The organism is Allobosea caraganae (assembly GCF_003351345.1).
Lineage (GTDB): Bacteria > Pseudomonadota > Alphaproteobacteria > Rhizobiales > Beijerinckiaceae > Allobosea > Allobosea caraganae.
In genome coordinates, this window is record NZ_QQTO01000001.1 from 336787 (window position 1) to 429739 (window position 92953).

Below are 92953 nucleotides of genomic sequence, written 5' to 3' on the forward strand. Positions count from 1 at the left end.
CGCGCCGGCGCGGCCGGCCGCGGCTTCGCCGTCGTTGCGGGAGAGGTCAAGAACCTCGCCGAGCAGACCCAGAGGGCGACCCGCGACATCGGCGAGACGCTGCAGGATATCCGCGTCGCCGCCGCCAAGGCCTCCGACGCCATCGCCCATATCGAGGGCACGATGGGCGTGATCGAGCAGACCTCCGGCGCCATTGCCGAGGTCGTCAGCCGCCAGGCCGAGATCGCCTCCGGCATCGCGTCCGACGCCCAGCTCGTCGCTGGCAGCACCAATGCCGTCAGCGCCAGCGTCGGCAGCGTCGGCACTGAGGCGCGCGGCACCGGCGAGACCGCCGTGCGCGTCGTCGCGGCGGCCCGGCAGGTCAGCGACCAGACCGTCGCGCTCGACCGCTATGTCGGAGACTTCGTCCGCAGCGTCCGCGGCCGGCTCTGAAGCCTTCAAGTCCGGCGCAAAAGCAGGCAGGCAAATTTCGCTGGACCGTCATGTCGCCTGATTGACAGACGCGCCTTGTAGAGCGGCCTAGCGCTGCCTTATGGTCCGCCGCCTCCAGGAAACGCTCACAAAAAGAACAATCGCATGTCCGACAAGAAGCCGATCAAGCACGCTCGCCCGACTTTCACCGATCAGGAAGCCCTGCTGTTCCATTCGGACGGCCGGCCCGGCAAGCTCGAGATCGTGCCGACCGTGCCGATGGCGACCCAGCGCGACCTCTCGCTCGCCTATTCGCCCGGCGTCGCCGTGCCGGTCCTGGCCATCGCCGAAGACCCGACGAAGGCCTATGACTACACCGCCCGCGCCAACCTCGTGGCGGTCATCTCGAACGGCACCGCCATCCTCGGCCTGGGCAATCTCGGCGCGCTCGCCTCCAAGCCGGTGATGGAGGGCAAGGCGATCCTGTTCAAGCGCTTCGCCGACGTCGACTCGATCGACCTCGAACTCGACACCGAGGACCCGGACAAGTTCATCGACGCCGTGCGCTATCTCGGCCCCTCCTTCGGCGGCATCAACCTCGAGGACATCAAGGCCCCCGAGTGCTTCATCATCGAGCAGCGCCTGCGCGAGCTGATGGACATCCCGGTCTTCCACGACGACCAGCACGGCACCGCGATCATCGCCGCCGCCGGCCTGATCAACGCGCTCGACCTGACCGATCGCGACGTCAAGTCGACCCGCCTCGTCATCAACGGCGCCGGAGCGGCCTCGATCGCCTGCACCGAGCTGCTCAAGGCGATGGGCTTCAAGCCCGACAACGTCATCCTCTGCGACACCAAGGGCGTGATCTACCAGGGCCGCACCGAGGGCATGAACCAGTGGAAGTCGGCCCATGCCGCCATCACCGACCGGCGCACGCTGGCCCAGGCGATGGAGGGCGCCGACGCGTTCTTCGGCCTCAGCCAAAAGGGCGCGGTGACCGCTGACATGGTCCGCTCGATGGCGCCGAACCCGATCATCTTCGCCATGGCCAATCCCGATCCCGAGATCACGCCGGAGGAGGTCGCGGCCGTCCGCGACGACGCCATCATGGCGACGGGCCGCTCGGACTATCCCAACCAGGTCAACAACGTCCTCGGCTTCCCCTTCATCTTCCGTGGCGCGCTCGACGTCCGCGCCACCACGATCAACATGGAGATGAAGATCGCCGCCGCCGAGGCGCTGGCCTCGCTGGCGCGCGAGGACGTGCCGGACGAGGTCGCCGCCGCCTATCAGGGCTCGCGCCCGCGCTACGGCCGGGACTACATCATCCCGGTGCCGTTCGATCCGCGGCTGATCCACGTCGTGCCGATCGCGGTCGCCAAGGCGGCGATGGAGACCGGCGTAGCCGGCAAACCGATCGTCGACATCGCCGCCTACAAGGCGCAGCTCTCGGCCCGTCGCGACCCCGTCGCCGGCACGCTGAACCGCATCTTCGAGCGCGTCCGGCGCTATCCCAAGCGCGTCGTCTTCGCCGAGGGCGAGGAGGAGCAGGTCATCCGCGCCGCCATGTCCTTCGTCAACCAGGGGCTGGGCAAGGCGATCCTGGTCGGTCGCGAGGAGCCGATCCTGGCGACAGCGGCCTCGCTCGGCGTCGATCTCGCGGCGCGCGGCATCGAAATCCACAATGCCCGGCTGTCGCACCGCAACAGCGCCTATGCGCAGTACCTCTACGAGCGGCTGCAGCGGCAGGGCTATCTCTTCCGCGACTGCCAGCGCCTGATCAACCAGGACCGCAACCATTTCGCCGCCGCCATGGTCGCGCTCGGCGATGCCGATGCGATGGTCACCGGCGTCACCCGCAACTACTCGATCGCGCTGGAGGAGGTCCGCCGCGTCATCGACGAGAAGCCGGGCCACCGCGTCATCGGCGTCTCCGTCGTGATCTCGCGCGACCGCACCGTGCTCGTCGCCGACACCGCCATCGCCGAGATGCCGACGGCGCAGGAACTGTCGGAGATCGCGATCGAGGCCGCCGGTGTCGCAAGGCGCCTCGGCTACGAGCCGCGCGTGGCGATGCTCGCCTTCTCGACCTTCGGCCACCCGGCCGGCGAGCGCTCCGAGAAGGTGCAGCAGGCGGTCGACATCCTCAACCATCAGCGCGTCGATTTCGAATACGACGGCGAGATGGCGGCCGATGTCGCGCTCAACCGCGATCTGATGGCGCAGTATCCGTTCTGCCGCCTCAAGGGGCCGGCGAACGTGCTGGTCATGCCGGCCTTCCACTCGGCCTCGATCTCGACCAAGCTGCTGCAGGAGATCGGCGGCGCGACCGTGATCGGCCCGCTGATCGTCGGCCTCGACAAGCCGGTCCAGATCGTGCCGCTCGGCGCCAAGGACAGCGACATCGTCAACATGGCCGCGCTGGCGGCGTTCAACATCGGCGGCTGAGGCGAAGCGCTTCGGAACCCGGAGCTGCAGGCAGAACAAGACGAAGCGCGGGAGCCCTCTCCTTACAGGAGAGGGCTCCCGTGCCTTCCGGTTCGGGGGCAATCGTCAGCAGTCCGGCGCGCCTACTCGCCCATGTACCGCCGCTTCAGGTGCGCCTTGAACACGCCGGCATCGAGCGGCCGACCGGTGGCACGCGTCAGCAGCTCGTCGGTCTCGTAGAGCGAGCCCAATCCGTGGATGTTCGCCCTGAGCCAGCCAACCAGCGGCTTGAAGTCGCCGCGTCCGATCCCCGGCAGGATCTCCGGCTCGGCCCGGCAGGCGGCGTCGAAGATCTGCGCCGCCGTCATCGCTCCCAGCGTGTAGGTCGGGAAATAGCCCCAGCCGCCGCTCGGCCAGTGGATGTCCTGCAGGCAGCCGAGCCGGTCGTCCGGCGGGGTCACGCCGAGCAGTTCGCGCATCTGCGCGTTCCAGACGCCGGGCAGTTCCGAGAGGGGCATCTCGTCGGCGATCAGCGCCTTCTCGATGCGGTAGCGCAGGATGACATGGGCCGGGTAGGTCACCTCGTCGGCATCGACGCGGATCAGCCCGCGCTGAACTTGCGTGTAGCGGCGCCAGAGCACGTCGGCCTGCCAGGCCGGGCCCGAGCCGCCGAAGGCCTCCAGCATCTTCGGCGCGGCGAAGCCGATGAACTCGCGGCTGCGGCAAGCCTGCATCTCGACCAGCAGGGATTGGCTCTCATGCAGGCTCATGCCGCGGGCATGGCCGACGGGCTGGCTCAGCCAGGCCTGCGGCCGGCCCTGCTCGTAGAGCGCATGGCCGGTCTCGTGCAGCACGCCCATCAGTGCCCGCGAGAAGTCGGTCTCGTCATAGCGGGTGGTGATGCGCACATCGCTGTCGGCGCCGCCGCAGAACGGGTGGGTCGAGATGTCGAGCCGGCCGCGCTCGAAATCGTAGCCGAGCGCCGCCATCATCTGCAGGCCGAGCGCGCGCTGCGCCTCGACCGGGAAGGGGCCCTCCGGCGCAGGCGAGGCCGGCCGGCGCGCCTGCACCGCCAGGACCTCCTCGATGAACCCCGGCAGGAAGTCGGCGAGATCGTCGAACAGCGCGTCGATCTTGGCGGAGCGCCCGCCCGGCTCGTAGTCGTTCAGCAGCGCGTCATAGGCGGAGAGGCCGAGCTTCTCGCCCTTGGCCCGGCCGATCTCGCGCTGGAGCTTCAGCACCTCGGCGAGATAGGGCAGCAGCGCCTTGAAGTCGGCATCGGCCCGCGCCTGGCGCCACGCCATCTCGGAGGCCGAGATCGCCTTGCTGGAGGCCTCGACCAGATCGGCCGGCAGCGCGGTCTCGACCGTCCAGCTGCGCCGGATCTCGCGCAGGTTGGCGCGCTCCCAATCGCCGAGTCCGGTATCGCCGTCTGCTGTGTCGAGCCAGTCGCCGATGCGCGGATCGGTCACCATGCCGTGGCGCAGCACGTGCAGCAGCGCCATGCTCTCGGCCCGCGTCTCGGCCGCGCCCTTCGGCATCATCACGTCGCTGTCCCATTGCAGGATGCCGACCGCGTTGGAGAGCGCGGCAACCTTCCCGAAATGCGCAGCGAGCTGCGAATAGGCGGCAGTCATGGATATCCCTCCGTCCCGAAGCGGGTTGGAGTCTTCTTAGCCCGCTTGCAGCGCGGCGTCGAAGCTGTCCTGCAGCATGCGCCGGCAAGCCTCCGCCTGCTCGCGGATGCCGGTATGGAAGATATAGGGGATGATGTCGTCGAGATCGCGGATCGCGACATCGACCGCGGTCATGAGGTCGACCTGAAGCGGCTCGGACTCCGGCTCGGCGGGCTGCCGCTCCGGTACGCGAAACTGAAGAACCAGGCCCATGGCCACCCCACGCTGACGAATCACTAGCGCTATCCAACAGCGTCGGGCGTGTGAGGCTGGTTAACGCCGCGGCACCCGAATGGTTAACCGAGCAGATTGCGCAGCGTGCGCATGAAGATGCGGGCGCCCGGCGCGATGATGTCGTCCGGGAAGTCATAGTCGGGATTGTGCAGGTGCGGGCAGTCTTCGCCCGAGCCGAGCAGGAACATCGCCGCCTTCGCCTGCCGCCCGAACAGGCCGAAATCCTCCGAGCCGCGCATCGGCTCGGTTGGCCCATGCGCCAGCTTCTCGTCGTCGAGCGCCCGGCGCAGCAGCGCCACCGCCTCGGGGTGGTTCTCGCAATGGTGGAAGACGTCGTGGTAGCTGAGCTCGACGCCGAGCCCCGTCTCCTGCCCCGCATCTTGGACCAGTGCCTCGGCGCGCTCGCAAAGCGAGCCCATCTGCGCGTCGGTCAACGTTCGCAGCGTCGCCCAGATCTCGGCCCGGCCAGGCGCGATGCCGAAGGCCGGCTCGCCCATCGACGCATGCGTGACGGTGACGAGCGCGTATTCCTCGTCCAGCGCGCCGCCGGGGCCAAGCGCCGTCAGCGTCGGCATCAGCCAGGCCACCGCCGCCATCGGCGAAAGGCCGTGCTCCGGCGTCGAGGCATGCGAGGTATGGCCGGTCAGCACGATCCGCAGGCCGCGCGAGGCGCAGTTGGCGTAGCCCTCCGACAGCGCGACATGGCCGAGCGGCAGGCCGGGCTTGTTGTGCAGCGAGAAGGCGTAGTCGGGCGCGATCTCCCTGAATTTCGGATCGGCGATCACGGCGGCTGCGCCCGCGCCGGTCTCCTCCGCCGGCTGGAACAGCAGGATGGCGCGACCGCGCTGCGGGCGCTGGCGGCCAAGCCCGCGCGACAGCGCCGCGACCATGGTCATGTGCCCGTCATGGCCGCAGAGATGGCCCTTGCCCGGCACCTGCGAGCGATGCTCGCTGTCGGAGAGCTCCTCGATCGGCAGCGCGTCGAGCTCGCAGCGCACCAGGACCGTCGGCCCCGGCTCGGCGCCCTCGTAGATCGCGGCCACGCCATGGCCGCCGAGTCCGGTGATGATCCGCTCGGGTTTGCTGGGCATCAGGAACCTGACCACGGCTTGCGCCGTTTCCTGTTCCGCGCCCGAAATCTCGGGCGCGCGGTGCAGCTGGCGCCGGAACGCGACGAGTTCGACGAGATCGGAATTGCTGAGGAACATCCTGCGATCCTTCGTGACGGGCGAGCGCGTGGCCATGCCGGCCGCAGCTTCACCAACCGGCCGCCGCCGGCAAGGGCCACCCTTGCACGGGAAGACAGCGCTTTCTCCGGGTTGCCGAAGCAGCCGCGATCGGCCAGCTTCCCCGAACTCATTCTGTCCAGGTTGCAGATTCGCCGCCATGGCGGGGCTGCAAGAAAACGAAATCGTACGGAGGAATCGAGAGATGAGACATGCCGTTCACATCGCCGGCGTCGTTGCGCTCGCCGCCCTGGCCGCGGGCTGCGCCGGCTCCTCGCGCGTCGGGGTTCCCACCCAGGCGCCGACGGCGGCCGCGAGCAAGTACATCGCCAGTGACGGGGCCGGCGGCCTCCTCCTGCCCGACGGGACGCGCGTCGCGGTCGACAGCACCGGCGGCTTCACGCTGCCGAACGGCGCCTATGTGAACCGGGATCGCGCGGGCGCGCTCAACCTGCCCAACGGCTCCCGCTGCGTGCCGGATGGCAGAGGCGGCTACAACTGCCCCTGAGAGACCGCTTGTGAATTCTACTGGCGAGGCCGTCTGACGCGGCTGTCTGCGCTTCCGGTGCTCACGGACCAAAAGTCCGCTCCGCTCCGGTTCTCGACAGCCACGCCAGCCGGACTCACGCCAGCGAATTCCCAAACGGTCTCTCGGCGCGAGGCTCTACCCCTTGGCCGCGGCAAAGGCTGTGTTGATGATCTCCTGCGCCTCGGCCTGGATCCGGCGCAGATGCGCCTCGTCGCGGAAGCTCTCGGCGTAGATCTTGTAGACCTCCTCGGTGCCGGAGGGGCGGGCGCAAAACCAGCCATCGTCGGTCACGACCTTCACGCCGCCGATCGCGGCGCCGTTGCCGGGCGCCTCGTTCAGGATCGCCGTGATCGGCTGGCCGGCAAGCTGGTCCGTCTTGATCTGTTGCCGCGACAGGGTCTTCAGCACGGCCTTCTGCTCGCGCGTCGCGGGGGCGTCGACGCGGGCGTAGAGCGGCTCGCCCAGCTCCGCCGTCAGCTTACCGTAGAGCACGCCCGGGTCCGCGCCGGTGCTGGCGGTGATCTCGGCTGCGAGCAGGCCGAGGATGAGCCCGTCCTTGTCGGTGGTCCAGCTGGTGCCGTCATGGCGCAGGAAGGAGGCGCCGGCGCTTTCCTCACCGCCGAAGCCGAAGCTGCCGTCGGAGAGGCCATCGACGAACCATTTGAAGCCGACGGGAACCTCGACGAGCCGGCGCCCGAGCTTGCCGGCGACGCGGTCGATGATGGCGCTGCTGACGGCCGTCTTGCCGATCGCGGCATCGCTGCGCCAGCCTGGCCGGTTGGTGAAGAGATAGGCGATGGCAGCCGCGAGGTAGTGGTTCGGGTTCATCAGCCCGCTGCTGCGGGTGACGATGCCGTGGCGGTCGGCGTCGGTGTCGTTGGCGAAGGCGACGTCGAAGCGCTCGCGCATGCCGATCAGGCCGGTCATCGCGTAGGGCGACGAGCAATCCATCCGGATTTTGCCGTCCCAGTCGGCGCTCATGAAGCCGAAGGTCGGATCGAGGTTCTTCTCGACCACGGTCGCGTTGAGGCCGTAGCGCGCGATGATCGGGTCGTAATAGTCGAGCCCGGCGCCGCCGAGCGGGTCGATGCCGATGCTGACGCCGGAATTGCGGATCTTCTCCATGTCGACCACGGCGGCGAGGTCGTCGACATAGGCCTTGGTATAGCCGTAGCGCCGGACGAGGTCCGAGCTCAGCGCCCGCTCATAGGGCATCCGCCTGATGCCGGCGAGCTTGTCCGCGATCAGCGCGTTGGCGGCTTTCTCGATCCAGCCGGTCGCGTCGGTATCGGCCGGGCCGCCATGGGGCATGTTGTATTTGAAGCCGCCATCCGCCGGCGGGTTATGCGAGGGCGAGATCACCACGCCATCGGCGAGGCCTGAGCTGCGGCCGCGGTTATGCCCGATGATGGCGTGGGAGATCACCGGGGTCGGCGTGAAGCGCAGGTGCTCGTCGACCATGGCGACGACGCCGTTCGCCGCGAACACCTCCAGCGCCGTCTCAAAAGCGGGGCGGGAGAGGGCGTGCGTGTCGATGCCGAGGAAGAGCGGCCCGTCGATGCCCTGCTGCTTGCGGTAGAGGCAGATCGCCTGGGCGATCGCCAGGATATGCGCCTCGTTGAACGAGAGCAGGAGGGACGAGCCGCGATGGCCGGAGGTGCCGAAGGCGACGCGCTGGCTGGCCTCGGCCGGGTCGGGACGGTCGAAATAGGCCTGAAGCAGCTTGGCGACATCGACCAGTTGGCTGGGATCGAGCGGCTTCCCGGCGAGCGGGCTAACGGTGGATGTCATCAAATATCCTCGGCAGGGAATTGTCGCCTTGCAAGGCCGTCAGCCTACTCCGCGGAACCGCCCGGAGGAAACCTCATGGCGGCCGGAAGACTCAGCCCTCGCCGATCAGCTTCAGGCAGCCTTAATTGGTTGCTGCCAGAGCGAGGATCGCCTGCTCGTCGCGCTCCAGATGGATGATCGGCAGTGCGACGGCGGCGTCCCCGGCCAGCCCGAGCGACTGGGCGATCGTGTCGCGCCAGGCCGCAGCCTCTTGCGGGTCGCTGACGATCCAGACGGTGCGGCGCGGCTCGAAGCTGTCGATCCCGACGATCGTGAGCTGGTGGCGGACGATCTCGCGCAGCGCCGCCTGGTCGTCGGCCCGCTTGGTGACGGCCGCCTCGACATAGGGCTTGGTGTCGAAGGCCGGCAGCGGCGGCTCGACCAGCAGCGCATCGACGTCGTCGACGATCAGGAGCTCGACATCGCGCCAAGGCCAGAGGACGCGCCCGTCCTGCTCCTCCAGCTCGGGAAGGGGCTTCTCGGAGGCGGCCTTCGGCAGGCAGTCCGCGACCGACTCGAACAGCTTGGTGAGCGTGGTATAGCGCGCGATCCCCAGCCTGAAGGCGTATTCGGTGCCGATGCCGCAGGCGAGGCAGGTCTTCCCGGAGCCGACGGCGCCGGTCACCACGACATGACGAATGCCGGGGAGCGACTTGCTGACGGACGCCGGTGTCGACAGCGCGACGACCGTCTCGCGGTGGCCGGCATCGGCGTCGCGGAACTTCGAGCACAGGTTGGTCAGGCGGAACAGGAAGGGCAGCCCGACCTGCTGGAAGGTCATCTTGCGGCGCACCCACCAGATCACCAGCCCCGCGGCGGGCACCAGCAGGATGAGCAGGGCGATGATCGCATGCCAGCCGCTCCAGCCCGCGGCTCCGGCGACGATGGCGCCGGCCCCGATGTAGAACAGCGCGGTCGCGACGTTCCACCAGAGCTCGCGGCTGTTGAGCGGGAAGAGCGGCCCCTGCCGCTTGCGCTCGCGCACGATGTCGAGCACCTCCTTCACGATCCATAGCGCGAGGTTGAGCACCGCCGCGATGACCGCCGTCTTCCAGCTCGGCATCGCCGGAAATATCCACGCCAGAAGCCACCCGACGAGATAGGTGATCTGGAAGCCCAGGCCGAAATGCCCGAATTGATCGGCCGTCCAGACGTAGCTGACGGTCGGCGTCTGCTGGACGTCCTTGCCGAACCAGTCATAGCGAAGCTGCTTCACGACGTCCTTCAGGGACGGCGGCCTAAGCTTGCCTGTCATCGGCTCGCACCTCGCCTCTTGACCGTCGAATGCCTGACGTAGCAGCGCTGCTGGTGTGGAGGCGCCGATTCTTCTTCAGTCGACGCTATTCAGGCGTGTTTTGCAAGTGTTTCCCAAATGATATGCTGCATAAAATCGTTCAGGCAGAGGTCTAATCTGAGTTTGAACTGCTTGTTGCCGGCTTGGCCTTGCCGGCTCAGGCCTCGTCGAGGCGGCAGTCGAGATCGCCGCCAGCCAGCAGGGTCTCGATCTTCGCCTCGTAGGGCGCGGGGTCGAGGCCTTTCGAGGCGACCCATTCCGGCTCGTAATAGGTCTTGAGGTAACGCTCGCCGGAATCGCAGATCAGCGTGACCAGCGAGCCTTGCGTGCCGGCCGCCTTCATCTCGTTGGCGAGCCAGCACAGCGCGAAGAAATTCGTGCCCGTCGAGCCGCCGACGCGGCGGCCGAGCCGGCGCGACAGCACGTTCATCGCCGCGATCGAGGCGGCGTCGGGGATCTTGACCATGCGGTCGACGACGCCGGGGATGAAGGAGGGCTCGACGCGCGGGCGCCCGACGCCCTCGATCAGCGAGGGACGCTCGCAAAGGCAGGTGGCGTCGCGCGTGCGATAGCCGTCGAAGAAGGCGGAATGCTCGACATCGGCGACGCAGAGCCTCGCGGCATGGCGCTTGTAGCGCAGGTAGCGTCCCAGCGTCGCCGAGGTGCCGCCGGTTCCGGCGCTCATCACCACCCAGGTCGGAACCGGGTGGCGCTCGCGCTGCATCTGCTGGAAGATCGATTCGGCGATGTTGTTGTTGCCGCGCCAGTCCGTCGCCCGTTCGGCGAAGGTGAACTGGTCCATGTAGTGGCCGCCGAGCCTGGCTGCGAGCGCCGCCGCCTCCTGGTAGAGCGTCCTGCCATCGTCGATGAAATGGCAGGTGCCGCCGTAATGCTCGATCGCGGCGACCTTCTCGCATGAGGTCGAGCGCGGCATCACCGCGTAGAACGGCACGCCGATCATCTCGGCGAAATAGGCCTCCGAGACCGCCGTCGAGCCCGAGGACGCCTCGACCACCGGCGTGTTCTCGCGGACATGCCCGTTGCAGAGCGCGTAGAGGAACAGCGAGCGCGCCAGCCGGTGCTTCAGGCTGCCGGTCGGATGGGTCGATTCGTCCTTCAGGTAGATGTCGATGCCACTCAGCCCGGCGCAGGCGAGCTTGAAGAGATGGGTGTCGGCCGAGCGGTGCTGGTCCGCTTCAAGCACCGCGATGGCGTCGCCGACCCAGCCGCGCGAGCCGCGATCCGAACTGCGGGAGGGTGTGGTGGCGTGCATGCTGGCGAAGTCCCGTGAATCTCTGCCTGTTACCATGCGCATCGCGCCTGGAGAAATGCGCGCCATGGCGATCGTTGTCGAAGCGGGGCCAACGCCCAGTTGACGCCCGCCGCAATTCCGCCCTACTTCTGAACGCGACGGTTCCCTCACGGGATCAAAAGGGAACGCAGTGAAAGGTGATCGCTCACCCCATGCTGCGGCTGCCCCCGCAACTGTAAGCGGCGAGCCTTTCGCCATACGCCACTGGGACCTCGGCCCTGGGAAGGCGGCGTGAAGGCAGCGACCCGCGAGCCAGGAGACCTGCCGTCAGCCGTGGTCACACGCGAGCACATTGGCCGGGGTGCGCTGATGGGTGGTTGAACCAGGCGCGCCCGTTCTTCGGGAGTGGGTGGGGACATCTCGTTCGCGGTGACGTGCCACTGACGTTACCGCCGAGGTTCCATTGTGATCCGCTTCCCCAAGGCCGCAAGACGCGGCCGCCTGTCGTTCGTCCTGTCCTCCCTCGCCATCTCCGCCGCGCTTTCGCCAAGTGCGAGGGCGCAATCCTCCAGCCAGCCGATGGCACTCGACGAGGTCGTCGTCAGCGCGACCGGCCTGCCGACGCCGGCAAAGGAGATCGCCAGCTCCGTCACCGTCGTCACCGCGCAGGAGATCGAGCAGCAGCAGCGCCGCACGCTGCCGCAGGCGCTCGCCTCGGTGCCCGGCCTCAACATCGTGCAGATCGGCGGGCCGGGCGGGCAGACCTCGGTCTTCATGCGCGGCACCAACTCCAACCACGTCAAGGTGCTGATCGATGGCATCGAGGTGAACGACCCCTCGACGCCGAACCGCTCCTTCGATTTCGGCCAGATGCTGACCGGCGACATCGAGCGCATCGAGGTGCTGCGCGGCCCGCAAAGCGGCCTCTACGGCGCCAATGCGCTGGGCGGCGTCATCTCGATCACGACCAAGCGCGGCGAGGGCCCGCCCAAGGTGACGGGCTCGGTCGAGGCCGGCTCCTACGGCACCTTCAACCAGACGCTCAGTGTGAGCGGCGGCGCCGACCGCTTCGACTATGCCTTCGGCATTGCCCATTTCAAGGCCGATTCGACCCCGGTGACGCCGCCGAACCTCGTCCCGCCCGGAAGGCGCATCAACCCGAATTCCTACGACAATTGGAGCTATTCGGCCCGGCTCGGCTTCAAGCTCACGGACACGATCAGCCTCAACTGGGTCGGCCGCTACAGCGACGGCTACCTGCTCTCGACCGGCGATTCCGGCTTCCCGAGCCTGCCCAACGCCTATCGCTCGGCTCAGGACTACAAGCAGGCCTTCACCCGCGGCGAGATACTCTGGGACCCGCTCGACGGCCGCTTCGTCAACCGGCTCAGTGTCTCCTACACCAACCAGGATCGCTCGAACCGCGCGCCCAACGCGATCGGCATCCTCGGCCTGCCCACAAACAATCTCGGCGAGCGCACCAAGTTCGACTGGCGCGGCGACCTCAAGCTGACCCAGGGTCAGACCCTGGTCATGGGCCTGCAATACGAGAACGAGCGGCTGGAAACGGCGAGCCTGACCGCCTCGAACGGCAATACCGGCGCCTTCGTCGAATTGCAGTCGAACTGGAGCGACCGCTTCTTCACCGCCGCGAATATCCGCTACGACGATGACGAGAGCTTCGGTGGCCACACCACCTATCGTTTCGCGCCGGTCTACATCGTGCCGGGCAGCGAGACCAAGCTGAAGGCGAGCTACGGCACCGGCTTCAAGGCGCCGACGCTGAGCGAGCGCTTCAGCGATTCCCGTCCGGCCTTCAACTTCTACGGCAACCCCGACCTCAAGCCGGAGGAGAGCCGCGGCTGGGATGCCGGCTTCGAGCAGCCTTTGTTGAACGGCCGTGTGAATTTCGGCGCGACCTATTTTCACAACGACATCGACAACCTGATCCTGACCAACGCCGCGCGCACCTCCTACACCAATATCGGCCGGGCCAAGACCAGCGGCGTCGAGAGCTTCGCCGCGCTGGAGCTGACCCCGCAGTTCAAGGTCAGGGCCGACTACACCTTCACGCTCGCCAAGGACGAAACGGCCCATCAGGAGTTGCTGCGCCGGCCGCGTCACAAGGCCAGCGTCACCGCGACCTGGATGCCGATCGACAAGCTCACCCTCTCGGCGACGCTGATCTATCTCGGCGAGCGCATGGACGGGAACCGCGACTTCTCGATCTCGCGCCTGCGGGCGCCGGGCGCGGCCATCGTCAACCTCGCCGCCGACTACAAGCTCAGCGACAAGCTCACCCTGTTCGGCCGGGTCGATAATCTGTTCGACAAGCGCTACGAGAACCCGGTCGGCTATCTCGTACCCGGCCTGAGCGCGTTCGGCGGCCTGCGGTTCGCCCTGTGATGAAGCGGGCCGCCCTTTTGCTCGGCTTGAGCCTGGCCGCGATCGGCGGCCCGGCCCGATCCCTCGACGCGCCGGTCAAACCGGCGCGCATCGTCTCGCTCAACATGTGCACGGACGAGCTGGTGCTGCGGCTGGCGGAACCCGGAGCGATCGCCTCCGTGACCTGGCTATCGCAGGACCCGCGCAACGCCAACATGGCGAAGCTCGCCCGCACCATCCCGGCCAATCACGGGCTGGTCGAGGAGGTTCTGGCGCTGAAGCCCGATCTCGTCGTCGCCGGCGCCTACACCACCCGCAGCACCGTCGCGCTGCTGAAGCGTGTCGGCGTGCCGGTGCGGGAGTTCGGCGTGCCGCGCAACCTTGCCGAGATGCGCGCCCAAATAGCCGAGATGGCCGCGTTGCTCGGCCAGCCCGGGCGCGGGCAGGCGCTGATCGCCGAGATCGACGGACGCCTCGCGGCGCTGGCGGCGCGGCGCGGTCCCGATCATCCCAAGGCGATCGTGCTGCGCCCGAACGGCTTCACCACCGGGCGCGGCTCGCTGGTCGACGAGATCCTCACGGCGGCCGGCTTCAGCAACCTCGCCGCCGAGCTCGGCATCGACAATTACGGCCAGATCGCGCTGGAGACGGTCGCGTTGGGCGGCGCCGACATCCTGATCCTCAACACCACGCCGGGCGGGCCGCCCTCGCTCGCCCATGAGATCCTGAACCATCCCGTCCTCGCCCGGCTGAGCGACAGGCTGAAGCTTGTGGCGCTGCCCTCGAAGCTCTGGACCTGCGCCGGCCCGGCCGTGGTCGATGCCATCGAATTGCTGATCGACGCGACCAGCGCGGATCGGAGAGGTTCATGAGCGCCGCCCTCGATACCCCGGCGGCGCTGGCCCCGATCGCCTATTGGCGGCTGGTTCTGTTGCTCGCGCTCGCCACCTTGGCCATGGCGGCGGTCTCGCTCGCGATCGGCTATGCCCGCCTCGACCTTTGGGCGGCGCTCGCCGATTGGCTGGCCGGCCGACAGACGCTGCCCGCTCTCGTCCTGGCCGAGCTCCGGCTGCCGCGCGCGGTGCTTGGCGCGCTGGTCGGCTTCAGCCTCGGCATGGCCGGGGCGGCGATGCAGGGCCTGCTGCGCAACCCGCTGGCCGAGCCCGGCATCCTCGGCATTTCCAGCGCAGCCGCTTTCGGCGCGGTCGTGGTGTTCTATTCCGGCTTCGCCGGCGCCTTCGCGCTCGCCCTGCCGCTTGGCGGCATCGCCGGGGCGATGCTTGCGGTGTTGCTGCTCTACGGCTTCATCGGGCGCGGCGCCGGCACGATGACGCTGATCCTTGCCGGCGTCGCGATCAACAGCTTTGCCGGCGCGATGACCTCGCTGGCGCTGAATCTCGCGCCCAATCCCTATGCCGCGCTCGAGATCGTCTTCTGGCTGATGGGCTCGCTCGCCGATCGCAGCCTCGTGCATGTTTGGCTGGTGCTGCCTTTGATGCTGCTGGGCTGGGCCCTGCTGCTCTCCTGCGCACCGGCGCTCGATGGCCTCACGCTCGGCGAGGACACCGCCCGCAGCCTCGGCTTCGACCTGACCTGGCTGCGCGCCCGGCTGATCGGCGGTGCGGCGCTCAGCGTCGGCAGCGCGGTCGCGGTCACTGGCGCGATCGGCTTCGTCGGCCTCGTCGTGCCGCACCTGCTGCGCCCGCTCATTGGCCATCGGCCGGGCCGGCTGCTGCTGGTCAGCGGCTTCGGCGGCGCCATCCTGACGCTCGCGGCCGACACTGCGCTCCGCCTGCTGCCGATCCGCCCGGAGCTGAAGCTCGGCGTCGTCACCGCCCTGATCGGCGCCCCCTTCCTGTTCAGCCTGATCCATCGCCTCAGGCAGGAGGCGTGATGCTGATCGAGGCCAAGGACATCGCCGTCGCGCTCGGCGGCAAGCCGGTCCTGCGCGGCATCGACCTCACGCTCCGCACCGGTGAACTCGTCGGGCTGATCGGCCCCAACGGCGCCGGCAAGACCACCTTGCTGCGCGTCATCGCCAACCTGCTGCCGCATGCGGGCGCCGTGCTCTATGACCGCGAGCCGGCCAAGGCCATTGGCCACAAAGCCCTGGCCCGTCGCATCGCCTTCCTGGCGCAGGGCGGCGCCGTGCACTGGCAGATGCGGGCCGAGGCCGTCGTCGCGCTCGGCCGCCTGCCGCATCGCCGGCCCCTCGGCGAAATGACGGCGGCGGACCAGGATGCGATCGCCCGGGCCATGTTGGCTACTGACGCGGCCTCCTTCCGCGACCGCACGCTCGACAGCCTCTCCGGTGGCGAGCGCATGCGCGTCCTGCTCGCCCGCGCGCTCGCGGTGGAAGCCGAGATGCTGCTGGCCGACGAGCCGCTGGCCGGGCTCGACCCGCGCCATCAGCTCGAGGCGATGACGCTGCTCCGGCGCGTCGCGGCCTCCGGAGCCGGCGTCGTCGTCGTGCTGCACGATCTCACCTTGGCCGGCCGCTTCTGCGACCGGCTCGTCCTGCTCGACCAGGGCCGCATCCTCGCCGACGGGCCGCCCGATGCGGTGCTCGGCGACGACCACCTCAGTCAGGCCTTCGGCATCAGCGTCGCGCGCGGCAGACGCGATGGCGAAGACTTCGTGCTGCCCTGGCACTCTCTCAACGACAAGGAAACCGCCCGATGACGACGCCGGACATCGCCAGCCTGATCTGCGATCAGCTTCGCACCGACAGCACGCAATGGAATCTCGGCACCTTCGGCGCCATCGCCGAGTTCATGCGCGATCCGGGCGAGACCGTGGCCATCACGGACGAAGCCGGGCGGTTGGCCGCGGTGACGAGACGCGGCGGCATCGGCTTCGGCGATCTCTCGCAGGTCAGGCTCTTCGCCTCGGAGACGGCGGTCGGGCAGGGCTGGAGCCATCGCGTCGCGCTCTGCCTGCCCGTCGACGCTTGCGCAATGAGCCGGCGAACCCTCCTGACCGAGCTTGGCCACGATGCCGAAGCGCTACGCCCCGAGGATCGCACCGGCATCCTCTTCGACATGGGGCTTGGCACCTTGCAGGTCGAGATCTGCATCCGCAGCGCCGATCCCGCGCTGATCGCGACCTTGCGCTCGGTGGCAGGCCGCTCGCTGTTCGAGCCCGGCAACCCGGCCATGGGCGCCATCCTGACAGCCGGCCCGCACCGCGTCTTCCTTGCGCGGGCCGGGCGCTGCGAGGTCTACCAGCCCATCCCGCCGGCCGACGGCAAGAGTCCGGAGGGGCCGCACACCCATGTCTTGCCAAAACTGCTCGCCGCCGGCCGCACCCATGCTGCGACCGAGCCGGTGCCCGAGGGCTTCGTGCCCTTCGCCCATCTCGTGCCGGCGCACCCGCTCAAGGATGCGATGGGGCGGCCGAAGCCATGGGACGGCGCGGCTCACGCGCATTTCCAGGAACTGTTGGTAGCGTTCGGAGATGCGTCGCTCGTGGCGGTGAAGCAGCGCCTGGCGGCAGCGATCGACGCGCGGGAGAGCCCGGACGGCTTCCTGGAGCCCGCCGGTCGGTTCGAGCGCCATTCGTTACGCGTGGCGCTTCGGCAGCTGGCGGCAGCGCCGGCAAGGCCCGCAAACCTCGCCGCCTGGCTCGCGGTCTTCGACAAAGCCGAAACGCCGGCCGAGGCGAATGACGCCGCCGACGCCTACGGCCACGGCTGATCGTCAGATCGCGCCGGGCAGTTCGACCGAGCCGAAATGGTGCTTGGCGTGGTCGTAGAACACTGCGGGGGCGAAATGCAGGTTGACGCCGGCCCGCACCATCAGGCCGAAGCGGTTGGTCGGCAGGCCCTGGTCCTCCAGCGGCCGGAACAGCAGCGTCCCACTCTTGATCTCGTTTTGCACGCCGATCGGCGTCATCACCGAGGCGTAGCCGCCTATCAGCGCGAGCTCGACCAGCAGGCGGATCGAGTCGACTTCGACCAGAGGCGGCAGGATCAGCGCCGATTGCTGCAGGAAGGGCTCGATCACCTCGCGGATCGAGATCTCCGGCTTCGCCACCGCCATCGGATGGGCGATGCAGGCCGCGAGCGTCAGGTGCGGCACCGCGGCGAGTGGGTGGTCGGGCCGCATCACCACGCCGATGCGGACGTCGCGGCGCACCGCGACCTCGACCAGCGATGACGGCTTGGCGACGAAGCCGAAGCCGACATCGGCGCGCTCGTCGGCCAGCCGGGCGATCACGTCGGAGGAGGCGACGACGGAAACGTCGAGATGCAGGCGCGGATAGCGCCGGCCGAAATCGGCGATGAGCTGCGGCAGGACGGAGAGCCCGACGCTCTCGACCGTGGCGATGCGCACCGAACCGGTCTTCAGCCCGCGCAGCATGTCGAGCTCGGAGACCGCCGCCTCCAGCGGCAGGGTCAGGCGGCGGGCATGGCGATAGAGGATCTCGCCGGCCGGCGCGAGCGTGAGCCGCCGCCCGTCGCGCTGGAACAGCGCCATGCCGAGGGCGTCCTCGAGCTGGGCGATCTGCCGCGTCACCGCCGAGGAGGCGATGTTGAGCCGCCGCCCCGCTTCGCGGACGGAGAGGCACTCGGCGACCGCGTTGAAATAGATCAGCGACGGCTGATGGAAGACACGTGCCAGCAACGCTGGTGAAAGGGCGTGGTCGCGCGGACGAATTTGAGTATTCGGCTTGTTCGTTGACGTAACGTCATCGTCGGAATGGGTCTTTGCCATGAAGCGTCGCCCGGCCGGCAGTCGTGCTGCCGAATTGGCAGCGTAGCGCTCTGCAATTGGAAATATCAAGAACTGAAACCATCCCTACAATCAGCTTAGCCGTCACGAGATCAAATCCCGGCTTCAGACCGGAACGGGGCGGTGTCCAAGGATCAGGCACGGGTTTCAAGGCTTCGCCGGCACGTCCGGCGATGGTGGCGAAGCTGTGCCTGCTCGAAGCCAAAGCCGGCCGAACTGCTGAAAAGGGGTCATCCATGCCGCTCATCCGCAACAGCTATGGCAAGGGCCGGGTGCGCATCATGCGCGTCAAGCGCGAGACCGACCGGCACGAGGTGCGCGAGCTGACCGTCAAGGCGCTGCTCACAGGCGATTTCGCGGCGAACTACACCTCCGACGACAATTCGACGGCGATCGCGACCGACACGGTCAAGAACATCGTCAACATCGTCGCCCGCGACAATGTCGGCGCCGAGAACGAGCCCTACGCCGCGGCTTTGGCCAAGTATTTCCTCGATCACTATCTGCAGGTCAGCCAGGTCGACGTCACCGCGAGCGAGACCAAGTGGGCGCGCCTCCTCGTCGACGGCGCGCCGCACCAGCACAGCTTCCTGCTCGACAGCAACGGCAAGCCTTTCGTCAAGCTCAGCGCCACGCGCGCGGGTTCGACTGTGACCTCGGGCATCGAGAACTTCACGTTCATGAAGACCACGGAATCCGGCTGGGTCGGCTATGTCATGGACGAGGTCACCACGATCAAGGAGACCGCCGACCGGATGTGCGCCACCGCGATGGACGCCTCCTGGCGCTGGTCCAAGGCTCCGTCCTCCTATCCCGAAGCGAATGCGAAGGTGCTGGCGACGGCGCTCAAGGTCTTCGCCACGACCTACAGCCCGAGCGTGCAGAACACGATGTACCTGATGGGCGAGGCCGTGCTCGCCGCCGTGCCGGAGATCGCCGAGATCTCGATGGCCTGCCCCAACAAGCACTACCTGCCGATCGACCTCAGCCTCTTCGGCCGCAACGGCGACAAGCAGGTCTTCACCCCGACGGACGAGCCGCACGGGCAGATCGAATGCACGGTCGGGCGGGCCTGAGGCGCTGAGAAGCGGGGGCGGAGAGCATGGATCTCAACACGATCAACGCCATCGCCCGCCCCCGGAGCCGCGGCGAGCTGGCGGATTTCGGCAGGGGCGATGCCTGGCTCGCCGGCGGCACCTGGCTGTTCTCCGAGCCGCAGCCGCACCTGACGCGGCTGATCGACCTGTCGCAGGCCGGCTGGGCGCCTCTGCTGGTCAGCGAAGCCGGGCTCTCGATCGCCGCGACCTGCACCGTCGCGACGCTCGACGCCCTCAAAGCGCCGGCGGACTGGATCGCGGCGCCGCTGATCGGCCTGTGCTGCCGCTCCTTCCTCGCCTCCTTCAAGATCTGGAACATGGCGACGGTCGGCGGCAATCTTTGCATGGCGCTGCCGGCCGGGCCGATGATCTCGCTCTGCGCGGCGCTGGACGGTGTCTGCACCATCTGGATGCCGGAAGGTGGCGAGCGCCGCGTCCCGGTCGCCGATTTCGTCGAGGGCCCGCTGCAGCCGGCGCTTCGCCCGGGCGAGGTGCTGAGGAGCATCGCGCTGCCGCGCGAGGCTCTCTCTCGCCGTTTCGCCTTCCGGCGCGCCTCGCTCTCGCAGCTCGGTCGCTCCGGCGTGCTCCTGATTGGAACTTTGCCGGCTACGGGAGACTTCGTCCTGACCGTGACGGCCTCCACCCGCCGGCCCGTCCAGCTCGCCTTCGCCGATATGCCAGGCCCCAACGAGCTGGCGGCGCGGCTTGCCGAGGCGATTCCCGACGCACTCTATTATGACGACGTCCATGGCCGGCCGGACTGGCGCCGGCACATGACCTTCGAATTCGCCGAGGAGATCAGGCGCGAGCTGGCGGAGCCGCGTCGATGAGCTTCGTCGTCAACGGCATGCAGCACGATGCGACGCCGCAACCCGGCCAGTGCCTGCGCACCTTCCTGCGCGAGCTCGGCTGGTTCGGCGTCAAGAAGGGCTGCGACGCCGGCGATTGCGGCGCCTGCACCGTCCATCTCGACGGCAAGCCGGTGCATAGCTGCCTCGTCCCCGCCTTCCGGGCCGAGGGCCTGGAGGTGACGACGATCGAGGGGCTCGGCGTCGACGGGCTGCATCCGATGCAGCAGGCCTTCCTCGACGCGCAGGGCTTCCAATGCGGCTTCTGCACCGCCGGCATGGTGATGACCGCAGCCTGCCTCGATCAGGCGCAGCGCCAGGACCTGCCAGCCGCGCTCAAGGGCAATCTCTGCCGCTGCACCGGCTACCGCGCCATCGCCGACGCCATTGCAGGCCACAAGCACGCGGACGGCGCCGGCTCCTCCGGCGGCCGCAACGTGCCGGCGCCAGCCGGGCCGGCCGTAGTCTCCGGCAAGGCGCGCTACACCATGGACGTCGCGCCGGACGGCCCGCTTCAGGGCCTGCTCCACATGAAGATCCTGCGCTCGCCGCACGCCTCGGCCCGCATCGTCGCGATCGACGCCAGCGCCGCGCTGGCGCTGCCCGGCGTGATCGCGGTGCTCACCCACGAGGACGCGCCGCAGAAGCATTTCTCCACCGCACGGCACGAGCACGTCACCGACGATGTCGACGACACGCTGGTGCTCGATCCGATCATCCGCTTCGCCGGCCAGCGCGTCGCCGCCATCGTCGCGGTCAGCGAGGCCGTGGCCGAGGCGGCGCGCGATCTCGTCGAGGTCAGCTACGAGCTGCTGCCGGCGGTGTTCGACCCGGAAGAGGCGATGCGGCCGGGCGCGCCCGTCATCCATGACAAGCCGGTCTCCTCGCGCATCGCCAACGCCTCGCGCAACATCGTCGCCGAGCTGCATGGCGAGACCGGCGATGTCGAGGCCGGCTTTGCCGAGGCCGACCTCGTCCATGAGGCCACCTACCAGTCGCAGCGCGTCCAGCACGCGCATCTGGAGACGCATGGCGCCATCGGCTGGCTCGGCGGCGATGGCCGGCTGCATGTCCGCACCAGCTCGCAGACGCCGTTCCTGACGCGCGACGCGCTCTGCACCCTGTTCAACATGCCCAAGGACAAGGTGCGGGTGTTCAGCGAGCGCGTCGGCGGCGGCTTCGGCGGCAAGCAGGAGATGATCACCGAGGACATCGTCGCGCTCGCGGTGCTCACGACCGGCCGGCCGGTGAAGCTCGAATTCACCCGCAGCGAGCAGTTCTCCGCCTCGACCAGCCGCCACCCGATGCGCGTGACGGTGAAGCTCGGCGTGCGCCGCGACGGCACGCTGACCGCGCTCTCCATGCGCATGGTCTCGAATACCGGCGCCTACGGCAATCACGGGCCGGGCGTGCTGTTCCATGCCGCGGGCGAGGCGATCGCGCTCTATCGCTGCGCGAACAAGAAGGTCGATGGCTACGCCGTCTACACCAACACGCTGCCGAGCGGCGCCTTCCGCGGCTACGGCCTGAGCCAGACGATCTTCGCGGTCGAATCCGCCATGGACGAGGCCGCGCACAAGCTCGGCATCGACCCCTTCGCCTTCCGCCGCCTCAATGTCGTCAGGGCCGAGGACCCGATCGTCGCCGCCGACCATGTGGCGCATGACCTTTCCTTCGGCAGCTACGGGCTTGACCAGTGCCTCGACCTGGTCGAGCGCGACCTCAACGGCGCGCCGAAGCCGAAACTTTCCGGCGACTGGCTGACTGGCCGCGGCATGGCCGTCGCCATGATCGCGACGATCCCGCCGCGCGGGCACCGCGCCGAGAGCCGGATACGGCTGACGACCGAGGGCACCTACGAACTGGCCGTCGGCACGGCCGAATTCGGCAACGGCACGACGACGGTGCATGCCCAGATCGCGGCGACCATGCTTGGCGCAACGCCAGCGCAGATCCGCATCCGCCAGTCCGATACCGACCATATCGCGCATGACACCGGCGCCTATGGCAGCACCGGCACGGTCGTCGCGGGAGCGGCGACTGGCCGGGCAGCCGAGGCGCTGGCCGAAGCGATCTGTACCTTCGCCGCCGCCCATTCGGGCGTGGATCGCGCGACTTGCCGGCTCGTGGACGGCGACGTCATGGCCGGCGAGCGCCGGATCAGCCTTGTCGAACTCGCGGAAGCCGCCATGGCAAAGGGCGTCGCGCTGTCTGGCATCGGCCATTCCGACGGCTCGTCGCGCTCGATCGCCTTCAACGTCCAGGGCTTCGAGGTCGCCGTGCACCGCCGCCAGGGCGAGATCCGCATCCTCCGCAGCATCCACGCCGCCGATGCCGGCTTCGTCATCAACCCGATGCAGTGCCGCGGGCAGGTCGAGGGCGGCGTCGCCCAGGCGCTGGGCGCGGCGCTCTACGAGCAGATGCTGATCGATGCCGAAGGCAAGGTCGCGAACCCGACCTTCCGCGGCTACCACATCCCGAGCTTCGCCGACACGCCGGTGACCACCGTCCATTTCGCCGCGACCTCCGACAGCATCGGCCCTCTCGGCGCCAAGTCGATGAGCGAGAGCCCCTACAACCCCGTCGCCGCGGCGCTGGCCAACGCGATCTGCGCTGCGACCGGCGTGCGCCTACGCGAGACGCCTTTCACCGCCGACCGGCTCTACCGGCTGGTGCTCGACGAGGACGGCCGCAACGCCCTCCGGCGCAGCGAAGCCCGCGACGCGGTCGAGCCGCCCTTCCAAGCGCAGGAGCATGCCGTCGCCGTCCCGGGCGAGTAGCGCCCGCAAGGCGGCGCCAGCCCGGTTCCAACCCTTTGAGACCAACACCCAAACGAAGCCCACCGGACCCACGACCTGAAGGAGACATGTCGATGACGATCTTGGCAGATGCGAACCCGGCACTCGGCTACGTGCCGCCGGCCCGGGCCGGGAAGGTCCACCCGGTGGACGAGGTGCTGCCGATCGGGCAGCTCGCCGCCTACGGCTTCCAGCACGTCCTGGCCTTCTACGCCGGCGCCGTGCTCGTGCCGATCATCATCGCCGGTGCCTTGAACCTCGATCAGCAGCAGCTGATCCACCTGATCAACGCCGATCTCTTCACTTGCGGCATCGCCTCGCTGCTTCAGGCCGTCGGCGTCTGGAAGATCGGCGTCAGGCTGCCGCTCCTGCAGGGCGTGACCTTCACGGCGGTCAGCCCGATGATCGCGATCGGCCTCACCGCGGGCGGCGGCACGCCCGGCCTTCTCGCCATCTACGGCTCGGTCCTCGTCGCCGGCGTCTTCACGTTCCTGGTCGCCGGCCATTTCGCCAAGCTGGTGCGCTTCTTCCCGCCGGTCGTCACCGGTTCGGTCATCCTGATCATCGGCATCGCGCTGCTTCCCGTCGCGGCCAATGACATCGTGATGGGCAAGGGCCCGAACGCGATCCAGAACCCGGTCATGCTGAAGAACATCGCCTACGCGCTGGGCACCCTGGCCCTGATCGTGGCGATCCAGCGGATCTCGACCGGCTTCATGGCCACAGTGGCGGTGCTCGCCGGCCTCGTCATCGGCACGCTCGTCGCGTGGATACTCGGCGACGCCCATTTCGGCGAGGTCGCGAAGGCCGATTGGGTCGGCTACACCATGCCGTTCTATTTCGGCATGCCGACCTTCAGCATCACCGCCATCCTGTCGATGATCATCGTCATGATCATCACGATGGTCGAGACGACCGGCGACGTCTACGCCACCGGCGAGATCGTCAAGAAGCGCATCCGCCAGGACGATATCGGCCGCGCCATCCGCGCCGACGGCCTGGCCACCTTCATCGGCGGCGTGTTCAACTCGTTTCCCTATACCTGCTTCGCCGAGAATGTCGGCCTCGTCCGCCTGACCCAGATCAAGAGCCGCTGGGTCGTCGCCGCCGCCGCCGTCATCATGATCATCCTCGGCTCGCTGCCGAAGGCGGCGGCGATCGTCGCCGGCATTCCGCACCCGGTGCTGGGCGGCGCGGCGCTTGCCATGTTCGCCGCCGTGGCGGTCGTCGGCATCCAGACGCTGAGCAAGGTCGACTTCAACAACCACGCCAACATCGTCATCGTCAGCACCAGCGTCGGCCTGGGCATGCTGGTCACGGCGCAGCCCTTCGTCGCCGACGCCTTCCCGCCCTGGGCGCAGATCATGTTCGGCAGCGGCATCACGCTCGGCGCCGTGGCGGCGATAGGGCTCAACATCGTCTTCAACCATCTCGGCGCCGGTCACGCGACGGTCGTCGCCGGTAGGCCCGGCGATCACGCGGTCACGCTGGCCGACGTCAACGCCATGAGCAGCGCCGCGTTCAGCAAGACCTTCGGCGGGCTCGTCGAGAACACGCCCTGGGTCCTGGAGCGCGCCTACGCGATGAAGCCCTTCGCCGACACGATCGCGCTGCGGACGGCGTTCCACGACGCGCTGCTGACCGGCTCGGCCGAGGAGCAGCTGCAGCTGATGAACTCCTTTGCCGATCTCGGCAGCGAGGGCGACGCCGACAACGCCTACAGGCTCGACCACGTCAACGCCGGCATCGACGGGCTCGATGCGGAAGATCAGGGCCATGTGCTGGAGCTCGCCCGCGCCTATCGCAAGCACTTCGCCTTCCCGCTGATCGTCTGCGCCCGCGAAGTCGAGCGCTATGAGCGGGTGCTGGCCAATGGCTGGTCGCGCATGGCCAATTCGCCGGGCGTGGAGCGGGCGGCCGGGCTGATCGAGATCGCCAAGATCGCCAACTACCGGTTCGACGACCTGGTGGCGAACGCGAACCCGATCGCGGCAGCCCATATCGAGCGCTTCGTCCAGCACCCTGCGTGAGCACAGGGCGACGGCGAGCCCCGATGCTCGCCGTCGCCCGACCACTTGAACCTGACCGGAGGAGATGGAGCGGTGACGACGACCAAGGCGCTGCGTGGCCGCGCCATCTCCTTCCGCGGCAATCCGTTCGAGCAGCCGGCCGAGACCTGCCTCGTCCACCACGACGATGCACTCGTGATCATCGAGGGCGGCGTCATCGAGGCCTGCGGCCCCTATGCCGAGCTGCGCCACACGCTGCCGGACGGCGTCGTCCCCATCGAATATCCCGACGCGATCATCTGCGCGGGCTTCATCGACGCCCATGTGCACTACCCGCAGCTCCAGATGATCGGCGCCTATGGCTCGCAGCTGCTGGAATGGCTGGAGACCTACACCTTCGTCGCCGAGCAGCAATTCGCCGATGCCGCCCATGCCGGGCGGGTCGCGGGGCTGTTCATGCGCGAGCTGCTGCGCGCCGGCACGACCACGGCGATGGTCTACTGCACCGTGCATCCGCAATCGGTCGATGCCTTCTTTGCCGAGGCCGAGCGCTTCAATGCAAGGATGATCGCCGGCAAGGTCCTGATGGACCGCAATGCGCCCGATGCCCTGCTCGACAGCGCCCAGCGCGGCTATGACGAGAGCAAGGCGCTGATCGCGCGCTGGCACGGCAGGGGCCGCCAGCATTATTGCGTCACCCCGCGCTTCGCCCCGACCAGCACGGAAGCCCAGCTCGATGCCGCCGGCGCGCTGCTCAAGGAGCATGACGGGCTCTTCCTGCAGACGCATCTCTGCGAGAATCCGAGCGAGATCGCATGGGTGCGCGAGCTCTTTCCGGCGCGCGCGAGCTATCTCGACGTCTACGCCCATGCCGGGCTCGTCGGGCGGCGCTCGATGTTCGGCCATGCCGTGCACATGCACGAGCAGGATTTCTGCACCTGCCACCAGGCCGGCGCGGCCTTGGCGCATTGCCCGACCTCGAACCTCTTCCTCGGCAGCGGCCTCTTCCGCCTGTTCGACGCGGTCGATCCGAAGCGGCCGGTCAAGGTCGCTCTCGGCACCGATGTCGGCGCCGGCACCAGCCTGTCGCAATTGCAGAGCCTGAACGAGGCCTACAAGGTCGCGGCGCTGACGGACCGGAAGCTCAACGCCACGCAAGCCTTCTACCTCGCCACGCTCGGCGGCGCCGAGGCACTCTACCTGGACGACAGGCTCGGCAAGCTCGAGCCCGGCTACGATGCCGATCTCTGCATCCTCGACACCCGCGCGACGCCGCTGCTCGGCTTCCGCAGCGCTTATTGTGACAGCATCGAGGACCTCCTCTTCGTGCTGATGACGCTCGGCGACGACCGCGCGGTGCGCGCGACCTATGTCGCCGGCGAGTGCGTCTACGACCGCGACCGGGCCGGCGAGGCCTTCCGCTATCCGGCCGCGACATCCCCCCATCGAGAGGACCTGCCGTGCCCGATCGCCTGACCCTCGCCGCCCTGAACGACGCCGACCGCACGAGCTTCGTCGCGGCGCTGGACGGCATCTTCGAGCACGCCCCCTGGGTCGCCGAGGCCAGCTTCGCGGCGCGCCCCTTCGCGACGGTGGCGGCGCTGCACGAAGCGATGATGCAGGCGGTGCTGAGCCGGCCGATCGAGGAGCGGCTCGCCTTCGTGCGGCTCCACCCCGACCTCGCCGGCAAGGCGGCGCGGGCCGGCGAGATGGCCGCGGAATCGGTCAGCGAGCAGGCCGGGCTCGGGCTCGACCGGCTCTCCGACGCCGAATACGCCCGCTTCGAGCGGCTCAACGCCGAGTATGACGGGCGCTTCGGCATTCCTTTCGTGATCTGCGTGCGCCGGCAGACGCGCGATGCCGTGCTCGCCGCCTTCGAGAGGAGGTTGGGCCATGCCCCCGGTGCGGAGCTCGCCGCGGCGCTGGCCGAGATCGGCCATATCACCCGGCTCAGGCTGGTCGAGCGCGTCGACGGGCCCGGCGCGCCAGCGGTCGCCGGGCGCCTCACGACGCATGTGCTCGATACCCAGAGCGGCTGCCCGGCCGAGGGCGTCCGCGTCCAGCTCTACGAGATCGGGCACTCCGCCCGGGCGCTGCTGCTGGAAACCCGTACCAACGCCGACGGCCGCACCGACCAGCCCTTGCTCGGGGGCGGCCCGCTGCGCATCGGCACCTACGAGCTGGTCTTCCATGTCGGCCCCTATTTCGCGGCGAAGAGCCCTGCGCTGCCGGAGCGGCCCTTCCTCGACGAGGTGCCGCTGCGCTTCGGCATCGCCGAGCCGGAGGGCCATTATCACGTGCCGCTGATCGCGACGCCGTGGAGCTATGCAACCTACCGTGGCAGCTGAGCGCCCGGACGTGTCGACATCTCCAGTCAAACTGCAATTTTATTGTGCAATCGCCTCAGCAGGCGCCAATTCCTCGCCAAATCGGCCCGATGGCTCGCAGCGCAAGCCCCGCCATCGCTTTGGCATGGCGCTTGTAAGGCATCCGCCTCAACCAGGAGGTGGGCGTGCGCGGTTCTGATCTCGAGCTCGTTCAGGTCACCAAGCGCTACGGCGTGACGGTCGCCGTCAACGCGATCAACCTGCGCGTCAAGGCGGGCACCTATTGCTGCCTGCTTGGACCTTCCGGCTGCGGCAAATCCTCGACGCTGCGGATGATCGCCGGCCATGAGGCGGTCAGCGAAGGCGACATCATCCTGGGGCCGAGCAATGTGACCGACCTCGCCCCGGCTCAGCGCGGCACCGCCATGATGTTCCAGAGCTACGCGCTGTTCCCGCATCTCTCCTGCGTCGACAACGTCGCCTTCTCCCTGAAGATGCGCGGCGTCGCCAAGGCCGAGCGGCGCAAGGAGGCGATGCGCCTGCTCGAACTCGTCGCCATGAGCAGCTACGCCGAGCGCCTGCCGGCGCAGCTCTCGGGCGGGCAGCAGCAGCGCGTCGCATTGGCCCGCGCGCTGATCACCAAGCCGCAGATCCTGCTGCTCGACGAGCCGCTCTCGGCGCTCGACCCGTTCCTGCGCATCAAGATGCGCGCCGAGTTGAAAAAGCTGCAGAAGGAGCTCGGCATCACCTTCATCCACGTTACCCATGGCGAGGACGAGGCGATGGCGCTGGCCGACCTGATGGTGGTGATGAACCAGGGCCTGATCGAGCAGGCCGGCACGCCGCGCGAGATCTTCAACGCACCGGCGACCGCCTTCATCGCCCGCTTCATCGGCGGCCACAACATCGTCTCGGATGCCGCGGGCGCAATCGCGGTGCGCACCGACAAGCTGCGCCTGACCAAGGCCGTCAACGGCGCCGCCCGCACCGCGGTGGTCAGCGATGTCGAATACCAGGGCAGCTACGTCCAGGTCGGGCTCGCCGCGGATTTCGCCCCCGAACTCACCGCCAACCTGAGCGAGGCCGTCTTCGACGCCGAGCCCTTCAACCCCGGCGACACCGTCGCCGTGAGCTGGAACGAGGCCGACATCCACCGGCTGGGAACTGCCGCCTGACGACGAGCAAGATCAACGAGCGAGATCAATGAGGAGGGATCGAACGATGACCAAAAGGACGAAGGACACGACAGGCCTCTCGCGCCGCGCGGTGCTGAAGGGCGCCGGCGCCGCAGCCGGCCTCGCCGCGGGCTCGGGCGCGATCACCGGCTTTCCCGCGGTCTGGTCGCAGGAGCCGAAGGTGCTGCGCTATCTCGGCACGGCGGTGAACCAGTCCGACGACATCACCAAGAAGGTCAAGGCCGATACCGGCATCACCATCGAGTACATCTCGGCCACGACCGACGACGTGACCAAGCGCGTCATCACCCAGCCGAACTCCTTCGACGTGCTCGACACCGAGTATTTCAGCCTGAAGAAGCTGGTGCCATCGGGCAACATCCTCGCCATGGACGCCACCAAGATCAAGCAGTTCGACAACATCACGCCGGTCTTCACCAAGGGCCAGCTGCCCAACGGCAAGGTCATTGGCGACCAGGGCACCGCGCCCAAGAAGGTGATGTTCGTCGAGGGCGCGAACTCGACCAAGTTCGCTTCGGGCGTGACGCAATGGGTGACGCTGATCCCGACCGTCTACAACGCCGACACGCTCGGCATCCGCCCCGACCTGATCAAGCGCCCGATCGAGAGTTGGAAGGAGCTGCTCAACCCCGAGTTCAAGGGCAAGGCCTCGATCCTCAACATCCCCTCGATCGGCATCATGGACGCCGCCATGGTGGTCGAGGCCTCCGGCCTCTACAAATATCCCGACAAGGGCAACATGACCCGCGCCGAGATCGACATGACCATGAAGGTCCTGACCGAGGCGAAGAAGAGCGGCCAGTTCCGCGCCTTCTGGAAGGACTTCAACGAGAGCGTCAACCTGATGTCCTCGGGCGAGACGGTGATCCAGTCGATGTGGTCGCCGGCCGTCACCGCCGTGCGCACCAAGGGCATCGCCTGCACCTTCCAGCCGCTGAAGGAGGGCTACCGCTCCTGGGCCTCGGGATTCTGCCTGTCCAAGTCCGTCACCGGCCGCAAGGCCGAGCTCGCCTACGAGTTCGTCAACTGGTTCCTCTCCGGCTGGGCCGGCGCCTATCTCAACCGCCAGGGCTACTACTCGGCGGTGCTCCCCACCGCCAAGGCCAACATGGAGCCCTATGAATGGGCCTACTGGATGGAGGGCAAGCCGGCCGAGAAGGACATCAAGGCGCCCGATGGTTCCCTGCTGGAGAAGGCCGGCGCCAGCCGCGACGGCGGCTCCTACGACGACCGCATGGGCAACGTCGCCTGCTGGAACGCGGTGATGGACGAGAACGACTACATGGTCCGCAAGTGGAACGAGTTCATCGCGGCGTGAACCGCGTTTGACAGAACTCGACGTCATCCCGGCCGCAGCGCAGCGGAGCGCCGGGATCCATCGTAAGGCTCAGAACTCTACGATGGATCCCGGGACTGCGCGGCTTCGCCGCTTGCCCGGGATGACGATGCGGGTGTGACGAAGCGATCCGCTTTCCGACCGAGACGAGAACCAAACCGAGATGCCCGCGACGAAAACCGCCTACGCGCCGCCGGCCTGGCTGCAGGCCTTGCCCTTCGCCGGGGTCTTCGCGCTGTTCTTCGTCGTGCCGCTGCTCTTCGTCGTGATGGTCTCGTTCTGGGACTATAACGACTATTCGATCATCCCCAGCTTCACGACGCGCAGCTACGTCGAGACTTTCGAGGGCTGCTACGACCAGCTGCCCGAGCTCTGCACCATCCTGAGGACCTATCTCTCGACGGTGAAGTTCTGCCTGATCGTCTGGGCGCTGACGCTCGTGATCGGCTTCACCATCGCCTATTTCCTGGCCTTCCACGTCCGCACCGTCACCATGCAGATGACGCTGGCGCTGGTCTGCACCATCCCGTTCTGGACCTCGAACGTCATCCGGATGATCTCCTGGGTGCCGCTGCTCGGCCGCAACGGCCTCGTCAACAGCGCACTCATCAATGTCGGCCTGATCAACGAGCCGATCGAATGGCTGCTCTTCTCGCAATTCTCGGTGGTGCTCGCCTTCGTGCACCTGTTCACCTTCTTCATGGTGATCCCGATCTTCAATTCGATGGCGCGCATCGACAAGCGCCTGCTCGAGGCGGCCTATGACGCTGGCGCCAGCGGCTGGCAGACCCTCTGGAACGTCGTCATCCCGCTGGCCAAGCCCGGCATCGTCATCGGCTCGATCTTCGTCGTCACCATCGTGATGGGCGATTTCATCACGGTCGGGGTCATGGGCGGCCAGCAGATCGCCTCGGCCGGCAAGATCATCGAAACCCGGCTGAACGCGCTGCAATTCCCGCCGGCCGCGGCCAATGCGGTGATCCTGCTGGCGATCACGCTGCTGATCATCACGGCGCTCAACCGTTTCGTCGATATTCGGAAGGAGCTTTGAGCATGATGCCCAAAAGTGGGAGCCGGTTTTCGGACGACATCATGCTCCAGAGGGGGCCTTAGCCATGCGCGAGGGCCGTCCCGCCTCGTTCTACTGGCTCGCCGCCTTCTTCTGCCTGTTCCTGCTCTTCCTGTACGGGCCGATGATCGCGATCTTCGCGCTCTCCTTCCAGGGGCCGACCGGCGGCATGACCTTCCCGATGAACGGGATTTCCTTGCACTGGTTCGGCCGGCTCTGGAGCGGCGGCGGCATCGTCGACATCAAGTCGGCCTTCTGGCGCTCGCTCCAACTCGGCCTCACCGTGATGGTCATCACCATGGTCTTCTCGGTGCTGGCCGGCCTCGCCTTCCGCAAGCGCTTCATCGGCCAGAACCTGCTGTTCTATGTGACCATCGCCAGCCTGATCGTGCCCTCGATCGTGACCTCGCTCGGCATCGCCCTGCAGTTCCGGCTCTTCGACGAGGTGGTGAAGGCCTATGCGCCGGGCTTCATCGCCGACACCTACTCGACCGCGATGGGCATCTTCACCTCGGGCCTGGGCGCGCACCTGACCTGGGCGCTGCCCTTCGGCCTGCTGATCATGTTCGCGATCTTCAACCGCTTCGACGGCAGGCTGGAGGAAGCCGCGCGCGACCAGGGCGCCACGCCCTGGCAGACCTTCTTCCACGTCATCCTGCCGGTGATCCTGCCCTCGCTGATCGGCGTCGGGCTCTTCGGCTTCACCCTGTCCTGGGACGAGATCGCCCGCTCCTCGCAAGCGATCGGCGAGAAGAACACGCTGCCGCTCGAATTGCAGGCCCTGACCTCGACCGTGACGACGCCAGAAATCTACGCGCTCGGCACCGTGACGACCGGCGTCTCGTTCCTGGTGATCGGCCTGGCGCTGGCGGGGATCCTGTTCCTGCGCGCCCGGCAGGCGCGCCATGGCTCCGATGCCGGCAAGGGGCTGAGTTAGCCTCCGATCATGCCCGCTTGATACCGGGACCATGTCTGCGCGGCACTATCGCATCGACTGCGGCTTCCTATAGTCGTCGCGATCGGGCGGGAGAGAGCACAGGCATGCGCGTTGCAATCGTTGGGGCAGGGGCGGTCGGCGGGGTCGTCGCCTGGCACATGGCCCAGGCCGGGCAGAAGCCCGTCATCATCGCCCGGCCGCAGACAGCGGCGCTGCTTTCGGCCGAGGGCCTGACCCTGCAGGCGCCGTCCGTGGCCGCGCAGACGCTGGCCGTGCAGGCGACGGCCGATGCGGCCTCCGCCGGCATCCAGGACCTCGTCATCGTCGGCTTCAAGGCGCAGGACTGGGAAGGCGGGCTCGACCTCGTCAGGCCGCTCGTCGGGCCGTCCACCATCGTGCTGCCGATGCTGAACGGCATCCCCTGGTGGTATCTCGACGGGCTCGGTCCCCAGTTCGGCGACCGGACGCTTCAGGCGGTCGATGCGAACGGCGCGATCGACGCTGCCATCTCCGCCGGGCAGATCCTGGGCTGCGTCGTCTATATCGGCGCCAACCGGCCCGCGCCGAACGTCGTCACCTGGAACGGCAGGAAGCGCCTGATCATCGGCGAGCCTCTGGCGGCGCAGGGCGGCAGGCTCGCGGAGGTCGTGGCCTTCCTGAAGGCGGGCGGCATCGATGCCGAGCAGAGCGACGATATCCGCCTGGAGGTCTGGCTGAAGCTGCTCGGGAACGCGGCCTATAACCCGATCTCGGCGGTGACCGGGGCGGCGATCGACAAGATCGCCGACGACCCCGCGACCAGGGCGGTGGCCAAGGCGATCATGGCGGAGTGCGTCGCTGTCGCCGGTGCGCTCGGTGTCGCCGGCCTGCCGGACCTGGAAGTCCGCCTGCAGGTGCCCCCGACCCTGATCGGCGTGAAGACCTCGATGCTGCAGGACATGGAGGCGGGCCGGCCGCTCGAGCTCGGCGCGATCGTCGCGGCGGTGGCGGAGCTCGGTCGCCGGACCGGCGTGCCGACCCCGACGATCGAATGCGTCGGCGCGCTGGCCGCAAGCGCCTGGCGGCAGCGCTGGGGCGGGTGACGCGCTGCCGCTGCCGCAGCGTCGCTCCATCCGTGCCCAAGCGCTCGGCGAGGAGATTCGTGCCCGGATCGTAGGAATCGCAAAGAATCCTTCCCTTCTACGTTGTTCTTTAAAAAGAACATTCTATTTGACATAGAGAACGATACGGGAGGAAGATTTCGGCTCGCATTGGGCGACGCAGCCGAGGCTCCGACATGCCATTCCTCCATTCCGGACAGTTCAACAGGGCGCGCCGCAACGCGATGGGTTTGCTGGCGGCGACGCTTGCGCAGCTGTCCTTGCTCGGCCTGTCCGCTGGGCCAGGCCTTGCGCAGCCTGCCCTTCCGACCCAGGTCCCGAAGGGGACCAAGCTGGTCGCCGCCGATCAGAACGAGGCCTTGCAGACCTTGATGCGGGCCTCCGGCGCACAGGACAAGCTGTCCAGCACCGTCACCTATGCCAATTTCCTTGGCGGGCCCGCGATCCTCGAGGCTTTCCGCGCCGGCGCGCTCGATCTCGCCTCCGTCGGCAATACGCCGCCGATCCAGGCTCATGCCGCCGGCGAGCGCGTCCTCATCGTCGCCGCGCGCGTCTCCTCGGAGACGGATTACTTCTTCGCCGCCCGTCCCGGCCTCAAGCTCGCGACGCTGGAGGATTTGCGCGGCAAGAGCATCACTTATGGCGAGGGCACCGGGCGCCAGCCCTTCGTCCTGAATGCGCTGAAACTCGCGGGCCTGACCAAGAAGGACGTCAAGCTCGTTCCGCTTCGCGCCGGCGACTTTCCCGATGCCGTCCGCACCGGGCAGGTCGATGTTGCCGCGCTGAACGAGCCCCATTTCTCGCGCTACCTCGCCGATTTCGCCGATCGCGGCGCCAGCGCCCTGCCCAGCGAGCAGAACCGGCGCCTGCCGAAGAGCTTGAGCTATCTCTATGCCAGCCAGAAGGCGCTCGACGACCCGGCGAAGGCGGCCGCGATCCGCGAGTTCGTGGCGAACTGGATCGACGCCAACCGCTGGTCGCGCAGCAACGCCGATGCCTGGATCGACTCCTATTACGTCAAGCGCCAGAACCTGAAGCCGGCGGATGCGCGCAAGATCGTGGAATCCGAGGGCGACTTCTCCTTCCCCCTGCTGTCGAGCCTGATCCCGAAGCAGCAATCGCTGATCGATGTGATCTTCGAGGCCGGCGACCTGCCCAAGCGCCTGGACGCGCGTGAGGAATTCGATCTGCGCTTCGACGACGTCATCGGCAGCAAGACCAACTGAGCTGCAGCCATGACCGACACAGCCGGCAGCAACGTCTACTCGCCCTATCTTCCGCAGCGGGGTCATGAGAGTGAGCCGAGGCCCGGCGCGCCGGCTGGAGCGCTGGCGCGCAAGCCCTCGCGGCTCGCGTTCGGGCGGCTGCCGCGCGGCGGCATCCTGTTCGGGCCGGTGCTGCTGATCCTGGTCTGGGAATTCGCCTCGGCCATCGGCTGGCTCTCGCCAAAATTCCTCGCGGCGCCGTCGACGGCGCTCGTGACCGGCTACGACCTTCTGGTCTCCGGCACGCTTGCCGAACATTTCCTCGCCTCGGCCAAGCGGGCCTATCTCGGCCTCGGCATCGGCGTCGCCATCGGACTCGCGCTGGCGCTCGCAGCGGGGCTCAGCCGCATCGGCGAGGCCTCCATCGACGGGCTCGTCCAGATCAAGCGCGCGGTGCCGACGCTGGCCCTGATCCCCCTCGCGATCCTTTGGCTCGGCATCGGCGAGGTCATGAAGATCGCGCTGATCGCGTCGAGCGTGATGGTGCCGATCTACATCAACACCCACGCCGCCCTGCGCGGCATCGACCTGCGCCATGTCGAGCTTGCCCGCAGCGTCGGCATCACAAGGTCCGAGTTCCTGCGCGAGGTGGCGTCGCCGGGCGCCTTGCCGGGCTTCTTCACCGGCTTGCGGCTGGCCGTCACCACCTGCTGGACCGCGCTCGTCGTGCTGGAGCAGATCAACACCAGCGAAGGCATCGGCTACCTGATGAACCGGGCGCGCGACTACGGCCAGACCGACATCATCGTGGTGGGCCTCGCGATCTATGCCGCGCTCGGTCTCGGCTCCGATCTCGCCGTCCGCTTCTGGGAGCGCAGGGCGCTGGGCTACCGCAAGGCGCTCAACTCGTGAACGCGCTCGCACAGCCCCTGAACCTGCCGCCGGAGCGCGCCGGCACCGAAGTCCGCCTGCGCGGCGTGACGCGCAGCTTCTCCGGCCGCACGGTCCTGCGCGACGTCACGCTCGACTTCGCGCCGGGCGAGTTCGTGGCGCTGATCGGCAAGAGCGGCTCGGGCAAGAGCACGCTGCTGCGCGCGATCGCCGGCCTCGACGACGGCGTCGATGGCTCCGGCACGATCGCGGTTCCCGACGACCGCTCCGTGCTGTTCCAGGATTCGCGCCTGCTGCCGTGGAAGACCGTGCTGCGCAACGTCGTCTTCGGTTTCCGCGCCCCCGATGCCGAGGCGCGCGGCCGGCGGGCGATTGCCGATGTCGGCCTTGCCGGGCGCGAGGATGCCTGGCCCAACGCACTTTCGGGCGGCGAGCAGCAGCGCGTCGCGCTGGCGCGCTCGCTCGTGCGCCAGCCCCGCCTGCTCCTCGCCGACGAACCGTTCGGCGCGCTCGATGCGTTGACGCGGATCAGGATGCACGGGCTGCTGTTCGATCTCATCCGCCAGCGCAGGCCGACCGTCCTGCTCGTCACCCATGATGTCGACGAGGCGATCAAGCTCGCCGACCGCGTGCTGGTCATGGATGACGGCCGCATCGTGCTCGACCGCCATGTCGGCCTGCCGCATCCGCGCCCGAAATCGGACGCCCGCTTCGAGGCGCTGCGGACCAGCCTCCTCGCCGCTCTCGGCGTCTCCGACGACGTCTGAAACCAGATCCGACCCCGCAGCCGAAGGCTCGTGCCATGACCCGCGAACTGCATCTCAACCTGTTCATCTCCGGCCGCGGCCACCACGAGACCGCCTGGCGGCATGACGGCTCGGCCCGCCGCGCGCTGACCGACATCGCCCACTACCGCGATCTCGCGCTGGCGGCTGAGGCGGCGAAGTTCGACTCGGTCTTCTTCGCCGACCAGCTGGCGCTGGGAGACGAGGTCGAGCATGCGGCGAGGGGCGATCTGGAGCCGATCACGCTGCTTGCGGCGCTCGCCACGCTCACCGAGCGGATCGGGCTGATCGCGACGGCCTCGACGACCTATAGCGAGCCCTACAATCTGGCGCGCCAGTTCGCCTCGCTCGACCATATCAGCGGCGGCCGCATCGGCTGGAACATCGTCACCTCCTGGGTGCCGGCGGCCGCGGCCAATTTCAGCCTGGAGCGGCAGCACGAGCATGCGGAGCGCTATGCCCGCGCCTTCGAGTTCGTCGATGTCGTCTCGAAGCTCTGGGACAGCTGGGCGGCGGACGCCATCGCCGACGACCGCGAGAGCGGGCGCTATGCCGACGCCGGCCGCGTCCGCAAGATCGGCCATCGCGGCGAGCATTTTCAGGTCGCGGGCGCGCTCAACGTGCCGCGCTCGCCGCAGGGCAGGCCCGTCTTCGTCCAGGCCGGGTCCTCGACGACGGGGCGCGGCTTTGCGGCGCGCTATGCCGAGGCGGTCTTCACCGCCCATCTCCAGAAGGAATCGGCGATCGAGTTCTACTCCGACCTGAAGACCCAGACGCGTGCGCTGGGCCGGCGCGCCGACCAGATCGTCGTCCTGCCGGGGATCAGCGCCGCGATCGGCTCGACCGAGGCCGAGGCGGCCCGGGTATGGGAGGAGCTGAACGAACTCTCCCATCCCAGCGTCGGCCTCGCCCGCCTGAAAAGCCGCTTCGGCGGCCACGACTTCTCGCATCTCAAGCTCGATCAGGTGCTGTCGGTCGACGATTTTCCGGATCCGTCGCTGGTCCAGGCCTCGCAGAGCCGGGCGCAGGCCATCACTGCGCTGGTGGCGCGCGAGCGCCCGACATTGCGCGCCTTGCTTCACGGCCTGGCCGGCGCGCGCGGGCACTTCACGGCAACCGGAACGCCCGAGCAGATCGCGGCCACGATCGAGGACTGGTTCGTCTCCGGCGCCGCCGACGGCTTCAACGTGATGCCGCCGATCCTGCCGACGCAATTCGCGATCTTCGCCGAGCATGTCGTGCCGATCCTGCGCAAGCGCGGCCTGTTCAGGAGCGAGTATGCCGACCAGACCCTGCGCGAGCGCTACGGGCTGGATCCGGTCGCCAGCGCGTTCTTCGATGCGGACGAAACCTACCGCCAGCGTTCCGCCTGACGGGTGGGGGGCCCCTTGCGGGAGGCCAGTGCCTATCGGCGGACGATCCGGCGGCTGCGTCGCATCTCCTGAAATCCTTGGCCGGCCAGTGTCCTGCGACCTGGCCGGATCGCCTGAGCGGCTGTCGGCACGCCAGGGCGACAGCCAGCTCGGATGTCGCCCAAATCCCTCGTTGCCCAAGCGCCGGCAATCAGCTATCCAGCGTGCACGGATTGCGCCCGTAGCTCAGCTGGATAGAGCGTTGCCCTCCGAAGGCAAAGGTCACACGTTCGAATCGTGTCGGGCGCGCCAAATCCGCCGGGGATACTACGCCAGATTATGCTGGAACCGCCTCATTCCACCCTCGACCGCCGGAGCTACGCCGGTCGAAAAGGGTCGGGAATCCGGCGTAGGAGATGCGACGGCATCGGGCGGTGAAAACGTTCGAATCGTTTCAGGCGGATTCGGCCGCTTCATGCCCATCAGGGTCATTCGCGTGCCATGATTGACCTCCCGAAAGCGGACAACTCCTAAACGTCCTCGACTGGCGGAGGTCGGCTGGCAGCCCGGTCTACGCTGCTGCCTTGCCGAGGTCGTCGCAGCGCCCGCTCAGGCTCTAACGCAACGTGTCGAAGCTTGGACGCGTCCGTGCTACTTAACTTTTCATGGAAACTAGAGCCCCGATTCCGCTGGCTGTCCTCGTCGGCATCCAGACGCCGGATATCCTTGATGTTGCACACGAAGCCAGCCTCGAGGAGTTGGGGCGCCTGGTGAAAACCCTGGGCTATGAAGTGGTCGGCAGGGTATCGCAGAAGCGCGAGAGCACCGGCGCCGCGTTGCTGCTGGGCAGCGGGAAGCTTGCGGAACTGGCGGCGCTGACCGGCGGCACCGGTGTGGTCGGCTCGATGGCGCCGCCTCCGAAATCCAAGGCCCGGCAACGGTTTGAAGGCGCCAGCGAGACTGTCGACACGGTTCGGCCCGATCCGGATGCCACCCGCAAGCCTGAATTCGTCATCGTCGACCATGAGCTCTCGCCCAGCCAGATCCGCAACCTGGAACGCGCCACCGGCGCCGAGGTGCTGGACCGCACTGGCGTCATCGTCGAGATCTTCCACCGCCATGCCAACACCCGCGAGGCGAGGCTGCAGGTGGAGATGGCGCGTCTGAAATACGTGGCCCCCCGCATGCGGGAGTCTTCGGCAGGCGGCGGGCGTCAGCAGGGCCCGGGTGCCGGCGAAAGCACCCTGGACCTCGATCGCCGTAAGATCCGCGACCGGATCTCGGAGCTGAAGGACCAGCTGGAAGCGGTGCAGCGCGACGGCGACCAGCGTCGATCCGCCCGCCGCGACCAGTTGCGAGTGGCGCTGGTCGGCTACACCAATGCGGGCAAATCCTCGTTGATGCGCGTCCTCACCGGCAGCCAGGTGCTGGTAGAGGACAAGCTGTTCGCCACTCTCGACACCACTGTCCGCATTTTGCAGCCGGAGACCCGGCCCCGCGTGCTCGTCTCCGACACGGTCGGCTTCATCAAGCAACTGCCACATGACCTCGTCGCTTCGTTCCGCTCCACCCTGGCGGAGGCACTGGAAGCTTCGCTGCTGCTGTTTGTGGTCGACGCGTCGGACCCGACCTATGAAGCGCAGCTGGAGGTCAGCCGTAGTGTGCTGCGTGAGATCGGGGCGGATGTGGTGCCGTCCCGCCTTGTGCTCAACAAGCTGGATCTGGTGGACGCTGCCGGGCGCGCGGCTCTGATGGACAAGCATCCGGACGCGATCTTGCTGTCCGCCCACGCGCCTGAGGATGTGAGCGCGTTGCGGGACACCATCGTCGCCTTCTTCGAGGCGGCGATGGTGGAAGACGTGCTGGTGCTGCCTTATGCGAAACAAGGGCTGATCGGCGAGGTGTACGAAAGCGCGCGGGTCCTGTCCGAGGAACACAACGAGACTGGCCGCGTGCTGAAGGTGCGCGGCTTGCCAGGCGCCATCACACGGCTGCGGCGGACCCTTGCCGCACGCTGAGCCTCCGATGTCGGGGGGCACATAGCGGGCATTGTGGAATGAATGAAGGCCTGCAGGAACGACCCGTGAGCGAGGCCGACGATCCGCAGATGCTGGCCCATATCGAAGCGAACGTCCGGCTTCCGAGCTTCAAGGAGTACGATGGTTCGCCAGTGGATAGAGCTGTGCAGTTGAAAAGGGCCTTGGACACGCTGCGCCTGAAACGGACGTTGCATCATCGTCCAACAGTGGCCATCGGCTTTGCGGCCAAGGCCTTGGCGTGAGCACGGCTAACGGAGCTTGGCGATCCCGATGCCATCGAGTTTGGCGCGGTCTTTGATGGATTCTTCGCTGCGGGTCATCGCTTTCGAAATCGCCTTCAGTGCCATGCCCTTCTTGGCGAGCAACTTTAGCTTCTCCAGTTCCTCATGCGTCCAGGGTTGGCGATGCCGTTCAAATCGCTCGGTCACAATCTGCTCCTGCTCCCTGCCGGGACACCTCCGGCGTTCGCACCATCTATAGCAGTGATGGCGACGAATTTGGCCGCAGTATGGATGCGTGCTGAGCCCATCCGCTCGCTCGGCGCCATAAGCGGAACTTAGGCCGCCGTCAGAAAGCGGACTTTGAAAATCATTGCGTCTGCAATCGTGAAATCCGGAACGGATGTTAGATGCGTCCATCCGGGCCGCGCCCGGCAAGATGAGTCCCGAAGACCAGCCGCATCACATCGATCGTCAGATTTGCGCTGATTGTGGTACCCAGTCAGCGGACCGGCGCGGCCACTTGGCTGGTCGTGCGTGGCGATATGCGAGGTTCTGTGAGTTCATTCGAAACGATGCCCAGCGGGCTCTCGCCCCTGGCATCGCCGCCGACCCGATACCAGCTTCGGCTAGCGGCGAGCCTGTCCGCGCTGCTGGTCCTGGCGCTGCTCGTGACCGCGCCTTACGCTCGCCAGCCGGCCGCCAGCACCGAGGCCCTGCTGCCGGCCTACGCCGCAGCCGTGCTCGTCGTCGAGTTGCTCACCGCGGCGCTGCTCATGGCTCTGTTCTACGTGCAGCGTTCCCGGGCGATGCTGCTGCTCGCGGTGGGCTATCTGCTATCGGGCGTGATGGCGGTGCCGTGGGCGTTGACCTTTCCCGGCGTGTTCGATGCGCTCATGCTCGACGGCGCCTTGCAGGGTACCGCTTCGATTGCGGCGATCAGGCGTCTGAGCTTTCCGCTTTTCGTAATCGCCTATGCTGTCCTGTCCGATCGCGAGTTCCCGTCGGGCTCCGCGCCAAGGATCATCCTTGGCAGCATCGCCAGCGTCCTGGCCGTCGTGGCCCTCGCCACGTGGTTCATCGTCTCGCACGACGATGCGCTGCCGCAATTTATGGTCGATGCGCACAATGTCAGCGGGCTGTGGCGCTTCGTACCGGCGGCGGCCGTGGCCCTGTACGGTGTCGGCCTGATTGCGCTGGGCCTGCGCCGGCGCTCGATGCTCGACATCTGGCTGATGGTCGTGCTGTTCACGCTGCTGATCGAGATCCTGCTGATCTCCTATATCAGCGGGGGCATCCGGCTCAGCGTCGGATGGTGGGCCGGAAGGTTCTACGGATTGACCTCAGCCAGCCTCGTGTTGCTCGTTCTCCTGTCGGAGGCAACCACGGTCCATGCTCGGCTGGCGCGCTCGGTCTTGGCCGAACGCCGGGCCCGCCAGAACCGGCTGACCGCCATGGAGGCGCTCTCGGCCTCGATCGCGCACGAGGTCAACCAGCCACTCGCCAGCATGGTAACCAACGCCTCGGCGGGGCTGCGTTGGCTCGAGCGCGATCAGCCCCATATCGACGAGGCGAAGGCGGCGTTCGGACGGATCGTCACGGAAGGTCACCACGCCAGCAAGGTCGTCACCGGCATCCGCACCATGTTTTTGAAGGGAGCTCAGGAGCGTGTGCCGCTCGATCTCAATCATCTCATCGACGCCGTGCTGACCCAGTGCAACGATGAAGCCAGACTCGGCCGCATCTCGGTCTCGACCGCGTTGGAGGCTGATCTGCCCCCCGTCATCGGCAATCCCGTGCAGTTGCGGCAGGTGGTCACGAACCTGGTCGACAATGCCGTCGACGCCATGCGCGGCACCGCCGAACCGCGCTTCCTGCGCGTCACCTCGCAACGCCATGAGTTCGGCGAGGTGCTCGTCGCCATCGCCGATAGCGGGGCTGGTTTGGCGGGGGTCGACAAGGATCGTATATTCGAGCCTTTCTTCACGACCAAGCCGGATGGGATGGGAATGGGGCTGATGTTCTGCCAGTCGACCATCGAGGCCCATGGCGGGCGGCTATGGGCGGTTGACGACGTGCCGCGGGGGGCCATTTTCCGGTTCACTCTGCCAGCCCCTGCAACGGCGCCGCGCTCTTCTGAGCCGATCCGATGAGCGCAGATCGGTCCATCGTCTTCGTCGTCGATGACGACCCCGCGATGCGGGTCTCGTTGGAAAGCCTGCTGCGGTCGGTCGGCTATTCGGTCGCGTCTTTCGAGTCGGCGCGCGACTTTACCCTGATGCAACGCCCGGACCTGCCGGGTTGCCTGGTGCTCGATGTCAGGCTGCCGGGCCTGAGCGGACTCGAATTCCAGCGCGAGCTGGGTCGCTCCGCCAATCCGCTGCCTATCGTCTTCATCACCGGCCATGGCGATGTGCCCATGTCGGTCGCCGCGATGAAGGCCGGCGCCGTCGAATTCCTGACCAAGCCCTTCCGCGACCAGGAGTTGCTCGACGGTGTGCACCGCGCGATCGAGCTCGACCGGCGCGCGCGCGCCAAGGCCACTATGCTGGCCGAACTGCGTGCCCGTGCGGCAACGATGACGCCACGCGAGCGCGAGATTTTGCCGCTCGTCGCGGCCGGCCAGATGAACAAGCAGATCGCGCAGGCGCTTCAGCTCAGCGAGGTCACCGTCAAGGTGCATCGCGCCCAGGTCATGCAGAAGCTGCGGGCGAAAACGGTGGCCGATCTCGTGCGCATCGCGGATCGGTTGGCGGCCGATGCGGATGCGAACCAGCCGGACGACACCAGAGTATAATTGTCCCGGTCCGTCGGCTTTTCCATGCTCGGGGTCATCCGAACCCACGAGGCCGCTGCGACGTCCACCCGCGGCCTCGTGCATAACAGAAGCCGACGGATGCCCGGGAACGCCTTGATCGCCGTGGTCGACGACGACGCCTCGGCTCGTGATGCGCTGGTGGACCTCGTCAGGGCGATGGGCTTCGGTGCCGCGGGCTTTCGGAGCGCGCCCGATTTCCTGGGCTCGAAGCTCCTGCCGCAGTCGGACTGCGTGATCGTCGACATGCGGATGCCTGGGATGGGCGGGATCGAGCTGTACGCCCACTTGTGCGCGAGTGGAATCGCGATCCCGACCGTGCTCGTGACGGCCTATCCGGATGAGGCGACGCGGAAGCATGCGCGCGAGATCGGGATCGGCTTCTATCTGTCGAAGCCATGCGACCCGGACGAACTGCTGCACTGTCTCGCGCAGTTGCGCAGCCGTTGAGGCGGCCGTTCGCCACGCGGTCCCGGTTCCGGTTCCAGCACGCCGCCTATCCCCGGGCAGGAGCTGCGCGACACCTCAGTATAATTGCTCCGACCCGCTACCCGTTCGTAACACTTCGCCATCGTTAGAACGGATAGCGATGAATGTCAGCACCGGCCATCCCGGCCAGCACGCGGTCTCCGCACCATTCCCCAGTCTTTCGCCATGCCGGCTGCTTGGGACCAGAACAGCGTTGGCGCTGCGGCAGGCCCGCAGGCGCGAGGCCGGTTGCCGATTTCGAATTCGCGAAACTGACTGCGCCTCGCGCGCGTCAGCTCGACCCATCGATCCATCGCCACAGGGATAATCGACATGCCAACCGCCAAACCGCTGCCGGGCAAAGCCCTGCTGACACCTCAGGATCACACGCTGATCCTGATCGACTTCCAGTCTCAGATGTCCTTCGCGACCAAGTCGATCGACGCCGTCGCACTGCGCAACAACGCGGCGCTGATCTCCCATGCCGCCGCCGGCTTCGGCGTCTCGACCATCCTGACCACCGTCGCCGAGAAGAGCTTCTCCGGCCCGATGTTCGAGGAGATCACCGCGGCCTTCCCGGGCCAGGCGCTGCTCGACCGGACCTCGATGAACACCTGGGAGGACGCCGCGGTGATCGCGCGCGTCAACGAGATCGGCAAGCCGCGCATCGTGCTGGCCGGGCTCTGGACAGGCGTCTGCATCGTCGGCCCGGCGCTTTCGGCCATCGAGCAGGGCTTCGAGGTCTATGTCATCGCCGATGCCTGCGGCGACGTCTCGGATGAGGCGCATGAGCGCGCCATGGAGCGCATGATCCAGGCCGGCGCGCGGCCGATGACGGCGCTGCAATACCTCCTCGAGCTGCAGCGCGACTGGGCCCGCACCGGAACCTACGAGCTGACCACCGGCATCGCCAAGAAGTTCGGCGGCGCCTACGGGCTCGGCATCATCTACGCCAAGAGCATGTTCGGCGCGCACGAAGGCTAAGTGTCGCAGTGCGCCGGCCCCTCAGGGACCGGCGCGCTCCTTACACCGTTCAAACCATCGACTCGCTGCCACCCGCCCGGAGGGTGATATGAAGCTCTACGTCATGGCTCTGGGCGCCGGCCTCCTCGTCGGCGTCATCTACAGCCTGCTCAACGTCCGCTCGCCGGCGCCGCCGGTGGTGGCGCTGATCGGCCTGCTCGGCATCCTCGCCGGCGAGCAGATCGTGCCGATCGCCAAGCGCGTGATAGCCGGCGAAAGGCTCAGCCTCGGCTGGCTCAGGAGCGAATGCGGCGAGCACGTCTTCGGCGCCCTGCCGGCGCGGCCCGCGGCCAAGGATGGCGAGCGCGACACGTCCGGGAGCGCCCGGTCATGAACCCGACACGCAGGCAGGCCGCCATCGGCGGCGCGGCCGGCGCCTTGTCGGCCCTTCTCGGCGGTTCAGCCGCAGCCCAGACCTCAGGCTCAGGAGCCAGCGCCATGACAGCCGACCTCATCCTGGTGAACGGCCGCTTCACCACGCTCGACCAGAGCAATCCGAACCCGCAGGCGGTGGCGATCGCGGGCGGGCGCTTCCTCGGCGCCGGCACCGAGCAGGACATGCGGGCGCTGGCCGGCCCGGCGACCGAGATCATCGACCTCGGCGGCCGACGCGCCGTGCCCGGCCTGATCGACAGCCACATGCACATCATCCGCGGCGGGCTGAACTTCAACATGGAGCTGCGCTGGGACGGGGTGCGCTCCCTCAGTCAGGCCATGGAGATGCTGAAGAAGCAGGTCGCGGTGACGCCGCCGCCGCAATGGGTGCGCGTCGTCGGCGGCTTCACCGAGCATCAATTCGCCGAGAAGCGCCTGCCGACGCTGGACGAGATCAACGCGATCGCACCGGACACGCCGGTTTTCATCCTGCACCTCTACGACCGCGCCCTGCTGAACGGCGCGGCTCTGCGCGCCGTCGGCTACGACAAGGACACGCCGAACCCGCCCGGCGGCGAGATCCTGCGCGACAATGCCGGCAACCCGACCGGGCTGCTCCTGGCCAAGCCGAACGCCTCGATCCTCTACGCCACCCTGGCCAAGGGCCCGAAGCTGCCGCCGGAATACCAGCTCAACTCGACGCGGCATTTCATGCGCGAGATGAACCGGCTCGGCGTCACCACGGTGATCGATGCCGGTGGCGGCTTCCAGAACTACCCGGAAGACTACGCCATCATCGAGAAGCTGCATGCCGATGGCGAGCTGACGCTGCGCATCGCCTACAACCTCTTCACCCAGAAGCCGAAGCAGGAACTGGCCGATTTCGAGAGCTGGTCGAAGCAGGTCAAGCCGGGGCAGGGCGACGATCTCTACCGCCATAACGGCGCCGGCGAGATGCTGGTCTACTCCGCCGCCGATTTCGAGGATTTCCGGGTCGAGCGCCCGGACATGCCGTCGTCGATGGAGGGCGATCTCGAACCGGTCGTGCGGCTACTCGCCCAGAACCGCTGGCCCTGGCGCCTGCACGCCACCTATAACGAGACGATCACGCGGGCGCTCGACGTCTTCGAGAAGGTCAACCGCGACGTGCCGCTGCAGGGCCTGCACTGGTTCTTCGACCATTGCGAGACCATCACCGACCGCAATATCGACCGCATCGCCGCGCTCGGCGGCGGCATCGCCGTGCAGCATCGCATGAGCTTCCAGGGCGAGTATTTCGTCGAGCGCTACGGCGCCAAGGCCGCCGAGCGCACTCCGCCGATCGCGCGCATGCTGGAGGCCGGCGTGCCGGTCGGCGCCGGCACCGACGCCACCCGCGTCGCCAGCTACAACCCCTGGGTCTCGCTGGCCTGGCTCGTCACCGGCAAGACGCTGGGCGGGTTGAAACTCTATCCGCAGCGCAACCTGCTCGACCGCGAGAGCGCGCTCAGGCTCTGGACGCAGGCCAATACCTGGTTCTCGACCGAGGAAGGCAAGAAGGGCCAGATCAAAGCCGGTCAACTTGCCGATCTCGTCGTGCTCGACCGCGACTACATGTCGGTGCCGGAGGACGAGATCCAGGATATCGAGAGCGTGCTCACCCTGCTCGGCGGCAAGCCGGTCCATGGCACCGGCGATTATGCCGGTCTGGCGCCGCCGCTGCCGCCGGCCATGCCGGATTGGTCGCCGGTCAGGAGCTTCGGCGGCTACCAGAAGCGCGCCGCGCTGGACGACCGCAAATATGCCTTCGCGGCTTCGTGCGGTTGCGCCAGCGCCTGCGGCGTCCATGGCCACGCCCATACCGGCGTGCTCGCGGCCGCCGCTCCGGCGCGTGACGAAGGCGCCTTCTGGGGCGCACTCGGCTGTTCCTGCTGGGCCTTCTGAGCGACAGATGTCATCGAAGGATTTGCGCCATGCCGGCCTCGCCGCTCTCCGCCATCCAGCAGGCCGTTGAAAACCTGCTCGGCCAGTCCTGGCTGGCGCTCCTCGCCCGCTTCGCGGTCGCGCTGCCCTTCCTGCTCAGCGGCATCGCCAAGCTCGCCGATCTCGGTGGCGCGACGGCCGAGGTCCGGGGCCTGACCGGGTTCGAGCCCGCCGCGCTCTTCGCCGTGCTGGTCATCGTCACCCAGCTCGGCGGTTCCGCCCTGCTGATTGCCGGCGGGCGCCATGCCTGGATCGGCGCGGCCGCTCTTGCCGGCTTCACTGCCATCGCGACGCTCTTCGCCCATGCCTTCTGGCTGAAGCCCGCGGGCGAGCGCTTCCTGCACCAGAACATCTTCTTCGAGCATGTCTCGATCATCGGCGGCCTCGCCCTGCTGGCGGTGCTCGCCTCCCGCTCCGCCGGAGGCGCACGATCCTGATGGCCGACATGCCCAACACTGCCCCGAAGGCGCCGCCGCCATCGGCCTTCTCGCCACTGCGGCAGCCGGTCTTCGCCGTGCTCTGGGCGGCGACGATCCTCGGCAATGTCGGCACCTTCATGCGCGACGTCGCCAGCGCCTGGCTGGTGACGGACCTTTCCGGCTCGCCCTCGGCCGTGGCGATGATCCAGGTCGCCGGCACCTTGCCGATCTTCCTGCTGGCGATTCCCGCCGGCGTGCTCTCCGACATTGTCGACCGCCGCAAGCTGCTGATCGGCGTGCAGATCCTGCTCGGCCTGATCAGTGCCACCCTGCTGGCGCTGGCGCTCGCCAACAAGCTCACCGTCGAGATCCTGGTCGGGCTGACCTTTTTGGGCGGCATCGGCGCGGCGCTGATGGGGCCGACCTGGCAGTCGATCGTGCCCGAGCTCGTGCCGAAATCCGATTTGCGCAACGCGGTCGCGCTCAACTCGCTCGGCTTCAACATCGCCCGCTCGATCGGCCCGGCGCTGGGTGGGGCGCTTCTCGTCGCCTTCGGGGCGGCCGCGACCTATGGCGCGGATGTGCTCAGCTATGTCTTCGTCATCGCGGCCCTGGTCTGGTGGCGGCGCCCGGCCGGAGCGGATGACGAACTGCGCGAGCATTTCGGCGGCGCCTTCCGGGCTGGCTTACGCTATGCCCGCGCCAGCCGCGAGCTGCACCGGGTACTGCTGCGCGCCACGCTCTTCTTCATTTGCGCCAGCGCGATCTGGGCTTTGCTACCCTTGGTCGCCCGCCGGCTGCTCGAGGGCAGCGCCGGCTTCTACGGCTTGATGCTGGGCGCGGTCGGCACCGGAGCGATCATCGGAGCCATCGTGCTGCCGCGCATCCGGGCCCGCACCGGCGTCGACGGCATCATGCTGGGCGCGGCGCTCGCCACCGCCGCGATCACGGCGGCGCTGGCAGCGGTGCCGCCGCAATGGCTCGCAGTCATCCTGCTGCTCATCCTCGGCGGCGCCTGGATCGCCGCGCTGACGACGCTCAACGGCACGATCCAGGCGATCCTGCCCAACTGGGTGCGCGGCCGCGGCCTGGCGATCTACCTCACCGTCTTCAACGGCGCCTCGGCCGCCGGCAGCCTGCTCTGGGGCATTGTCGCCGAGGCGATCGGCATCCACGGCACGCTGGTCGCGGCGGCGCTGGCGCTGGTCGTCGTCGCCTTTGCGGCCTTGCGCCTGCCGCTGCCGGCGGGCGAGGCCGACCTGACGCCGTCCTCGCATTGGCCCGAGCCCGCCATGGCCGAGCCGGTCGAGCATGATCGCGGCCCGGTCACGATCACGATCGAATACCGCATCGCCCGCGAGAACCGCGCCGCCTTCCTCGCCGCGATCGCCCGGCTCGCGCCGGAGCGGCGGCGCGACGGCGCCTTCGCCTGGGGCGTTGGCGAGGATGCTGCCGATCCCGAGCGTATCGTCGAATGGTTCATGGTCGAGTCCTGGGCCGAGCACCTGCGCCAGCACAAGCGCGTCTCGCAGGCCGATGCCGACATCCAGGCCGAGCTGGCGCGCTTCCATGCCGGCCTGGACGCTCCCGTCGTCACGCATCTGCTCGGCCTGTCCGCACATCGCGACAATGACCAGGCCGGCGCTGCGGATCGCACCGCATGAGCGGAGGATGGGGGCTTGGATGCCGCCTCCACCTGCTTGCCGGCGCGCTGTTGGCAGCGGCGCCTGGGCTCGATGATAAGCCGGCATTGGCCCAGACCGCCGCCAGCCGCCCAAGCTACGAAAACCATCGCTTCAACGAGGATTGGTCGCCGTTGCGCGACCCGGCCTTGCAGACGGACCTGCTTGATCCGCTCAAATGGATACCCCTCAACCGCGACGGCTCCGCCTACCTGACACTGGGCGGCGAGCTGCGCGCCCGCTACGAATCCTCGCGCGATCCGGTCTTCGGCCTCGGCACGCCCCGGCGCAACGACTATGCGCTGCTGCGCTCCTTCCTGTTCGCAGACCTGCATCTCGGTCCCAATGCCAGGGGCTTCTTCGAACTGGCGAGCGGCTTCGCACCCGGCTGGGCCGGCGAGCCGCCGCCGACGCAGAAGGACCAGCTCGATCTCCTGCAGGCCTTCGGCGAGCTGTCGCTGCCGGCCGACGGCGGTGCGCTCATGCTGCGCGGCGGCCGTCAGGAAATGAGCTTCGGCTCCTCGCGCCTCGTGTCGGTGCGCGAAAGCCCAAATATCCGCCGCGCCTTCGACGGGGTGCGTGCCGCCTGGATCGGAGCCGGCGATACGCGGATCGACGCCTTCATCGTCCGCCCGGTCGCGCCGCAGCTCGGAACCTTCAACGACAGCAACGACCGGAGCCAGCTCTTCTGGGGCGCCTATGCGACGGTCGCGATCCCCGCCCTGCCCGGCCTCAAGGCCGATCTCTACTATCTCGGCCTGGAGCGCGACGAGGCCCGCTTCGCCCAGGGCGTGGCAACCGAGCGACGCCACACGCTTGGTACGCGGCTCTTCGGCAAGCGCAGCGGCTTCGACTGGAATGTCGAGGCGGCCTTCCAGTTCGGCAGCTTCGGCACCGCCGACATCCGCGCCTGGACCGTCTCGGCCAATCTTGGCTACACCTTCGCCGACCTGCCCTTCTCCCCGCGTCTCGGGCTGAACGCCGACGCGATCAGCGGCGACAGGAACCTGCGCGACAACCGGCTCGGCACCTTCAACCCGCTCTTTCCGAAACTGCCTTATTTCTCCGAGGCCAATCTCGCTGCGCCGGCGAACCTGCTCGACCTCCAACCGAACCTGACCCTGGCGCTCACGCCGAAGCTCAACGTCACACTCGGCTGGAACCCGCTCTGGAAGCAGGCCGAGGCGGACGCCTTCTATGCGCCGCCGCTGACGCCGGTCAGGGGCTCTCCCGGCGGGAGCGGGCGCTTCATCGGCCAGCAGACCAGCGCGTCGTTCGAGTGGAGCGCGACGGAGCACCTGACGATCGGCGGGACCTATGTCCACTACACGCCGGGCGAGCGGCTGAAGCAGGCCGGCGGACGCTCGGGCGATTTCGCCGCCGGCTGGGCGCAATTCGTGTTTTAGAGCATCGGACCGAAAAGTGGAATCCGATTTTTGGAAAAATCCGATGCAACAACAAAGGTCTAGATCGCCACTTTGCGTCCGGTAGGACGCACGGCGATCTAGTCGCGGGCGCCCGCCAGATCGGCTCTTAAATCGGTGGCGGCTTTGCGTTCGATGCGGACTTTTTAAGTTTGCACCCGCCGCAAACCTCCCTCTCCACACAGCCTGAATGCGCCATGAGCCGATCCGAAAACGGACCTTCCTATAATCGCGCTCAGAGGGTCGCTGGGCAGAAGAGGTACGCGTAGCGATCGGCCGCCAGGCTCTGGTGCGATCGCTTGCCTGGCCCCGATACTTCAGCTTTTGCTCAGAATATGACGGAGAGGTTTCCCTTGAAGTCATGGTCCTGCGTGTCTTCGGCCAGTTGCCCGGTAGAGGACGGCCGAGCGTTGCGTTCCGGCGGATCGCAAGGCGGCCCCGGACGCGAAAACCTCACCGAATGCCATCGGCACAATCGAGCTAACGACAAGCCCGCCCGCTCGTCGAAATCTTGGTGACGCAGCGTCAGATTCAGGGCAGGAATAATCGAGAGAAGAGGGCTGGATGCCGGGGGGCTTGGCTTTCAAATATGCTCGAGGCGGCGATCCAGAAGGTGACCCCTGCGAACAAGGTCGCTCGCGCGGTGCTGATCTTTGCACCGCTCGCGCTGGCCGCGATGCTCGTGTTCTATCTGCTCTACGCGACGCAGTTGTCGGCCACGCAGAAAGTCATCGCGTCCGGGCAAAAACAGCTCGTCGAGGTCGGCTACACCACGCTGGTCACGACGCTGGCCGCGATCGGCAACGATGCCGAATTCGTCTCCGACGAGCCCGTGCTGCAAAAATGGCTGGCCTCTCGGGACCCGGCTGACCGAGAGATCCTGCTCGCCCAGTACCTCTCATTCGCCAGGCACCGGGCCCTCTATGATCAGGTCCGATTCATCGGCCTGGACGGCCAGGAGAACGTGCGGGTCAACTGGAACTCCGGCTCGCCCGAGGTCGTCCCCGACGACCAGCTGCAGAACAAGGCGGACCGCTACTACTTTCAGCAGACGCTGAAGCTGCAGCCCGATCAGGTCTATTATTCGTCCTTCGATCTGAACGTCGAGGCCGGCGCCATCGAGCAGCCGATCAAGCCGACCATCCGCGTCGGCGCCGCCGTGCTCGACGCCGAAGGCCGCAAGCGCGGCGTCATCGTGCTCAATTACCTGGGCCAGCGCGTGCTGGACCGTGTCAGGCGGCTCGCGGTGGATGGGCTGGGCGAAGCCTGGCTCGTCGATGCGCGCGGCTATTGGCTGCTCGGCCCCAGCGCCGCGGATGAGTGGGGCTTCATGTATCCTGGCCGGGGCAGCGCGACATTTGCGAGCGTCTATCCGGCGGCTTGGGCGCAAATCAACGGCACCGGCAAATCGGGCCAGTTCTCCGCCGACGGCGATCTGTTCAGCTATGCGGCGGTTGCGATGCCCGACGATGCAATGACGGGGCAGGAAACCCTGTCGCCGGCGTCGTCCGCGCCGAACTGGTTCCTGGTCACGCGCACTCCCGCCTCGACCTATTCGCAGGCCAACCTGCAACTGGCCCAGGAGTATCTTACGGCGCTGGCGGCGGTGCTGCTGCTTCTTGCCGCGATCGCCTGGGTCGTCTCCTATCATGGCGACCGCCGCCGCCAGGCCGAGAGGCAGGTGCTCGACCTCAATCGGCGCCTCGCCCGCGACAACGTCGCGCTTCAGAACCTGAACCGGGAGCTCGAGAGCTTCAGCTATTCCGTGTCGCACGACCTGCGCGCGCCGCTGCGCTCCATCGACGGCTTCAGCAAGGCGCTGCTCGAGGATTGCGGCGATGCCCTCGACGAGACCGGCCGAAACTACCTGATGCGGGTGCGCAACGCTGCGCAGCGCATGGGGAATCTCATCGACGACCTGCTCAAGCTGGCACGCGTCTCGCGCTCCGAGATCACCAGCGACCTCGTCGATCTCAGCCTCCTGGCTCGCAAGATCTGCTCCGACCTGAGGCAGCGCGACCCGCAGCGGAAGATCGAGGTCAAGATTGCGCCGGATCTTCAGCTGCGCGGCGATCCGCGGCTTTTGCAGATCGCGCTGGAGAACCTGTTGGAGAATGCCTGGAAGTTCACCTCCAGGCGCGAGCTTGCCCAGGTTGAGTTCGGCCAGATGATGCACGCGGGCGATCCGGTCTTCTTCGTGCGCGACAATGGCGCCGGCTTCGACATGGCCCATGCCGACAAGTTGTTCGGCGTCTTCCAGCGCCTCCACGCCATGACCGAGTTCGAGGGAACCGGCATCGGCCTCGCGACGGTGCAGCGCATCATCGCCAAGCATGGCGGCCGGGTTTGGGGCGAGGCGGAAAAGGGCCGCGGCGCCACGTTTTTCTTTGCGTTGTAAGGGGGCGAATTGCCATGAAGCCGATACTGCTGGTCGAGGATAATCCGGACGACGAGGAGCTCACGCTGCGCGCGTTTCGAAAGAACAACATCAGGAACGAGATCGTCGTCGCCCGCGACGGCGTGGAGGCGCTGGATTATCTTTTCGCGACGGGAGGCCATGCCGATCGGGAGCCGGGCACTCCACAGGTCATCCTTCTCGATCTCAAGCTGCCCCGGCTCGATGGCCTTGAAGTGCTTCGCCGCATCCGCTCGGACGAGCGCACCAAGCTGATCCCGGTCGTCATCCTGACCTCGTCCAGGGAAGAGCAGGACCTGGTCGACGGCTACAGCCTCGGCTGCAACAGCTACGTTCGCAAACCGGTCAATTTCGACGAGTTCATGGAAGCTGCGCGCCAACTCGGCATGTACTGGCTCCTTCTCAACGAGGCGTCGCCACGGTGAGTGCGGTCCATGCCAGCACCGGTTCCGGCGGGAACGCGCCGCGGGTGCTGATCATCGAAGACGCGCCGGATGATGTCGAGTTGCTTCTTCTCACCTTGCGGCGAGCCGGCCTGAAGCCGGATTATCGCGTGGTGGATACGGTGTCCGGCATCGAGGATGCACTTGGCAACCATGCCTGGGACATCGTACTGGCAGACTTCAACGTGCCGGGAACCGATTTCGCGACGATCCTCCGGCTCAGCAAAACGGCTGATCCCGACCGGCCGGTCATCGTCGTGTCCGGCTCGATCGGCGAGGAGACCGCAGTCGAGTTGATGCGTAACGGCGTTGCCGACCTGATCCTGAAGAGCAACATGGCGCGGCTGGCGCCAGCGATTGTGCGCGAATTGACCGCCGCCCGGCAGGAGCTGGCACGGCGCGAGGCGGATCAGCGCTTCCGCAACATCGTCGAAGTGACCGGAGACTGGATCTGGGAGACCGACGAGGCGCATCGCTTCACGTTCTTCTCGGAAGCGACCGAGCGCAGCAGTTGGCTCGACGCTGCCGGCAACCTCGGCAAGACGCGCTGGGAGCTGACCGACGCCGAACCGGACGGCGACCAGGATTGGCGCCAGCACAAGGCGGATCTCGCGGCGCGCCGGGCATTCAGAAACTACCGGGTATGCTTCGGCAAAGACGCCGGCCGCCACCATCTCGTCAGCAGCGGCGTGCCGTTCTTCGACCGGAACGGCGTGTGGCGTGGCTACCGCGGCATAACGCGCGACGAAACCCCGATCATCGAAGCCTATCGCAGGGCCGAAGAGGCGGAGACCCTGCTCCATGACGCCGTCGACAGCATATCCGAGGGCTTTGTCGTCTTCGACGCTGAGGACCGCGTCGTGATGGTGAACGAGGCCTATCGGAGTTTCCACGCGGAGATCGCCGATATCATCAAGCCGGGCGCGACCTTCGAAGAGCTTCTCAAGGCCGCAATCGCATGCGGCATCTATCCCGACGCCGTCGAGCACGAGGCCGAATGGCTCGCCGCCAGAATGGCGGAGCACCGCGACCTCAGCGGCAACAGCCTGCGCCGCCTGAAGGATGGCCGCTGGATGCTCGTCACCGAGCGACGCATGCGCAACGGCGGCACCGCCGGGTTGCGCATGGACATCACCGCATTGAAAACGGCTGAGGCCGAGCGCGACTATCTCTCCTACCACGACGCCATTACCGGCCTCCCCAACCAGGCGCTCTTTACCGATCGGCTAGCCCAGGCCCTCGTGCAGATGCACCGCTCCGGCGTGTCGGTCGCCGTGTTGAGCCTGGAGCTGACTTCCCTGGCCGACATCCGCGTCAGCCAGGGGCTCGAGGCCGGTGAAGCCGCCCTGCACGAGACCGGAAACCGTATCCAGGCGGCGCTCGCGGCGGGCGACACGGTGGCGCATGTCGGCAACGGCCGCTACCTCGCCTTTTCCGGTGAGAGCGGTTGCGAAGCCAAGCTTGCCGCGACCATCGCGCGGGTCCTGCGCTCCACCGAGCAGGGTTTTGAGTTCAATGGCGCCGATGTGCCGCTTCGCATCGCGATAGGCGTCAGCGTTGCGCCGAGTGACGGCGAGGAGCCGGACGGGCTCATTCGCGCTGCCACCACCGCGCTGAGCGGGGTGAAGGCAAACCCGCTACGCCGCTACCAGTTCTACCGCGCGGAGATGACCAAGGCCGCTGTCTTTCGCTGGAACATGGAGGCAGATCTCCGCCGCGCGATCGAAAAGAAGGAATTCCTGCTTCACTACCAGCCGCAGCTCGACACCAGAAGCTACCGCGTCGTCGGCGTGGAAGCGCTGCTGCGCTGGGCGCACCCCGAACACGGCATGATTTCGCCGGGTCAGTTCATCCCCGTCGCCGAAGAGACCGGGCTGATCGTGCCGCTGGGGGAATACGCGCTGCGACTGGCTTGCACGGAAGCGCGCGGCTGGCACGATCAACTCGCCGTCTCTGTCCCGGTCGCCGTCAATCTCTCGGCGGTGCAACTGGCGGAAGCTGGTCTGGAAGATACGGTGACCGCCATCCTGCGCGAAACCGGGTTGCCCCCCAGCATGCTGAAGCTGGAACTCACCGAAAGCGCGATCCTGAGCGACGCGGCTGCGGCCACCCGCACCATGCAGCGGTTGGCCGAAGGCGGCATCCGCTTCGCGCTCGACGACTTCGGCATGGAGCATTCGTCGTTGAGCTACCTGTCGCGCCTGCCGATCGACACCCTGAAAGTGGATTACGCCTTTGTCTCGAAGATGACCGAGGACCGAGCTCACGCCGCCCTTGTACAGGCCATCATCTCCATGACGCACTCGCTCGGCATGGTCGCTATTGCCGAAGGGGTGGAGCGCTCGGACCAGCTCTTCTATCTGCAGGCCTATGGTTGCGACGCCCTGCAGGGCTTTCTGTTCAGCCGTCCTTTGCCGCTCGCGGCGCTGCTGCAAGTGCTTGCAGCGGGGATCGTCATGCCCGCTGCAGCGTGACATCACCGACGATGGCGGTCGGCGGCCGGACGCGGCGAGTGGCTCAAGCCCCGCCTCGACATCCTGCACGCCATGCTGACGGGACTTGAAACCCAACCCCTTCCCTCGGCTATGAAGGTGTCGATCCAGAATCAGGAAGGGCAATGTCCACATGGCCAAGGAATTCACCGGCAAGCGAGTGATCGTGATGGGCGGCAGCCGTGGCATCGGACGCTCCATCGCACTCGGGTTCGCGGCGGGCGGCGCCTCCGTTTCAATCTGCGCTCGGGGCGCTGGGCCGCTCGAAGCGACACGCCGGGAGATCGAGGCGCTCGGCGTCGCAGCTCACGCGGCCAGCGTCGACCTCGCCGATGCGGATGCGATTGCGGCCTACGTGCCCGAGGCGGTGAAGGCCCTCGGAGGGCTTGACGTCCTCGTCAACAACGCCTCCGGCTTCGGCCATTCGGATGACGAGGAGGGATGGGCCGCCTCGCTCAACGTCGATATGATGGCCGTCGTCCGCGGCAGCCATGCGGCGATCCCCCACATGAAGCCGGGTTCGTCGATCGTGAACGTCTCGTCGATCTCGGCCCTGCGGGCCTCATCGCGTTCGGCGCCTTACGGCGCCATCAAGGCGGCCGTGATGCACTACACGGCGAGCCAGGCGAAGATGCTGTCGCGGAAGGGCATCCGGGTGAACGCCATCGCGCCCGGTTCGATCGAGTTTCCGGGCGGCACGTGGGAGGATCGGAAGACGTCGAACCCCGAACTCTATCGGACGACGCTGGCCAACATCCCGTTCGGCCGGATGGGCAAGCCCGAGGAGGTCGCCGAGGTCGTGCTCTTCCTCGCTTCCGACAAGGCCAGCTGGGTCACCGCCCAGACTATCGTGGTCGACGGCGGGCAACTCGTCGGTCCCTGATCCCGATCCATCGACGCCTAGGCGGATTGGCCTGCTGCTCGGTTTGCGCGAGCACGAATACGGAGAGAGCCGATCTTCCACCTTATTTTCAGCCTGCCATGCCTGTTCGTCATCGCACGGTTCCTCTGGCCGCTATCGTTGCCGCTTTCGGTAAAGGCTGCCACCGCCTTGCTGCTGCTCGTGGCATCTCAGTACCACCTTTGGAGCCGTCTCTCGTCAGGGTCGGTCTTCTCGCCTGAGTTTCCACGCAGCATTGTCATCGTCTTCAACTGGGCGTTCGGTGCGATTGTACTCCTGGCCGTCCTCCAGCTCGCACTCGACATGTCGACGGCCATTGCGTTCGTCATCGGTCGAGGTGGCATAACCATCCATGACAACATTCGCTATGCCATGGCGGGGGTCGCCGGGTTACTGTCCGCGATCGGTGTTTATCAAGCGGTACGCGTACCGCCGCTAAAGGATGTCGAGATCGGAATCCGCGGGCTGCCGTCGCAGTTCGACGGCTATAAAATTCTGCAACTGACCGACCTGCACATAAGCCGCCTCTTTCCCGCGGAATGGACCAGGGCGGTGGTGGCTCGGTCGAATGCGCTTGGCTCCGATCTCATTGTCGTAACCGGTGACCTGATCGATGGCCCTCTTGCTGCGCGGCGATCCGACATCGCGCCATTGGCTGACCTACGGGCGGCCGATGGAATCTACGTCATTCCAGGCAACCACGAATACTTCTTCAGCTATCCGGAATGGATGCGGCACTATGCTCGGCTTGGCATGCGCGTTCTTGAGAATGGTCACGCGGTCCTGTCTCGCGGCGGAAGGCGTCTTGTCCTCGCCGGTGTGACCGACCTCTCCGCCACTGGTTCAGGGTATGCGCCGCCCGATCTGAGTGCTGCCCTTGTCGGAGCCCCCTCCGGCGCTCCCGTTTTACTGCTCGACCATCAACCCATGCGGGCGCGCGAGGCCGCCAAGCGCGGGGTATCCCTGCAACTGTCGGGACATACGCATGGCGGCATGATCCGAGGCCTGGACCGGCTTGTTGCGCGGTCCAACGGAGGGTTCGTGTCCGGCCGGTACGAGGTCGATGGCATGACCCTCTACGTCAACAATGGCACCGGTTTGTGGCCTGGCTTCGCTCTGCGGCTCGGCCGCCCGTCCGAACTCACTCGGATCACGCTGCGACAGACGAGATAGGTCAACGAACCGATTGGAAGCGCCACGTCCGAACAAAGCTGGGCACTCCCGCCGGAGCAGCTGAACCCTGCCCTCCAGCGCGGCCACCGGCTGGTTAACGGCGCCGTGAGTCGCTCCCAACTCGTCTCCACAGCGCGCGCGAAGCTGCGATGGTGCGCGGCGTTGCCCCGAAGGCGCGCAATGGGTTGAACGAAGGGTGTCCGCGGCTCATGCGCCCGTCGTCTATTGTGAGCGGACCTCACAACAGGCGCACAAATAATCGATTGACTGCGATTAGGCCATGGCTCACGAATTCATGCCGGATGCGACTTGATATTGTTTAAGACTTCGCTGGGTTAAGATCAATTTCGCAGTTTAGATCGCGAATTCGAAGAAGTTGGCGCCTGTATTATTCGAATGCGTATCCATCCATGGGCCGATAGGCAGTGTTTAAACGAAAGGCATCGGCGATCATCTTTTTGAAGAGCGTTGAGCGCTTCCGGCCGGGCGGTGCTGTATTCTCGCTTAGCCGAGCAAGCTGGCCGCAATCATAAAAAACAACGAGGGGAAGGGATTCCAAGGTGAATCGTCGTCAAGTCACAGTGCTGCTCGCCGCCCTTGCGGCTGGCATGTCTTCAGGCGCATGGGCTGAGCAGTACCCGGTGCGAACGGTCAAGCTCGTCGTGCCGAACCCTCCCGGCGGCGGCACGGATCTCGTCGCCCGCATCGTCGCCGAGCGCCTGAGCGCGCTGTGGGGGCACACGGCGATCGTCGAGAACAAGCCCGGCGGCGGCGGCAATATCGGCGCGCAGTCCGTCGCGCGCGCGAAGCCCGACGGCTACACGCTTTTCGCCGGCTATGGCGGCGTGATGACGGTCAACCAATATCTCTACAAGAATCTCGGCTTCGACCCGGCCAAGGACCTGAGGCCGATCACGCTGAGCGCTTCGGCTGCCTATGTGGTCGCGGTCCATCCCGGCGTCCCGGCCAAGTCGCTTTCGGAGCTGGTCGCGCTGGTGAAGGCCTCGCCCGGCAAGTTCAGCTGGGCCTCCACCGCAGTCGGCACGCAGGACCATATCGGCGGCGAGCTGCTGCAATACGTCACCGGCATGAAGATGACCCACGTGCCCTATAAAGGCGGCGCGGAAGGCCTGCTCGATGTCGTCGCCGGCCGCATCCCGGTCAACTACGTGACGATCCCGACCTCGATCGCCCAGGTTCAGCAAGGCGGCCTGCGCGCCCTGGCCGTGACGGGGGCGGAGCGCTCCGCGCTGCTGCCGGAGGTGCCGACCGTCGCGGAAGCCGGAGCTCCGGGCGCCGAGAACCTGACCTGGTTCGGGCTCTGGGCGCCGGCCGGCACTCCCGACGCCATCGTCAAGCAGATCTCGGAAGACGTGCGCAAGGTCCTCGCCCCCGCGGACGCGCGCGAGCAGCTCAGCAAGGGCGGCTTCAGCCCGCAGCCGATGACGCCGGACGAGTTCGGCGCATTCGTCCTGAAGGAGCGCGAGAAATACGGCCGGATCGTCGGCTCTCTCGGCCTCGAGAAGCAGTAGCCAACTCGATCAAGCAGGCCAACGGGGCAGGGGCGTTGCCCGGCAGCGATGCCGCCGGGGAGCCCCTGCCCCGCCCGGGACGTCCAAGGCGCGGCTGACTTCATGCAGATAAGAGACCACAAGGACTTCGCGCTCGGCAGCGCCTGTCTCGCGATCGGCGCGGTCTTCGCATTGACCGCGACGAGCTACAATCTCGGCACGGCCTCGAAGATGGGGCCGGGCTACTTTCCCTTCGTGCTCGGGACCTTGCTGGCAATCGCCGGCGCTGTGATCGCGGTCCGCTCGGCGGCGGGCGGCAAGGCGCTGCGGCGGCTGGAGCGGGTCGACCTCAAGGCGGGGCTCCTCGTCCTCGGATCGATCTGCCTGTTCGCCGTTCTGTTCGACGATATCGGGCTCGTCCTCGCGATCGTCGGAGCCGTCCTCCTCTCCAGCCGTGCCGCGCCGGACTACTCCTTGAAGCAGGCGCTCGCCGCCGGCCTCGTCCTTTGCGTCCTGTGCGTCGTCATCTTCGCCTGGGCGCTCGGGTTGCAGATGCCGATCTGGCCCTCATTCTGACGGGGAGCCGGCCATGGACCTGATCAACAACCTCCTGCTCGGCTTCTCCGTCTCGCTGACCGCCGCGAACCTGCTCTATGCACTGATCGGCTGCGTCGTCGGAACGCTCGTCGGCGTCCTGCCGGGGGTCGGCGCGCTCGCGACCATCGCGATGCTGCTGCCGATCACCTACGGCATGGCGCCGGCCTCCGGCCTGATCATGCTCGCCGGCATCTACTACGGCGCCCAATATGGCGGCTCGATCTCGGCGATCCTGGTCAACCTTCCCGGCGAGACCTCCTCGGTCGTCACCACGATCGATGGCCACCAGATGGCGAAGCGCGGGCGTGCGGGCGCGGCGCTGGCGATCTCGGCGCTCGGCTCCTTCTTCGCGGGAACGGTCGCGACGCTGGCGATCGCCGCCTTCGCCGGGCCGATGTCGAACTTCGCCTTCCATTTTGGCCCGGCCGAGAATTTCGCGCTGATGACGGTCGGTCTCGTCGGCGCGGTCGTGATCTCGTCGGGCGCGCTGTCGAAGGCGGTGGCCATGGTGATCCTCGGGCTCCTGCTCGGCCTTGTCGGGACGGACATCAACACCGGGACCTCCCGCTTCGCCTCGGCCTTTCCCGAATTGACCGAGGGCTTCAGCGTCGTCGCCGTTGCGGTCGGCCTGTTCGGCCTGCCGGAGATCATCAGCAATCTCGAGCGCGGCAACCTGCCCGAGCGCATCCTGGTGCCATTCCGCTCGCTCTGGCCGTCCAGGACCGAGATGCGCCGGATGGTGGCGCCGATGGTGCGCGGCACCGCGATCGGCTCGCTGCTCGGCATGCTGCCCGGCGGCGGCGCGGCGCTGGCCTCCTTCGCCTCCTATGCCTGCGAGAAGAAAGTGTCGCGCTATGCGCCTGAAATGGGCAAGGGCGCGGTCGAGGGGCTCGCGGGCCCGGAATCGGCCAACAACGCCGCGGCGCAAACCTCCTTCATCCCGCTGCTCACGCTCGGCATCCCGTCCAATGCGGTGATGGCGCTGATGATGGGGGCGATGATCCTCCACAGCATCCAGCCGAGCCCGTTGATCATCACCAAGGAGCCGGCCCTGTTCTGGGGGCTGATCACCTCGATGTGGGTCGGCAACCTGATCCTCGTCGTCCTCAACCTGCCGCTGATCGGCATCTGGGTGATGTTCCTCAAGGTGCCCTACAAGTACCTGTTCGGCGCGATCCTGGTCTTCTGCTCGATCGGCGTCTATTCGGTCTCCTCCAGCGTCTTCGACATCTACGTGATGGTCTTCTTCGGCCTCGTTGGCTACGTGCTGCTGAAGCTCGACTGCGAGCCCGCGCCGCTGCTGCTCGGCTTCGTGCTGGGGCCGATGATGGAAGAGAATTTCCGCCGGTCGCTGCTGATCTCGGGCGGCGATTACGGTGTCTTCGTCGGCAGCGCCATTTCGATCGTGCTTCTCGCCGTGGCGGTCATCCTGGCGGTCATCGTCGCGGTCCCCGCCATTCGCGGCATCCGGCAGGAAGCGTTCCAGGAAGAATGACGCGGGGCGCGGGCGCGCCCGCCTCTCGCCAGGCAAAGGCATGGACAGGAAACAGCTATGGCTAGACTGCAAGGCAAGACGATCCTGATCACCGGCGGCAGCGCGGGGCAGGGCGCCGTCGAGGCACGGCTCTTCTCGGCTGAGGGCGCCGCGATCGTGATCTGCGACATTGCCGACGAGCCGGGCCAGCGCCTGGCAGTGGAGATCGAGCAGGCGGGAGGCCGGGCGCGCTACATCCATCTCGACGTCAGCAAGCGCGCGGACTGGGAGGCCGCCGCGGCCATCGTGCGCGCGGAATTCGGCCGCCTCGACGTCCTCGTCAACAATGCCGGCACGATCAGCCGCAAGGGCTTGATGAGCATCGACATCGAGAGCTGGCACCGCGTCATCGAGGTCAACCTCACCGGCCCGCTGCTCGGCATTCAGGCGCTGGCGCCGCTGATGCGGGATTCGGGCGGCGGCTCGATCATCAACGTCTCCTCGACCGCCGGCATGACCGCGCATTACGACGTCGCCTACGGCGCCAGCAAATGGGGCGTGCGCGGCCTGACCAAATGTGCCGCGATGGACCTGGTCGACTGGAACATCCGCGTCAACTCGATCCATCCCGGCCAGATCTGGGAGACGACCTTCCAGCGCGACGCGCGCCCGGGCCATTGGGAGGCCAATTGGATGGTCACCCCGATGGGGCGGCACGGCCAGCCGGAGGAATGCGCGCAGCTCGTGCTCTTCCTCGCCTCGGACGAGTCGAGCTTCATCACCGGCGCGGAGATCCCGGTCGATGGCGGCCTGCTCGCTGCCGGGCTGATGCGCGTCAGGGCCAAGCTGACCGACGAGTTCGCCAGCGGCGCGCGTCCGCCCTTGACGCAAGCCGGCGCGCCGAAGGCCGACAGCGTGACCAGCTGACCGGCGGCTCGATTTCTTGGTCGGCTGCCGAGATGAGTCCAGAGAATCGGGCTAAGCTCCGAGCCTGCCATCGGCGCGCGTGGGACGGCTGATACCGGTATGCATTCGAAAGCCGATACGCGCTGGGTCTGGATAGCGCCGCTCTTGGTGACGCTCGGCCTGCAAATGGCGGCGGCCTACATCCTGCGCGTCGTTCCCACGCTTGCCCCGGCACTCGCGCAGGAGCTCGGCTGGGGCGAGGGCACGGCCGGTTTCCTCGCCAGCATCGGCATGGTCGGCTCGATCGTGTTCCTGCTGATCGGCAGCCCGCTGACGCGGCGCTTCGGCCCGGTGCGCGCCTCGCAGATCGGCCTGCTGATTTCGGCCGCGGGCGCCGTCATGCTGTCCTGGCCGACGGCGGCCGTTGCCGTGCTGGCGAGCTTCTTCATCGGCTTCGGCTATGGCCCGTCGACCCCGGCCGGCACGGACATCCTGCATCGCTACACCCCGGCGGCGCGGCGCAACCTGGTCTTCTCGATCAAGCAGGCGGGCGTGCCGATCGGCGGTGTGCTGGCCGGGATGGTCCTGCCGGTCGCGCTCGTCCAGGGCGGTTGGCCGGCGGTGCTGGGCGCGGTCCTGCTGCCGACGCTGATCGTCGTGCTGGCGACGCAGGCGCTGCGCGGGCAGGTCGATGCCGGGCGCGATATCGCCCAGGCGGTGGGGCTGCGGACATTCCTGGCGCTGGACAACATCAGGACTCCGCTACTGGCGCTGGCGCGCTCGCCGGAGCTGCTGAAGCTGAGCTTCGCCGGTGTCTGGCTCAGCATTGGCCACGGCTGCTGGGTGGCCTTCCTCGTCTCGTTCGCCGTGATCCGGATGGGCTATTCGCTCGAGATGGGCGGGGTGATCTTCGCGATCATGCAGCTGACCGGCATCTTCGGCCGCATCGTCCTCGGCGCGCTCGCCGACCGCGCCAATTCCGTCGCCGTGCTGCGCGCGAACACCGTCGCCTCGGCGGTGACGACGCTGGCTCTGGTCTTTGCCGCACCGGACTGGCCGCTGGCGGCCCTCGTCGTCGTAGTGGGCATCGCCGGCGTCACGGTGTCGAGCTGGAACGGCGTGCAGGTCGCCGAGATCTCGCGGCGTGCCCCGGCCGGGCTCGTGGCCGAGGCGACGGCCGGCGCGACGCTGCTGATCTTTGCCGGCTACGTCTTCGGGCCGATCTGCTTCTCTCTCGTGCTCTCGTTCAGCGGGCGTTTCGACGTCGCCTTCGCGCTCGTCGCGCTCGCGACGCTGCTCGCGCTCTGGAACCTGCGCGGACTGGATCGTTGAGACGGGCGCTTGGCCGTCAGGCCATGTAGCTGCCGCCGTTGACGTCGAGGATGGTGCCGGTGATGAAGTTCGCCTGGTCGGAGGCGAGGAAGGCGACGCCGTTGGCGATGTCCTCGCCCGTCGCGAGCCGGCGCAGCGGCGTGTCCTGGGTCAGCTTGTCGATATGCGCCTGCGCGCTGGCGAGCCCCTGATGCATGGCGTTCTCGACGGCCGAGGGCGCTATGCAGTTGACCGTGATCTTCTCCGGCCCGAGCTCCTTGGCGAGCACGCGCGAGAAGCCGATGATGCCGGCCTTCGAGGCCGAGTAATGGCTGTTGCCCGAGGTGCTCATCCGCGCCGCGCGCGAGGAGATGTTGACGATCCGGCCGGAGCGGCTCTTGCGCAGCAGCGGGATCGCGGCCCGGCAGACCAGGAACGTGCCGGTCAGGTTGACCGCCAGCGTCGCCTGCCAGATCGCGAGCGGCGTCTCCTCGACGCGGGGATTGCGCCCCTCGACGCGCGGCATGATGCCGGCATTGTTGACGACGATGTCGAGCCTGCCGAAACGCCTGGCGATCTCCGCCATAGCCGCAGCGACCGAATCCTCGCTGGAAACGTCGAGGACGAGGCCGTGCGCCTCGCGGCCTGCGGCGTTGAACTCGCCCACGGTCTGATCGAGCAGGTCCCGCTCGACATCGCCGAGCACCAGGGAGATGCCGTCGCGGGCGAGGCGCTCGGCGATGGCGCGGCCGATGCCGCGGGCCGCGCCGGTGACGAGGGCGATGCGCTTGTCTTCGTGGGCTTGAGACATGCCGGTCAGCTCCTCGTACCGGTCTGGCGGGGCGACGGCTGCGTCCGGTGCCGGTCGATCAGATCGTCGATCCTGACCCAGGCGCGCGTCCTGGCCGATTCCTTCACGGCTTCGATGGCCGCAAGCGTGCGCACCCCGTCGGCCGGCGTCACCAGAGGTTTCTCCTCGCCGCGGATCACCTTGGCGAAATGGTCGACCTCGACATACCAGGGATCGGCGGGGACGATCGGCAGGCGCTTGCGCAGCAACGGGTCGGCCTCGCCGCCGCCGCGCTCGTTCCAGCACAGGTCGAGCGTCGGCAATGCGAGCGAGCCCTTCGTGCCGCAGATCAGGAAGGCGTTGGTCAGCTCCTGCGCGTAGCGGACATCCTCGCCGGAGGAGAGCTCCCAGGCCCAGGAGGCCTGGACTGCGTCGGAGAGGGTCAACGTGCCCAGCGCACCGTTCTGGAAGCGCATGGTGATGGCGGCGGTGTCCTCGACGGCGAAGCCGCGCGCGGCGTTTGAGGTCGTCGCCTGCAGCTCCTCGATCTCGCCGCAGAGCACGCGCAGCGTGTCGAGCTCGTGGATGCCGTTGATCAGCAGCGGCCCCCCGCCCTCCTCGCGGCGCCACTGCGCCTTGAAATAGGCGTCGGACTTGCGGCGCAGATGCATGGCGACGGCGGAGACGACCTGCCCCAGCTCGCCGGCCTTGATGACCTCGACGGCGCGCTGGACGATCGGCGAATGCCGGCGGTGATGGCCGATCAGGACCGGCACGCCGCTGCTCTCGGCCGCCGCCGTCAGTTCGAGCGCGGGCCCGATCTCGTCGGCGATCGGCTTCTCGACCAGGGTGGGGATGCCGCGCGCGATGCAGTCGAGCGCCATCGGCACGTGCAGCCGGTTGGGCGTGGCGATGATCACGCCGTCGGGGCGGACCTCGTCGAGCATGGCGCGGTAGTCGGCGAAGAAGGGAATGCCGTTGCGGCGCGCCAGCTCCTCGGCCTGCGGCGCCGTGTCGACGAGCGCGCAGGCTTCCGTCGCCGGGTTCTTCTGGAGGAAGCCGACATGGCGCACGCCGATCGCGCCGGAGGCCCCGATGATCGCAATTCGAACAGCCGTCATTCAGGTGAAAACCTTCTCTTGGAACTGGCCTGCCTCAAGCCGGCGGCGCGCGCCTGCCCTCGACCCGCGTCAGCAGCTCGGTCATGGCGACGCTGAAGACGACGATGATGAAGACGCCGGCGAACACGCCGGTGGCGTCGTAGAGGCCGGCATTGGCCTCGATCAGGTAGCCGACGCCCTGGTTGGCGGCGATCAGCTCGCCGAGCACCGCAGCGGTGAAGGCGTAGCGCACGGCGACGCGCATGCCCGTGAAGATCCAGGGCAGGGTCGCCGGGATCAGCACCTTGCGGATGATCTCGGCGCGCGTCGCGCCCATCAGCCTGAGCGTCTGGACGAGGTCGCGGTCGACGTCGCGGATGCCGTCGAGCGTGCTGTAGAGCAGGAGGAACATCGTGGTGATCGCGACCAGCGCGATCTTCGAGGGGATGTCGATGCCGAGGATGATGACCAGCAGCGGCGCGAGCGCGATCTTCGGCAACGCGTAGAGGCCGGAGACATAGGGCATCACGATGCGCTGGACCATCGGCAGGAAGCCGAGCATGAGCCCGCAGCCGACGCCGAGCCCGCAGCCGATGAGGTAGCCGACGCCCATGGCGAGCAGGGTCGCCTCCAGATGCGGCCAGATCGAGCCGTCCGTGAACCAGGTCACCAGCATGCCGAAGATGGCGGAGGGGGCCGAGACCCAGAATCTCGAGATCAGCGTGCCCGACGCGTATTCCCAGAAGAGCAGGAAGACGGCGAGGATCAGCAGGCGGGCGATGATGAGACCCGGCAGGCTCGTCACCAGCGCGGTGAAGCCGCCCTGCGGCTGGCCGTCGCCGGCCCTCACCCGCATCGATGTCGCCGAACGCGCTGCCATCTCAGATATCCGTGCCCTTGACGACTTCGTCCTTGAGCTCGTCCCAGAGCTCCTCGTGCAGGCGGCTGAACTCCTCGGAGAAGCGCATGCGGAAGACGTCGCGCGGCCGCGGCAGCGTGACGTCGCGGATGGCCCGGATGCGGCCGGGGCGGCCGCTGAACACCACGACGCGGTCGCCGATCGCGATCGCCTCGCCGAGATCATGGGTGACGAAGAGCACCGTCATCTTGCGGTCCTGGGTGATGCGCTGGAGCTGGTCCTGCATCACCAGCTTGAGCTGGGCGTCGAGCGCGCCGAAGGGCTCGTCCATCAGCAGCGTCTCGGGTTCGTAGATCAGCGTGCGGGCCAGCGCGACGCGCTTGCGCATGCCGCCCGAGAGCTCGCCAGGGAAATGGTTCTCGAAGCCGCTGAGGCCGACGAGATCGACCATCGCCGCGATGCGCTCGGCCCGCTCGGCCTTCGAGACCGAGCGGCAGTGAAGCTCGAGGGAGACGCCGATATTGTCGGCCGCGCTGCGCCAGGGCAGCAGCGTGTCCTTCTGCGTCATGTAGCCGACGCGGAAGTTCAGCCCCTGCACCGGCTTGCCGTCATAGGTGACGCTGCCCTCGCTCGGCTGGAGGAGGCCGGCGACGAGGTTGAGCAGGGTCGACTTGCCGCAGCCGCTCGGGCCGACCAGCGCCACGAACTCGCGCGCCCGCACCGCGAGATCGATCGGCTGAAGAGCTTGGACCTCCGTGCCGCGGACGAAGAAGGTCTTGCCGACGCCCGAGAAGTTGATCTTCTCCGGCAGCGCGGCGGAAACGGGCTCCATGAGCGCGTGCTCCCCTGTGTCTTGAGACTTATTCCGCCACATGGCGCCACCTCAGCAGGTGATTTTCGACGAAGGCCACGCCCTCGCTGAGCAGGATGCCGATGACGAGCAGCACGATCAGCGCCGTGTAGAGACCGGTCATGTCGAATTGCGAGCCGGCCCGGGACAGCAGGGTGCCGAGCCCGTAGCTGCCGCCGAGCAGTTCGCCTGTCGTCGCGGCCGAGAGCGCATAGGGCAGGGCGATCTTGATGCCGGAGAAGATCCAGGCCATCGCTGCCGGCGCGATCACCTTCCGGTACCGCTCCAGCGTGGTCGCGCCCATCAGGTCGAGTGTGGTGACGAGCAGCGGGTCGATCGACTGCACGCCCGCGAAGGTGTTGAAGAACATCAGGAAGAAGACGACGACCGTGACCAGCACGATCTTCGACTCCATCTCCAGCCCGAACCAGAGGATGAGCAGCGGCGCCATCGTGACGAGCGGGACGCTGTAGAGCGTCACGATGATCGGCCGCAGGACCAGCGCCAAAGTCTGCGTGCGCCCCAGCGCCAGCCCGGCGACGACGCCGGCGACCGTGCCGAGCGCGAGCCCGACGAAGACCTCCGTCAGCGTCACGTAGACGTGCCGGAACAGGTCGGTGCCGCCCCAGAGCAGCAGGCGCTGGGCGATCTGGCTCGGCAGGCTGGTCCAGGTCGAGCCGAAGACCCGCCCCGTCAGCTCCCAGAGCGCGAGCGCGCCGAGGCCGAAGGCGATCTGCCAGACCAGGACGGCCCGGCGCTCTCCGGCCTTGGTGCGCACGGCTTGATCGGTGCTCACGACGCTGCGCCCCGTCACTTCTTCTTCAGCAGCTCGGCGGCGGCCTCGTCGGCGAACTTGCCGTAGACCGACTCGTCATAGCCCACGGTCAGCGGCTTCTTCGAGGTGATGTTGAGCCAGGTCTTGGTCCGCTCGAACTCCTCGCGAGAGATCGCCGGCGTCTCGGGGATGGCCTTGTAGTAGTTGTCCCAGGCCTGGTTGAAGACCTTGTCGTCCATCTCGGCGAAGGCCGGGCGGACGACCTTCTTGGCCTCCTCCGGGTTCTCGCGCGCGAACTGCATCGCCCGGGTCATGGCGCGCACGGTGGCGCGGACCATCTCCGGCTTCTTCTTGATCGTGTCCATCGTCGTGGTGATGACGATGTAGGGCACGCCCTTCACCTCCGGCACCTCGGCCTTGAACGGGTCGATGACGATCTTGCCGATGCCGGAATTCGCCGCCATCAGGGTCTGCGGCGCGCCCCAGACGAAGCCGTCGCTGGCGCCCTTCTCCAGGGCCGCCAGCATGTTCGAGCCGCCGCCGGTCGGGATGACCTTGAGCACCTGGTCGGGGTCGATGCTGCGGGCGCGCAGCAGGGTGCGCAGCATCGTGTCGGTGCTGCTGCCCGGCGAGGTGATGGAGATGCGCAGGTCCTTCAGCCGCTTGATCTTCTCGTCGATCGGCATGGCCGCGTCGATGCCGGTCTTGGCGATGGCGGCATTGGAAAGCACGAGCTGGATGTCGATCAGGCTCGATTCCGAGGCGACCGCGACGAGCTCGCCGCCCTGGGCGCGGGCGTTGAGCAGGTTGATCAGGCCAAGCCCGCTATAGACGGCGCTGCCGCCCATCAAAGCCGCGACGACGCGCGGGCCGGAGCCGACATCGGCGATCTCGACGTCATAGCCCTCCTTCTCGAAGAAGCCCGCCTTGATCGCGAGCTGCTGCGTCAGGAACTGGAAGCCGTCGCCGGCCTGGGCGGCGGTGATCTTGGGCCGCCCTTGGGCGAAGGCTGGCGCGGCCGCCAGGGCCGCCAGCACGGCGGCGCCGGCGGCAAAAGCCCGAATTCGAAATGTCCTCATAGCGCTCTCCCTTTTCGTTCTTCTGTCGTTGCCCGCCCCGTCGCTAGATCGCCGTGCGTCCTATCGGACGCAATGTGGCGATCTAGGCTTTTGCTATTGCATCGGATTGTTCCGAAAACCGGATTCCACTTTTCGGTCCGATGCTCTAGACACGGGACGCTTCCCCGATTTCTCGCCATTTGCGCATCTGCACGGCGTCGTCGAACGCCTGCGTCGCCAGCCCCTCGGCCGGGCCGATCGCCGCGGCCGTGCCGGCGCCGAGCCCCTTGATCTGGTCCAGCGCCTGCTCCATCGCGCCCGTCGCTCGCAGGATCAGGCTGTTGGTGTAGACGACCTGCGAGAAGCCCATGGCGTAGAGCTCCTGCGGCGTGTGCCAGGCGATGCGCCCGCCCTCCGGCATCACCGTCATGTTCCACTGGCCCTTGAAGGCCGCGCCGGTGCGTTCGAGGTCGGAGGTCGACTTGAGCCCGGCGACGAAGACGCCGTCGACGCCGAGCTTGAGGAAGCGCTCGGCGCGTCGCAGGGCGGCGTCGAGCCCCTCGGTGCCGGCCGCGTCGGTGCGGCCGATGATGACGAAGTCGCGGTCGGGGCGTCGCTCCAGCGCGATGCGCAGCTTCTGCTCGATCAGCTCGACCTGCACGACCGCCTGCGCCGCCTGCTCGCCCGGACGCTTGGTGTCTCGCGACTGGTCCTCGATCAGCATGCCGCGCACGCCGATGCGGTGATAGGTCTCCACGGTATGGACGACGTTCTTGACGTCGCCATAGCCGTCATCGGCATCGGCCAGGCAGGGGATCGAGACGGACTGGACGATGTCCTGGATCGCGGCGGCCATCTCGCCCATGCCGGCGAGGCCGAGATCGGGCAGGCCATGGCGGGCGGCGAGCAGCGAGGAGCCGCCGATGTTGAAGGAGGGGAAGCCGGCGCGCTCGATCAGGCGGGCGGAGAGCGCGTCATGGGCGAGCGGCACCACCAGCGGCCGGGCGGCATCGTGGATCTGTCGCAGCGAAGGTCTGGTCACCGGGGTCTCTTTCACATCGACGCGCATGCTCACGGGCGTCCCGATCATTGCAGCGGCGAGAAGGCGGCGGCGCGGAAGAGTTCCGTCCGCTGCGCTGCGAGGTTCTCCGCCCCGCCGAGGCGGCCGGCGATGTCGGTCGGCGAGTCGGCATCCGACGGGCCGATGCGCCCGGCGTCCGATGACCAGGGCCAGAGATGCACGATCTGGGGCGCATCTGCCGCGAGGGTGAAGAAGCCGGCGGCGGGCATCAGGCCGGGCTCTGCCCTGCCCCAGGCGGCGAGCGCCCGAGCCAGCCTGCCTGGCTTGAGCCGGTCGGTGCGGAGCTCGAAGAGCGGACCCCGCGCCGGCTGGCCGGGGGCGGGAATGCCGGGCAATGCCGCCCACAGGTCCATGCTCAGGCCGAGCGAGAACTCGCTGACGCCGAACGGGTCGCGCTCGCGCAGCGCCGCGTCGCGCTCCGCCAGCAGGTCCGCGGCATCAGCGAAGCGCCGCAGCAGCAGGAGCTGGTTGACCGTGCCGATATCCGAATAGAGGCAGGCGATGAGCTGGCCGGGGCGGCCCTCGAGCCAGCGCCTCACCCGTTCGAGCGCAGCCGGCATCGTGCGGGGGTGCAGCCGCATCAGCGTGAGGTCGAAGCGGGTCTTGTCCATGGCCGTCGCGATCATGGCGCAAGCTCCGCTTGGCGGATGTCCGCGGCCTGACATGAAGGGGCGCCCCCAAGCGGCGAGAACTCGGCGGCACGGTAGATCGTCACGTCCTGATGCAGGATCTGGCGGGGAGCCTCCGCCGGGGGCCAGCCTATGGCCGCGGCGCCGTCCCTGATCTCTGTGCGCTGCTCCAGGCTGGTCCAGGGGTAGATGTGCAGCATGCGCGGCGCGGTCCCGGTCAGCGCGTACATGGCGGTGACCCAGGGCGCGAGGCTGAGCCGGGCCGGCAGCAGCGGCCGCCAGAGCTCCATCAGCTTGTCGAGCCCGTCGAGCTTGAGCGTATAGTCGCGCAGCTCGAAGAACGGCCCTGCGGACGTCTCCGGGAGATCGCCCGCGAAAGGCACCTTGCGGAAAGCGTTGCCGCTCAGCCGGACCAGGCAATCGCCCACGCCATAGGGATTGTCGCTGCAGGCGAGTTCGAGGCCGGCGGCGTCGAGGGCAGCGGCGCCGTCGAAGCTGCGCCAGAGCAGGATGCGGTGTGCAGGCCCCAGCACGGAATACCAGCAGGCCCGCAACCTGCCGGCGGAGCCGTCCCCTTGCAGCCATTGCCCGATTCCGGCCAGCGCCGCTGCCGTCATCTGCGGCTTCAGGTCGAGATAGGCGACCCAATGCAGCTCGGCATTTGGCGCAAGGTCGGGGGCGGCGCTTGCCATCCTCAGGTTTCCGTCGCGGCGGGTTGGGATTCCCCGCGCCAGAGCCAGGGGAAGCTTTGGCGCGACCGGCCGGCATAGCGCGCGATCTCGTCCGCCTGGCGCAGCGTCGCCTCGATGTCGTCGAGGCCTTCGAGCAACCGCGTTCGGCTGCCTTCGTCGACCTGGAACGGGAGCGCCGTTCCGCCCGGCAAGGTGATCTGCCGGCGTTCGAGGTCGACATCCAGCTCCGGCAGGTTGGCTTCCTGCAGCGCCGCAAGGCAGCGCTCGATCGCCTCGGGCGGAAGCGCGATCAGCAGGATGCCGTTCTTCAGGCAGTTGTTCTGGAAGATCGCGGCGAAGCTCGGCGCGATGACGCAGCGTATGCCGAAATCGAGCAGCGCCCAGACCGCATGCTCGCGGCTCGAGCCGCAGCCGAAATTCTCGCCGGCGACGAGGATGCGCGCCTGCCGGAACGGCTCGCGGTTCAGCTCGAAATCCGCGATCTCCACGCCCTGCGGGTCGTAGCGCAGTTCGTAGAACAGACCCTTGCCCAGCCCCGTCCGCTCCGTCGTGGTCAGGAACTGCTTGGGGATGATCTGGTCCGTGTCGACATTCGCCTGCGGCAGCACCGCGGCGACGCCGCGCAATTGGGTGAACTTATCCATGCAGGCGGTCCCGGCCGAGATGGCGGCGCACGTCCGACAGGCGGCCGTCCAAGGCCGCAGCGGCGGCCATGACCGGGCTGAGCAGATGGGTGCGGGCGCCGCGGCCCTGACGGCCCTCGAAATTGCGGTTGGAGGTCGAGGCGCAGCGCTGGCCCGCCTCCGCCAGGTCGCCGTTCATGCCCAGGCACATCGAGCAGCCCGGTTCGCGCCATTCGAAGCCGGCGGAGAGGAAGATTTTGTCCAGGCCCTCGGCCTCGGCCTGCGCTTTGACGCGGCCGGAACCCGGCACGACCATGGCCCGCACATGCTTGGAGACCTTGCGGCCGGCGACGACCCCCGCCGCGGCCCGCAGGTCCTCGATCCGGCCATTGGTGCACGAGCCGATGAAGACGACGTCGATCGGAACCGATGTGAGCGGGAGGCCGGGCTCCAGCCCCATATAGGCCAGCGCCCGCTCCTGCGCCTGGCGCTGCAGCTCGTTCGGGGCGTCGGCAGGGTCTGGCACCCGGCCGTCGATCGGCGCGACCTGGTCGGGCAAGGTGCCCCAGGTGACATAGGGCGCGATCGTCGCGGCATCGATATGCACTTCGGCGTCGAAGACGGCGCCGTCGTCGCTGCGCAGCGAGCCCCACCAGTCGAGGGCGGATTGCCATTCCCCGCCGCTAGGCGCGTGCTCGCGCGAGCGGACATAGTCGAAGGTGGTTTCGTCGGGCGCGATGATGCCCGAGGAGGAGCCGCATTCGATGTTCATGTTGCAGAGGGTCATCCGGCCCTCCATCGACAGGCTGCGCACCGTGCTTCCGGCGTATTCGATGACGTAGCCGGTGCCGCCGGCGACGCCGAGCCTGCCGACGACGGCGAGCGCCAGGTCCTTGGCCGAGCAGCCGAAGGGCAGCTCGCCATCGATGGTGACGCGCATCGACTTCGCCCGCTTCGTCACCAGGGTCTGCGTCGCCAGCACATGCTCGACCTCGCTCGTGCCGATGCCGAAGGCGAGCGCGCCGAAGGCGCCATGGGTCGAGGTGTGGCTGTCGCCGCAGACCATCGTGACGCCCGGCTGGGTGAGGCCGAGCTCGGGGCCGATGACGTGGACGATGCCTTGCAGCGCATCGTCGAGGCGGATGAAGGGGATGCGGTGCGTCTTGCAGTTGAGCTCGAGGACCTCGACCTGCCGCCGCGACAGCGCATTCTTGATGCCGAGCCGCCGGTCGATCGTCGGGACGTTGTGGTCGGGCACGGCGAAGGTGGCCTCGGGCCGCGCGACCGGGCGCCGGGCCAGCGCCAGCCCGGAAAAGGCCTGCGGGCTGGTGACCTCGTGCACCAGGTGCCGGTCGATATAGAGCAGCGTCGTGCCGTCGTCCCGCTCCGTAACGACGTGACTGTCCCAAAGCTTGGCGTGCAAAGTCCTCGGCTCTCCCGCCGAAGCAATCGTATCAAGCATCGTGTGACCTATGGATTGGGTCGCCGGTCAGGTCGAAGGGTCTTCGCGTCCAGAAAGGCGTCAGCGTTTCATCTCAGGAAATGCTGAGTTTTCATTTTCGTTTCCTCCTCGATTGCATGTTGCCTCTTGGCGGGCATTAGGCTTTGCTTTCAGGCGGCACGGCCGCTCGTTGCCTAGGGTGAGGTTTGGCGATAATTTTCCGCCACACAACCGATTTATTCGCATAGAAATGTGAGAGAAACTCACAAGGGAAACGCCATGGCCCGCAACCTGCCTCCGCTCAACGCGCTGAGAGCCTTCGAAGCCTGCGCGCGGCATGCGAGCTTTACGCGCGCCGCGCAGGAGCTTTGCGTGACGCATGGCGCGGTCAGCCGCCAGGTCGCGCTCCTGGAGGACCGGCTTGCGGTCAGGCTGTTCACGCGCAACCGCGCCGGGACGGTTCTGACCAGCGACGGCGAGGCCTATTTCGAGCCGGTGCGGACCGCGCTCGACATCATCGCCGACGCGACGCACCGGCTGCACCGCCCGTCTGGCAAGCAGGCGCTGCGGCTGCGCGTGCCGCCGACCTTTGCGCTGCGCTGGCTGGTTCCGCGCCTCGCCCGCTTCCACACGGCGAACCGCGGCATCGAGGTGCAGATCACCACCTCGCACGAGCCGGCGGATTTCCAGCGCGGCGACGTCGAGGCCTGCATCCAGTCCGACGCCTGCGGGCCGACTGCCGCGGCCGGGTCCAATGTCTGCCAGATCAGGCTCTTCGGCGAAGCCGTCACGCCGGTCTGCAGCCCGGCCCTGATCGCGGAGGGCAAGCTGCGCGACCTGCGCGACCTCGCGAACCACACCCTGCTCTCCTCGACGCACCGGCCGAACGATTGGGAGACCTGGCTCGCCGCGGCGGGGCTGTTCGACCTCGACGCCACCGACGGGATCAGGTTCGAGAACTCGGCGCTGTCCTACCAGGCGGCGATCGACCTCGCCGGCATCACGATCGCCCAGCCCGCCTTCATCCAGGACGACCTGCGCAGCGGGCGGCTGGTCGAGCCCTTCGGCATCCGGGCCGAGACGGCCTGGGCCTATTACCTCGTCTATCCGCGTGACCGCCAGAAACCGCAGGCGCTCGCGATCTTCGAGGATTGGCTGCTGGGCGAGGCCAGCCTCGTGAACCCGGCGACGGGCGTCACGTCGCCGCCGGCCTTCATACCCGCCGAGATGGCTCTTGCTCAGTCCGCCGCCGGGCTCTGAGAGTGCTCGAACTTCGCCGAGATGCGCCGGGCGCACTCGACGACGAGCTGCGGATAGCGCTCCTCGGCGGCCTGGTCGAAACGGTATTTCGGCACGCTGACGCTGATCGCGCCGATCGGCTTGCCGGAGCGGCTGCGGATCGCGGCGCCCAGGCACTGCGTGCCGGGCTCAGTCTCCTCGCCGTCGACCGAATAGCCGCGCGCGATGGTGCGCTCCAGCTCCGCCTCCAGGTCCTTGCGGCGGGTGATGGTCTGGGGCGTCATGCGCAGCAGCTTGAGCCGGCCCAGCAGGGTCGCGCGCTCGGCCTCGGCGAGCGCGGCGAGATAGGCCTTCCCGACGGAACTGGCATGGAGCATGACGCGCGTGCCGATGCGCGAGGTCATGCGCACCGCCTGCGGGCTTTCGAGCTTGTCGATATAGACCATCTCGGTATCGCTGGGGACCGCGAGGTGCACCGTCTCGCCCGTCAGGTTGCGCAGGTCCTCGATCTCGCTCCTGGCGAGCGTCCGCAGGTCGAACTTCACCCAGCTCTGCGATGCCAGGTTGATCAGGCGCGGGCCCAGGGCGAGGCGCTCGGCATCGCCGACGAAGCCCTCCGCCCGCAGCGCGGCAATGATGCGGTACACGGTCGGGCGCGGCAGGCGGGCCCGCTCGCATAGCTCGGCCATGCTGAGCTCGCCCGGTGAATCCGCCACGATCTGCAGCACCGCGACGAATTTCGAGAAGGCCGCCGTGCCGGGGATCTTCTCCCTGGCGGAGGGGGCTTCGTCCGTCTCGATCGTCCCGGCGAGATTGGTCATGTTGCTCGGTATGCCCTGTTGAACGCAGCCGGAATACGGCCGCCTTGCCCTGGTTCAGTATAGGTCCGGGCCCGTCCGGTAGCCAGATTCGCCTCCCGAAGCGATGGCTGCCCCAAGCCTCGCCCAAACCCCTGCGTGGCGCGCCGTGCTCGCGGGCCGGTGACCTCGCCGATCCGCTTTCCGATCATGACGCCACTTGACAGCATCTGGAGATCGGACACTAATAGATCATCAGATGGACAAAAAGTCCACAATATAGACAAGGGAAGAAACGATGCCCAGCGGGACAGCGACCGGCCATGCCGGCGTTCGCGCAGCTATGTGCCCAGACTCGGCCCGCTTTGCGGCCAGGTTCGGGCAGGCGGAGCGCGCCTGATGACAGCCATCGACATGCAGGCCGTGCGGGGCGCCGCACGCTACGACCTTTCGGGCCGGGTCGCCGTGGTGACCGGCGGGCTGAACGGGATCGGGGCCGCCATCGTCGCGATGCTGCGGGGCGCGCGGGCGCAGACCGTCATCTGGGACCGCGATCCCAGCAACGATCCCGACCATGTCCAGGTCGACGTCACCGACACCGCCTCGATCGAGCGGGCGCTGGAGCGCCTGCCGAAGCTCGACATCCTCGTGAACAACGCCGGCTACGCGGGAGCGACGGTGCCGCTCGAGACCTATCCCGCCGACGAGTGGCGGCGGGTGATCGAGGTCAACCTGATGGGCACGTTCAACCTGTGCCAGGCCGCGGTCCCGCTGCTGCGCAAAGGTGGCTGGGGGCGCATCCTCAACATCGCCTCGCTCGCCGGTAAGGAAGGGACGCCGAACGCCTCGGCCTATAGCGCCGCCAAGGCAGGCGTGATCGCGCTGACCAAATCGCTGGGCAAGGAACTCGCCGGCTCCGGCGTGCTGGTGAATGCGCTCGCGCCGGCCGCGGTGCGGACCCGCCTGCTCGAGCAGATGACGCCGCAGCACGTGCAGGCGATGGTCGAGAAGAGCCCGCTCAAGCGCCTGATCGAGCCCCATGAGGTGGCCGAGCTCGCGATCTGGCTCTGCTCCGACGCCTGCACCGTGAATACCGGGGCGGTCTTCGACCTGTCCGGGGGCAGGGCGACCTACTGACCCCGCCACCGAGCGCATCGACACGAATTGCTCGCGGAACCAGCTCGGGTCTCCGCGATACTGGGAGGAGAAAGCACGTGGATCTTGGATTGAAGGGAAAGGTCGCGCTGGTGACGGGGGCGAGCCGCGGTCTGGGCAAGGCCATCGCCCGCCGCCTGCTCGACGAGGGCGCCTCGGTCGCCATCCTGGCGCGCACGCAGAGCACGCTCGACGAGGCGGCCGCCGAGCTCTCCGCTGGCGGCGGGCAGGTCATGACCGTCGCGGCCGATGTCGGCGACACCGAGGGATATCCCTATCCGGCGGCGGTGCAGTCCGTGCTGGATCGGTTCGGGCGGGTCGACATCCTCGTCAACAACGCCGGCACGCATATCCGCGGCACGATCGACGACACGACCTTCCCGATGCTGGAGAAGCAGCTTCATGAGAAGCTGTTCGGCTTCCTCGGCATGATCCAGGCGGTCATGCCCGCGATGCGCCGGCAAGGCGACGGGCGGATCGTCAACGTCATCGGCCAGGCGGCGCGCCACGGCCATCCCGACCGGTTGCCCTCCGGCACGACCAACGTCGCGAAGATGGCGCTCAACAAGAACGTGGCTGATGCGCTGGCGCGCCAGGGCATCCGCGTCGTCGCGGTCTGCCCGCAATGCATCGAGACCGAGCTGGTGACGAGGCTCGTCGCCAAGGAGATGCGCGAGCGCGGCGTCGACAAGGCCACCGCCTCGGCCGGCTTCACCCGCGCGACCGTGCTCGGCCGCCTGGGCACGCCGGAGGAGGTCGCGGACACCGTCGCCTTCATGGCTTCGGACCGCGCGGGGTTCATCTGCGGCAGCTCCGTCAGCATCGACGGCGGCTACAACCGCTACGTTTTCGGTTAGGCGAGGAACAGAAGATGGAGCTTGGGCTCACAGGCAAGGTCGCGCTCATCACGGAGGCGACCACTAAGATCGGCGAGGCCATCGCCCAATCGCTGGCTGAGGAGGGGGCGCGGCTGGTGATCGTCGGCAGCGACGGCGCGGAGCTCACCCGCGCGGCCGAACGGCTGAAGGGACAGGGGGCCGAGGTGCTCCCCATCCGCAGCGACGGCCTCGACCAGCGCGAGGCGAAGCGCCTCGTTGCCGAGACCATCGCCCGCTTCGGCAAGATCGACGTCCTGGTGCTGAACTCGGACGCCGAGGTCACGGGCACGATCGAGGAGGTGCCGGTTGAGGCGGTCGCCGGGCTGGTGCAGCGCAAGCTGCTCGGCCCGTGGGAACTCGCCCGCGCCGCCGCGCCGCATCTGCGCGGCCAGGAGAGCGGGCGGATCGTGGTGCTGATCAGCGACGCCGCCAAGGTGCCGCACAAGGCGCGGATCGCCTCGGCGCTGGTGGGGGCGGCGCAGCACGCCTTCGTCAAGTCGCTCTCGGACGATCTCGGGCCCGACAACGTGCTCGTGACCGGCGTTTCCGTCGGGCATATCGGGCCGCCATCGGCCGGGACAGCGCAGGTCGAGCGCAACATCTATGTCAGCCGCAGCCTGGAGCAGCAGGAGGCGGGCTGGGCCGCCGATGTGCCGCTCGGGCGCTGGGGCACGCCGGGCGACGTCGCCAACGCGGTCGCGTTCCTGGCCTCGGACCGCTCCAGCTTCATCTGCGGCTCGAACCTCGACGTCGATGGCGGCGACCAGAGGATGATCTTCTAGGCCAGCTCAACCAGCCAAGAACGGCCGGAGGCGTCGGCGGTGCGCAAAAGCGTTCCGCCGGGGCCATCCGGCGCCGGGGACGGGAGCCCTGACAGATGAGCATGATCGAGCTCGCATCCATCAGTAAGACCTTTCGGCAGAAGGGCGAGCCGGTCGAGGCCGTCCGCAACCTCAGCCTCAGCATCGGCGAGGGCGAGATCGTCGCCGTGATCGGCCCGTCGGGCTGCGGGAAGTCGACGCTGCTGAACATGATCTCCGGCCTCTACCGGCCGACGACCGGCAGGGTCGAGTACCGCGGCGAGCGGGTGACGGCGGTCAACACCTCCGTCGGCTACATGACGCAGAAGGACAACCTGCTGCCCTGGCGCAACGTCCGCGACAACGTCTCGCTGCCGCTCGAGATCCAGGGCGTGCCCAAGGCGCAGCGCGAGCGCGCGGCCGAGGAGCTGATCAGGCGCGTCGGGCTCGACGGCTTCGAGGAGAAGCTGCCGAGCGAGCTTTCGGGCGGCATGCGCAAGCGCGTCGGCCTGGCCCGCATGCTGCTGGCGCGGCCCGAGACCCTGCTGCTGGACGAGCCGTTCGGCGCGCTTGACGCACAGCTGAAGCTCGCGATGCACCAGCTGCTGCTCTCGATCAAGGAGGAGTACGGGCAGACCGTGCTGTTCGTCACCCATGACCTCGTCGAGGCGATCACGCTCTCGACCAAGGTGGTGATCTGCTCGCGGCGGCCCGGGACGATCCGGTACTCGCGCGACGTCGACCTGCCCTTCCCGCGCGACGTGCTGAACGTCCGCTTCACCGAGCAGTTCGGCGAAATCTACAACGACATCTGGGAGCAGCTCCGCCAGGAGTACAAGGAGGACCGGCTATGAGCGCGGCCGAGCGAACCGGCGACGTCACGTCCGTCCTCCCCGAACCGGCCCAGGACGAGCGCTCCGAATTCGGCGACAGCGCGATGCTGGGCTTCCAGTTCCTGCTCGCCGTCGTTGTGCTGTTCATGTGGCAGGGCGCGTCCGGCCGGCTGGTCGACGATTTCTTCGTCTCCAACCCGATCGACGTCTTCCGCCGCCTCTACACCTGGACGGCCAACGGCTCGATCTTCCAGCACATCGCGGCGACGATCTACGAGACCATCGCGGGCTTCATGATCGGCGCCTCGATGGGCGTCCTGCTCGGCATCTGGCTGGGGATGTCGCGCTTCTACTCGCGCCTGCTGAACCCGTTCCTCTGGGCGCTCAACGCCCTGCCGAAAGTGGCGCTGGCGCCGCTCTTCGTGCTCTGGTTCGGGCTCGGGCTCGAGTCGAAGATCGCGCTGGCGGCGATCCTCACCCTGTTCATCGTGTTCATCAACACCTACCAGGGCATCAAGGACGTCGACGAGGACCTGCTCGACACGGTGCGCCTGATGAAGGCGACGCGCGGCCAATTGCTGCGCAAGGTGATCCTGCCCTCCTCGGTCGCGTGGATCTTCACCGGCTTCAAGGTCGCGCTGCCGAACGCCCTGATCGGCGCGGTCATCGGCGAGATGATCGCGTCCTCCTACGGGCTCGGCTACCTCGTGCAGCTCTCGGGCGCCCAGTTCGACACCGCCGGCGTCTTCGCCGTGCTCTTCGTCATCGGCATCCTCGCTGTGATCCTCAACCAGCTCATCGAAATGGCGCATTCGCGCCTGGATCACTGGAGAGTGCTCAACCGATAAATCCAAAAACAGGGAGGGAAGAACAATGAAACTATTCGGAATACTCGTCGCGGGCGCGAGCTTGCTCGCAAGCGCGCTCAGTGCCAAGGCCGAGCCGGTGAAGATCGTCAATATCGGTCATAGCTACTATGCCGCCGGGCTCTACATCGCCCAGCAGGAGAAGATCTTCCAGAAATACGGCCTGGAGCCCACGGTGACCGTCGTCGGCGGCGGCCCGCTCGCGCTGCAGGCCATCCTCAGCGGCAACGTCGATTTCGGCGTTGTCAGCTACGAGCACGTCCTGGCCGCGGCAGTCCAGGGCAAGCCGATGGTCTCCTTCTTCAACCTGGTCAACCGGCCGACCAGCAACGTCATCGCCAGCACCGCGCTGGTCGCCGAGGCGAAGGGTCTCAACCCCGACGCCAAGATCAGGCTGCTCAAGGGCAAGCGCATCGGCGTGCCAGCCCAGGGCGGCTCCGGCGACAAGCTGACGCGCGCGCTGATCGCGCTCGACGGCATGTCGGCCAGCGATGTCAGCATGGTGTTCAGCGGCGCCGACACGGGCTCCTACATCGCCGCGCTGAAGCGCGGACTGATCGATGCCGCGGTCGTGCCCGAACCGGCGGGCCTGATTGCGCGCGAGCAGAATGTCGGCGGCGTCTATCTCGACTTCATCGGCGGCGAGGTCCCGACCTTCAACGACATGATCTACATGTCGCTCACCGCCACGCCTGAGTCCGTCGCCAAGAAACGCGACCTGCTCGGCAAGGTCACGGCCGTGTTCGCCGAGGCGCAGCGCATCATCAAGGACGAGCCTGAACGGGCGCTGGCGGCGATGAAGAAGGAATACCCGGAGATGAGCGACGCGATGAACCGCGAGCTCTTCAAGCTCCTGAACCAGGCCTGGAGCAAGGACGGCGTGATGTCCGAGGCGCAGGCCAAGGCGACCGCCGACTATCTCAAGCCGAGCGGCGACCACCCGCTCGAGCTCGCCAAGACCTTCACCAACGAATTCCTGCCGAAGAAATAAGGACATGACGATGACCGAGATCATCGGAGAAGAGCACCGCGCCTCTAAAGGCGCTGTGTCCCTCTTCCTCTGGCGCAAGCGGCTGGCCGGGCCGGCGCCGGAGGCTGGCCGGCCGGCGGTCATCCTGGTGCATGGCTCGTCCATGTCCTCGCTGCCGAGCTTCGACCTGACGGTGCCGGGCTGCCCGGATTATTCCTTCATGGACTGGCTGGCACGGCGAGGCTGGGACGTCTGGACGCTCGATCACGAAGGCTATGGCCACTCGACGATCACCGAGGGCAACTCGGACATCGCCACGGGCGTCGCCGACCTGATCGCGGCGACGGACGAGATCACGCGCCTCACCGGCGCGACCTCCTTCCACGTCTACGGACTGTCCTCGGGGGCCCTGCGCGCCGCGGGCTTCGCGCAGGCGGCGCCGGAGCGCGTCGCGCGGCTCGTGCTCGACGCCTTCGTCTGGACCGGCAAGGACTCGCCGACGCTGGGCAAGCGGCGCGAGGGCATCGAATTCTTCCGCACCCATAACCGGCGCCCGATCGACCGCAAGTTCATCGAGAGCATCTTCACCCGCGACCTGCCTGGGACCAGCGAGCAGGCGGTGATCGAGGCCTGCGCCGAGGCCCAGTGCGCCTATGCCGATTCGGTGCCGACCGGCACCTATCTCGACATGACGACCAAGCTGCCGATCGTCGATCCCGAGAAGATCGCCGCCCCGACGCTGATCGTCCGCGGCGAGCATGACGGTATCGCCACCGTCGAGGACGTGCTCGCCTTCTTCCAGCGCCTGCCGGCCGGGGACAAGCGCATCGCCATCCTGCCCGGCCTCGCCCACAGCACGCCACTCGGCATCTACCGTCACCGCATGTGGGACGCCGTCGAGCAGTTCCTCCGCTCCTGAGTGGCGCGTAGCCCGGGCCGCCATGGCCCAACCCAGCAACGATATGGCCCCGGCACCGCCGGGGCCGAGGAGAGCAAACATGGTCGACACGGTTTCGACGAACGAGAAATGGCAGCCCTACAAGCATCCGCAGCCGAAGGAATCGCCGCCGGAGCTGATCGTTCCGAACGCCATCCCGACCGATGAGCGGATCTGGGTGCCTGTCGAAGACAACGTCTGGTTCCGGCCGCTGTGCCTGTGCGTGTCGCGCGGCTACTGGATGAACCTGCTGCGCGTGCGCAAGTCCGGCGTGCTCTCGCGCCATCGCCACCCGATGCCGGTCCATGCCTACGTCATCAAGGGCGAATGGCGCTATCTCGAGCATGACTGGATCGCGACGGAGGGCAGCTATGCCTACGAGGCGCCGGGCGAGACCCACACGCTCGTCGTCGACGCCCATGTCGAGGAGATGATCACGCTCTTCCAGGTCAACGGCGCAATGATCTACGTCGATCCCGACGGCCGCAACACCGGCTATGACGACGTCTTCACGCGCCTCGACAAGTGCAGGGCGCATTACGCGCAGAACGGGCTGGGCGCGGACTACGTCGACCAGTTCATCCGCTGATCCGCTCGCCGGAGCCTTGCCGGACTGCGTCCTCGGGGGTCTCGCAAATTGCCAGTGCGCCCGGGCTCAACTCCGGAAATTCCAGAGAACCGGGCCCGCTTCGCGCTATGCGCGAAGCCGCCGGGATTTACTGGCGGCGGGTACATTCAGCTGAAGAATCCGGCACCTACCTGTCCTGCGACGCCGAGCGAATGGCGGCATCAATAGGGTCGGCGAGGACCAAACCCTATTGTCTCTCATGGAGAGACACAGAAGCGCCCAATGCACCGTTTATCGCCTGGCTTGGGCCGATTAGATCAGGGCCATCGCAAAGATGATCGCGAAAGGCACCTGTCATGAAACTCTACATTGCGAACAAGACCTGCTCCGAAGCTGTGCAGATCATCGCCAACGAACTCGGCCTGAATCTGGAGCTGATCCATTATGACGTCGCCGGCAAGACGACGTCGAACAATGACGATTTCCTCACGGTCAATCCGCTTGGCTATGTGCCGGTGCTGGTGCTCGACGACGGCAAGCATGAACCGCTCACTGAAACGATCGTCCTGGCGTCATATCTCGCGGATCAGCACCCCGAGGCGGGACTACTCCCGGCGCGCGGGACGCTCGACCGGGTGAGGCACGAGCAGTTGCTCGTCTTCATCGCGACCGAGATTGCGCAGAAGCATATTCCGCTGATGCGCAAGCTGATGACCGAAGAGGGCATCGCCTGGGCCCGCAGCAAGATCGTCACTGCCTATAAGGTCTTCGACGACCGCCTCGCCGACGGCCGGCCGTTCTTGGAGGGCGACAGGCTGACCGTCGCCGACGCTTATCTGTGGGGGACCTTCTGGCACGAGCGCTCCGGCGCCCGTATAGACCACCTCAATCACGTCATGGCGTGGAAGGCGCGCATGGATGCGCTTCCGTCGGTCCAAAAGGCGGTGCGGGACGAAGCCGAAATCGTGGCTCGGCACACTGCCCAGATCTCACGCCAGGCGGCTTGAACCGTTGGGCCGAAGCTGCGGCGCCCCCGTTGCGGCTTCGGCCCAGCTGAGCGGCTCGGGTGGTGCCATCGCGTGCCGGGGCGACGGGCAGGGCCGGCAGGATGCAAGGCTTCAGGATCGTCAGCACGCCCGGCCGGATTGGCCGGGGTGAAGAAGGTCGCTGAGGCGCATCCCGCCCATCTGAGACAGCAAGGCCTGCTCAGACCAGGTTGATGACGACGTCGATGTTGCCGCGCGTCGCCTTGGAGTACGGGCAGGTCTGATGCGCGGCATCGACCAGGGCCTGCGCGGTCTCCCGGTCCACGCCGGGGATGCTGACGTTCAGGCGGGCCTGGAGGAGATAGGCGCCCTCGGTCGTGCCCAGATCCACTTCGGCGTCGATGGCCAGATCGGGCGGGAGCGCGACTTTCATCTTGCGTGCGGCGAGCCCCATCGCCCCCTCGAAGCAGGCCGACCAGCCGGCGGCGAACAGCTGCTCCGGATTGGTGCCGGTGCCGGCTCCGCCTGGTGTGGACAGCTTGACGTCGAGCCGGCCGTCGCTGCTGCGCGACACGCCATCGCGCCCGCCGGTGGTGTGGGTCTTGGCGGTGTAGATCACCTTCTCTGGCTTGATCATGACTTTGGACCTTCTCTGGTTGGTCGACGCACCATCGCGCCGGGTGCAGTGGCTACGAAACTGTGGAGGCGAGAATGAAAGCTCTTGCGGGGAGCAGGTCTTGACGGCTCCGGTGGCAGCCGGAGGTGCCGCGGCAGGACTGGAGGAAGCTGCGTTCGGCGGCCGGACGACGGCCAGCTCCCGGTACCCGTTCCGCGACGGCGCCATTCGCGAGGGTCGGGGGCCGTTTAGCGCAGTACGTATTCGGACATGTCCACGCTGACCGTGTCGAACTCGTACTGAATGGTTCCGTCCGAGGCACGCGGGTGAACCCTGCGTTTGGTTGGGAGGTGGAAGCCGTCTACTTCGATATAGTCGCTCAAGAAGTGGGCGGCTGAGGTGCGGGCCCAGACGTCCACCTCATAGTCATGCCGTCGCAGCAGCCCATCCGCGCCGAAATAGAAGGTCTGCTGCTGCGTGTGCGTGTGGATCCCGTCGGGAAAGCGCGCGCCGAGCCCGCGAAGCGTCTCGCCATCGTGTGTTACGGACGGGACGTCGACCACCTCATACCCCGGCTCGGCGAGCAAGAAGGGCAGCGCATGGTAGGTCCACATGGCGTAGCCGTTGAAGTAGGCGAGGTGGAGCGGGTCCCACAATGTATCGTACGCGTGGCCTGCGAAGGCTTCCCTGGGGCTCTCCCGCTCAGCGATGACATCGCCCGCGCCGGTCTCGATGACGACCTTCTCCGGTTGCCAAGTCATGGTCCAGTCAGGATCGCCAAACGGAGTGACGGACATCCATTGCCGCCGTAGCTCGGTGGTGGCGACGCGCGGGATCGGCGGCATGTCGATGCCCTTCAGCCCCCATAAGCGACCGCCCGGTACGATGGTCGACGACAGCCCGTTGTAGGTGCGCCAACGCTCAACGCCGCCATGCGCTGTCAGGGCCTCCGTGAGGAGGGCGTTATGAATTATGGCGGTCATCGTCAGAACTCCCTGACCTGTCGGCTCGATTGGCTAGATCGCCGTGCGTCCTATCGGACGCAAAGTGGCGATCTAGGCCTTTGTTATTGCATCGGATTATCCCGAAAACCGGATTCCACTTTTCGGTCCGATGCTCTAGCTGCGCTCCTGGCGTCTTGTTGAGCATGATGAGGTCCTTCGTCCGGAAACGCTGCTTTGACGGGGAGGGCGGGGTGGGTTCCGGCGCGCCTACGCCCGATAGCTGGGCTAAAAGTCAGAGCCTGGTGACATCGATCACGGCAGCGGCGAAGTCTTGAGGCGCTTCCTGCGGCAGGTTGTGGCCGATGCCGCCCTCGATCAGCCGGTGCGCGTATTTGCCGGTGAACTTCTTCGCGTAGGCGCTGCTGTCGGGATGCGGCGCGCCGTTGGCGTCGCCCTCCAGCGTGATGGTCGGCACGGTGATGTCCGGGCTTGCGGCGAGCCGCTTCTCCAGCTCGTCATAGCTCCGCTCGCCCTCGGCCAGGCCGATGCGCCAGCGGTAGTTATGGATCACGATGGCGACATGGTCGGGGTTGTCGAAAGCCGGCGCGCTGCGATCGAAGGTGGCGTCGTCGAAATCCCATTTCGGCGAGGCGAGCTGCCAGATCAGCTTCGAGAACTCGCGCCGGTATTGCTCATAGCCGGCCCGGCCGCGTTCCGTGGCGAAGTAGAACTGGTACCACCAGGCGAGCTCCGCCTTTGGCGGCAGGGGCATCTTGTTGGCCTCGACATTGCCGATCAGATAGCCGCTGACGGAGACCATGGCCTTGCAGCGCTCGGGCCAGAGCGCTGCGACGATGTTGGCCGTCCGCGCACCCCAGTCGCAGCCGGCAACGGTCGCCTGCGCGATCTTGAGGGCGTCCATCAGGGCGATGATATCAGTGGCGAGCGCCGCCTGCTGGCCGTTGCGGGCCGCGGCGCCGGAGAGGAAGCGCGTCGTGCCGTAGCCGCGCAGCGAGGGGACGATCACCCTGTAGCCGGCCGAGGCCAGCAAGGGCGCCACGTCGACATAGGTGTGGATGTCGTAGGGCCAGCCATGCAGGAGGATGACCACCGGGCCATTGGCGGGGCCGGCCTCGGCATAGCCGACATTCAGGACACCGGCGTCGATCTGCTTCAGCGGGCCGAACGAGGTCTGCGCGCCCGTCGCGCCCGTCGGGGTCGTCCGGCCGGATTGGGCGGCCGCAGGGCCGGTCAAGGCGAATTCGGCGGCGGCGATGGCCATTGCCGCGCCACCCAGGAACAGGCGGCGATCGGGGTTGGTCTGGTCGGACATGAACGGATCCTCAGCGGCCTCGGAGACGGCGCCGGCGCGGCCGGGGAAGGCCTTTGCGGCTCGGCACTCTGAGGATGGGCTACAGCACGCCGCGCAGGGAATATTGCTGAAACCGACCGGGCTTTTCCCAAAATTGCTGAGTATCTAGCCTAGCGTGGCCAGCAGGCGCTCGGCGGCCTTCAGGTCCGCTGTATCCGAGCCTTCGTCGAACCGCGCGAAGACCGGCTGCAGGAGCGCGCGGGCTGCATCGGGCCGGCCCTGGCCCGCCCATAATGCCGCGAGGTCGACCGCGGCGCGCAATTCCCACGCCCGCGCGGCCTGACGACGGCTCAAGTCCAGCGACTGCCGAAGGCAGGTTTCTGCGTCGCCGCTCGTGGGTTGCGGCAGCGAGAGAAGAGCGATCGCCTTCACGCGCAGCAGTTCGGGCATGTAGGAGGCGTCGCCGTTGGCCTCGACCAGCCTGATCGCCTCGTCGATCACGGCGATGCCTTCGGTGGAACGGCCGAGCGCCGCAAGTCCCCGGACGAGCGAGATGTTGAAGGCCGTGCTCACCAGCTCGTAGCGCGCCGCGTGGAGCGTCTCCAGAGAGGCTAGCAGGTTCTCGACCCCAGCCTCGGCGTCGCCGCGGCGGATGGCCAATTGCCCCTTGTAACCGCGGCCGACCGCGAGATAGGGCGTCAGCGAATGGGTTTCGGCGCGCGAAATGAACCAATCCGTATAGTCTTCGGCGCTCCGGAGATCGCCCGTCCAGAGGAACACGGAGATGGCCCAGTTCAGGGCGATGGAGAGCGCGACCGGGTGGTCCATCCGCGCGGCCTCCGCAACGGTCTGGCGCGCGCGTTCCACGGCCTGGGCCGGATGGCCTTGCAGCCACAGGGTCCTTGCCAGCGCGATGCCGGCCCAATTGCGGTGATCGAAGCCGAGATAGACCGTGCCGGCCCGGCGGAAGCTCGACCCATGCCGCAATGCGGCCTCGAGCTCCCGGCGCGCGCCATCGAGGTCGCCGGTGATGTGAAGCGAAATCCCCAGGACGGAATGCGCCAGCGCGAGCGCGGCCGGGTCCTCGATTGCCTCCGCGACGGCGGAGCTGCGCCTGGCGTAATGCAGCGCGGTTTTGAAATCGCCGAGGCGCAGGTGGAAGATGTGCAGTGGCGCCAGCAGTTGCAATTGATCGACGGCGTCGCCCCTGTCCTCGGCGATCGCGAGGCTTCTGTCCAAGGCGACGCGCGCCGTTTCGGTGCTGCCGCGAATGAACATCAGCGACAGCCCCAGCGCCGCCTGGAGATGCATCTCCTCGCGCCCGGCGCGCGTCTCGTCGTCGAGGGCAAGCACCGCGCGCTCCGACCAGCGCTGGCAGTCGGTCAGCAGGGACATCGCCAGGAAGACCGGCGCCGCCGCCGCGGCGAGCCTGACGCCGATCCCGGCATTGCCGTTGCTGCCGAAGCACCATTCCAGGGCCGCGCGCACGTTGTTGAGGTCGGCAAGGCGCGGCGCCCGCTCCGCCGCGGCGTTGAGCAGGCTCGGCCATTCGGCTCCCGACTGCTCCAGCCAGCGCCGGTAATAGGTGGCATGGCGCGTGGCCAGATCGGCGAAATCGGCGTCGGCGGCGCTGAGCTCCCGGGCGTAGGCCCGCGTCGTATCGAGCAGCCGGTAGCGCATCATCGCGCCGACAGGCCGGGTCGCGACCATCGACTTGGCGACGAGGCTGTCGATCGCGGCGAGCACGCGACCCTGGTCGATGGCCGCGTCGGAAGCGACCGCCAGCGCCGCCGCGAGCGTGAAATGGCCGGCGAAGATAGATAGCCGGCGCAGTACTGCGCGCTCCAGCTCGGACAGGAGCCCGTAGCTCCAGTCCAGCGTGGCCTGGAGGGTCTTCTGACGCGGGGGCGCGGTGCGCTGCCCGAGCCAGAGCAGGGTCAGTCGTTCGTCGAGCAGCGCGGCGGTCTGCTCCAGGCCGTAGGCCTGGACCCGTCCGGCGGCCAGCTCGATCGCGAGCGCCACGCCGTCCAGCTTGCGGCAGATGCGCGCCACGATCGCGGCATCCTCGTCGCGGAGGTCGACGCGGGCGCCGCTCGCCGCGGCGCGCTCCAGGAAGAGCTGGGTCGCGGGGAAGGTCAGCGCCGCCGCGGCGGTCAGGCCCGGACCGTCAGGCGGGAAGGTCAGCGGCGCCAGCCTGTGGACGTGCTCGCCCTCGACCCTGAGGGGCTCGCGGCTCGTCGCCAGGATATGGACCTGCGGCGCGGCCAGGAAGATGCGCTCGGCCAGGCCCGCCGCTGCCTCGATGACATGCTCGCAATTGTCGAGGATCAGCAGGAAATGCCTGTCGCGCAAATAGGCGATCAGGCTGGGTATCGGATCGTCGGATTGAACCGAGATCCCGAGCATCGACGCCAGGGCGACCGGCACGATGCCGGGGTCGCTGAGCATGCCGAAATCGACGAACAGCGCCGCCCCGTCGAAGCCTTCGAGCAGGTCATGCGCGACGGCGACGGCAACGGTGGTCTTCCCGACGCCGCCGGAGCCGGCGATCGTCACGAAGCGCGAGGCCGCGAGCTGGGCCGACAGCGCAGCGACCGCATCCGTCCGGCCGATCATGCGCTCCAGGCGCGCCGGCAGGAAGGTCACGCCCCTGAAAGGGACGCTGGTGGCTGCCGGCCTGCGGGCTCCGTTTGCCGGAGACGAGAGTGGCGCGACGAAGCAGTAGCCCCGGCCGGGCAAGGTCGCGATGTAGCGCGCGCCGTCCTTGCCATCGCCGAGCGCCTTGCGCAGGCCGGCGATGTGGAAGCGCAGGCTGCCTTCCTCCACGGTGACGTCGGGCCAGACCCGAGCCATCAGGTCGCGCTTGCCGATGACCTCGTTGGGCCGGGACACCAGCGCGATCAGCGTGTCGAGGGTTCGCGCGCCCAGTTCGACTGGTGCGCCGTCCCTGGTCAGGAGCCGTTCGCTCACGATCAGGCTGAAAGGGCCGAAGAAGACGGCGTCCGTCGTCTGCACCGTCATCTCTCCTGTCTCCGCGACGGCTTCCGCCACGGATCCGATCCCGGCCGCACCCCAGACCGGGGCCCGGCGCCGCACCGCACGAAGCCCGGGCCGGTCGCAGCATTCGTCGAGCGCATTCTGCGTCTCCTTTGTAACCGCGCGAGGCGTCGAACACGATCGTTACAGGCAATCTTCGGCAATCCTGGAAAAGAACCGCCGCAACGCCGGCATTACACACACAAGCGCGGGCGAACCTATGGCCCGCTCCCAGAATTTACTTCATCCAGGAGAAACATCATGCCGTCAGCCCTGTTGCCGCCGACGCGGCGCGGCTTTCTCGCCACCTCTGCAACGGCAGTGGCCGCGGCCTCGGCCGTGGCGGGAGCTTTCGGCGCGCTCCCCGTCCAGCTCGCCGGCGCGGCCGACCGCCCGGCGATCCGTCCGTTCCGCGTCGAGATTCCGGAGGAGGCGCTCGTCGACCTGCGCCGCCGCGTCGCCGCGACGCGCTGGCCCGAGCGCGAGACCGTTGCCGATCAATCCCAGGGCGTGCAGCTGGCGAAGATCGAGCCGCTCGTGCGCTATTGGGGAGCGGGTTACGACTGGCGCAAGGCCGAGGCCAGGCTGAACGCCCTGCCGCAATTCATCACCGAGATCGACGGGCTCGACATCCAGTTCGCCCATATCCGCTCGCCTCACGCCAACGCCATGCCGCTGATCATGACCCATGGCTGGCCCGGCTCGATCTTCGAACTCCTGAAGACAGTCGGCCCGCTCACCGACCCCACGGCCCATGGCGGACGCGCGGAGGATGCCTTCCACCTCGTGCTGCCGACCTATCCGGGCTACGGCTTTTCGGGCAAGCCGAACAACGGCGACTGGGCTCCTCCCCACGTCGCGCGCGCCTGGCACGAGCTGATGCAGCGGCTGGGATACACGCGCTACGTCGCCCAAGGCGGCGACTGGGGCGCGATCATCTCGGAAGTCATGGCGGTCCAGGCGCCGTCTGGCCTGCTGGGCGTCCATACCAACATGCCCGGCACGGTTCCCCCGGAGGTGGTGCAACTCGTCCGCACCCGCCAGCCGGTTCCGGCCGGTTTTTCCGCGACGGAGAAGGCCGCCTACGCATCGCTCGACGTCTTCTACAACCATGGCTTCGGCTATGCCGAGATGATGAACACGCGCCCGCAGACCCTGGGCTATGCGTTGGCGGACTCGCCGGTGGGAATGGCCGCCTTCTTCTACGAGAAGTTCGCCACCTGGACATACAGCAACGGCGAACCGGAAAAGGTGTTCACGGCGGATGAGATGCTCGACGACATCACGCTGTACTGGCTCACCAATACCGGGACGTCGTCCTCGCGGTCCTATTGGGACGCCGCGCAGCTTGGCGGGGGGCCCTTCACGGCCAGGCCGATCCCAAAAGTCCCCGTCGCAGTGACGGTTTTCCCCGGCGAGATCTACCAGGCGCCCAAGAGCTGGACCGAGCGCACCTACGCCAACCTCATCTACTTCAACGTAGCCGACAAGGGCGGCCATTTCGCCGCGTGGGAACAGCCGGCGCTGTTCTCGGCCGAACTCCGCGCCGCGTTCAGGCCGCTGCGCTGACGCAGGTCTCCGCCGGCCTCCAAAGCGGAGGCCGGCTTAGCCCGCGCCAGCAGCGTTCAGGGTGTCGGGGCCATGCAGTCGCGCATCGGCGCGGCACGGACAGATTGGCTTGCCGTCGAGTGTCGGCTTCCCGCGTCTGCCTGGGCATCGGTGAGGTTGCGTCGGCGCCACGCGCTCGGGGCTTCGCCGACCATGCGCCCGAACAGCTTCGAGAGGTGCGCCTGGTCTGCCAGGCCGCAGGCCAGCGCGATCTGGCTGAGCGGGTCCTGCGTGGTCAGCATCAGCCGTTGCGCCAGTTCCAGCCGCAACCGGATGATGTGCATATGCGGGGTCGTCCCGAAGCTTTCCTTGAAGGCGCGGCAGAAATGGCTGACGCTGAGCGGGATCTGCTCGGCCAGCGTGTCCAGCCGCAGGGGGTGCTGCAGGTGCGCCTGGAGATAGCGATCGACCTTGCGCTTCTGCCACGGCGCCAGGCCGCCGCGAGCGACCTCCGATTCCGCGGCAGCCTGTGGGGTGAGGAGGGAGACCAGCCGCACGGCCGCCGAGTGAGCGGCTTCCGGATCGCGCTCCATCGCATTGCGGACGTCGTCGAGAAGCGCCTCGACCAGGGCATCCCGCGATCTTGCGCCCTCAGGGGGCGGGGCGAGTGAAGCCAGGGAATCCATGACGTGCCTCCCGCCAGCGATCGCTGGCCGCGGCAGAGACGATCTCTGGTGCCGCCCGGACACCCAATCAGACGCCCGGGCCGTGAGCCCGTTATGGCTTGTGAAAGCCGTTAGGGTTTGTAAGCTGCGACCAGTTTCAGGCGAAACGGCGACCGTCGCCTCGGCCGGGCGCAACATCCGTGATGCTCGGCAAGGGAACGCCGGGCAGCGGAACGGGTATGCGCTCTGCCGGGATGACGGCGCTTGATTCTGGCAAATCGAAGCAGGCTTTGGAGGCTCGCACGCGGAGCCGCGACGTACCGAGGACCCGCTCTTCGCGCGCTAGGCGGTGGAGCTCAGCGCTCGATCCGCGTCGAGAGGATGATCGAGGAGATCGTCCGTTCCACGCCGTCGAGCGCGCCGATGCGGTCGATCAGCTGGTCGAGCTCGCCGATCGAGGGCGCGACGACGATCGCGATCATGTCGAACTGGCCGCTGACCGAATGCAGCGTCCGAACCTCCGGAATGCGGCGCAGGGCGCTCTCGACGCCGGCCGCGAGCTTGGGCAGCGCGGTGATCAGCACGTGAGCCTTGACCTGCCCGCGCTCGTGCTCGTCGGAGAGCCGCGCCGTATAGCCGGCGATGGTGCCGCGGCGTTCGAGCCGCTCGATGCGGCTCTGCACCGTCGTGCGCGAAAGGCCGAGCTTGCGGCCGAGTTCGGCCACCGGCGCCCTGGCGTTCTCGGTGAGCAGCACGAGAAGCTGCCGGTCGGTCTGGTCCATCGACATAATGACGAAAGCTTACGGCACTTCGCCATAAAATCCCATATGAATCGTCGTGCTGGTGGCTTCTATCCGACGACGTCCCGAGCGAATCTGGGAGCCTGAAACCGGGGGATCAGCCATGAAAGACGTCGTCGTCATCGGAGCCGGCAATATCGGCGCGACCATCGCCGACATGCTCGGCGCCACCGGAGATTATCGCGTCACCGTCGCCGACCGCTCGAATGCGCAGCTCGCCGCGATAGCGACCAGCGCGACGGTCGCGACGCAGACCATCGACATCACCGACACCACCGCTCTGACCCGCTTGCTAACCGGCCGCTTTGCCGTGCTCAGCGCCGCGCCCTACGACCTGACGACGCGGATCGCCGAGGCTGCCGCGCCGCTCGGCGTGCACTATCTCGACCTGACCGAGGATGTCGCCAGCACCAGGCGGGTCAAGGAGCTGGCCAGGACCAGCAAGGCCGCCTTCATCCCGCAATGCGGGTTGGCGCCCGGCTTCATCTCGATCGTCGCCGCCGACCTGGCAGGCGGATTCGATGCGCTGGACAGCCTGAGGCTCCGCGTCGGCGCGCTGCCGCAATACCCGTCCAATGCGCTGAACTACAACCTGACCTGGAGTACGGACGGGGTCATCAACGAGTATTGCGAGCCCTGTGAAGCGATAGTTAGCGGCGAGCGCGTGCTCGTGCCGGCGCTGGAGGAGCGCGAGGAGTTCTCGCTCGACGGCATCACCTACGAGGCCTTCAACACGTCTGGCGGGCTCGGCACGCTCTGCGAGACGCTGGCCGGCAAGGTGCGGACGCTGAACTACCGCACCATCCGCTATCCCGGCCATTGCGCGATCATGAAGGCGCTGCTGCAGGATTTGCGCCTGGCCGATCGCCGCGACGTGCTCAAGGACATTTTCGAGAACGCCCTGCCGAGCACCTTGCAGGACGTCGTCGTGATCTTCGTCACCGTGAGCGGCCAGAAGAACGGCCGGCTGGTGCAGGAGACCTACGCCCACAAGGTCTATAGCCGCGAAGTCGGCGGCATCATGCGCAGCGCCATCCAGATCACCACCGCCTCCGGCATTTGCGCGGTGCTCGACTTGCTCGCCGCGGGCGAGCTGCCGCAGCGCGGCTTTGTCCGGCAGGAGGACATCACGCTCGACGCCTTCCTCGCCAACCGCTTCGGCCGTGCCTATGCGCGTGAGGAGGACCGGCAGCGCGAGCGCCACCCGGTCGTGGCGAGCCGCGCGGCCTGAGCCGACCGCTGCCACATTCACCCTCGCGCGGAGGAATCTCCAAGCGCGCCGTTGCGGGTTGACTCATAAACTGAACGATGTTCTAAAAAGAACATTGTTCAGGATTTTCTCATGGCCGCCTCTCTTCTCGACCGCGCATTGAGCACGCTGGAAATGATGTCGACCCGGATGGGCGGCGTCAGCGTCACCGTGGTGGCCGATGAGATCGGCCTGCCCAAGAGCGGCGCGCATCGCCTTCTCGCCGACCTGATCCGCCTCGGCTATGTCCGCCAGGA

At 67.5% G+C, this 92953-nt stretch carries 83 protein-coding genes, 1 tRNA gene and 1 riboswitch (1 of these 85 cut by a window edge); of the genes, 58 read left to right on the forward strand and 26 right to left on the reverse strand.

Annotated elements, in window-relative coordinates:
* Both DWF00_RS28950 and DWF00_RS01585 read left to right on the forward strand, forming a co-directional pair.
* Window positions 1-432 carry the end of a methyl-accepting chemotaxis protein gene (locus tag DWF00_RS28950; RefSeq protein WP_181832586.1) on the forward strand. The gene continues 1401 nt to the left of window position 1, outside the view, so only the last 432 of its 1833 coding nucleotides appear in the window; the start codon falls outside the window, past its left edge; the stop codon is at window positions 430-432.
* A 144-nt stretch (window positions 433-576) separates the two neighbouring features.
* Window positions 577-2862, forward strand: a complete 2286-nt coding sequence (locus DWF00_RS01585; RefSeq protein ID WP_114828779.1) for an NADP-dependent malic enzyme — start codon at window positions 577-579, stop codon at window positions 2860-2862.
* A 122-nt stretch (window positions 2863-2984) separates the two neighbouring features.
* Here the strand turns inward: DWF00_RS01585 and DWF00_RS01590 are convergent, their stop codons facing one another.
* From DWF00_RS01590 to DWF00_RS01600, 3 genes are all read right to left on the reverse strand, one after another.
* A complete protein-coding gene (locus DWF00_RS01590; protein WP_114828780.1) occupies window positions 2985-4478 on the reverse strand; it encodes a carboxypeptidase M32 in 1494 nt (497 codons plus the stop codon).
* Window positions 4479-4514: 36 nt separating this feature from the next.
* Window positions 4515-4730 carry a hypothetical protein gene (locus DWF00_RS01595; protein WP_114828781.1) on the reverse strand — a complete coding sequence of 72 codons (216 nt, stop codon included), beginning with the start codon at window positions 4728-4730 and terminating at the stop codon, window positions 4515-4517.
* An 83-nt stretch (window positions 4731-4813) separates the two neighbouring features.
* Window positions 4814-5959, reverse strand: coding sequence for an amidohydrolase (locus DWF00_RS01600; RefSeq protein WP_114828868.1), 1146 nt, complete (start codon window positions 5957-5959; stop codon window positions 4814-4816).
* A gap of 223 nt (window positions 5960-6182) precedes the next feature.
* Here DWF00_RS01600 and DWF00_RS01605 point away from each other — a divergent pair, with 223 nt between their 5' ends.
* Entirely contained in the window at window positions 6183-6485 is a 303-nt protein-coding gene (locus tag DWF00_RS01605; RefSeq protein ID WP_114828782.1) for a hypothetical protein, read from the forward strand.
* Between the two features lie 156 nt (window positions 6486-6641).
* Here DWF00_RS01605 and pgm read toward each other — a convergent pair whose 3' ends face one another.
* The 3 genes from pgm to DWF00_RS01620 all read right to left on the reverse strand — a co-directional run bounded on the left by pgm (window position 6642) and on the right by DWF00_RS01620 (window position 10903).
* Complete coding sequence (pgm, locus tag DWF00_RS01610; protein WP_114828783.1) at window positions 6642-8297, reverse strand: phosphoglucomutase (alpha-D-glucose-1,6-bisphosphate-dependent); 1656 nt, start codon at window positions 8295-8297, stop codon at window positions 6642-6644.
* A gap of 121 nt (window positions 8298-8418) precedes the next feature.
* On the reverse strand, window positions 8419-9591 hold the full coding sequence (locus DWF00_RS01615; RefSeq protein WP_114828784.1) for a hypothetical protein: 1173 nt from the start codon (window positions 9589-9591) through the stop codon (window positions 8419-8421).
* Window positions 9592-9787: 196 nt separating this feature from the next.
* A complete protein-coding gene (locus tag DWF00_RS01620; RefSeq protein ID WP_114828785.1) occupies window positions 9788-10903 on the reverse strand; it encodes a PLP-dependent cysteine synthase family protein in 1116 nt (371 codons plus the stop codon).
* 123 nt (window positions 10904-11026) lie between these two features.
* Window positions 11027-11225, forward strand: a riboswitch (cobalamin riboswitch).
* A 122-nt stretch (window positions 11226-11347) separates the two neighbouring features.
* Here DWF00_RS01620 and DWF00_RS01625 point away from each other — a divergent pair.
* Genes DWF00_RS01625 through DWF00_RS01645 form a run of 5 tightly spaced genes read left to right on the forward strand, consistent with a single transcriptional unit; the run spans window position 11348 to window position 16962 of the window.
* A complete protein-coding gene (locus DWF00_RS01625) occupies window positions 11348-13288 on the forward strand; it encodes a TonB-dependent receptor plug domain-containing protein (RefSeq protein ID WP_245973698.1) in 1941 nt (646 codons plus the stop codon).
* Window positions 13288-14139 carry an ABC transporter substrate-binding protein gene (locus tag DWF00_RS01630; RefSeq protein ID WP_114828787.1) on the forward strand — a complete coding sequence of 284 codons (852 nt, stop codon included), beginning with the start codon at window positions 13288-13290 and terminating at the stop codon, window positions 14137-14139. The genes DWF00_RS01625 and DWF00_RS01630 overlap by 1 nt, the downstream gene beginning before the upstream one ends.
* Window positions 14136-15161 (forward strand): FecCD family ABC transporter permease, encoded by a 1026-nt coding sequence (locus DWF00_RS01635; RefSeq protein ID WP_114828788.1) that lies wholly within the window; start codon window positions 14136-14138, stop codon window positions 15159-15161. The genes DWF00_RS01630 and DWF00_RS01635 overlap by 4 nt, the downstream gene beginning before the upstream one ends.
* The gene (locus DWF00_RS01640; RefSeq protein WP_114828789.1) at window positions 15161-15949 is read left to right on the forward strand and encodes an ABC transporter ATP-binding protein; all 789 of its coding nucleotides are present in this window, start codon (window positions 15161-15163) and stop codon (window positions 15947-15949) included. The genes DWF00_RS01635 and DWF00_RS01640 overlap by 1 nt, the downstream gene beginning before the upstream one ends.
* Window positions 15946-16962: a DUF6925 family protein gene (locus tag DWF00_RS01645; RefSeq protein WP_114828790.1), complete on the forward strand. Its 1017-nt coding sequence runs from the start codon at window positions 15946-15948 to the stop codon at window positions 16960-16962. Before DWF00_RS01640 ends, DWF00_RS01645 begins: the two co-directional genes overlap by 4 nt.
* Before the next feature lie 3 nt (window positions 16963-16965).
* On the opposite strand, the gene DWF00_RS01650 is transcribed toward DWF00_RS01645, so the two are convergent.
* The gene (locus tag DWF00_RS01650; RefSeq protein ID WP_114828791.1) at window positions 16966-17982 is read right to left on the reverse strand and encodes a LysR family transcriptional regulator; all 1017 of its coding nucleotides are present in this window, start codon (window positions 17980-17982) and stop codon (window positions 16966-16968) included.
* A 254-nt stretch (window positions 17983-18236) separates the two neighbouring features.
* Between DWF00_RS01650 and pucL the strand changes: the two genes are divergently transcribed.
* The 18 genes from pucL (at window position 18237) to DWF00_RS01740 (ending at window position 39231) form a co-directional block, all read left to right on the forward strand.
* Entirely contained in the window at window positions 18237-19076 is an 840-nt protein-coding gene (pucL, locus tag DWF00_RS01655) for a factor-independent urate hydroxylase (RefSeq protein WP_114828792.1), read from the forward strand.
* A 26-nt stretch (window positions 19077-19102) separates the two neighbouring features.
* Window positions 19103-19927: an FAD binding domain-containing protein gene (locus tag DWF00_RS01660; RefSeq protein WP_114828793.1), complete on the forward strand. Its 825-nt coding sequence runs from the start codon at window positions 19103-19105 to the stop codon at window positions 19925-19927.
* Window positions 19924-22725 carry a molybdopterin-dependent oxidoreductase gene (locus DWF00_RS01665; RefSeq protein ID WP_114828794.1) on the forward strand — a complete coding sequence of 934 codons (2802 nt, stop codon included), beginning with the start codon at window positions 19924-19926 and terminating at the stop codon, window positions 22723-22725. Before DWF00_RS01660 ends, DWF00_RS01665 begins: the two co-directional genes overlap by 4 nt.
* 92 nt (window positions 22726-22817) lie before the next feature.
* Window positions 22818-24773, forward strand: a complete 1956-nt coding sequence (locus tag DWF00_RS01670) for a solute carrier family 23 protein (protein ID WP_114828869.1) — start codon at window positions 22818-22820, stop codon at window positions 24771-24773.
* Between the two features lie 72 nt (window positions 24774-24845).
* Window positions 24846-26228, forward strand: coding sequence for a guanine deaminase (guaD, locus tag DWF00_RS01675; RefSeq protein ID WP_114828795.1), 1383 nt, complete (start codon window positions 24846-24848; stop codon window positions 26226-26228).
* Window positions 26213-27100, forward strand: coding sequence for a 2-oxo-4-hydroxy-4-carboxy-5-ureidoimidazoline decarboxylase (gene uraD, locus DWF00_RS01680; RefSeq protein ID WP_114828796.1), 888 nt, complete (start codon window positions 26213-26215; stop codon window positions 27098-27100). The genes guaD and uraD overlap by 16 nt, the downstream gene beginning before the upstream one ends.
* 164 nt (window positions 27101-27264) lie before the next feature.
* Complete coding sequence (locus tag DWF00_RS01685; protein WP_114828797.1) at window positions 27265-28254, forward strand: ABC transporter ATP-binding protein; 990 nt, start codon at window positions 27265-27267, stop codon at window positions 28252-28254.
* Between the two features lie 46 nt (window positions 28255-28300).
* Window positions 28301-29593 carry an ABC transporter substrate-binding protein gene (locus DWF00_RS01690; protein WP_114828798.1) on the forward strand — a complete coding sequence of 431 codons (1293 nt, stop codon included), beginning with the start codon at window positions 28301-28303 and terminating at the stop codon, window positions 29591-29593.
* 181 nt (window positions 29594-29774) lie between these two features.
* Window positions 29775-30662, forward strand: coding sequence for an ABC transporter permease (locus DWF00_RS01695; protein ID WP_114828799.1), 888 nt, complete (start codon window positions 29775-29777; stop codon window positions 30660-30662).
* 64 nt (window positions 30663-30726) lie between these two features.
* Entirely contained in the window at window positions 30727-31617 is an 891-nt protein-coding gene (locus DWF00_RS01700; protein WP_114828800.1) for an ABC transporter permease, read from the forward strand.
* A gap of 104 nt (window positions 31618-31721) precedes the next feature.
* The gene (locus DWF00_RS01705) at window positions 31722-32699 is read left to right on the forward strand and encodes a ketopantoate reductase family protein (protein WP_114828801.1); all 978 of its coding nucleotides are present in this window, start codon (window positions 31722-31724) and stop codon (window positions 32697-32699) included.
* Window positions 32700-32893: 194 nt separating this feature from the next.
* Window positions 32894-33943 carry an ABC transporter substrate-binding protein gene (locus tag DWF00_RS01710; RefSeq protein WP_245973699.1) on the forward strand — a complete coding sequence of 350 codons (1050 nt, stop codon included), beginning with the start codon at window positions 32894-32896 and terminating at the stop codon, window positions 33941-33943.
* 9 nt (window positions 33944-33952) lie between these two features.
* The gene (locus tag DWF00_RS01715) at window positions 33953-34834 is read left to right on the forward strand and encodes an ABC transporter permease (RefSeq protein ID WP_114828802.1); all 882 of its coding nucleotides are present in this window, start codon (window positions 33953-33955) and stop codon (window positions 34832-34834) included.
* Window positions 34831-35580, forward strand: coding sequence for an ABC transporter ATP-binding protein (locus DWF00_RS01720; protein ID WP_245973700.1), 750 nt, complete (start codon window positions 34831-34833; stop codon window positions 35578-35580). The genes DWF00_RS01715 and DWF00_RS01720 overlap by 4 nt, the downstream gene beginning before the upstream one ends.
* 35 nt (window positions 35581-35615) lie before the next feature.
* Complete coding sequence (locus DWF00_RS01725; RefSeq protein ID WP_114828803.1) at window positions 35616-36971, forward strand: LLM class flavin-dependent oxidoreductase; 1356 nt, start codon at window positions 35616-35618, stop codon at window positions 36969-36971.
* Between the two features lie 214 nt (window positions 36972-37185).
* Window positions 37186-37262, forward strand: a tRNA-Arg gene (locus tag DWF00_RS01730).
* A gap of 353 nt (window positions 37263-37615) precedes the next feature.
* Complete coding sequence (gene hflX / locus DWF00_RS01735) at window positions 37616-38968, forward strand: GTPase HflX (RefSeq protein ID WP_114828804.1); 1353 nt, start codon at window positions 37616-37618, stop codon at window positions 38966-38968.
* 65 nt (window positions 38969-39033) lie between these two features.
* The gene (locus DWF00_RS01740; RefSeq protein ID WP_114828805.1) at window positions 39034-39231 is read left to right on the forward strand and encodes a hypothetical protein; all 198 of its coding nucleotides are present in this window, start codon (window positions 39034-39036) and stop codon (window positions 39229-39231) included.
* 6 nt (window positions 39232-39237) lie between these two features.
* On the opposite strand, the gene DWF00_RS01745 is transcribed toward DWF00_RS01740, so the two are convergent.
* A complete protein-coding gene (locus DWF00_RS01745) occupies window positions 39238-39417 on the reverse strand; it encodes a Myb-like DNA-binding domain-containing protein (RefSeq protein WP_038362276.1) in 180 nt (59 codons plus the stop codon).
* 347 nt (window positions 39418-39764) lie between these two features.
* On the opposite strand from DWF00_RS01745, the gene DWF00_RS01750 reads away from it, so the two are divergent.
* The 19 genes from DWF00_RS01750 to DWF00_RS01840 all read left to right on the forward strand — a co-directional run bounded on the left by DWF00_RS01750 (window position 39765) and on the right by DWF00_RS01840 (window position 62620).
* Complete coding sequence (locus DWF00_RS01750; protein ID WP_245973701.1) at window positions 39765-41360, forward strand: MASE4 domain-containing protein; 1596 nt, start codon at window positions 39765-39767, stop codon at window positions 41358-41360.
* Window positions 41357-42004 (forward strand): response regulator transcription factor, encoded by a 648-nt coding sequence (locus DWF00_RS01755; RefSeq protein WP_114828807.1) that lies wholly within the window; start codon window positions 41357-41359, stop codon window positions 42002-42004. Before DWF00_RS01750 ends, DWF00_RS01755 begins: the two co-directional genes overlap by 4 nt.
* 99 nt (window positions 42005-42103) lie before the next feature.
* Window positions 42104-42472 carry a response regulator transcription factor gene (locus DWF00_RS01760; RefSeq protein ID WP_114828872.1) on the forward strand — a complete coding sequence of 123 codons (369 nt, stop codon included), beginning with the start codon at window positions 42104-42106 and terminating at the stop codon, window positions 42470-42472.
* A 351-nt stretch (window positions 42473-42823) separates the two neighbouring features.
* On the forward strand, window positions 42824-43474 hold the full coding sequence (locus DWF00_RS01765; protein ID WP_114828808.1) for a hydrolase: 651 nt from the start codon (window positions 42824-42826) through the stop codon (window positions 43472-43474).
* Between the two features lie 88 nt (window positions 43475-43562).
* Entirely contained in the window at window positions 43563-43847 is a 285-nt protein-coding gene (locus DWF00_RS01770; RefSeq protein ID WP_114828809.1) for a XapX domain-containing protein, read from the forward strand.
* On the forward strand, window positions 43844-45811 hold the full coding sequence (locus tag DWF00_RS01775) for an amidohydrolase (protein WP_114828810.1): 1968 nt from the start codon (window positions 43844-43846) through the stop codon (window positions 45809-45811). Before DWF00_RS01770 ends, DWF00_RS01775 begins: the two co-directional genes overlap by 4 nt.
* Before the next feature lie 29 nt (window positions 45812-45840).
* Window positions 45841-46287, forward strand: coding sequence for a DoxX family protein (locus tag DWF00_RS01780; protein ID WP_114828811.1), 447 nt, complete (start codon window positions 45841-45843; stop codon window positions 46285-46287).
* Window positions 46287-47933: an MFS transporter gene (locus tag DWF00_RS01785; protein WP_210207877.1), complete on the forward strand. Its 1647-nt coding sequence runs from the start codon at window positions 46287-46289 to the stop codon at window positions 47931-47933. The genes DWF00_RS01780 and DWF00_RS01785 overlap by 1 nt, the downstream gene beginning before the upstream one ends.
* Before the next feature lie 86 nt (window positions 47934-48019).
* The gene (locus DWF00_RS01790) at window positions 48020-49357 is read left to right on the forward strand and encodes an alginate export family protein (protein WP_181832587.1); all 1338 of its coding nucleotides are present in this window, start codon (window positions 48020-48022) and stop codon (window positions 49355-49357) included.
* 532 nt (window positions 49358-49889) lie between these two features.
* Window positions 49890-51773, forward strand: a complete 1884-nt coding sequence (locus DWF00_RS29645; RefSeq protein ID WP_147283675.1) for a sensor histidine kinase — start codon at window positions 49890-49892, stop codon at window positions 51771-51773.
* Between the two features lie 14 nt (window positions 51774-51787).
* Window positions 51788-52216 carry a response regulator gene (locus tag DWF00_RS01800; protein ID WP_114828814.1) on the forward strand — a complete coding sequence of 143 codons (429 nt, stop codon included), beginning with the start codon at window positions 51788-51790 and terminating at the stop codon, window positions 52214-52216.
* A 44-nt stretch (window positions 52217-52260) separates the two neighbouring features.
* Window positions 52261-54708: an EAL domain-containing protein gene (locus tag DWF00_RS01805; protein WP_147283676.1), complete on the forward strand. Its 2448-nt coding sequence runs from the start codon at window positions 52261-52263 to the stop codon at window positions 54706-54708.
* 151 nt (window positions 54709-54859) lie between these two features.
* Window positions 54860-55609: an SDR family NAD(P)-dependent oxidoreductase gene (locus DWF00_RS01810; RefSeq protein ID WP_114828816.1), complete on the forward strand. Its 750-nt coding sequence runs from the start codon at window positions 54860-54862 to the stop codon at window positions 55607-55609.
* 72 nt (window positions 55610-55681) lie between these two features.
* On the forward strand, window positions 55682-56800 hold the full coding sequence (locus DWF00_RS01815; protein WP_114828817.1) for a metallophosphoesterase: 1119 nt from the start codon (window positions 55682-55684) through the stop codon (window positions 56798-56800).
* 560 nt (window positions 56801-57360) lie between these two features.
* Window positions 57361-58332: a Bug family tripartite tricarboxylate transporter substrate binding protein gene (locus DWF00_RS01820; protein ID WP_147283677.1), complete on the forward strand. Its 972-nt coding sequence runs from the start codon at window positions 57361-57363 to the stop codon at window positions 58330-58332.
* A gap of 102 nt (window positions 58333-58434) precedes the next feature.
* Window positions 58435-58887: a tripartite tricarboxylate transporter TctB family protein gene (locus DWF00_RS01825; protein WP_181832588.1), complete on the forward strand. Its 453-nt coding sequence runs from the start codon at window positions 58435-58437 to the stop codon at window positions 58885-58887.
* A 13-nt stretch (window positions 58888-58900) separates the two neighbouring features.
* Entirely contained in the window at window positions 58901-60403 is a 1503-nt protein-coding gene (locus DWF00_RS01830) for a tripartite tricarboxylate transporter permease (RefSeq protein WP_114828820.1), read from the forward strand.
* A 57-nt stretch (window positions 60404-60460) separates the two neighbouring features.
* Entirely contained in the window at window positions 60461-61309 is an 849-nt protein-coding gene (locus tag DWF00_RS01835) for an SDR family NAD(P)-dependent oxidoreductase (protein WP_114828821.1), read from the forward strand.
* A 99-nt stretch (window positions 61310-61408) separates the two neighbouring features.
* On the forward strand, window positions 61409-62620 hold the full coding sequence (locus DWF00_RS01840; RefSeq protein WP_114828822.1) for an MFS transporter: 1212 nt from the start codon (window positions 61409-61411) through the stop codon (window positions 62618-62620).
* A gap of 16 nt (window positions 62621-62636) precedes the next feature.
* On the opposite strand, the gene DWF00_RS01845 is transcribed toward DWF00_RS01840, so the two are convergent.
* The 11 genes from DWF00_RS01845 to leuC form a co-directional block, all read right to left on the reverse strand.
* Entirely contained in the window at window positions 62637-63410 is a 774-nt protein-coding gene (locus tag DWF00_RS01845; RefSeq protein WP_114828823.1) for an SDR family NAD(P)-dependent oxidoreductase, read from the reverse strand.
* A 5-nt stretch (window positions 63411-63415) separates the two neighbouring features.
* On the reverse strand, window positions 63416-64510 hold the full coding sequence (locus DWF00_RS01850) for a Gfo/Idh/MocA family protein (protein WP_114828824.1): 1095 nt from the start codon (window positions 64508-64510) through the stop codon (window positions 63416-63418).
* 34 nt (window positions 64511-64544) lie between these two features.
* Window positions 64545-65369 (reverse strand): ABC transporter permease, encoded by an 825-nt coding sequence (locus DWF00_RS01855; RefSeq protein ID WP_114828825.1) that lies wholly within the window; start codon window positions 65367-65369, stop codon window positions 64545-64547.
* Between the two features lies 1 nt (window position 65370).
* Window positions 65371-66180, reverse strand: coding sequence for an ABC transporter ATP-binding protein (locus tag DWF00_RS01860; protein ID WP_114828826.1), 810 nt, complete (start codon window positions 66178-66180; stop codon window positions 65371-65373).
* Window positions 66181-66208: 28 nt separating this feature from the next.
* Entirely contained in the window at window positions 66209-66994 is a 786-nt protein-coding gene (locus DWF00_RS01865; RefSeq protein ID WP_181832589.1) for an ABC transporter permease, read from the reverse strand.
* 14 nt (window positions 66995-67008) lie between these two features.
* Entirely contained in the window at window positions 67009-68052 is a 1044-nt protein-coding gene (locus tag DWF00_RS01870; RefSeq protein ID WP_114828828.1) for an ABC transporter substrate-binding protein, read from the reverse strand.
* A 145-nt stretch (window positions 68053-68197) separates the two neighbouring features.
* Entirely contained in the window at window positions 68198-69073 is an 876-nt protein-coding gene (locus tag DWF00_RS01875) for an isocitrate lyase/PEP mutase family protein (RefSeq protein ID WP_181832590.1), read from the reverse strand.
* Window positions 69074-69117: 44 nt separating this feature from the next.
* Window positions 69118-69738 carry an NIPSNAP family protein gene (locus DWF00_RS01880; RefSeq protein WP_114828830.1) on the reverse strand — a complete coding sequence of 207 codons (621 nt, stop codon included), beginning with the start codon at window positions 69736-69738 and terminating at the stop codon, window positions 69118-69120.
* Window positions 69735-70433: an NIPSNAP family protein gene (locus tag DWF00_RS01885; protein ID WP_114828831.1), complete on the reverse strand. Its 699-nt coding sequence runs from the start codon at window positions 70431-70433 to the stop codon at window positions 69735-69737. Before DWF00_RS01885 ends, DWF00_RS01880 begins: the two co-directional genes overlap by 4 nt.
* Window positions 70434-70435: 2 nt before the next feature.
* Window positions 70436-71077, reverse strand: coding sequence for a 3-isopropylmalate dehydratase small subunit (leuD, locus tag DWF00_RS01890; protein WP_114828832.1), 642 nt, complete (start codon window positions 71075-71077; stop codon window positions 70436-70438).
* On the reverse strand, window positions 71070-72518 hold the full coding sequence (leuC, locus tag DWF00_RS01895; RefSeq protein WP_114828833.1) for a 3-isopropylmalate dehydratase large subunit: 1449 nt from the start codon (window positions 72516-72518) through the stop codon (window positions 71070-71072). Before leuC ends, leuD begins: the two co-directional genes overlap by 8 nt.
* A gap of 258 nt (window positions 72519-72776) precedes the next feature.
* Between leuC and gcvA the strand changes: the two genes are divergently transcribed.
* On the forward strand, window positions 72777-73757 hold the full coding sequence (gene gcvA / locus DWF00_RS01900) for a transcriptional regulator GcvA (protein ID WP_114828834.1): 981 nt from the start codon (window positions 72777-72779) through the stop codon (window positions 73755-73757).
* Here the strand turns inward: gcvA and DWF00_RS01905 are convergent.
* Window positions 73736-74557, reverse strand: a complete 822-nt coding sequence (locus tag DWF00_RS01905; protein ID WP_114828835.1) for an IclR family transcriptional regulator — start codon at window positions 74555-74557, stop codon at window positions 73736-73738. The genes gcvA and DWF00_RS01905 overlap by 22 nt on opposite strands.
* 375 nt (window positions 74558-74932) lie before the next feature.
* Here DWF00_RS01905 and DWF00_RS01910 point away from each other — a divergent pair, with 375 nt between their 5' ends.
* The 9 genes from DWF00_RS01910 to DWF00_RS01950 all read left to right on the forward strand — a co-directional run bounded on the left by DWF00_RS01910 (window position 74933) and on the right by DWF00_RS01950 (window position 82547).
* Window positions 74933-75670 carry an SDR family NAD(P)-dependent oxidoreductase gene (locus DWF00_RS01910; RefSeq protein ID WP_245973704.1) on the forward strand — a complete coding sequence of 246 codons (738 nt, stop codon included), beginning with the start codon at window positions 74933-74935 and terminating at the stop codon, window positions 75668-75670.
* Window positions 75671-75747: 77 nt separating this feature from the next.
* Window positions 75748-76545, forward strand: coding sequence for an SDR family NAD(P)-dependent oxidoreductase (locus DWF00_RS01915; protein ID WP_181832591.1), 798 nt, complete (start codon window positions 75748-75750; stop codon window positions 76543-76545).
* 14 nt (window positions 76546-76559) lie between these two features.
* Window positions 76560-77348 (forward strand): SDR family NAD(P)-dependent oxidoreductase, encoded by a 789-nt coding sequence (locus DWF00_RS01920; protein ID WP_114828837.1) that lies wholly within the window; start codon window positions 76560-76562, stop codon window positions 77346-77348.
* 95 nt (window positions 77349-77443) lie between these two features.
* Window positions 77444-78220 (forward strand): ABC transporter ATP-binding protein, encoded by a 777-nt coding sequence (locus tag DWF00_RS01925; protein ID WP_245973705.1) that lies wholly within the window; start codon window positions 77444-77446, stop codon window positions 78218-78220.
* Window positions 78217-79047, forward strand: coding sequence for an ABC transporter permease (locus tag DWF00_RS01930; RefSeq protein ID WP_114828838.1), 831 nt, complete (start codon window positions 78217-78219; stop codon window positions 79045-79047). Before DWF00_RS01925 ends, DWF00_RS01930 begins: the two co-directional genes overlap by 4 nt.
* Before the next feature lie 25 nt (window positions 79048-79072).
* Window positions 79073-80056 (forward strand): ABC transporter substrate-binding protein, encoded by a 984-nt coding sequence (locus DWF00_RS01935; protein ID WP_114828839.1) that lies wholly within the window; start codon window positions 79073-79075, stop codon window positions 80054-80056.
* A 10-nt stretch (window positions 80057-80066) separates the two neighbouring features.
* Entirely contained in the window at window positions 80067-80954 is an 888-nt protein-coding gene (locus DWF00_RS01940; protein ID WP_114828876.1) for an alpha/beta hydrolase, read from the forward strand.
* Between the two features lie 79 nt (window positions 80955-81033).
* Window positions 81034-81561: a 2,4'-dihydroxyacetophenone dioxygenase family protein gene (locus DWF00_RS01945; protein WP_114828840.1), complete on the forward strand. Its 528-nt coding sequence runs from the start codon at window positions 81034-81036 to the stop codon at window positions 81559-81561.
* A gap of 335 nt (window positions 81562-81896) precedes the next feature.
* On the forward strand, window positions 81897-82547 hold the full coding sequence (locus tag DWF00_RS01950; RefSeq protein ID WP_114828841.1) for a glutathione S-transferase family protein: 651 nt from the start codon (window positions 81897-81899) through the stop codon (window positions 82545-82547).
* A 199-nt stretch (window positions 82548-82746) separates the two neighbouring features.
* On the opposite strand, the gene DWF00_RS01955 is transcribed toward DWF00_RS01950, so the two are convergent.
* The 4 genes from DWF00_RS01955 to DWF00_RS01970 all read right to left on the reverse strand — a co-directional run bounded on the left by DWF00_RS01955 (window position 82747) and on the right by DWF00_RS01970 (window position 88419).
* Window positions 82747-83163 carry an organic hydroperoxide resistance protein gene (locus tag DWF00_RS01955; RefSeq protein ID WP_114828842.1) on the reverse strand — a complete coding sequence of 139 codons (417 nt, stop codon included), beginning with the start codon at window positions 83161-83163 and terminating at the stop codon, window positions 82747-82749.
* A 227-nt stretch (window positions 83164-83390) separates the two neighbouring features.
* Window positions 83391-84125: a hypothetical protein gene (locus DWF00_RS01960; protein ID WP_114828843.1), complete on the reverse strand. Its 735-nt coding sequence runs from the start codon at window positions 84123-84125 to the stop codon at window positions 83391-83393.
* A gap of 253 nt (window positions 84126-84378) precedes the next feature.
* Window positions 84379-85419 (reverse strand): alpha/beta fold hydrolase, encoded by a 1041-nt coding sequence (locus DWF00_RS01965; RefSeq protein WP_114828844.1) that lies wholly within the window; start codon window positions 85417-85419, stop codon window positions 84379-84381.
* A 144-nt stretch (window positions 85420-85563) separates the two neighbouring features.
* On the reverse strand, window positions 85564-88419 hold the full coding sequence (locus tag DWF00_RS01970; protein ID WP_114828845.1) for an ATP-binding protein: 2856 nt from the start codon (window positions 88417-88419) through the stop codon (window positions 85564-85566).
* A gap of 276 nt (window positions 88420-88695) precedes the next feature.
* On the opposite strand from DWF00_RS01970, the gene DWF00_RS01975 reads away from it, so the two are divergent.
* A complete protein-coding gene (locus DWF00_RS01975; RefSeq protein WP_114828846.1) occupies window positions 88696-90003 on the forward strand; it encodes an epoxide hydrolase family protein in 1308 nt (435 codons plus the stop codon).
* Between the two features lie 56 nt (window positions 90004-90059).
* On the opposite strand, the gene DWF00_RS01980 is transcribed toward DWF00_RS01975, so the two are convergent.
* Window positions 90060-90668 carry a helix-turn-helix domain-containing protein gene (locus DWF00_RS01980; protein ID WP_181832593.1) on the reverse strand — a complete coding sequence of 203 codons (609 nt, stop codon included), beginning with the start codon at window positions 90666-90668 and terminating at the stop codon, window positions 90060-90062.
* Window positions 90669-91003: 335 nt separating this feature from the next.
* Complete coding sequence (locus tag DWF00_RS01985; protein WP_425453042.1) at window positions 91004-91429, reverse strand: Lrp/AsnC family transcriptional regulator; 426 nt, start codon at window positions 91427-91429, stop codon at window positions 91004-91006.
* Between the two features lie 121 nt (window positions 91430-91550).
* Here DWF00_RS01985 and DWF00_RS01990 point away from each other — a divergent pair, with 121 nt between their 5' ends.
* The gene (locus DWF00_RS01990) at window positions 91551-92678 is read left to right on the forward strand and encodes a saccharopine dehydrogenase family protein (protein WP_114828849.1); all 1128 of its coding nucleotides are present in this window, start codon (window positions 91551-91553) and stop codon (window positions 92676-92678) included.
* A 111-nt stretch (window positions 92679-92789) separates the two neighbouring features.
* Window positions 92790-92953, forward strand: a 164-nt coding sequence (locus DWF00_RS30070; RefSeq protein WP_147283678.1) for a helix-turn-helix domain-containing protein, incomplete at its 3' end; no start/stop codon positions are given.

Excerpts from the sequence above, each read along its gene's own strand:
- DWF00_RS01585 (WP_114828779.1), top strand. The coding sequence starts at position 577 with ATGTCCGACAAGAAGCCGATCAAGCACGCTCGCCCGACTTTCACCGAT.
- DWF00_RS01590 (WP_114828780.1), bottom strand. The coding sequence starts at position 4,478 with ATGACTGCCGCCTATTCGCAGCTCGCTGCGCATTTCGGGAAGGTTGCC.
- DWF00_RS01595 (WP_114828781.1), bottom strand. The coding sequence starts at position 4,730 with ATGGGCCTGGTTCTTCAGTTTCGCGTACCGGAGCGGCAGCCCGCCGAG.
- DWF00_RS01600 (WP_114828868.1), bottom strand. The coding sequence starts at position 5,959 with ATGTTCCTCAGCAATTCCGATCTCGTCGAACTCGTCGCGTTCCGGCGC.
- DWF00_RS01605 (WP_114828782.1), top strand. The coding sequence starts at position 6,183 with ATGAGACATGCCGTTCACATCGCCGGCGTCGTTGCGCTCGCCGCCCTG.
- pgm (WP_114828783.1), bottom strand. The coding sequence starts at position 8,297 with ATGACATCCACCGTTAGCCCGCTCGCCGGGAAGCCGCTCGATCCCAGC.
- DWF00_RS01615 (WP_114828784.1), bottom strand. The coding sequence starts at position 9,591 with ATGACAGGCAAGCTTAGGCCGCCGTCCCTGAAGGACGTCGTGAAGCAG.
- DWF00_RS01620 (WP_114828785.1), bottom strand. The coding sequence starts at position 10,903 with ATGCACGCCACCACACCCTCCCGCAGTTCGGATCGCGGCTCGCGCGGC.
- DWF00_RS01630 (WP_114828787.1), top strand. The coding sequence starts at position 13,288 with ATGAAGCGGGCCGCCCTTTTGCTCGGCTTGAGCCTGGCCGCGATCGGC.
- DWF00_RS01635 (WP_114828788.1), top strand. The coding sequence starts at position 14,136 with ATGAGCGCCGCCCTCGATACCCCGGCGGCGCTGGCCCCGATCGCCTAT.
- DWF00_RS01640 (WP_114828789.1), top strand. The coding sequence starts at position 15,161 with ATGCTGATCGAGGCCAAGGACATCGCCGTCGCGCTCGGCGGCAAGCCG.
- DWF00_RS01645 (WP_114828790.1), top strand. The coding sequence starts at position 15,946 with ATGACGACGCCGGACATCGCCAGCCTGATCTGCGATCAGCTTCGCACC.
- DWF00_RS01650 (WP_114828791.1), bottom strand. The coding sequence starts at position 17,982 with ATGGCAAAGACCCATTCCGACGATGACGTTACGTCAACGAACAAGCCG.
- pucL (WP_114828792.1), top strand. The coding sequence starts at position 18,237 with ATGCCGCTCATCCGCAACAGCTATGGCAAGGGCCGGGTGCGCATCATG.
- DWF00_RS01660 (WP_114828793.1), top strand. The coding sequence starts at position 19,103 with ATGGATCTCAACACGATCAACGCCATCGCCCGCCCCCGGAGCCGCGGC.
- DWF00_RS01665 (WP_114828794.1), top strand. The coding sequence starts at position 19,924 with ATGAGCTTCGTCGTCAACGGCATGCAGCACGATGCGACGCCGCAACCC.
- DWF00_RS01670 (WP_114828869.1), top strand. The coding sequence starts at position 22,818 with ATGACGATCTTGGCAGATGCGAACCCGGCACTCGGCTACGTGCCGCCG.
- DWF00_RS01690 (WP_114828798.1), top strand. The coding sequence starts at position 28,301 with ATGACCAAAAGGACGAAGGACACGACAGGCCTCTCGCGCCGCGCGGTG.
- DWF00_RS01695 (WP_114828799.1), top strand. The coding sequence starts at position 29,775 with ATGCCCGCGACGAAAACCGCCTACGCGCCGCCGGCCTGGCTGCAGGCC.
- DWF00_RS01700 (WP_114828800.1), top strand. The coding sequence starts at position 30,727 with ATGCGCGAGGGCCGTCCCGCCTCGTTCTACTGGCTCGCCGCCTTCTTC.
- DWF00_RS01705 (WP_114828801.1), top strand. The coding sequence starts at position 31,722 with ATGCGCGTTGCAATCGTTGGGGCAGGGGCGGTCGGCGGGGTCGTCGCC.
- DWF00_RS01710 (WP_245973699.1), top strand. The coding sequence starts at position 32,894 with ATGCCATTCCTCCATTCCGGACAGTTCAACAGGGCGCGCCGCAACGCG.
- DWF00_RS01715 (WP_114828802.1), top strand. The coding sequence starts at position 33,953 with ATGACCGACACAGCCGGCAGCAACGTCTACTCGCCCTATCTTCCGCAG.
- DWF00_RS01725 (WP_114828803.1), top strand. The coding sequence starts at position 35,616 with ATGACCCGCGAACTGCATCTCAACCTGTTCATCTCCGGCCGCGGCCAC.
- hflX (WP_114828804.1), top strand. The coding sequence starts at position 37,616 with ATGGAAACTAGAGCCCCGATTCCGCTGGCTGTCCTCGTCGGCATCCAG.
- DWF00_RS01755 (WP_114828807.1), top strand. The coding sequence starts at position 41,357 with ATGAGCGCAGATCGGTCCATCGTCTTCGTCGTCGATGACGACCCCGCG.
- DWF00_RS01760 (WP_114828872.1), top strand. The coding sequence starts at position 42,104 with ATGCCCGGGAACGCCTTGATCGCCGTGGTCGACGACGACGCCTCGGCT.
- DWF00_RS01765 (WP_114828808.1), top strand. The coding sequence starts at position 42,824 with ATGCCAACCGCCAAACCGCTGCCGGGCAAAGCCCTGCTGACACCTCAG.
- DWF00_RS01770 (WP_114828809.1), top strand. The coding sequence starts at position 43,563 with ATGAAGCTCTACGTCATGGCTCTGGGCGCCGGCCTCCTCGTCGGCGTC.
- DWF00_RS01775 (WP_114828810.1), top strand. The coding sequence starts at position 43,844 with ATGAACCCGACACGCAGGCAGGCCGCCATCGGCGGCGCGGCCGGCGCC.
- DWF00_RS01780 (WP_114828811.1), top strand. The coding sequence starts at position 45,841 with ATGCCGGCCTCGCCGCTCTCCGCCATCCAGCAGGCCGTTGAAAACCTG.
- DWF00_RS01785 (WP_210207877.1), top strand. The coding sequence starts at position 46,287 with ATGGCCGACATGCCCAACACTGCCCCGAAGGCGCCGCCGCCATCGGCC.
- DWF00_RS01800 (WP_114828814.1), top strand. The coding sequence starts at position 51,788 with ATGAAGCCGATACTGCTGGTCGAGGATAATCCGGACGACGAGGAGCTC.
- DWF00_RS01810 (WP_114828816.1), top strand. The coding sequence starts at position 54,860 with ATGGCCAAGGAATTCACCGGCAAGCGAGTGATCGTGATGGGCGGCAGC.
- DWF00_RS01825 (WP_181832588.1), top strand. The coding sequence starts at position 58,435 with ATGCAGATAAGAGACCACAAGGACTTCGCGCTCGGCAGCGCCTGTCTC.
- DWF00_RS01830 (WP_114828820.1), top strand. The coding sequence starts at position 58,901 with ATGGACCTGATCAACAACCTCCTGCTCGGCTTCTCCGTCTCGCTGACC.
- DWF00_RS01835 (WP_114828821.1), top strand. The coding sequence starts at position 60,461 with ATGGCTAGACTGCAAGGCAAGACGATCCTGATCACCGGCGGCAGCGCG.
- DWF00_RS01840 (WP_114828822.1), top strand. The coding sequence starts at position 61,409 with ATGCATTCGAAAGCCGATACGCGCTGGGTCTGGATAGCGCCGCTCTTG.
- DWF00_RS01845 (WP_114828823.1), bottom strand. The coding sequence starts at position 63,410 with ATGTCTCAAGCCCACGAAGACAAGCGCATCGCCCTCGTCACCGGCGCG.
- DWF00_RS01850 (WP_114828824.1), bottom strand. The coding sequence starts at position 64,510 with ATGACGGCTGTTCGAATTGCGATCATCGGGGCCTCCGGCGCGATCGGC.
- DWF00_RS01855 (WP_114828825.1), bottom strand. The coding sequence starts at position 65,369 with ATGGCAGCGCGTTCGGCGACATCGATGCGGGTGAGGGCCGGCGACGGC.
- DWF00_RS01860 (WP_114828826.1), bottom strand. The coding sequence starts at position 66,180 with ATGGAGCCCGTTTCCGCCGCGCTGCCGGAGAAGATCAACTTCTCGGGC.
- DWF00_RS01870 (WP_114828828.1), bottom strand. The coding sequence starts at position 68,052 with ATGAGGACATTTCGAATTCGGGCTTTTGCCGCCGGCGCCGCCGTGCTG.
- DWF00_RS01880 (WP_114828830.1), bottom strand. The coding sequence starts at position 69,738 with ATGATCGCGACGGCCATGGACAAGACCCGCTTCGACCTCACGCTGATG.
- DWF00_RS01885 (WP_114828831.1), bottom strand. The coding sequence starts at position 70,433 with ATGGCAAGCGCCGCCCCCGACCTTGCGCCAAATGCCGAGCTGCATTGG.
- leuD (WP_114828832.1), bottom strand. The coding sequence starts at position 71,077 with ATGGATAAGTTCACCCAATTGCGCGGCGTCGCCGCGGTGCTGCCGCAG.
- leuC (WP_114828833.1), bottom strand. The coding sequence starts at position 72,518 with ATGCTTGATACGATTGCTTCGGCGGGAGAGCCGAGGACTTTGCACGCC.
- gcvA (WP_114828834.1), top strand. The coding sequence starts at position 72,777 with ATGGCCCGCAACCTGCCTCCGCTCAACGCGCTGAGAGCCTTCGAAGCC.
- DWF00_RS01905 (WP_114828835.1), bottom strand. The coding sequence starts at position 74,557 with ATGACCAATCTCGCCGGGACGATCGAGACGGACGAAGCCCCCTCCGCC.
- DWF00_RS01910 (WP_245973704.1), top strand. The coding sequence starts at position 74,933 with ATGACAGCCATCGACATGCAGGCCGTGCGGGGCGCCGCACGCTACGAC.
- DWF00_RS01920 (WP_114828837.1), top strand. The coding sequence starts at position 76,560 with ATGGAGCTTGGGCTCACAGGCAAGGTCGCGCTCATCACGGAGGCGACC.
- DWF00_RS01925 (WP_245973705.1), top strand. The coding sequence starts at position 77,444 with ATGAGCATGATCGAGCTCGCATCCATCAGTAAGACCTTTCGGCAGAAG.
- DWF00_RS01930 (WP_114828838.1), top strand. The coding sequence starts at position 78,217 with ATGAGCGCGGCCGAGCGAACCGGCGACGTCACGTCCGTCCTCCCCGAA.
- DWF00_RS01935 (WP_114828839.1), top strand. The coding sequence starts at position 79,073 with ATGAAACTATTCGGAATACTCGTCGCGGGCGCGAGCTTGCTCGCAAGC.
- DWF00_RS01940 (WP_114828876.1), top strand. The coding sequence starts at position 80,067 with ATGACCGAGATCATCGGAGAAGAGCACCGCGCCTCTAAAGGCGCTGTG.
- DWF00_RS01945 (WP_114828840.1), top strand. The coding sequence starts at position 81,034 with ATGGTCGACACGGTTTCGACGAACGAGAAATGGCAGCCCTACAAGCAT.
- DWF00_RS01950 (WP_114828841.1), top strand. The coding sequence starts at position 81,897 with ATGAAACTCTACATTGCGAACAAGACCTGCTCCGAAGCTGTGCAGATC.
- DWF00_RS01955 (WP_114828842.1), bottom strand. The coding sequence starts at position 83,163 with ATGATCAAGCCAGAGAAGGTGATCTACACCGCCAAGACCCACACCACC.
- DWF00_RS01960 (WP_114828843.1), bottom strand. The coding sequence starts at position 84,125 with ATGACCGCCATAATTCATAACGCCCTCCTCACGGAGGCCCTGACAGCG.
- DWF00_RS01965 (WP_114828844.1), bottom strand. The coding sequence starts at position 85,419 with ATGTCCGACCAGACCAACCCCGATCGCCGCCTGTTCCTGGGTGGCGCG.
- DWF00_RS01970 (WP_114828845.1), bottom strand. The coding sequence starts at position 88,419 with ATGACGGTGCAGACGACGGACGCCGTCTTCTTCGGCCCTTTCAGCCTG.
- DWF00_RS01975 (WP_114828846.1), top strand. The coding sequence starts at position 88,696 with ATGCCGTCAGCCCTGTTGCCGCCGACGCGGCGCGGCTTTCTCGCCACC.
- DWF00_RS01980 (WP_181832593.1), bottom strand. The coding sequence starts at position 90,668 with ATGGATTCCCTGGCTTCACTCGCCCCGCCCCCTGAGGGCGCAAGATCG.
- DWF00_RS01985 (WP_425453042.1), bottom strand. The coding sequence starts at position 91,429 with ATGGACCAGACCGACCGGCAGCTTCTCGTGCTGCTCACCGAGAACGCC.
- DWF00_RS01990 (WP_114828849.1), top strand. The coding sequence starts at position 91,551 with ATGAAAGACGTCGTCGTCATCGGAGCCGGCAATATCGGCGCGACCATC.